Annotated in this window: 112 protein-coding genes, 4 tRNA genes and 1 pseudogene (2 of these 117 only partly in view); 55 read left to right on the top strand and 62 right to left on the bottom strand. The window is 60.4% G+C overall.

What is annotated here, in order from left to right; genetic code table 11:
- The 8 genes from trkA to dusB form a co-directional block, all read right to left on the bottom strand.
- Positions 1-29, bottom strand: partial view of a Trk system potassium transporter TrkA gene (trkA, locus tag MWU54_RS01095; protein WP_247080196.1) — the beginning only. It extends 1,348 nt beyond the left edge of the window; only the first 29 of its 1,377 coding nucleotides appear in the window; the start codon lies at positions 27-29; the stop codon falls past the left edge of the window.
- 69 nt (positions 30-98) lie between these two features.
- Entirely contained in the window at positions 99-287 is a 189-nt protein-coding gene (locus MWU54_RS01100) for a hypothetical protein (RefSeq protein WP_247080197.1), read from the bottom strand.
- 185 nt (positions 288-472) lie between these two features.
- A complete protein-coding gene (locus MWU54_RS01105; protein WP_247080198.1) occupies positions 473-1,126 on the bottom strand; it encodes a DUF1629 domain-containing protein in 654 nt (217 codons plus the stop codon).
- A 189-nt stretch (positions 1,127-1,315) separates the two neighbouring features.
- A complete protein-coding gene (locus MWU54_RS01110; RefSeq protein ID WP_247080199.1) occupies positions 1,316-2,731 on the bottom strand; it encodes a sigma-54 dependent transcriptional regulator in 1,416 nt (471 codons plus the stop codon).
- Positions 2,732-2,758: 27 nt separating this feature from the next.
- Positions 2,759-4,981 carry a PAS domain-containing sensor histidine kinase gene (locus MWU54_RS01115; RefSeq protein ID WP_247080200.1) on the bottom strand — a complete coding sequence of 741 codons (2,223 nt, stop codon included), beginning with the start codon at positions 4,979-4,981 and terminating at the stop codon, positions 2,759-2,761.
- Between the two features lie 174 nt (positions 4,982-5,155).
- Positions 5,156-6,526, bottom strand: a complete 1,371-nt coding sequence (locus MWU54_RS01120; RefSeq protein WP_247080201.1) for a response regulator — start codon at positions 6,524-6,526, stop codon at positions 5,156-5,158.
- Positions 6,526-7,605, bottom strand: coding sequence for an ATP-binding protein (locus MWU54_RS01125; RefSeq protein WP_247081016.1), 1,080 nt, complete (start codon positions 7,603-7,605; stop codon positions 6,526-6,528). The genes MWU54_RS01120 and MWU54_RS01125 overlap by 1 nt, the downstream gene beginning before the upstream one ends.
- A 23-nt stretch (positions 7,606-7,628) precedes the next feature.
- Complete coding sequence (gene dusB, locus MWU54_RS01130; RefSeq protein ID WP_348647587.1) at positions 7,629-8,570, bottom strand: tRNA dihydrouridine synthase DusB; 942 nt, start codon at positions 8,568-8,570, stop codon at positions 7,629-7,631.
- Positions 8,571-8,799: 229 nt separating this feature from the next.
- Between dusB and ispF the strand changes: the two are divergent.
- The 3 genes and pseudogenes from ispF to MWU54_RS01145 all read left to right on the top strand — a co-directional run.
- Positions 8,800-9,273, top strand: a pseudogene (gene ispF / locus MWU54_RS01135) (2-C-methyl-D-erythritol 2,4-cyclodiphosphate synthase); the annotation flags it as partial.
- Positions 9,273-9,758, top strand: coding sequence for a phosphatidylglycerophosphatase A (locus tag MWU54_RS01140; protein WP_247081018.1), 486 nt, complete (start codon positions 9,273-9,275; stop codon positions 9,756-9,758). The pseudogene ispF and the gene MWU54_RS01140, both read left to right, overlap by 1 nt.
- Entirely contained in the window at positions 9,755-10,228 is a 474-nt protein-coding gene (locus MWU54_RS01145) for a CinA family protein (RefSeq protein ID WP_247080203.1), read from the top strand. Before MWU54_RS01140 ends, MWU54_RS01145 begins: the two co-directional genes overlap by 4 nt.
- Positions 10,229-10,241: 13 nt before the next feature.
- On the opposite strand, the gene MWU54_RS01150 is transcribed toward MWU54_RS01145, so the two are convergent.
- Together MWU54_RS01150 and MWU54_RS01155 are read right to left on the bottom strand one after the other, a co-directional pair.
- A complete protein-coding gene (locus tag MWU54_RS01150) occupies positions 10,242-11,558 on the bottom strand; it encodes an MmgE/PrpD family protein (protein ID WP_247080204.1) in 1,317 nt (438 codons plus the stop codon).
- 39 nt (positions 11,559-11,597) lie between these two features.
- The gene (locus MWU54_RS01155) at positions 11,598-12,041 is read right to left on the bottom strand and encodes a type II toxin-antitoxin system RatA family toxin (protein ID WP_247080205.1); all 444 of its coding nucleotides are present in this window, start codon (positions 12,039-12,041) and stop codon (positions 11,598-11,600) included.
- An 84-nt stretch (positions 12,042-12,125) separates the two neighbouring features.
- Between MWU54_RS01155 and hpt the strand changes: the two genes are divergently transcribed.
- Positions 12,126-12,668 carry a hypoxanthine phosphoribosyltransferase gene (gene hpt, locus MWU54_RS01160; RefSeq protein WP_247080206.1) on the top strand — a complete coding sequence of 181 codons (543 nt, stop codon included), beginning with the start codon at positions 12,126-12,128 and terminating at the stop codon, positions 12,666-12,668.
- Positions 12,669-12,694: 26 nt separating this feature from the next.
- On the opposite strand, the gene MWU54_RS01165 is transcribed toward hpt, so the two are convergent.
- Positions 12,695-13,564 carry a LysR family transcriptional regulator gene (locus tag MWU54_RS01165; RefSeq protein ID WP_247080207.1) on the bottom strand — a complete coding sequence of 290 codons (870 nt, stop codon included), beginning with the start codon at positions 13,562-13,564 and terminating at the stop codon, positions 12,695-12,697.
- A gap of 98 nt (positions 13,565-13,662) precedes the next feature.
- On the opposite strand from MWU54_RS01165, the gene MWU54_RS01170 reads away from it, so the two are divergent.
- Together MWU54_RS01170 and MWU54_RS01175 are read left to right on the top strand one after the other, a co-directional pair.
- Complete coding sequence (locus MWU54_RS01170; protein ID WP_247080208.1) at positions 13,663-14,127, top strand: cytochrome c; 465 nt, start codon at positions 13,663-13,665, stop codon at positions 14,125-14,127.
- Positions 14,128-14,133: 6 nt separating this feature from the next.
- Entirely contained in the window at positions 14,134-15,015 is an 882-nt protein-coding gene (locus tag MWU54_RS01175; RefSeq protein ID WP_247080209.1) for a cytochrome c, read from the top strand.
- Between the two features lie 2 nt (positions 15,016-15,017).
- Here MWU54_RS01175 and lipA read toward each other — a convergent pair whose 3' ends face one another.
- Together lipA and MWU54_RS01185 are read right to left on the bottom strand one after the other, a co-directional pair.
- Entirely contained in the window at positions 15,018-15,974 is a 957-nt protein-coding gene (gene lipA / locus MWU54_RS01180; protein WP_247080210.1) for a lipoyl synthase, read from the bottom strand.
- 196 nt (positions 15,975-16,170) lie between these two features.
- Complete coding sequence (locus MWU54_RS01185; RefSeq protein WP_247080211.1) at positions 16,171-17,211, bottom strand: DUF6456 domain-containing protein; 1,041 nt, start codon at positions 17,209-17,211, stop codon at positions 16,171-16,173.
- A gap of 244 nt (positions 17,212-17,455) precedes the next feature.
- On the opposite strand from MWU54_RS01185, the gene MWU54_RS01190 reads away from it, so the two are divergent.
- Positions 17,456-17,767 (top strand): DUF6477 family protein, encoded by a 312-nt coding sequence (locus MWU54_RS01190; protein WP_247080212.1) that lies wholly within the window; start codon positions 17,456-17,458, stop codon positions 17,765-17,767.
- On the opposite strand, the gene MWU54_RS01195 is transcribed toward MWU54_RS01190, so the two are convergent.
- Positions 17,760-19,304, bottom strand: coding sequence for a trimethylamine methyltransferase family protein (locus MWU54_RS01195; RefSeq protein WP_247080213.1), 1,545 nt, complete (start codon positions 19,302-19,304; stop codon positions 17,760-17,762). The two genes, MWU54_RS01190 and MWU54_RS01195, sit on opposite strands and share 8 nt — an antisense overlap.
- A gap of 194 nt (positions 19,305-19,498) precedes the next feature.
- On the opposite strand from MWU54_RS01195, the gene MWU54_RS01200 reads away from it, so the two are divergent.
- The 14 genes from MWU54_RS01200 (at position 19,499) to gluQRS (ending at position 32,624) form a co-directional block, all read left to right on the top strand.
- Positions 19,499-19,675: a hypothetical protein gene (locus MWU54_RS01200; RefSeq protein ID WP_247080214.1), complete on the top strand. Its 177-nt coding sequence runs from the start codon at positions 19,499-19,501 to the stop codon at positions 19,673-19,675.
- A 75-nt stretch (positions 19,676-19,750) separates the two neighbouring features.
- The gene (gene guaA, locus MWU54_RS01205) at positions 19,751-21,322 is read left to right on the top strand and encodes a glutamine-hydrolyzing GMP synthase (RefSeq protein WP_247080215.1); all 1,572 of its coding nucleotides are present in this window, start codon (positions 19,751-19,753) and stop codon (positions 21,320-21,322) included.
- Positions 21,313-21,927 carry an SH3 domain-containing protein gene (locus MWU54_RS01210; protein WP_247080216.1) on the top strand — a complete coding sequence of 205 codons (615 nt, stop codon included), beginning with the start codon at positions 21,313-21,315 and terminating at the stop codon, positions 21,925-21,927. The genes guaA and MWU54_RS01210 overlap by 10 nt, the downstream gene beginning before the upstream one ends.
- A gap of 138 nt (positions 21,928-22,065) precedes the next feature.
- Complete coding sequence (locus MWU54_RS01215; RefSeq protein ID WP_247080217.1) at positions 22,066-22,923, top strand: DMT family transporter; 858 nt, start codon at positions 22,066-22,068, stop codon at positions 22,921-22,923.
- Positions 22,924-23,055: 132 nt separating this feature from the next.
- Positions 23,056-24,366, top strand: coding sequence for an outer membrane protein transport protein (locus MWU54_RS01220; RefSeq protein ID WP_247080218.1), 1,311 nt, complete (start codon positions 23,056-23,058; stop codon positions 24,364-24,366).
- Between the two features lie 115 nt (positions 24,367-24,481).
- On the top strand, positions 24,482-25,393 hold the full coding sequence (locus MWU54_RS01225; protein WP_247080219.1) for a DMT family transporter: 912 nt from the start codon (positions 24,482-24,484) through the stop codon (positions 25,391-25,393).
- 56 nt (positions 25,394-25,449) lie between these two features.
- Positions 25,450-26,316 (top strand): ATPase, encoded by an 867-nt coding sequence (locus tag MWU54_RS01230; protein WP_247080220.1) that lies wholly within the window; start codon positions 25,450-25,452, stop codon positions 26,314-26,316.
- Positions 26,316-27,260 (top strand): homoserine O-succinyltransferase, encoded by a 945-nt coding sequence (gene metA / locus MWU54_RS01235; protein WP_247080221.1) that lies wholly within the window; start codon positions 26,316-26,318, stop codon positions 27,258-27,260. Before MWU54_RS01230 ends, metA begins: the two co-directional genes overlap by 1 nt.
- Before the next feature lie 9 nt (positions 27,261-27,269).
- Complete coding sequence (locus tag MWU54_RS01240) at positions 27,270-28,223, top strand: alpha/beta hydrolase (RefSeq protein WP_247080222.1); 954 nt, start codon at positions 27,270-27,272, stop codon at positions 28,221-28,223.
- A gap of 53 nt (positions 28,224-28,276) precedes the next feature.
- Entirely contained in the window at positions 28,277-29,146 is an 870-nt protein-coding gene (gene ppk2 / locus MWU54_RS01245; protein ID WP_247080223.1) for a polyphosphate kinase 2, read from the top strand.
- A complete protein-coding gene (locus MWU54_RS01250) occupies positions 29,139-29,756 on the top strand; it encodes a TetR/AcrR family transcriptional regulator (protein WP_247080224.1) in 618 nt (205 codons plus the stop codon). The genes ppk2 and MWU54_RS01250 overlap by 8 nt, the downstream gene beginning before the upstream one ends.
- Before the next feature lie 36 nt (positions 29,757-29,792).
- Complete coding sequence (gene trmFO / locus MWU54_RS01255) at positions 29,793-31,157, top strand: methylenetetrahydrofolate--tRNA-(uracil(54)-C(5))-methyltransferase (FADH(2)-oxidizing) TrmFO (RefSeq protein ID WP_247080225.1); 1,365 nt, start codon at positions 29,793-29,795, stop codon at positions 31,155-31,157.
- A gap of 13 nt (positions 31,158-31,170) precedes the next feature.
- On the top strand, positions 31,171-31,782 hold the full coding sequence (locus tag MWU54_RS01260) for a methyltransferase domain-containing protein (RefSeq protein ID WP_247080226.1): 612 nt from the start codon (positions 31,171-31,173) through the stop codon (positions 31,780-31,782).
- Positions 31,779-32,624, top strand: a complete 846-nt coding sequence (gene gluQRS / locus MWU54_RS01265) for a tRNA glutamyl-Q(34) synthetase GluQRS (protein WP_247080227.1) — start codon at positions 31,779-31,781, stop codon at positions 32,622-32,624. The genes MWU54_RS01260 and gluQRS overlap by 4 nt, the downstream gene beginning before the upstream one ends.
- A 43-nt stretch (positions 32,625-32,667) precedes the next feature.
- Here gluQRS and hisI read toward each other — a convergent pair whose 3' ends face one another.
- Positions 32,668-33,030, bottom strand: a complete 363-nt coding sequence (gene hisI / locus MWU54_RS01270; RefSeq protein ID WP_247080228.1) for a phosphoribosyl-AMP cyclohydrolase — start codon at positions 33,028-33,030, stop codon at positions 32,668-32,670.
- 67 nt (positions 33,031-33,097) lie between these two features.
- On the opposite strand from hisI, the gene MWU54_RS01275 reads away from it, so the two are divergent.
- Complete coding sequence (locus tag MWU54_RS01275; RefSeq protein ID WP_247080229.1) at positions 33,098-33,550, top strand: iron-sulfur cluster assembly scaffold protein; 453 nt, start codon at positions 33,098-33,100, stop codon at positions 33,548-33,550.
- A gap of 199 nt (positions 33,551-33,749) precedes the next feature.
- Here MWU54_RS01275 and MWU54_RS18685 read toward each other — a convergent pair whose 3' ends face one another.
- The 5 genes from MWU54_RS18685 to MWU54_RS01295 form a co-directional block, all read right to left on the bottom strand.
- Complete coding sequence (locus MWU54_RS18685) at positions 33,750-33,884, bottom strand: hypothetical protein (protein WP_281495930.1); 135 nt, start codon at positions 33,882-33,884, stop codon at positions 33,750-33,752.
- 86 nt (positions 33,885-33,970) lie between these two features.
- The gene (gene recG, locus MWU54_RS01280) at positions 33,971-36,064 is read right to left on the bottom strand and encodes an ATP-dependent DNA helicase RecG (protein ID WP_247080230.1); all 2,094 of its coding nucleotides are present in this window, start codon (positions 36,062-36,064) and stop codon (positions 33,971-33,973) included.
- Complete coding sequence (gene ligA / locus MWU54_RS01285; RefSeq protein WP_247080231.1) at positions 36,061-38,307, bottom strand: NAD-dependent DNA ligase LigA; 2,247 nt, start codon at positions 38,305-38,307, stop codon at positions 36,061-36,063. Before ligA ends, recG begins: the two co-directional genes overlap by 4 nt.
- A 153-nt stretch (positions 38,308-38,460) precedes the next feature.
- Entirely contained in the window at positions 38,461-39,171 is a 711-nt protein-coding gene (locus MWU54_RS01290) for a response regulator transcription factor CtrA (RefSeq protein WP_247080232.1), read from the bottom strand.
- Positions 39,172-39,276: 105 nt separating this feature from the next.
- Positions 39,277-39,549 carry a DUF1153 domain-containing protein gene (locus tag MWU54_RS01295; RefSeq protein ID WP_247080233.1) on the bottom strand — a complete coding sequence of 91 codons (273 nt, stop codon included), beginning with the start codon at positions 39,547-39,549 and terminating at the stop codon, positions 39,277-39,279.
- A 139-nt stretch (positions 39,550-39,688) separates the two neighbouring features.
- On the opposite strand from MWU54_RS01295, the gene mnmA reads away from it, so the two are divergent.
- Both mnmA and MWU54_RS01305 read left to right on the top strand, forming a co-directional pair.
- Complete coding sequence (gene mnmA / locus MWU54_RS01300) at positions 39,689-40,840, top strand: tRNA 2-thiouridine(34) synthase MnmA (protein ID WP_247080234.1); 1,152 nt, start codon at positions 39,689-39,691, stop codon at positions 40,838-40,840.
- Positions 40,841-40,957: 117 nt separating this feature from the next.
- Complete coding sequence (locus MWU54_RS01305) at positions 40,958-42,751, top strand: glycosyltransferase (RefSeq protein ID WP_247080235.1); 1,794 nt, start codon at positions 40,958-40,960, stop codon at positions 42,749-42,751.
- A 15-nt stretch (positions 42,752-42,766) separates the two neighbouring features.
- Here MWU54_RS01305 and MWU54_RS01310 read toward each other — a convergent pair whose 3' ends face one another.
- Genes MWU54_RS01310 through MWU54_RS01320 form a run of 3 tightly spaced genes read right to left on the bottom strand, consistent with a single transcriptional unit; the run spans position 42,767 to position 44,759 of the window.
- Positions 42,767-43,432 carry an alpha/beta fold hydrolase gene (locus MWU54_RS01310; protein WP_247080236.1) on the bottom strand — a complete coding sequence of 222 codons (666 nt, stop codon included), beginning with the start codon at positions 43,430-43,432 and terminating at the stop codon, positions 42,767-42,769.
- Positions 43,429-44,058 carry a DNA-3-methyladenine glycosylase 2 family protein gene (locus MWU54_RS01315; RefSeq protein ID WP_247080238.1) on the bottom strand — a complete coding sequence of 210 codons (630 nt, stop codon included), beginning with the start codon at positions 44,056-44,058 and terminating at the stop codon, positions 43,429-43,431. The genes MWU54_RS01310 and MWU54_RS01315 overlap by 4 nt, the downstream gene beginning before the upstream one ends.
- Positions 44,043-44,759 carry a precorrin-6A/cobalt-precorrin-6A reductase gene (locus MWU54_RS01320; protein WP_247080240.1) on the bottom strand — a complete coding sequence of 239 codons (717 nt, stop codon included), beginning with the start codon at positions 44,757-44,759 and terminating at the stop codon, positions 44,043-44,045. Before MWU54_RS01320 ends, MWU54_RS01315 begins: the two co-directional genes overlap by 16 nt.
- A 113-nt stretch (positions 44,760-44,872) precedes the next feature.
- Here MWU54_RS01320 and MWU54_RS01325 point away from each other — a divergent pair, with 113 nt between their 5' ends.
- Together MWU54_RS01325 and MWU54_RS01330 are read left to right on the top strand one after the other, a co-directional pair.
- Positions 44,873-46,111 (top strand): MFS transporter, encoded by a 1,239-nt coding sequence (locus MWU54_RS01325; protein ID WP_247080242.1) that lies wholly within the window; start codon positions 44,873-44,875, stop codon positions 46,109-46,111.
- Positions 46,112-46,206: 95 nt separating this feature from the next.
- A complete protein-coding gene (locus MWU54_RS01330) occupies positions 46,207-46,458 on the top strand; it encodes a hypothetical protein (RefSeq protein WP_247080244.1) in 252 nt (83 codons plus the stop codon).
- A gap of 7 nt (positions 46,459-46,465) precedes the next feature.
- Here the strand turns inward: MWU54_RS01330 and MWU54_RS01335 are convergent, their stop codons facing one another.
- The 5 genes from MWU54_RS01335 to MWU54_RS01355 form a co-directional block, all read right to left on the bottom strand.
- Complete coding sequence (locus tag MWU54_RS01335) at positions 46,466-47,242, bottom strand: squalene/phytoene synthase family protein (protein WP_247080246.1); 777 nt, start codon at positions 47,240-47,242, stop codon at positions 46,466-46,468.
- Positions 47,239-47,958, bottom strand: coding sequence for a class I SAM-dependent methyltransferase (locus MWU54_RS01340; protein ID WP_247080248.1), 720 nt, complete (start codon positions 47,956-47,958; stop codon positions 47,239-47,241). The genes MWU54_RS01335 and MWU54_RS01340 overlap by 4 nt, the downstream gene beginning before the upstream one ends.
- On the bottom strand, positions 47,958-49,571 hold the full coding sequence (gene cimA, locus MWU54_RS01345; RefSeq protein WP_247080250.1) for a citramalate synthase: 1,614 nt from the start codon (positions 49,569-49,571) through the stop codon (positions 47,958-47,960). Before cimA ends, MWU54_RS01340 begins: the two co-directional genes overlap by 1 nt.
- Before the next feature lie 187 nt (positions 49,572-49,758).
- On the bottom strand, positions 49,759-51,114 hold the full coding sequence (gene cysS / locus MWU54_RS01350; protein WP_247080252.1) for a cysteine--tRNA ligase: 1,356 nt from the start codon (positions 51,112-51,114) through the stop codon (positions 49,759-49,761).
- 175 nt (positions 51,115-51,289) lie between these two features.
- Positions 51,290-51,673, bottom strand: a complete 384-nt coding sequence (locus tag MWU54_RS01355; RefSeq protein ID WP_247080254.1) for a VOC family protein — start codon at positions 51,671-51,673, stop codon at positions 51,290-51,292.
- A gap of 86 nt (positions 51,674-51,759) precedes the next feature.
- Here MWU54_RS01355 and soxR point away from each other — a divergent pair, with 86 nt between their 5' ends.
- The 4 genes from soxR to MWU54_RS01375 are packed head-to-tail and all read left to right on the top strand — an operon-like array spanning position 51,760 to position 54,176.
- Entirely contained in the window at positions 51,760-52,224 is a 465-nt protein-coding gene (soxR, locus tag MWU54_RS01360) for a redox-sensitive transcriptional activator SoxR (protein WP_247080256.1), read from the top strand.
- Positions 52,225-52,251: 27 nt separating this feature from the next.
- A complete protein-coding gene (locus MWU54_RS01365; protein WP_247080258.1) occupies positions 52,252-52,599 on the top strand; it encodes an MmcQ/YjbR family DNA-binding protein in 348 nt (115 codons plus the stop codon).
- A gap of 57 nt (positions 52,600-52,656) precedes the next feature.
- Positions 52,657-53,838: a pyridoxal phosphate-dependent aminotransferase gene (locus MWU54_RS01370; RefSeq protein WP_247080260.1), complete on the top strand. Its 1,182-nt coding sequence runs from the start codon at positions 52,657-52,659 to the stop codon at positions 53,836-53,838.
- A complete protein-coding gene (locus tag MWU54_RS01375; protein ID WP_247080262.1) occupies positions 53,838-54,176 on the top strand; it encodes a TfoX/Sxy family DNA transformation protein in 339 nt (112 codons plus the stop codon). Before MWU54_RS01370 ends, MWU54_RS01375 begins: the two co-directional genes overlap by 1 nt.
- A gap of 43 nt (positions 54,177-54,219) precedes the next feature.
- On the opposite strand, the gene ndk is transcribed toward MWU54_RS01375, so the two are convergent.
- Positions 54,220-54,642, bottom strand: coding sequence for a nucleoside-diphosphate kinase (gene ndk / locus MWU54_RS01380; protein WP_247080264.1), 423 nt, complete (start codon positions 54,640-54,642; stop codon positions 54,220-54,222).
- Between the two features lie 173 nt (positions 54,643-54,815).
- Here ndk and MWU54_RS01385 point away from each other — a divergent pair, with 173 nt between their 5' ends.
- From MWU54_RS01385 to MWU54_RS01410, 6 genes are all read left to right on the top strand, one after another.
- On the top strand, positions 54,816-56,669 hold the full coding sequence (locus MWU54_RS01385) for an ABC-F family ATP-binding cassette domain-containing protein (RefSeq protein WP_247080266.1): 1,854 nt from the start codon (positions 54,816-54,818) through the stop codon (positions 56,667-56,669).
- A 107-nt stretch (positions 56,670-56,776) separates the two neighbouring features.
- The gene (locus tag MWU54_RS01390; protein WP_247080268.1) at positions 56,777-57,307 is read left to right on the top strand and encodes a dihydrofolate reductase family protein; all 531 of its coding nucleotides are present in this window, start codon (positions 56,777-56,779) and stop codon (positions 57,305-57,307) included.
- A gap of 40 nt (positions 57,308-57,347) precedes the next feature.
- A complete protein-coding gene (locus tag MWU54_RS01395; protein ID WP_247080270.1) occupies positions 57,348-57,971 on the top strand; it encodes a MarC family protein in 624 nt (207 codons plus the stop codon).
- Positions 57,972-58,043: 72 nt separating this feature from the next.
- The gene (locus MWU54_RS01400; protein WP_247080272.1) at positions 58,044-58,625 is read left to right on the top strand and encodes a TIGR02281 family clan AA aspartic protease; all 582 of its coding nucleotides are present in this window, start codon (positions 58,044-58,046) and stop codon (positions 58,623-58,625) included.
- A gap of 73 nt (positions 58,626-58,698) precedes the next feature.
- Complete coding sequence (locus MWU54_RS01405) at positions 58,699-59,514, top strand: arginyltransferase (RefSeq protein ID WP_247080274.1); 816 nt, start codon at positions 58,699-58,701, stop codon at positions 59,512-59,514.
- Between the two features lie 97 nt (positions 59,515-59,611).
- Positions 59,612-59,986 (top strand): cupin domain-containing protein, encoded by a 375-nt coding sequence (locus MWU54_RS01410; protein WP_247080275.1) that lies wholly within the window; start codon positions 59,612-59,614, stop codon positions 59,984-59,986.
- Between the two features lie 68 nt (positions 59,987-60,054).
- Here the strand turns inward: MWU54_RS01410 and MWU54_RS01415 are convergent, their stop codons facing one another.
- From MWU54_RS01415 to MWU54_RS01425, 3 genes are all read right to left on the bottom strand, one after another.
- Complete coding sequence (locus tag MWU54_RS01415) at positions 60,055-62,406, bottom strand: TRAP transporter large permease subunit (protein WP_247080276.1); 2,352 nt, start codon at positions 62,404-62,406, stop codon at positions 60,055-60,057.
- A 14-nt stretch (positions 62,407-62,420) separates the two neighbouring features.
- Complete coding sequence (locus tag MWU54_RS01420; RefSeq protein ID WP_247080277.1) at positions 62,421-63,359, bottom strand: TRAP transporter small permease subunit; 939 nt, start codon at positions 63,357-63,359, stop codon at positions 62,421-62,423.
- A 123-nt stretch (positions 63,360-63,482) separates the two neighbouring features.
- Positions 63,483-64,568 (bottom strand): TRAP transporter substrate-binding protein, encoded by a 1,086-nt coding sequence (locus tag MWU54_RS01425; RefSeq protein WP_247080278.1) that lies wholly within the window; start codon positions 64,566-64,568, stop codon positions 63,483-63,485.
- Positions 64,569-64,792: 224 nt separating this feature from the next.
- Between MWU54_RS01425 and MWU54_RS01430 the strand changes: the two genes are divergently transcribed.
- Both MWU54_RS01430 and MWU54_RS01435 read left to right on the top strand, forming a co-directional pair.
- Positions 64,793-66,217, top strand: a complete 1,425-nt coding sequence (locus MWU54_RS01430) for a cache domain-containing protein (protein ID WP_247080279.1) — start codon at positions 64,793-64,795, stop codon at positions 66,215-66,217.
- Positions 66,214-66,858 (top strand): response regulator transcription factor, encoded by a 645-nt coding sequence (locus MWU54_RS01435; protein WP_247080280.1) that lies wholly within the window; start codon positions 66,214-66,216, stop codon positions 66,856-66,858. Before MWU54_RS01430 ends, MWU54_RS01435 begins: the two co-directional genes overlap by 4 nt.
- A gap of 7 nt (positions 66,859-66,865) precedes the next feature.
- Here the strand turns inward: MWU54_RS01435 and MWU54_RS01440 are convergent, their stop codons facing one another.
- Positions 66,866-67,096, bottom strand: a complete 231-nt coding sequence (locus MWU54_RS01440; protein WP_247080281.1) for a hypothetical protein — start codon at positions 67,094-67,096, stop codon at positions 66,866-66,868.
- Positions 67,097-67,533: 437 nt separating this feature from the next.
- On the opposite strand from MWU54_RS01440, the gene MWU54_RS01445 reads away from it, so the two are divergent.
- Together MWU54_RS01445 and ilvN are read left to right on the top strand one after the other, a co-directional pair.
- Positions 67,534-69,288 carry an acetolactate synthase 3 large subunit gene (locus MWU54_RS01445; protein WP_247080283.1) on the top strand — a complete coding sequence of 585 codons (1,755 nt, stop codon included), beginning with the start codon at positions 67,534-67,536 and terminating at the stop codon, positions 69,286-69,288.
- Between the two features lie 83 nt (positions 69,289-69,371).
- Positions 69,372-69,932, top strand: coding sequence for an acetolactate synthase small subunit (gene ilvN, locus MWU54_RS01450; protein ID WP_247080285.1), 561 nt, complete (start codon positions 69,372-69,374; stop codon positions 69,930-69,932).
- A gap of 44 nt (positions 69,933-69,976) precedes the next feature.
- Here the strand turns inward: ilvN and MWU54_RS01455 are convergent, their stop codons facing one another.
- Positions 69,977-70,339, bottom strand: a complete 363-nt coding sequence (locus tag MWU54_RS01455) for a hypothetical protein (protein ID WP_247080286.1) — start codon at positions 70,337-70,339, stop codon at positions 69,977-69,979.
- A 275-nt stretch (positions 70,340-70,614) separates the two neighbouring features.
- Here MWU54_RS01455 and MWU54_RS01460 point away from each other — a divergent pair, with 275 nt between their 5' ends.
- The 3 genes from MWU54_RS01460 (at position 70,615) to MWU54_RS01470 (ending at position 72,870) form a co-directional block, all read left to right on the top strand.
- On the top strand, positions 70,615-71,409 hold the full coding sequence (locus MWU54_RS01460) for a helix-turn-helix transcriptional regulator (protein ID WP_247080287.1): 795 nt from the start codon (positions 70,615-70,617) through the stop codon (positions 71,407-71,409).
- Between the two features lie 103 nt (positions 71,410-71,512).
- The gene (locus MWU54_RS01465) at positions 71,513-72,661 is read left to right on the top strand and encodes an aromatic ring-hydroxylating dioxygenase subunit alpha (protein WP_247080288.1); all 1,149 of its coding nucleotides are present in this window, start codon (positions 71,513-71,515) and stop codon (positions 72,659-72,661) included.
- Positions 72,661-72,870 (top strand): hypothetical protein, encoded by a 210-nt coding sequence (locus MWU54_RS01470; RefSeq protein ID WP_247080289.1) that lies wholly within the window; start codon positions 72,661-72,663, stop codon positions 72,868-72,870. Before MWU54_RS01465 ends, MWU54_RS01470 begins: the two co-directional genes overlap by 1 nt.
- A gap of 23 nt (positions 72,871-72,893) precedes the next feature.
- Here MWU54_RS01470 and MWU54_RS01475 read toward each other — a convergent pair whose 3' ends face one another.
- The 5 genes from MWU54_RS01475 to MWU54_RS01495 all read right to left on the bottom strand — a co-directional run bounded on the left by MWU54_RS01475 (position 72,894) and on the right by MWU54_RS01495 (position 80,148).
- Entirely contained in the window at positions 72,894-73,679 is a 786-nt protein-coding gene (locus MWU54_RS01475; RefSeq protein ID WP_247080290.1) for a DUF2189 domain-containing protein, read from the bottom strand.
- Positions 73,680-73,811: 132 nt separating this feature from the next.
- Entirely contained in the window at positions 73,812-74,936 is a 1,125-nt protein-coding gene (prfB, locus tag MWU54_RS01480; protein WP_247080291.1) for a peptide chain release factor 2, read from the bottom strand.
- Positions 74,937-75,034: 98 nt separating this feature from the next.
- A complete protein-coding gene (locus MWU54_RS01485) occupies positions 75,035-77,587 on the bottom strand; it encodes a PBP1A family penicillin-binding protein (RefSeq protein ID WP_247080292.1) in 2,553 nt (850 codons plus the stop codon).
- Positions 77,588-77,699: 112 nt separating this feature from the next.
- A complete protein-coding gene (locus MWU54_RS01490; RefSeq protein ID WP_247080294.1) occupies positions 77,700-78,917 on the bottom strand; it encodes an N-acetylmuramoyl-L-alanine amidase in 1,218 nt (405 codons plus the stop codon).
- A gap of 76 nt (positions 78,918-78,993) precedes the next feature.
- Entirely contained in the window at positions 78,994-80,148 is a 1,155-nt protein-coding gene (locus tag MWU54_RS01495; RefSeq protein ID WP_247080296.1) for an aminotransferase class I/II-fold pyridoxal phosphate-dependent enzyme, read from the bottom strand.
- A 57-nt stretch (positions 80,149-80,205) separates the two neighbouring features.
- Here MWU54_RS01495 and MWU54_RS01500 point away from each other — a divergent pair, with 57 nt between their 5' ends.
- Together MWU54_RS01500 and MWU54_RS01505 are read left to right on the top strand one after the other, a co-directional pair.
- Positions 80,206-81,543 (top strand): M48 family metalloprotease, encoded by a 1,338-nt coding sequence (locus tag MWU54_RS01500; protein ID WP_247080298.1) that lies wholly within the window; start codon positions 80,206-80,208, stop codon positions 81,541-81,543.
- Between the two features lie 20 nt (positions 81,544-81,563).
- Complete coding sequence (locus MWU54_RS01505) at positions 81,564-82,316, top strand: DsbA family protein (protein ID WP_247080300.1); 753 nt, start codon at positions 81,564-81,566, stop codon at positions 82,314-82,316.
- A 5-nt stretch (positions 82,317-82,321) separates the two neighbouring features.
- Here the strand turns inward: MWU54_RS01505 and MWU54_RS01510 are convergent, their stop codons facing one another.
- The 5 genes from MWU54_RS01510 to hemA all read right to left on the bottom strand — a co-directional run bounded on the left by MWU54_RS01510 (position 82,322) and on the right by hemA (position 88,274).
- Positions 82,322-82,861: a GIY-YIG nuclease family protein gene (locus MWU54_RS01510; RefSeq protein ID WP_247080302.1), complete on the bottom strand. Its 540-nt coding sequence runs from the start codon at positions 82,859-82,861 to the stop codon at positions 82,322-82,324.
- Positions 82,862-82,865: 4 nt separating this feature from the next.
- Positions 82,866-84,023: a DNA cytosine methyltransferase gene (locus MWU54_RS01515; RefSeq protein ID WP_247080304.1), complete on the bottom strand. Its 1,158-nt coding sequence runs from the start codon at positions 84,021-84,023 to the stop codon at positions 82,866-82,868.
- 63 nt (positions 84,024-84,086) lie between these two features.
- Positions 84,087-85,208: a flavodoxin-dependent (E)-4-hydroxy-3-methylbut-2-enyl-diphosphate synthase gene (gene ispG / locus MWU54_RS01520; RefSeq protein ID WP_247080306.1), complete on the bottom strand. Its 1,122-nt coding sequence runs from the start codon at positions 85,206-85,208 to the stop codon at positions 84,087-84,089.
- Positions 85,209-85,317: 109 nt separating this feature from the next.
- A complete protein-coding gene (locus MWU54_RS01525; protein ID WP_247080307.1) occupies positions 85,318-86,829 on the bottom strand; it encodes a helix-turn-helix domain-containing protein in 1,512 nt (503 codons plus the stop codon).
- Positions 86,830-87,050: 221 nt separating this feature from the next.
- The gene (hemA, locus tag MWU54_RS01530; protein WP_247080308.1) at positions 87,051-88,274 is read right to left on the bottom strand and encodes a 5-aminolevulinate synthase; all 1,224 of its coding nucleotides are present in this window, start codon (positions 88,272-88,274) and stop codon (positions 87,051-87,053) included.
- A 286-nt stretch (positions 88,275-88,560) separates the two neighbouring features.
- Here hemA and MWU54_RS01535 point away from each other — a divergent pair, with 286 nt between their 5' ends.
- The 3 genes from MWU54_RS01535 (at position 88,561) to MWU54_RS01545 (ending at position 91,481) form a co-directional block, all read left to right on the top strand.
- A complete protein-coding gene (locus tag MWU54_RS01535) occupies positions 88,561-89,937 on the top strand; it encodes a M20/M25/M40 family metallo-hydrolase (protein ID WP_247080309.1) in 1,377 nt (458 codons plus the stop codon).
- Positions 89,938-90,054: 117 nt separating this feature from the next.
- Positions 90,055-90,621: a hypothetical protein gene (locus MWU54_RS01540; RefSeq protein ID WP_247080310.1), complete on the top strand. Its 567-nt coding sequence runs from the start codon at positions 90,055-90,057 to the stop codon at positions 90,619-90,621.
- Positions 90,618-91,481 carry an alpha/beta hydrolase gene (locus MWU54_RS01545; RefSeq protein ID WP_247080311.1) on the top strand — a complete coding sequence of 288 codons (864 nt, stop codon included), beginning with the start codon at positions 90,618-90,620 and terminating at the stop codon, positions 91,479-91,481. Before MWU54_RS01540 ends, MWU54_RS01545 begins: the two co-directional genes overlap by 4 nt.
- A 10-nt stretch (positions 91,482-91,491) precedes the next feature.
- Here MWU54_RS01545 and MWU54_RS01550 read toward each other — a convergent pair.
- From MWU54_RS01550 to MWU54_RS01565, 4 genes are all read right to left on the bottom strand, one after another.
- A tRNA-Asp gene (locus MWU54_RS01550) sits at positions 91,492-91,568 on the bottom strand.
- Between the two features lie 29 nt (positions 91,569-91,597).
- Positions 91,598-91,674 (bottom strand) — tRNA-Asp (locus tag MWU54_RS01555).
- A gap of 165 nt (positions 91,675-91,839) precedes the next feature.
- Entirely contained in the window at positions 91,840-92,361 is a 522-nt protein-coding gene (locus tag MWU54_RS01560) for a hypothetical protein (RefSeq protein WP_247080312.1), read from the bottom strand.
- Positions 92,362-92,508: 147 nt separating this feature from the next.
- Positions 92,509-93,447 carry a pirin family protein gene (locus MWU54_RS01565; RefSeq protein WP_247080313.1) on the bottom strand — a complete coding sequence of 313 codons (939 nt, stop codon included), beginning with the start codon at positions 93,445-93,447 and terminating at the stop codon, positions 92,509-92,511.
- A gap of 249 nt (positions 93,448-93,696) precedes the next feature.
- Here MWU54_RS01565 and MWU54_RS01570 point away from each other — a divergent pair, with 249 nt between their 5' ends.
- Positions 93,697-94,548: a LytTR family DNA-binding domain-containing protein gene (locus MWU54_RS01570; RefSeq protein ID WP_247080315.1), complete on the top strand. Its 852-nt coding sequence runs from the start codon at positions 93,697-93,699 to the stop codon at positions 94,546-94,548.
- Between the two features lie 30 nt (positions 94,549-94,578).
- Here MWU54_RS01570 and MWU54_RS01575 read toward each other — a convergent pair.
- The 5 genes from MWU54_RS01575 to lon all read right to left on the bottom strand — a co-directional run bounded on the left by MWU54_RS01575 (position 94,579) and on the right by lon (position 98,458).
- A tRNA-Val gene (locus MWU54_RS01575) sits at positions 94,579-94,654 on the bottom strand.
- A 59-nt stretch (positions 94,655-94,713) separates the two neighbouring features.
- A complete protein-coding gene (locus MWU54_RS01580) occupies positions 94,714-95,289 on the bottom strand; it encodes a histidine phosphatase family protein (protein ID WP_247080317.1) in 576 nt (191 codons plus the stop codon).
- A 52-nt stretch (positions 95,290-95,341) separates the two neighbouring features.
- Positions 95,342-95,416, bottom strand: a tRNA-Val gene (locus tag MWU54_RS01585).
- A 19-nt stretch (positions 95,417-95,435) separates the two neighbouring features.
- Positions 95,436-95,822, bottom strand: a complete 387-nt coding sequence (locus MWU54_RS01590) for an HU family DNA-binding protein (RefSeq protein ID WP_247080318.1) — start codon at positions 95,820-95,822, stop codon at positions 95,436-95,438.
- Positions 95,823-96,046: 224 nt separating this feature from the next.
- The gene (gene lon / locus MWU54_RS01595) at positions 96,047-98,458 is read right to left on the bottom strand and encodes an endopeptidase La (RefSeq protein ID WP_247080319.1); all 2,412 of its coding nucleotides are present in this window, start codon (positions 98,456-98,458) and stop codon (positions 96,047-96,049) included.
- 336 nt (positions 98,459-98,794) lie between these two features.
- Between lon and MWU54_RS01600 the strand changes: the two genes are divergently transcribed.
- Complete coding sequence (locus MWU54_RS01600) at positions 98,795-99,973, top strand: crosslink repair DNA glycosylase YcaQ family protein (RefSeq protein ID WP_247080320.1); 1,179 nt, start codon at positions 98,795-98,797, stop codon at positions 99,971-99,973.
- Positions 99,974-99,991: 18 nt separating this feature from the next.
- On the opposite strand, the gene MWU54_RS01605 is transcribed toward MWU54_RS01600, so the two are convergent.
- Positions 99,992-100,555, bottom strand: coding sequence for a hypothetical protein (locus MWU54_RS01605; RefSeq protein WP_247080321.1), 564 nt, complete (start codon positions 100,553-100,555; stop codon positions 99,992-99,994).
- A gap of 76 nt (positions 100,556-100,631) precedes the next feature.
- Entirely contained in the window at positions 100,632-101,759 is a 1,128-nt protein-coding gene (gene tgt / locus MWU54_RS01610) for a tRNA guanosine(34) transglycosylase Tgt (protein WP_247080322.1), read from the bottom strand.
- A 98-nt stretch (positions 101,760-101,857) separates the two neighbouring features.
- On the opposite strand from tgt, the gene MWU54_RS01615 reads away from it, so the two are divergent.
- Genes MWU54_RS01615 through MWU54_RS01625 form a run of 3 tightly spaced genes read left to right on the top strand, consistent with a single transcriptional unit; the run spans position 101,858 to position 102,987 of the window.
- The gene (locus MWU54_RS01615; protein WP_247080323.1) at positions 101,858-102,220 is read left to right on the top strand and encodes an SUF system Fe-S cluster assembly protein; all 363 of its coding nucleotides are present in this window, start codon (positions 101,858-101,860) and stop codon (positions 102,218-102,220) included.
- A gap of 6 nt (positions 102,221-102,226) precedes the next feature.
- Positions 102,227-102,553: a TfoX/Sxy family protein gene (locus MWU54_RS01620; protein ID WP_247080324.1), complete on the top strand. Its 327-nt coding sequence runs from the start codon at positions 102,227-102,229 to the stop codon at positions 102,551-102,553.
- A gap of 41 nt (positions 102,554-102,594) precedes the next feature.
- On the top strand, positions 102,595-102,987 hold the full coding sequence (locus MWU54_RS01625; RefSeq protein WP_247080325.1) for an iron-sulfur cluster assembly accessory protein: 393 nt from the start codon (positions 102,595-102,597) through the stop codon (positions 102,985-102,987).
- Between the two features lie 15 nt (positions 102,988-103,002).
- On the opposite strand, the gene MWU54_RS01630 is transcribed toward MWU54_RS01625, so the two are convergent.
- Positions 103,003-103,911 (bottom strand): 2-oxoglutarate and iron-dependent oxygenase domain-containing protein, encoded by a 909-nt coding sequence (locus MWU54_RS01630; protein WP_247080327.1) that lies wholly within the window; start codon positions 103,909-103,911, stop codon positions 103,003-103,005.
- A gap of 125 nt (positions 103,912-104,036) precedes the next feature.
- On the opposite strand from MWU54_RS01630, the gene tpiA reads away from it, so the two are divergent.
- Positions 104,037-104,777 carry a triose-phosphate isomerase gene (tpiA, locus tag MWU54_RS01635; protein WP_247080329.1) on the top strand — a complete coding sequence of 247 codons (741 nt, stop codon included), beginning with the start codon at positions 104,037-104,039 and terminating at the stop codon, positions 104,775-104,777.
- A 160-nt stretch (positions 104,778-104,937) separates the two neighbouring features.
- Here tpiA and MWU54_RS01640 read toward each other — a convergent pair whose 3' ends face one another.
- The 5 genes from MWU54_RS01640 to MWU54_RS01660 form a co-directional block, all read right to left on the bottom strand.
- Positions 104,938-106,314 carry a TRAP transporter large permease gene (locus tag MWU54_RS01640; protein WP_247080330.1) on the bottom strand — a complete coding sequence of 459 codons (1,377 nt, stop codon included), beginning with the start codon at positions 106,312-106,314 and terminating at the stop codon, positions 104,938-104,940.
- Positions 106,315-106,319: 5 nt separating this feature from the next.
- Entirely contained in the window at positions 106,320-107,009 is a 690-nt protein-coding gene (locus MWU54_RS01645; RefSeq protein WP_247080331.1) for a TRAP transporter small permease, read from the bottom strand.
- A 77-nt stretch (positions 107,010-107,086) separates the two neighbouring features.
- Positions 107,087-108,076, bottom strand: a complete 990-nt coding sequence (locus MWU54_RS01650; RefSeq protein ID WP_281495960.1) for a DctP family TRAP transporter solute-binding subunit — start codon at positions 108,074-108,076, stop codon at positions 107,087-107,089.
- A 301-nt stretch (positions 108,077-108,377) separates the two neighbouring features.
- A complete protein-coding gene (locus MWU54_RS01655) occupies positions 108,378-109,601 on the bottom strand; it encodes a sigma-54 dependent transcriptional regulator (RefSeq protein ID WP_247080333.1) in 1,224 nt (407 codons plus the stop codon).
- The gene (locus MWU54_RS01660; protein WP_247080334.1) at positions 109,598-111,346 is read right to left on the bottom strand and encodes an ATP-binding protein; all 1,749 of its coding nucleotides are present in this window, start codon (positions 111,344-111,346) and stop codon (positions 109,598-109,600) included. The genes MWU54_RS01655 and MWU54_RS01660 overlap by 4 nt, the downstream gene beginning before the upstream one ends.
- A gap of 59 nt (positions 111,347-111,405) precedes the next feature.
- Between MWU54_RS01660 and MWU54_RS01665 the strand changes: the two genes are divergently transcribed.
- Positions 111,406-112,575: a cytochrome P450 gene (locus MWU54_RS01665; RefSeq protein WP_247080335.1), complete on the top strand. Its 1,170-nt coding sequence runs from the start codon at positions 111,406-111,408 to the stop codon at positions 112,573-112,575.
- A 48-nt stretch (positions 112,576-112,623) separates the two neighbouring features.
- Here MWU54_RS01665 and MWU54_RS01670 read toward each other — a convergent pair whose 3' ends face one another.
- On the bottom strand, positions 112,624-113,068 hold the 3' portion of the coding sequence (locus MWU54_RS01670) for an Lrp/AsnC family transcriptional regulator (protein ID WP_247080337.1). The gene runs 11 nt beyond the window's last position; only the last 445 of its 456 coding nucleotides appear in the window; its start codon lies beyond the right edge, outside the window; its stop codon occupies positions 112,624-112,626.

A 113,068-nucleotide genomic window follows, 5' to 3' on the forward strand; every position in this document is an offset into this window, starting at 1 on the left:
TGACCTGCTCCGCAGATGATGACTTTCATGCACTTCGCCCGATAAAGGGCCCCTTGCCATTGGCGCAGGCTCTTGTGTGGCAGAGGTGGGGGTTGGGGTCAATTGGAGAGGACACCACCGACGTTGCCAATCCCACCGCGCATCGACGACGCGCGCGGTGGCGATCCAACCGTTGTTCCAAGCACTTTTTCCCAGACAAGCCCGAGTATGTCCCATGCTGCGCGGAACCCCACCCAAATCGCCGCCGCGTCGGGGCGCGTCGTCGATGCGCGGTGGGCTGCGCCCACTGTTTCGCGCGGGGCAATCGACTCCAACCCTCAGCCCGTAATGGTGCGTGACATCACGCACCCTACATTTCCAAAGTCCAAACCATAACAGACCGTTAATAGACCACCACCGGACCCACCGGATCACAAGCCCTATCCCCCCCGCCCAGAGACGCCACACAGTCCGACCACATGCCGCGATCCCATCAAACAGAAAGGTCTTTCGTTTCGTCCGTATGCCGGAAAGGGGACAAGCCGGTCAGACCCTCGTCCTCAAGGATTTTGGCAAGCGTATCGGACACGAAGAACCCGTTTGTCCCGGTAGAGAGAAACATCTCGCTCCACGCGTGATGCTTCCCGATCTTTTCGCTGTTCAAAACAACCCGCCCGTTGGGGTCGGTCAACCCTTTGCACATGCCACGGGCGTTGAACGGGCCGCTCAGGTCCTTGTCCAATGTGTCCAGCCGGTTGCCCAGAAAAATCAGGTAGGTTCGCCCACCCGGCGCATCCGCCTTGCCCTGTGTCACCTCGACAGGCAGGAACTGATGCACTCCCGGTTCAAGGTCGTCGAACACGCGCCGCGCGCGCTCTGACACAAGGGCCAGAGCGGTCATTTGATCAAAGTCCAGTTGCGGATACAGCGAAAGGTTCGCGCCTTCGCGGCGGGCGCGGGTCGGCATGTTTTCGGTGCTGGCCCATACCCCGACATTGGACGACGCATTGCCGAAATGTAGCCACCCGGCATCCTGCGTCTGGTCCACAAGCTTGATCAACCGCGTGTCGCCGTCCAACGGACGAATGGTCGGTTTGGGCACATGGGTGTCCACGGCATGAACCCCGAACGAGACACGAAAGGCCATAAGCTGTTCCTTATCGACGCGACACACGGCCTGTGTGTTCCGCAAAGCCATGAAAGTTAACAGACCGTTATTAGGTCCGTATCAGTCCCAATGTTTCGCGCGCGAAACAATAAGGGGTGGTGTCAACAGAGTTGACCAAACCATCCGGGGGATGGTTTGAACCCCGAACGCCAGACCGGATCTCCCGGGTCAGGACGCCTGTTCCACGTCCTCTTCCAGATAGGCCACCCGGCTGCCCGCTTTGGAGCTTGTCACAACCCCCAGCGATTTCAGTTTCCGGTGCAGCGCGCTGCGTTCCATGCCGACAAAGCTGGCGGTGCGGCTGATATTGCCGCCAAACCGGTTGATCTGGGTCAGCAGGTATTCCCGCTCGAACGCCTCGCGCGCCTCGCGCAGCGGCATGGTGGCCAGCGTGCCCGACAGCACCACCCGGCCCTCTTCATCGTCGGCTTGCGGCGAGTCCTGTGGCAATTCGCGGGCCGCGATGTCGCCGGTGCCATCGCCCAGGATCAGCACCCGTTCGATCAGGTTCTTCAACTGGCGCACATTTCCCGGCCAGACCATCGTTTGCAGCAACGCCACCGCGTCACTGCTCAGGGCGCGTTTGGGCAGACCCTGCGTCTGGTTGAACAGGTCAACGAAATGTTCCGCCAGCATCGGGATGTCTTCGCGGCGGTCCTCAAGACTGGGCACTGTGATCGGCACCACGTTCAACCGGTGATACAATTCTTCGCGGAACGTGCCCTCGGCGATGGCGTCCTGCAGATCGCGGTTGGTCGAGGAAATCACCCGCAGATCCACGCGCACCTTGTCAGCCCCGCCCACCCGCTGGAACTGCTGATCCACCAGAACCCGCAGGATCTTGGACTGCGTGCCCAGCGGCATGTCCGCCACCTCGTCAAAATAGACCACACCGCCATGCGCCTGTTCCAGCAAACCGGGCTCCACACCGCGCTCGGGTGTTTCGCGGCCAAACAGCACCTCTTCCATCGTCTCGGGCGCGACACCGGCGCAATTGACCGTCACGAACGGCGCGCTGGCGCGATTGGAATTGGCGTGGATATACCGCGCCGCGACTTCCTTGCCGCTGCCTGCAGGCCCGGACAACAACACCCGCCCATTGGACTTGGTCACCTTGTCGAGGTTCGACACAAGCCCCCGGAACGACGCGCATTCGCCAACCATCTGCGCCACATCCGTTTCGCGCCGCTTGAGCTTCTGGTTCTCGCGCCGCAGACGGCTGGTTTCCATCGCCCGGCGTATGACCACCAGCAACTGATCGATATTAAAGGGCTTTTCGATAAAGTCATACGCCCCTTGCTTGATCGCCGCGACCGCGATCTCGATATTGCCATGGCCCGAGATGATCACGACGGGCACATCCGGATTGTCGCGTTTGACGGTCTTGAGAATATCAATCCCGTCCATCTTGCTGTCTTTCAGCCAGATATCGAGGATCAGCAAAGACGGCTCTTCCGCGTTGATCTCGTTCATCGCTTCCGATGAATTTCCTGCCAATCGCGTGGTATATCCCTCGTCTTGCAGGATATCGCCGATGAGTTCGCGGATGTCGCGCTCGTCGTCTACAATCAGAATATCGCTCATTGCCTCACCTTCATCTCTTGTTAATCGTCACAGTTCGGTTTCAGGGGACGCTGCGGGCTCGTCCGCAGCAGAGGGGGGTTGTGGGGGCGTGGCGGCCGGTCCGTCCAGAACCGGCAACCGGATGATCGCCATCGCGCCGCGCCGCCCGGTGTCGTCAAAGGCCGAGGCCGCATCCAGCACCAGCGTGCCGCCATGTTCCTCGATGATCTTCTTCACGATCGGCAGGCCCAGCCCGGTGCCTTTTTCGCGGGTGGTCACATAGGGTTCGAACAGCCGCGACGTGTCTTCCGGCAAACCAATGCCGTTGTCTTCAATCCGGATCTCGGCGATCCCGTCATCAAGCCAACAGGACACGCGGATTTCCGGCGAAACCTCAATCTCAGGCTCTTTTTCCTGCAGGCTCTCAATAGCTTCCCCGGCGTTCTTCACCAGATTTGTAAAGGCCTGCCCGATCATTGTTGCATCAATTTCAGCCGGAATCGCCTGCATCGGCAAATCGGTCGTGAACGTCACCCCCGGCTGCCCGGTTTCCTGCAGCAACACGGCCCCGCGCAGAATGTCCACGATGTCTTCGGGTTTGCGCTCCGGTTCCGGCATCCGGGCGAACTTGGAAAATTCATCAACAATGCGCCGCAAGTCATTGGTTTGGCGCACAATCACGTCTGTCATCTGCTCAAGATCGTTCGCATCCGCTTCGGGCAGTTGCTTGCGGAATTTCCGGCGAATGCGTTCCGCCGATAGCTGGATCGGCGTCAACGGGTTTTTGATCTCATGTGCAATCCGACGCGCCACGTCGCCCCAGGCCGCCATGCGCTGCGCGCTGACCAGATCGGTCACATCGTCAAAGGCCACCACGTAGCCTTCCAACCCGCCATCGGCCCTGCGCCGCGTGGACAGGCGAACCAACAGATTTTCCAACCGCCCTTCGCGGCTGACCTTGATCTCGTCCTGCGCGGTTTCGATCCCCTGATCCCGCAGGCGATCGAAAAGCGGACCAAATTCCGGCACCGCCACCGTGATCTCGACACTGCGCTGGTTTTCGTGCCAACCCAGAAGACGCTCCGCCGACCGGTTCACAAAGGTCACGCGCCCGTCCGCATCCAACCCGACAACCCCCGAGGTCACCGACGTCAAAACGGAGTCAAACAGTCGCTGCCGCCGTTCGATCTGGCGGGTGTTATCCAGCAGGGTTTCGCGCTGGCCCTTGAGCTGTCGCGTCATCTGGTTGAAATACCGGCCCAGCATGGCGATTTCGTCGTCGCCGTCCTCTTCCAGCACCTTCACATCCAGATCGCCAGACCCGACGCGCTGCGCGGCCCCGGTCAGACGGCCCACCGGACGGCTGAGCCGTTCGGCAAACCACAGGCCAAGCCAGACCGCCGCAAGGATCAGCAGAAACGCAAACCCCAGATAGAGCAGCGCAAAGTCAAACAGCACGCGGCCCCGGTCGTTTTCCTGCTGTTGGTAAAAGCGCGCGGTTTCCTGCGTGTCGTCAAGCAGGTTCAGGATCTGCCCATCCACTTCGCGCGTGATATACAAATACCGGTCGCCAAAGGCCTGCAGCGGCATCAGCGCGCGCAATTCATTGTTGTCCCAATCCTGGATCAGGGCCAGCCCGTTTTCGTCGGCTTCCAGAAACACGCCAACATCCGGCCGTTCGTAATCGAACAGGTAGGACCGCTCTCCACGCGCGCGGATTTCTCCTGAACTGTCAATGACATAGGCTTCGCGCAACCCGCGCTGGATCTGCGCCTGCCCTTGGCTTAGCGCCTGCCGCAATTCGCCGTCATCCATGATGAAGGTCGCCCGGCGGTTGGCGTCCAAAAACGACGCCAGCGCGCGCGCATCCTGGCTCAGACCCTCGCGGTGTTCCTCCTCATAGGCTTCTGCCGCCGACAGGGAGGCCCCCACCACGTTGCGCACACGGTCCGAAAACCATGTCTCCAATCCGATATTGATCGTCAGCACCGCGAATACCGCCACGGTGATCGTGGGCAACAACGCCATCAGCGCAAACGCCCCGGTCAGGCGCAAATGCAGCCGGGACCCCGCCGATTTCGCGCGCCGCGCGGCGATCAGGCTGACCACCCGGCTGAGCACAAGCGCGGCCAGCAGCAAGACGTAGATCAGGTCCGCCAACAGCACCAGACGCAGGTTCAACTGCGCGCCCGTTCCCGTATCGAGCGGCCCCAAAACAAGAATCGTCGCGATGGCCAAAACAGGGCCAAGAACCACCAGACCCAAGGTCATGGCGTTCTGATAGCGTCGTTGCCGACGCAACCGGCTCAACCGGGTCCAAGTCAATGAGCGTGCCCAGGTGGCCACAGCCAACCCCCGCCTTGATGTGCCGCGCAGCCCGGCTACCGCTATATTTTGTCGCCTCAACCCGCTGCGTGACAGCCGAAGCACTATTATGTGGCAGTTTTACATCAATTTGCGGCGGCGTGTCACCTGAATATCCAAGTCCGTGATCTTCTTTCTAAGCGTATTTCTGTTAATCCCAAGTAAATCCGCACATTTTGCCTGATTTCCGCCTGTCGCTTCGAGCGCGATTTCGATCAAAGGGGCCTCAATCTCGCGCAGGATTCGCGGATACAGCCCCGGTGGCGGCAACATCGCGCCGTGCAGATCGAAGTAGCGGCGCAGATGGCGCGCCACCGACGCGCTCAGTTTTTCGCTGTCGCCCCCGCGCAGGACCGGTCCGGTGTCCGGCTGGTTGCCCAGCACGTTTTCCACCTCGGCCCGGCTGATCTCGTCACCGCGCGACGTCAGGCTCAACCGGCGGACGACGTTCTCCAACTGCCGCACATTGCCGGGCCAGCTATAGGCGCGGAACAGGTCCGCGGCATCGTCCGACAACCACCGCTTGGCCCCGCCCTCGCGTTCAGAGCGGGTCAGAAAATGCTCGCTCAGCAGCGCAATATCATCCACCCGTTCGCGCAATGCCGGCACCGCAATCGTGGCCCCGCTGATGCGATAATACAGATCCTCGCGCACCCCCGAGGACGACATCCCCTGCCCCGGATCGGCCTGGCTGGTCGCAATGAACCGCGGCACATGCTCGCCGGTCCCATCCATCATCCGCACGATCCGCGCCTGCACCTCGTCGGGGATATCGGCCAGCTCGTCGATCAGCAACGTGCCGCCCCGCACCCGCGCCAGAACGCGCGCTGGACCTTCGATATCCGACAGATCGCTGGCCGTGACCGTAACGAATGGCAAGGATCGACGGTCTGAAAAATCGTGCAACGCCTTGGCGATCAGGGATTTCCCGGTCCCGGATTCACCACAGATCAGAACCGGCAGGTCGGTGTTCATCACCTTCGCCACCAACCGGTACAGCGCCTGCATCGCCGGGGTCTTGCCAATCAACGGCAGGTCTTCGGGCGCGTCATCCGCCGCCACGGTGGTGCTTGGCTGCGCACCGCGCATGCGCGAATCCAGCGCCTTGGCCGTCCGCTTCATCAGATCAGGCAGATCAAACGGTTTCGGCAGGTAATCATACGCTTCCGCCTCCGCCGCCTGAATGGCCGTCATAATGGTATTTTGCGCCGAAATCACGATCACCGGCAGATCCGGACGGTCCTGCGAAATCTTCGGCAACATCTCAAGCCCGTTGCCATCCGGCATGACCACATCGGAAATCACCACATCGCCCTTGCCCTCGGCCACCCAGCGCATCAGCGTCGTCAAAGACGACGTGGCGTGGACCTTGCACCCCGCACGGGTCAACGCCTGGGTCAGAACAGTTCGGATCGTGCGGTCGTCATCTGCAACAAGAACAGTGCCATCCATCAGTGTGTGTCCTTTCGAGTGCGTGGGGCCTGCGGCAGCGAGATACGGAACCGGGTGGTGCCGGGTTCGGAATCCACCGCCACCCATCCGTCGTGGTCGGAAATGATCTTACTCACCAGCGCAAGGCCCAGCCCGGTGCCGTTTTCGCGCCCCGACACAAACGGGTCAAAGACATCGCCCTTGATCTCGGGCGGCAGTCCCGGGCCATCGTCGATCACCTCGACCTGCAACGGCAAGGCGTGCCCGGACCCATCGGCCCGCCGCAGGCTGTAGCTGTGTTCGTAATAGGTGCGCAGGCGGATCGTGCCGCCGGTCTTGGGATCGGCCGCTTCCGAGGCGTTCTTGATCAGGTTCATGACCACCTGAAGCAATTGGTCCGCATCGCCCTGGGCCAGAGGCAGCGACGGGTCATAATCCTCGATGATCGTCATATGCGCCCCGAACCCCAGCAACGCAGACCGGCGCGCGCGGTCCAGCACGTCATGCAGGTTAACCGGCGCGCGTTCGGGTTCCGACAGGTTGCCAAACTGCTCCACCTGCCCGAGCAGCTTCACGATCCGCCGGGTTTCCTCGACGATGAGGTCTGTCAGTTCCAGATCCTCGGTCTTGAGGTTCATGCTCAGCAACTGCGCCGCCCCGGTGATCCCGGCCAATGGGTTCTTGATCTCATGTGCCAGCATTTCGGCCATGCCGATGGCGGATTTTGCCGCCGATTTCACCGTCTGGCTTTGGTTGACGCGTCCGGCCATTTCCCGCGGGCTGATCAGCAGGATCATGCAGCCGTCATGGCCCTGCAGCGGCGCGATTTGCAGGTTGCACACCAACGGGGCCCGGTTTGCCGTGCCAATATCCACATCGTTGACGAACAAGGGCGTGCCGTTTGCACGGGCGCGGGCAAGGCTTTTCTCCATCGGTGCATCGACGGTCAGACGGTCCCAGATCGACTGACCGCGCAACCACTTGGCCGAGTTGTTGATAAAGCCTTCCGCCGCCGGGTTCATGTCAAGAATACGCTCATCCGCGTCGATCACGATGGCCGGTGCCGGCAAAGACGACCAGATGGCCGCTTCGGTCACCATCGACGGACGATCCGCGTCTTCGGTCATGCAGCCTGCCTTCTGTCGCGCAGCAAGGCATCCGGCAGATGCGCCAGCACGGTTTTGGGGTCCTTGGAAGTCAGGATCGTCTTGCGCAACAGCGACGGCGTGCCCGCGTCGTCCATATACCAGCCCAGATGTTTGCGCGCGACGCGCCCACCCAGATCGGTCCCGTAAAAGCCCAGCATCGCGTCATAGTGCTCTGACACCATCTCGACCACACCGGCCCCGGTCGGGATGTCGGGGCGCGGCGTGCCGAACAGATCCGCCGCGATTTCCGCCAGTGTCCACGGCCGTCCCTGCGCACCACGCCCCACCATCACGCCATCCGCACCGCTTTGCGCCAGTGCCATCCGCGCCGACGCGGTGTCAACAATATCGCCGTTGGCAATCACCGGGATCGACACCGCGTCCTTGATCTCTCGGATCGCGCGCCAATTGGCCTGTCCCTTATAGAACTGGCAGCGGGTGCGTCCGTGAATCACAATTATCCGAATACCAAGCGCCTCGGCCCGCTGTGCAAGCTCTGCCGCATTGTGGCTGGCGTCATCCCACCCCAAGCGCGTCTTCAACGTGACCGGCACATCCACCGCCGACACCACCGCGTCGATCAGACGGCAGGCATGATCCAGATCGCGCAGCAGCGCCGATCCGGAATAGCCGCCCACGACCTTTTTGGCCGGGCAGCCCATGTTGATGTCAATCACCCGCGCACCCATCGCCGCGACCATCCGTGCCGCTTCGGCCATCGCGTCCGGTGTGCGTCCCGCAAGCTGAACCGACGTGTTCTCGATATCCGCCCCAAGTTCGGCTTTTTCGCGCGTGCCGGGGCGCGCGGTCAGGAATTCACCGCTGGCAATCATCTCGGACACAACACGACCGGCCCCGAACCGCGACACAAGGCTTCGGAACGGCAGGTCCGTGATGCCCGCCAAAGGTGCGAGCAAAACGGGTGGTGAGATCAAATTGTGAGATCCGGTCGATGTCACGCAAACATTCCTTGGTGCTGTGGGTCTGAGCTACGCTCTGGGCGCAGCCCATTCAATGAATTTAGCCTCGAAAACAGACCACCCAAGACCATCTGCCTAATTATTGTGCAAACAGCCCTGAGTGATTGCGCAGCAGACAGACAATTCGTAGAGACATCGCCATACGAAAAAGGGATGCACCATGAAGGTTCGACTGGGCAATGGCTATGATGTTCACAAATTCGGCCCGGGCGATCACGTCATCCTGTGCGGCGTAACCGTGCCGCATGATCAGGGCCTTGTCGGCCATTCGGACGCCGATGTGGGCATGCATGCCGTCACAGATGCACTCTACGGCGCGCTGGCCGCAGGCGATATCGGACGTCACTTTCCGCCCTCTGACCCACAGTGGAAAGGCGCCGCCAGCGACATCTTCCTGAAACACGCGGTTGCGCTGGCGCGCGATCAGGGGTTCGAGATTTGCAATGTCGATTGTACGCTGGTCTGCGAATTCCCCAAGATCAGCCCGCATGCCGATGCCATGCGCCACGCGCTGGCAGACATCATGGACCTGCCGGTGGCCGATATCTCGGTCAAAGCCACGACATCGGAAAAGCTGGGCTTCACGGGGCGCGGTGAAGGCATTGCCGCGCTTGCGACCGCCGCACTGGTGGCGTCATGATGCGCATGGTTGCGACCTTCTTCGGGGTGGGACTGCTGAAACCCGCGCCCGGCACTTGGGGATCACTGGCCGCCCTGCCCGTGGCTTACGCTCTCCTGCTGATCGGCGGCTTCTGGTTGCTTGCGATCAGCGCCTTTGCCGTCTTCTTTCTGGGCTGGATCGCCACCAAAGAAGTCACCAAGGGCAAAAAGGATCACGACCCGTCCTACGTGGTGATCGACGAAGTGGTCGGGCAATGGATTGCTCTCTTTCCAGTGGGTTACGGCGCATACATGATGCAAACCTCGGTCGAGGCGCTTTGGCCCGGCTGGATCACGGCCTTTGTGCTCTTCCGCCTGTTCGACATCACCAAGCCGTGGCTGGTCGGACGCGCCGACGCGCGCAATGACGCGCTTGGGGTGATGATGGATGACGTCTTTGCCGGGTTCTTTGCAGCACTTGGCGTGATCGCCCTGGCCGCCCTGGCGCATCTGGTGATCATGTGACCGATAACCTTGCCCAATCCGTATTGCGCCGCGCGTTAGAGCTTGGCGCAACGGTGACCACAGCGGAAAGCTGCACCGGCGGCATGGTGGCCGCCGCCATCACCGATATCGCGGGATCGTCGGACATCTTTGAACGGGGCTTTGTCACCTATTCCAACGCCGCCAAGACAGACATGCTGGGCGTCGCCGCCGCCACTTTGGACGCCTATGGCGCCGTGTCCGAGGAAGTGGCCTCGGAAATGGCCCTGGGCGCGTGGACAGCGGCGCAAGCCACCGTTGCGGTGTCCATCACCGGGATTGCAGGGCCCGGGGGATCGGAATTCAAACCCGAAGGCCGGGTCTGTTTCGGCATCGCCAGCAAGGACAGCGTACAGACCGAAACGGTGGAGTTCGGTGCGTTAGGCCGGGCCCATGTGCGCGCCGCAGCCCGCGATCATGCGCTGCGGCTTTTGCTGACCGCGCTGTCCTGATCTCAGGTCGCGCTTACCCCGGCAGGACCGTGTAAACGGTCAGATCGTCCGACCTGTCCAGACAGAGCCGCCAAAGCGCATCCGCGCGGTCTTGCCCCAGCAGCGCCGCCGCCTTGGCGCGCACCCTTGTTTCGCGGTCCCCAAGCGACATCGGCGCATTCAGATCAAAGCTGCGGTCATGCGTCCCCCCGGATCGCAGCGAGATCGTCACGCGGGCCTGCGTCTCCTCCAGCGCGGGATCGACCGCCACGGTCACCCGATCACGCAGCGCGACAAGCTCCGGCTGTGCGCACAGCGCGTCGTCATAGCTGTTCAATGCAGCAGTTGAATGGCCAAGCAGCGTCATGGCCGCGACGGTTGTATAGCTGAACTTCGCTCCAAGCCCGGTTGTCGGCGCGGGCTGGTTGCAGACGGTCATCCACCGGTCATGTGTGAGGATGTCGATCCGCTCCACTTCGCCGGCGTCGATCTCCGGCATCAGTGCAAGCGCTTCAAGCGTGGCGTGAAGACCGTGGCAGCAGGCGTGGAACTTGTGGCGGACATCGGTAAACATCCAGTCCTGCCCAAGCCCCGCCAAGGCAGCCCCACCATCCCCCTCACCCGCATGGATCGCGCCAAAGCCCAACGCGCCCTCCAGCGCCAGTGGATTTGGGACAAATCCACGCGCAACCAAGGTTGCGGCCTCCACCCCGTTGGCAGCGGCCAGCCCGGCATTGAACGGCTTGCCCATGGTGCCGAACTGCGCCTTGAGCCCCGACGCGCGCGTCGCGGTCAGGCCCAGCGTTGCCGCGGTCTGGTCCGCATCGAACCCCATCAGGCGCGCGCAGGCTGCAGCCGCCCCGAACGCCCCCGCCGTTGCGGTCTGGTGAAACCCGGTCTGGTAATGCGACCGGCCCAGCCAGACACCCACCCGGATCGACACCTCCATCCCGATCAGTGCCGCCTCCAAAAAGGCCATCGTGTTGGCATTTTCGCGTTCGGCCACGGCAAGGGCGGCGGAAAAGATCGCCACGCTGGGATGGCCGATATGGGCGAAATGGGTATCGTCGTAATCCAGCGCATGGCTTGTTGTGCCATTGCTCAATGCTGCTGCGCGCGCGGGCAGCTTGACGGTAGAGCCAAACACCGACGCCTGCGCCGCGCCGCCTTCGTCAAGCACCATGTCCCGGCAGATCCGCGACACCGGCTCATGGATCCCGGCCAGCCCGACGCTCAGCCAATCCAGCAGGGACAGGCGCAACACCTGCATCGCGTCGGCATCCATTGCGTCGGATGGGGTGTTGGCGGCGAACTCTGCCAGCCTTTGGGTAAATGGGGTCTCTGCGGTCATCATGCGCTCCTCTTGCGGCGCAGAATGACCTGCCCGAGGTCAGGCGTAAAGCTCTGACGCGCGTCGTTCAAAGGCGCGCACGATGCGTTGCATCGCTTCGTAAAAAAACATGCCCGCCGCCCCCTGCAGAATGCGGTTCTTGAATTCGAAATCGACAAAGAACGTCACCTCCACGCCGTCCTCGACATCACGAAATGCCCAGTTCGAATGCATATGCCGGAACGGTCCATCCAGATATTCGGTGTCGATCTTCTTTTGCTCGGGCCACAGCACAACCCGGCTGCCGAATCGTTCCCGGAACACTTTGAAGCTGATCACCAGATCGGCCAGCATTTCCTCGTGGTCACCGCGATCTTCGCGCGACCGGATGCGCGCCGCCGCCGTCCATGGCAAAAACTCTGGGTAATTGGCCACGTCCGCCACCAGCGCGTACATCTGATCTGCGGTGTACGGAAGGGTTCGGGTCTCGGAATGTGTCGGCATCTGCTCGTTTTTTTCGTATTGGGTTTTGATCGTGAAAGTGGCAAAGGATGTCGTATTGCGCGCGCAAAAAATCAAGGAAAACCTATGTCTGAGCGTCCTTATGTCATCGACGAGATGATTTCGGCCAAAGCGATTGCCGCGCGGATCGAAGAATTGTGCAACGCGATACACGAGGAATTCCGCGACACGGACAAGCTGATCGTGGTCGGGTTGCTGCGCGGAAGTTTCGTGTTCATCGCCGATCTGGTGCGCGAACTGGACCTGCCGGTCGAGGTCGATTTCCTTGAAGCCTCGTCCTACGGCGACAGCATGGAATCCAGCCGCGAGGTGCGCATCCTGAAAGACCTGCGCGGCCAGATCGAAGGCCGCGACGTGCTGGTGGTCGAGGATATCGTGGACACGGGCCATACGCTCAAACACGTCACGCGGCTTTTGAAATCGCGCAAACCGGGGCGCATGCGCACCATCGCCCTTCTCGACAAGCCGTCGCGGCGCGAAACCGATGTGGCGGCGGACTGGATCGGGTTCTCGATCCCGGACGAATTCGTGGTCGGCTACGGCATCGATTACGCGCAGCGCAATCGCAACCTGCCTTATATCGGCAAGGTGCGCTTCCCCGACGCCTGATCCCGCTACACACGCCCTGATCCGGACTATCCGCGCCCTTCCAGCGCCGCCGCTTGCGGCTTGACCAGCTTGGCAACCGCATCAATGCACCGCGTGATCCGGTGGCTAGAGGCCAGGTCCCGGTAGCACGCGACCCAGATCGGCACCGCGAAATCCACTTTCGGCGCAGATGGATCGCGTGCGAGGTCGGGATGGCCATCGCCCAGAATGCAGGGCAGGATCACACGATACGATCCCGCGCCGGCAATCTGCGCCAGCGCGCAAAAGCTGTCAGCCGCCGACGCGATATCGGCAGGATCCACCTTGTCATCCATCCACCGTGCGGGGCGCGATTTGGACAACATGCCGTCCAGCCCCAGCCACGCCGCTGGCCCGGTCGCACCCGCCTTGCGATACACCGCAAACCCCATCTGGCCGATCTTTTGCCCCTGCAGGTCCTCTGGCAACGTCAGTGCCGGGCGCACGCAGATATCGGCGTTCAGTTGCGCCATATCCAGATGGGCATTGGATTGCACATAGACCAGTTTGTCCGGCGCAATCCGCCGGGACAAAGACGGAAAGATGCGCGCCAGAATGGTCTGGCAGAGGGAATCGGTGCTGGTCAGCCGCAGCACGGATCCTGTGCCGGACGCGGTGCCGCGCATCAGGTCTTCGACCTTGCGGACATGTTGCGCAGCAGACCGGGCCGCTTCGACCACCTGCGCACGATCGGTGCGCAATTTGTAGCCGGTTGGGCTGCGGTCAAACAGCGGACCGCCGCTGGCCTCTTCAAACGCGGTGATGCGGCGCAGGACGGTGGCATGGTTCACGCCAAGCGCCTTGGCCGCAGCGTTCACGGACCCGGATTCCGCTACCGCGAGCACGTATCGCAAATCGTCCCAGTTCAGCTTGTGCATTAATGTGGACCCCTTTTGCAATTTTTAACAATTTTTTCGTCTTAGGGGCGAGTCATACTACCTTTTGAAGACAACATATTTTCGGGGAGACGAACGTGATGAAACGACATCTGACCTTTGCACTGGCATTCGCGGCTCTGGGCTGCGGCACCGCTGTTTACGCGCAGGAGGACTTTTCCGCGCAACTGAAAGCGCGGCAGGGGCAATTCCGCATCATGGCGATCAATCTTGGCATTCTTGGCGGCATGGCCAAGGGCGAGATCGAGTATAACGCAGAGGCGGCACAGGCTGCGGCGGACACGCTGGTCGCCGTGTCAATGATCCAGCAGGGGCCGATGTGGCCTGAAGGGTCGGACGACATGTCCATTGATGGCACCCGCGCACAGACCACGATCTGGGAAGAAAACGACGACTTCCTGTCCAAATGGATGGATTTCGGCACCGGTGCTGCCGCGATGCAGGCGGCCGCAGGTGGTGGGCAAGCCGCACTTGGCCCGGCGATGGGTCAGATCGGCGGGACGTGCAAAGCCTGCCACGACAAACACCGCGCTCCGGCGAACTAGGCTGTGATGCGGCGTCTTCTGGGGTTTGGTCTGATCGCTGCATCCGCCGTTGCGGCGGCGGGGCTGATCGTGACCCGCGCCGCGCCGGTGGATGCGGCGCGGTTCGATGGGTTGGACGCGGATGCCACACGCGGGGAACAGGTGTTCATCGCGTCCGGATGCGCGTCCTGTCATGCCGCCCCCGACGCCGAGGGAGACGCCAAGCTGATTCTGGCCGGGGGCGAACGGCTGGAGTCGGATTTCGGAACCTTCGTGGTGCCCAACATCTCGACCCATCCCGACGCCGGGATCGGCGACTGGACCCTGGATCATTTCGCGTCCGCCGTGCTGGCGGGCGTGTCCCCGGACGGCGCGCATTACTACCCATCATTTCCCTACGCGTCCTATGCCGCGATGACGGATCAGGACGTGGTGGACCTGTGGGGCTACATGCAAACCCTGCCGGCGGACGCCACACCCAGTGCGGAACACGAAATGGGCTTTCCGTTTAACATCCGGCGGTCAGTTGGCGTCTGGAAACAGCTTTATCTCGATGACAGTTGGGTGGTGACGGACGTGGCCACCCCCGAGATCGAGCGCGGACGCTATCTGGTCGAGGTGCTCGGCCATTGCGGCGAATGCCACACACCGCGCACCGCGCTGGGTGGGATGGATACGTCCCGCTGGCTGGCAGGCGCGCCAAACCCCTCGGGCAAAGGCCGCATCCCGTCGCTTGCGCCGGGCGACTTCGATTGGGCCGCCACGGACATCGCCTATTATCTGGAAACCGGATTTACCCCCGATTTCGACAGCGCCGGAGGCCATATGGCGGCTGTTGTGACAAACTTTGCCCAGCTGCCCGCAAGCGACCGGGCCGCTGTTGCCGCTTACATCATAGCGCTGCCCTAGGCTCAGGCGCCGGCCTTGGCCAGCTTGGCTTCGCGGTTGGCCCGCAGGCGCGCGAAATCGTCACCCGCGTGATAGGACGACCGGGTCAGCGGCGTTGCCGACACCATCAGGAACCCCTTGCCGAATGCGGCTTTCTCGTAACCTGCGAACTCTTCAGGCGTGACGAACCGATCCACCGCATGGTGCTTGGGCGTCGGCTGAAGGTATTGGCCAATGGTCAGGAAATCCACGTCTGCGGCGCGCATGTCATCCATGACCTGTCCGACAGATTGGCGATCTTCGCCCAATCCAACCATGATTCCGGATTTGGTAAAGATCGACGGGTCGATCTCTTTCACCCGCTGCAACAGCCGCAGCGAATGGAAATAGCGCGCGCCGGGGCGCACTTGCGGGTAGAGGCCCGGCACGGTTTCAAGGTTGTGGTTGAACACATCCGGACGCGCCGCCACGACCACTTCCAACGCTTCGGGACCGCATTTCAGGAAATCCGGTGTGAGAATCTCGATCGTCGTGTCCGGCGCACGATGCCGGATCGCGCGGATGGTCTGGGCAAAATGCTCGGCCCCGCCATCGGCCAGATCATCGCGGTCCACAGAGGTGATGACCACATGGTTCAGGCCCAGCTTTTGCACCGCATCGGCGACACGTCCCGGCTCAAACGCATCCAGCGTGTCGGGACGGCCCGTGGCGATGTTGCAGAAGGTGCAGCCCCGCGTGCAGATATCGCCCATAATCATCATGGTCGCGTGACCCTGTGACCAGCATTCGCCCGCGTTGGGACAGCCCGCTTCCTCGCAGACCGTGACCAGCTTGTTTTCGCGCATGATCTCGCGCGTTTTGTTATAGCCTTCGCCCGTGGGCGCTTTTACGCGGATCCAGCTTGGCTTTTTCGGCTGCGCATTGTCCGGGCGATGGGCTTTCTCCGGATGGCGCTGTTCGGGTATCTTGAGGTCACGCAACGGTTTTTCCCCGCAAAGTCCATTTTGGTATACAATAGCATAAGTCTTAGCAGGAGGTAGTACCAGTGTTGCATAGCTGCATTGCAGCTTTCAAATTCCCATCGGTAACGAGTACCTCCTGCACCCTCAAATCAAGACGTTAGCGGGTGTCGCGGCCCGGTTCTGTTGCGGCGATCTGTCCGGGCCCAGCCGCGCCCTACCCGATCAGCGCGGCCTTGGCGGCACGGTTTTTCGCATAAAACAGGCTCAGCCGTTGCAACGCGATGCGCAGCACCACCTTGCCGGACCGGGCCGACCATCCAAGGCGCTTTTCCGTCGCCTCAAGCCCTTCGCGCAGACAACAGCAGCGCAGCACAACATCGCTCAGACCCGGCCCAAGATCCTTGATCGCATCCAGCGTGCGCTCAATCGCTTCGCCACGGCGGATGTTGTGGTCCTGCCGGGCCTTGGCATAGTGCCGGTCCAGCGCCTCGGGGCTGTCCCACCCCAGCAAATCGGCCTGTTGAAACTCCGCCACCGCGTAATCCTCATGCAACCGGTCCCCGGCGGTCACAAAATCCTGCGGCAGAAATGGCTGGCCATCCGGCCCTTTGCGACGCGACAAGGCGACCATCGGGCTTTCGAAACCGGGGCCATTCGACAGGCTCCGGTTGCGCATCCGCCGATCCGGCAGCGCGGCGTCCAAACCATCGGCAGCGGCAGCCCCCTGCTGGGTGGCCCGGCATTCCCGCGCGGCCATCAAGGCGGGCAATTGCCGCCGCCCTTCCTTGGTCACCCGGTAGCGTTTGACCGTCGTGCCGCCCTCCTCGGCAACCCAGTCGCGCAGGATAAACGCCGCGGCCAGCCCGGTGTCCAGCGTGCTGACAACACGCGTGTCGCCTTCGCCCTGTATCCGGACAATCGCGGGCTGTGGCAGGTTTTGGTTGTAGAGCAGCAGCGATCCCGGCTGGCTCAGATGGCGCAACGCCTCGCAGGCCGCATCCAGCGCCGCAGGTGTGACATCCGGCGTGTCGGACACCGGCTCCATTTCGGAAAACGCCTGATCCAGCAACGGATCATCCCGCATCGCTTCTAGTTTGCGCACCTGGCGCATCACGGTCGAGGCATGGCACCCTTCCAGCCGGGCAATCTCGCGGATCGCTTTGCCTTCGGAAACATGCGCCAGATACCGGCGCGCGGCCTCTGGCAAAAGTGCATCAAACGCATCCCGCGTCTTTACGTGTCGCAGTTCAGTCATCGAAGTCCCCCATAGAACGTCTGTTAGAATTATCCCCAGGTTTATCCACAGACGATGCAACCTAAGAGTGTATTTGTTTCTGATTTGTTAACTTTCGGCAGTGGAATAGGTTTTGTTTCCAAACCGTAAACAATTGGAAACCCCACCGTTCGGTGCTCCCCGCCTCAGGCAACACATCTTTAGGTTGTGCAATGGTTCTGCCGACTCGCGGCGAAACACGCCGTCCACGGAAGGGGAATTCTCAATGCAAGATCTACTGACCCAGCTTTCACATCTGCGCCGGCCACGGCTGCTTATTCGGGCCGCGCGCATCGCTTCGCAAGACTACCGGCGCGCGACCCGTCTGCCGCGTTTGCTGGGCTATGGAACAAATCTCAAAACCGGGCCCGCGCTTATGAAGCTGATGTCTTTGGAAAGCGCGATGAACGACAAACGCGAAAGCGGCGACGCCTCTTACAGCATCGCCGCCCATGTCGATCTCCTGACCGCGATCATGGGCGAATCCCAACTGCTCAAAGCGCAGTCAGCGGATCGGCCCGCGCCGCGCCTTACATGAAAGCGTCCGGCATCGACGCTTTCTTCTGGGTGACATAATCGGTCAGCGCCTCGTCAATCGCCGGATCAAGCGGCGGCTGGCGGTAATTGTCGATCAGGTACTGCACCCGTTCGGTGGCCAATGCCATCGTGTCGCGCGCGCCCTCTTCCGACCATGTCTCGTAGGGTTTGAAATCCGACACTTCGGACCGCCAGAACGCCGACTTGAAATTGGCCTGCGTGTGCGCACAGCCTAGATAGTGACCGCCCGGCCCCACTTCGGCAATCGCATCCATCGCCAGCGTATCTTGATCCACCGTGACGCCCTGCGCCATCTTGTGCAGTGCCCCAAGCTGGTCGGCATCCATGACGAATTTCTCGAAGGACGACACCAAACCGCCCTCAAGCCATCCACAGGCATGCAGCATGAAGTTCACGCCGGACAACAGCCCCATGTTCAGGCTGTTGGCTGTCTCGTATGCCGCCTGCGCATCTGGCAGTTTGGACCCGGTAAAGCTGCCGGCTGACCGGAACGGCAGCCCCAGTCGCCGCGCCAACTGCCCGGCCCCGTAGGTCACCTGGCTGGCCTCGGGCGTGCCGAAGGTCGGCGCGCCAGAGTTCATGTCGATGGAGGTCACAAACGCCCCGAAGATCACCGGCGCGCCCGGACGGATCAACTGGCTATAGGCGATGCCCGCCATCACCTCGGCCAGCACCTGCACCAAAGTGCCTGCAACAGACACCGGGGCCATAGCCCCACCCACGATGAACGGGCTGATGATGCAGCCCTGATTGTTCTGCGCATAAACTTCCAACGCGCCCATCATCACGTCGTCGAATGTCATCGGCGAATTGATGTTGATGAGCGATGTCATCACCGTGTTGTCCTGCACGAACTCTTTGCCGAACAGGATCTCGCACATCTCGACGCTGTCCTGCGCGCGGCTCGGTTCCGTGACCGACCCCATGAACGGCTTGTCGCTTAGCGTCATATGCGCCTTAAGCATGTCCAGATGGCGCTTGTTGACGGGAATATCCGTGGGTTCACACACGGTGCCGCCGGAATGGTGCAACCATTTCGACATGTAGCCCAGCTTCACGAACTTCTCGAAATCCGCCATCGTCGCATAGCGACGACCCCCTGCTGCATCATGCACAAACGGCGGGCCGTAGACCGGTGCCAGCACAAGGTTCCGCCCGCCAATTTCGACGGTGCGGTCCGGGTTGCGCGCATGCTGGGTAAAGGACGACGGTGCCGTGCTGCACAGCTTGCGGGCCAATCCCTTGGGGATACGCACACGTTCGCCGTTGATGTCCGCACCCGCGTCGCGCCAGCGCTCCAGCGCTGCGGGGTTGTTCACGAAGGCAACGCCGATCTCTTCCAGAACGGTCTCCGCATGGGCTTCGATCGTTTCCAGCGCCTCTTCGTTCAGAATCTCGAAGTTCGGGATCTTGCGTTCGATGAACTTTGCCGTCTCAACCGAAACCGCCGAACGCTCTGCACGCCGGGCTGCGCCACCGCCACCACGGGCGCGTCTGCGGGTTGCTGCTTCTGCCATGAAGGACCTCCAAACACGTTGCATCGGTGCCGCCCCGGCCCCGCTTGGCCCCTGCTTAATATGAGATCGACATGCGTCAGGGACGAATTGCGTCCCATGCGTTGCGAAAGCGACATTCAGGCGGCCAAGGCCCCGTTCCGGAACCCTTTGCAGCCGGTCTGCGTTTCCCTTCATAGCAAGTGCAGGAGAACCCGATGCGATACGCCCCGAAAAAAACCTTTGCCATGATCACCGTCCTGCTGACCGGGCTGGCGGTTGCCCTGGCCGGATTTTCCGGGCTGGTGATCCCCTTCGGCATCTCGATTGTGCTGTGTTTCCTGGTCTGGATCGTCGGCGCATGGATCGTGCACGTGACCTTCGACACCGCATAACGACAGCGGCGGGTCCCCGGTCCAAGGCGCAAGAGGGAATATTGCCATTTACCATCGCTCTGCCTATCAGGAGCCATGAGCACCACAGAACATGACCGCCTTCTTATCATCGACTTTGGCAGCCAGGTCACGCAGCTGATTGCGCGCCGGTTGCGAGAGTTGAATGTCTACTGCGAAATCCATCCCTACCAGAACGTCACGGATGCGTTTCTGAGCGCCTTTACGCCCAAAGCCATCATCTTTTCCGGCGGGCCGGACAGCGTGATGCGTGACGGCTCTCCGCGTCCGCCCAAGTCGGCCTACACGCTGGGCGTGCCGATCCTCGGCATCTGCTACGGTCAGCAGGTCATGATGCATGATCTGGGCGGCACAGTGGAAGCGGGCGAACACGCCACGGCCGAATTTGGCCGCGCCTATGTCACCCCAACAGATGCCCGCGATGATCTGTTGTCCGGCTGGTTCATGGATGGCTCGGGCCGCGAACAGGTCTGGATGAGCCACGGCGACCATGTCTCTGAAATCGCACCGGGATTCGAAGTTCTGGGCACCTCCCCCGGCGCGCCCTTTGCGATCACCGCCGACCGGACCCGGCATTTCTACGCGGTGCAGTTCCACCCCGAGGTCCACCACACGCCGAACGGCAAGACATTGTATCAGAACTTCGTGCAGCTTGCCGGGTTCAAGGGCGACTGGACCATGGACGCCTACCGCGAACAGGCCATCGCAAAGATCAAGGATCAGGTGGGCGACAAAAAGGTCATCTGCGCCCTGTCCGGTGGTGTCGACAGTTCCGTTGCCGCCGCCCTGCTGCACGAGGCGATTGGCGACCAGCTCACCTGCGTCTTCGTCGACCACGGCTTGCTGCGTCTGAACGAGGCCGAGGAAGTCGTGGCCATGTTCCGCGACCACATGAACCTGCAGGTCATCCATGCGCAGGAACAGGAGTTGTTCCTTGGCGAACTGGAGGGCCAAAGCGACCCCGAAACCAAGCGCAAAATCATCGGGCGCCTCTTCATCGACGTTTTCCAGAAATACGCCAACGAAATCGAAGGCGCAGAGTTTCTGGCCCAAGGCACGCTCTACCCGGACGTGATCGAATCCGTCTCGTTCAGTGGCGGACCATCGGTCACCATCAAAAGCCACCACAATGTCGGCGGCTTGCCCGAAAAGATGGGCCTCAAACTGGTCGAACCGCTGCGCGAGCTTTTCAAGGACGAAGTCCGCGCGCTCGGGCACGAACTGGGCCTGCCTGCCAGCTTCATCGGACGCCATCCCTTCCCCGGCCCCGGTCTGGCCATCCGCTGCCCCGGTGAAATCACCCGCGAAAAGCTGGAGATCCTGCGCAAGGCCGATGCGGTCTATATCGACCAGATCCGCAAACACGGTCTCTATGACGACATCTGGCAGGCCTTCGTGGCCATCCTGCCGGTCCGCACCGTCGGCGTCATGGGCGACGGGCGCACCTACGATTACGCCTGCGCCCTGCGCGCGGTGACATCGGTGGACGGGATGACCGCCGATTACTATCCCTTCAGCCACGAATTCCTTGGCGAAACCGCAACGCGGATCATCAACGAGGTCAAGGGCATCAACCGCGTAACCTATGACATCACCAGCAAACCTCCGGGAACGATTGAATGGGAATAAGGGCGACGCTCATCGCAGCATGCTGTGCGACCCCGGTGTTGGCAGAACCCTCGTACCACCGCGTCGTTGGCGTGGCGGCGGGCGACACGCTCAACATTCGGACCGCGCCGTCCGCCAGCGGTGACGATATCGGCGATCTGGCCTTTGACGCCACCGCGATCGAGGTGACCGGGTTCAATGACGCCGGCACCTGGGCGCGGATCAGCACGGGTGAGCAGGATGGATGGGTGTCGACCCGGTTCCTGCAACCCGACACCGTCCCGACATTTCCACAAACATCGGTCCCGCACAGTCTGATCTGCAGCGGCACCGAACCGTTCTGGGCGTTGGGCCTCTATGGACGCGACGCGCGCTATTCGCATCCCACGGATGGCGACATTGATTTCACCTTCGACAGCGCCAACGTCGCCGAAGGCCGGCTGGGCAGTCCCGCCCTGATCACCGTTGCCAATGACCGCAACCAGGTGATCGAAGCCACCATCACCGGGGCCTCTTGCAGCGACGGGATGAGCGACCGCACCTATGGCTGGTCCGTCACCCTGCAGATGATCGGGCCGGGACAGCGCCGCTTTCTCGACGGGTGTTGCAGCCTGCCGCGCGACTGAGCGCTCAGCCTCAACTCATTTTTAACCAGTATTAACAACGCGTTACTTTGCACAATGAATAGGCAGCGTTACCCGTGGGTAACCGCCCGACCCGCAACGCCTCTTGCACCTCGCACTCGGTCATGACCTAACCCCCGTATGAGCGAAACCGTCAAAGCCTGTCTCTGGATGATCGGGGCCATCGTGTCCTTCACGTCAATGGCCATCGCCGGGCGCGCGGTGAGCCTTGATCTCGATACGTTCGAAATCATGATGTATCGCAGCTTCATCGGTGTGGTGATTGTCGTCAGCATCGCCGCGATGCTCGGCAAATTGTCCGAAGTCCGCACAGGCAAGCCGGGTCTGCATTTCATCCGCAACATCAGCCATTTTGCCGGTCAAAACCTGTGGTTCTATTCCATCACGGTGATCCCGCTGGCGCAGGTCTTCGCGCTGGAATTCACCTCGCCGCTCTGGGTGATGCTGCTGGCCCCGTTTATCCTCGGCGAACGCCTGACACGGTCGCAGGCGATTGCCGCCGTGATCGGGTTCTTCGGAATCCTCGTGGTCACCCGACCCAGCCCCGACACGTTTGAACTCGGCCTCCTCACCGCCGCACTGGCCGCGATCGGCTTTGCCGGATCAGCCGTGTTCACCCGCAAACTGACGCGCACCGACAGCATCACCTGCATCCTGTTTTACCTCACCGTGATGCAGGCCGGCCTTGGCCTCGCCTGTGCCGGGTTTGACGGCGACATCGCTCTGCCGACCAGTGCAAACCTTCCCTGGGTGGTGGTGATCGCCGTCGCCGGGCTGGTCGCGCATTTCTGCCTGACCACCGCCCTGTCGCTGGCCCCGGCCACCATTGTCATGCCGATTGACTTCACCCGCCTTCCGGTGATCGCCGTGGTGGGCATGCTGCTTTATGCAGAACCGCTGGACCCGTTTGTGTTCATGGGGGCCGTGCTGATTTTCGGAGCAAATTACTACAACATCTGGTCAAGCACCCGCTCGTAACAATTTTGTGACGCTGCGGCAGAACCCTCAGGGTGACGCTGGGTCAAAATTGACCAAATATTGAGCGGTTCGCTACCCATTCGGGCAAGGTTACATAAAACCCAAGGGATGAGGGTCCTCATGAGATATGCAATGACAAGCGCAATCGCGCTGACACTCGCGGCTGGTGCCGCGCAGGCGGGCGGAATCGAACGCTCGAACAACGATTACGGTTTTCTGTTCACACCAAACGACCGGGTCCAACTCAGCTTCTCGCACGTCTCGCCCGACGTGTCCGGCACCTACACGCCGGAACTGAGCGCGGCTGGTGGCGAAAGCAAGACCGGCAATATGGCGAACAGCTATACCAATTACGGCTTTGCCTACAAAAACGACTTCAATGAAAAACTGACCTTTGGTCTCTATATCAACAACCCCTACGGCGCGGCGTCTGAATACACGCAAGGCATCTATTCCGGGCTTGTCGCCGATTGGGACAGCGATCAGGTCGCGGTTGTCGGCAAGTACCGCGTGACAGACCGCGTGTCGGTCTTTGCCGGTGCGCGCTACGTCGAAAGCAACGCCGACATCACGATCCCGGATCTTCTGGTGCGCAGCCGCGTGGGCACGAACGCCCAGGGCTTGGGCGCACAGGCGCAATCGCTTGGCGCGCAGGCACAAGAGCTTGGCGCACAGGCCGCAGCCGCCGGCGCTGCCGGTGATCTCGCCCGCGCACAGGAACTGGGCGCACAGGCGCAGGCCCTTGGTGCCGAAGCGCAGGCGCTTGGCGCACGCGCCCAGTCGCTCGGTGCCGCCGCGCAGGATTTCGGCACGTCCATGGAATACAACGCCACCGGCAAACGGGTTGGCGACTGGGGTGCGATCCTTGGCGTCGCGTATGAGATCCCGGACATCGCGCTGCGCGTCGCCCTGTCCTGGCAGAGCGAGATTGAACACACGTTCTCAACCAGCGAATCCATTGCGGGCCTCGGCATCGACGCCGATGACGGCGACACCAAGGTGAAGATGCCGCAAAGCGTGGCCCTTGATTTCCAGACCGGCGTCGCGCCGGGCACTCTGGTCTTTGGTCAGGTCAAGTGGACCGAATGGTCGAAATGGGAAGTCCGCACACCGGAATACGAAAACGTCACCGGGGTTGAAGTCACCGGCTTCGAAGACGACCGCGTGACCTGGACATTGGGTGTCGGCCGCCAGTTCAGCGAAGAGCTGTCCGGTTTCGCACAGGTGAAATACGAGGCCCAGAACGGCAACACCGTGTCGCGCCTGTCGCCACGGGATGGCTTTGTCAGCCTTGGCGTTGGTGGTCAGTACAAGATGGACAACATGACCCTGCGCGGCGGGATCGAATACGCATGGGTCGGCGAAGCCGAAGACGCCTCTGGCGTGAAATTCGAAGACAACAGCGCCTTGGGTGTGGGTGTGTCTTTGACGGTCGACTTCTAAGCCACTTCCATCGACCAGACATTCCAATCCCGCCAGAGCGTTTCTGGCGGGATTTTTTGTGCCTTCCGCAGGAATCGGGTCGCATGTGACCGAACCACAGGGCTAGACCGCTGACATGACACAGCAAACGACCCTCACCACCCGCGCGTGGATCGAACTGACGCTGCTTGCCCTGATCTGGGGCGGATCGTTTCTGGCCATTCGCACGGCACTTGATGAAATCGGGCCATTGACCTCGGTGCTGCATCGCACCTTCTGGGCGATGCTGGTGCTTTGGGCCATCGTTCTTGCGACCCGCCTGCCCCTGCCCCGCAGCCCCCGCCTTTGGGGGGCGTTTCTGGTGATGGGCCTGCTCAACAATGTCATTCCCTTCAGCCTGATGGCCTGGGGGCAGTTGTACGTGCCCACTGGGCTCACCTCGATCTTCAACGCCGCCAGCGCGATCTTTGGCATTGTTGTTGCGGCGCTGGTGTTTGCAGATGAACGGATCACGCCGCGCAAGGCGTTCGGCGTTGGGCTGGGGTTTCTGGGCGTCTGCGTCGCCATCGGGCTGGACGCGCTCCGGCAGTTCGACACCACGTCGCTGGCGCAACTGGCCATCGTGGCGGGCACGGTGTCCTATGCCTTTGCAAGTGCCTGGGCGCGCAAAACGCTGAGCGGCGTGCCACCGCTGGTTGCCGCTGCGGGCATGCTGACCGGGTCTAGCCTGATCATGATCCCGTTTGCGGTTTCGGTCGAAGGCGTTCCGTCCTTCGATCTGGACGCGCGCACATGGACGGCGATTGCCTATTACGCGATTTTTGCCACGGCTTTGGCCTACCTGCTGTATTACCGCGTCCTTGCCATGGCGGGCAGCGGTAATCTGATGTTGGTCACACTGCTGATCCCCCCGGTGGCGATCACCCTTGGTGCACTGGTGCGGGACGAGGCGCTGCATCCCGGCGAATACCTTGGCTTTGTGCTGCTTGCGCTGGGACTGACCATCATTGATGGCCGTCTCTGGCGGCGCAGGGCGACAACCGTTTGACGCCCCAGCCCTGCGTCGCTAATCCCAGACGGCACGGGTATTCGGGATGCGGCGACATGATCTATTCCTCAGGAGATGACTGGCGATCGGCCAAGCACAAGCGCGTGGTGCTGTTTGCCATGTCCGGACTTGGCAAAACGCACCTGTCCAACATGCTGCGCGACACGGGTAACTGGTTTCACTATTCCATCGATTACCGCATCGGCACCCGCTACATGGGCGAATACATTGCCGATAATGCCAAGCGCGAGGCGATGAAGGTTCCATTCCTCCGTGATCTGTTGATGTCCGACTCGATCTATATCGGCTCGAACTTAACATTTGATAACCTCGCCCCGGTGGCCGCCTATCTGGGCAAACCCGGAGATCCGGCGCGGGGCGGTGTACTGATTGACGAATATCGCAAGCGGCAAGAGCAGTTCCGCCGCGCCGAAATGGCGGCACTGCTGGACACCGGCTATTTCATTGATCGCGCGATGGATCTGTATGGCTACCCGCATTTCGTTTGCGACACGGGCGGATCCATCTGCGAATGGGTGGATGCCGACAATCCCGATGATCCGATCCTCAAAGCCTTGTCGGACCAGGCGCTTATGGTCTGGATCAAGGGTGACGAAGCACACACCCAAGAACTGATCCGCCGGTTCGACAAAGCGCCGAAGCCGATGGCGTATCAGCCCGAATTCCTGACCCGGGTCTGGGACCAATATCTGAATGAAAACAACGCACAGCCTGAAGATGTTGATCCCGATACCTTCATCCGTTGGACCTATGCCCAAGCCTTGGCCCACCGCCAGCCGCGCTATGCCGCGATGGCGGACAGGTGGGGCATCACAATCGACGCCAACGCCCTTGCAGACGCCCGCGATGCACATACGTTCGACGCTCTGATCGCCGAAGCTTTAGACAAACGGACCACCTGATGCCCATCAAACTGCCTGACAACCTGCCCGCCTATAACGTGCTCAAGCGCGAAGGCGTGATGGTGATCCCGGATGAGCTGGCCAGCCAACAGGATATCCGCCCGCTGCGCATTGCGCTGCTGAACCTGATGCCGAAAAAGATCCAGACCGAGAACCAGTTCGCGCGTCTGATCGGGGCCACGCCGCTGCAGATCGAATTCAACCTGATCCGCATGACAGAGCACCAGACCAAGACCACAGCGGCCGACCATATGGAGAGCTTCTATCGCCCGTTCGCGGAAATCGCAGACAGCGGAGAGAAGTTTGACGGGCTGATCATCACCGGTGCGCCTATCGAACATTTGCCATTCGAAGAAGTGACTTACTGGGATGAGTTAAAGCAAGTGATGAACTGGACCCAGACCCATGTGCATTCCACATTCGGCGTGTGCTGGGGCGGTATGGCGATGATCAACCATTTCCACGGCGTGCCCAAGATTGACCTGCCGAAGAAAGCGTTTGGATGTATCCGGCACAAGAACCTTGCGCCCGCATCCCCGTACCTGCGCGGGTTTTCCGACGACATGGTCATGCCGGTCAGCCGCTGGACCGAACTGCGCCGCGAGGACATCCAGAACGCGGGCCTGCCGATCCTGATCGACAGCGCGGAAACCGGGCCATGCCTTGTGGAAGACCCCGATCACCGGTCGCTCTATGTGTTCAATCACTTCGAATATGACAGCGGCACGCTCAAGGATGAATATGACCGCGACGTGGCCAATGGCACGCCGATCAATGTGCCTGCAAATTACTATCCCGATGACGATCCCTCGCAGCCGCCGCAGAACCGCTGGCGCAGCCATGCGCATCTGCTCTATGGCAACTGGGTGTCCGAGATCTATCTAACGACTCCATTCGACATGGAACTGATCGGCGCAGCCAAAACGGACCTGCGCAATTCGTAGGAGGCCGGTTTGGCATTGAAAACAATTGGTTGGCTGCTGGGTTTGACGGCTGTGGTGACGCTCACCACGTCCTGCACCGCGACATACCGTGAAACCGAAGCGAAAAAGCAGTTTCCCCCTGTGGGCGATTTCGTGACCGTGAACGGCACGCGCGTGCATTACGTGACCGAAGGATCCGGCCCCGATGTGGTGCTGATCCACGGGGCGTCGGGCAACCTGCGTGACTTCACCTTCTCGCTGGTGGGAAAGCTGTCGGATCGCTACCGCGTCACTGCGTTCGACCGTCCGGGCCTGGGCTATACCGAGCGCGTGAACCCGAACGGGACGTCGATCACCGAGCAGGCCAACCTGCTGGCCGACGCCGCAGCACAGCTTGGGATCGAGTCTCCCATCGTCATGGGGCAATCCTATGGGGGCGCCGTGGCGCTGGCCTGGGCCGTGGAGCGACCTGACGCACTGTCGGCGCTCGTCCTGACCGCAGCAGCGTCAAACCCCTGGACCACGGGTCTGAGCACGTTTTATCAGGTCACATCGAGCCAGATCGGCAGCGCAACCGTGGTTCCGGCCATCACCGCCTTTACCCCCACAAGCGTGGTGGATCAGGCCATTGAGGGCGTGTTTGCACCGCAATCAGCCCCCGAAGGCTATGCGGAACACATCGGTGCGCCACTGACCCTGCGCCGCGTGTCGATGCGCGCCAATGCGATGCAGCGGGCCAACCTTCTGGACGAGATCGAAGCGCTGCACACCCGGTATGGTGAGATCAATGTGCCGACGGAAATCCTGCACGGTGATGCGGACACGACCGTTGGCCTGTCGATCCATTCTATCCCGCTGTCCAAGCAGATCGAAGGGGCGAACCTGACCGTGCTGGAGGGCATTGGCCACATGCCCCACCATTCCGCCGAACCCGACGTCATTGCCGCAATTGACCGGGCTGCAGCGCGCGCAGGTTTGCGTTAATCGGATTAACATCCCATATTCAAGTGTAAGAGCAGTTACCAAGAGGCCGGAATATGGACCTTCCCTTTGATGGTGCGATCAGCGCTTTCTTCAATAATGACGCGCCCGATGATGTGCGTAACGCGATCAAACGCGCCGAAAAGGGCGAGGTCATCAACCCGGCCTATCCCTATTCGGATCGCATGCCGCGCAAGGCGTATGAGAAGGATCTGCATGCGCTGCAGATCGAACTGGTCAAGATGAAAACCTGGGCACGCGAAAGCGGCGCCCGGATCGCCATTGTGTTCGAAGGCCGGGATGCGGCGGGAAAAGGCGGCACGATCAAACGCTTCCGCGAAAACCTTAACCCACGTGGGGCCAAGGTGGTGGCCCTCTCCAAACCAACGGAAACAGAAGCGTCGCAATGGTATTTTCAGCGCTATATTGACCATCTGCCCGCCGCCGGGGAAATCACGTTTTTTGACCGCAGTTGGTACAACCGGGGCGTGGTTGAACATGTCTTTGACTTCTGCACACCAGAGCAGCGCGCGCATTTCTTTCATCAGGTGCCGGATTTCGAAAAGATGCTGGTGGATGACGGCATTCACCTGTTCAAGATCTGGCTGAACGTTGGACGCGCCGAACAGCTGCGTCGTTTCCTATCACGTGAACGTGATCTGCTAAAGCAATGGAAACTCTCGTGGATTGACGTTGAAGGCCTTAAACGCTGGGACGCCTATTCCGAGGCGATTCAGGAAACCTTTGCCAAGTCGCACACCGATCACGCGCCCTGGACCATCGTGCGGTCGGACGACAAGCGCCGCGCCCGGATCAACGCCATACGCAGTGTTCTGACCGGGCTCGACTACAGCCGCAAAGACGCCAAGGCGCTTGGCCAGGTGGACCCGAACGTGTGCGGCGGGCCGGATATCTGGGATGCCTAAACGCGGGTACCATCACGGCAATCTGCGACAGGCGCTGATCGACGCGGCGCTTGAGCTGATCACCGAAAAAGGCCCGACGGGCTTTACCCTGTCGGAGGCCGCCAAGAAAGCGGGTGTTACCCCCGCTGCGGTCTACCGGCATTTCGAGGGCCGCGAAGACCTGATCGCCGAAGCCGCCCTTCAGGGGTACGAGATTTTTGCCGATGTCATGCAGTTTGCCTATGACAGCGGTCAACCCTCCGCCCTGGCTGCGTTCGAGGCCACGGGGCGCGCCTATCTGGCCTTTGCGCGCAAGTATCCCGGTCACTACATCGCGATGTTTGAAAGCGGGATTTCGGTCAACCGCACACCGGAACTGGCCGCCGTGTCCACCCGCGCGCGCGGGGTGCTGGAAAAAGCGGCGGTGGACCTGTCGCAGCATATCCCGCCCGACAAACGCCCTCCGGCGTCGATGTTTTCGGCCCATATCTGGGCAATGAGCCACGGCGTTGTCGAATTGTTTGCGCGCAATTCCCCCGGCACCACGTCTCCGTTTCCGCCGGAAGACCTGCTTGAGACCGGGATCGGCGTTTATCTGCGCGGTCTTGGGCTGGTTCCGCCGGATCAGTGACGTGACAAACCGATGGCGCGGCATTACATGCGCGGCATGACACATGAACTTCACATCATTGGCGGCGGCATGGCCGGGTCCGAAGCGGCCTGGCAGGCGGCCCATCGCGACATCAAGGTGGTCATCCACGAGATGCGCCCCAAGGTCGAAACCTTTGCCCACAAGACCGGCGATCTGGGAGAGATGGTCTGTTCCAATTCGTTCCGGTCGGACGATGACGAACAAAACGCCGTGGGCTTGCTGCACTGGGAAATGCGTCAGGCCGGAGGCGTGATCATCGACACCGCGCACCAACACCGCCTGCCCGCTGGCGGCGCGTTGGCCGTGGACCGCGATGCCTTCAGCGCCGAGATCACCCGGCGGCTGCACGCGCATCCGAACGTGTCGGTCAGCCATGAAGAGATCACCGATCTGCCCGATGAGGGCCATTGGATCATCGCCACCGGGCCACTGACCAGCGCTGCTTTGGGCGATGCGATCCAAAAGGAAACCGGCACTGACCGGCTGGCCTTTTTCGACGCGATTGCGCCTATCGTCTATGCGGACAGCATTGATATGTCGAAAGCCTGGCTGCAATCGCGCTATGACAAGGGCGACACCGAGGAAGAACAGCGCGCCTATATCAACTGCCCGATGGACAAGGCGCAGTACGAGGCGTTTATCGACGCGCTGCTGGCCGCCGACAAAACCGAATTCCACGAAGGCGAAACCGCAGGCTATTTCGACGGCTGCCTGCCGATCGAGGTGATGTCAGAGCGCGGGCGCGAGACATTGCGGCACGGTCCGATGAAGCCCGTGGGCCTGACCAATCCGCACCAGCCGGATGTCAAACCCTGGGCCGTGGTGCAGCTGCGCCGCGACAATGCTTTGGGCACGCTTTATAATATTGTCGGGTTCCAGACAAAGATGAAGTACGGCGCGCAAGCCACTGTTTTCAAGATGATCCCGGGTTTGGAAAACGCAAGTTTTGCGCGTCTTGGCGGCATCCACCGCAACACGTTTCTGAACAGTCCAACGCTTCTGGATCACCAGATGCGGCTTAAATCGCGGCCGAATATCCGCTTTGCCGGTCAGGTGACGGGTGTGGAAGGTTACGTCGAATCCGCCGCGATGGGATTGTTGGCCGGGCGCATGGCGGCGGCTGAAATCAGCGGGGTCACTTTGCCGACCGTGCCGCAAGACAGCGCCCATGGCGCGTTGATCCACCACATCACGGGCGGGGCCGAGGCCAAGACCTTTCAGCCGATGAACGTCAATTTCGGCCTCTTCCGACCGGTCGAGGGCCTGAAAGGTGGACGGCGCGGCCGCAAGGATCGGTACAAAGCCTATACCGACCGCGCCAAGGCCGCGTGGTCGGCCTGGCTGGACGCACAATCGCTGGACGCCCCTGCCGCAGAATGACTATGATTTGCCTATGAGCGGATCATTTCTCGACAAGGTGTATGACGTCAAAGGCGCAGAGGCGACGCGCGCGCTGTATGACGATTGGTCGGACAGCTATGAGGCCGAGGTGGCCGAAAGCGGCTATGCCACACCGGGCCGCGCGGCGCAGGCGCTGGCGGCGGTGATGCCGGACAAATCCGCACCGGTGCTGGATTTCGGATGTGGCACCGGATTGTTTGGTCAGGCGCTGCGGCGGGCCGGGTTCACGCAGATCGACGGGGTCGATTTGTCAGCCGAGATGCTTGAACACGCCCGGGCCAAGGACGTCTACACAACGCTTGCACAGATCGCGGCCGACGCTCCGGTTCATAACGGCGGGGACTATGCCGCGATTGCCGCCGTGGGTGTGATCGGTGCCGGGGCTGCGCCGCTCTCCGTTTTGGACACGCTGTTCGACGCGCTGGCCCCGAACGCGTTGATCTGTTTTTCGTTCAACGACCACACGTTGGAAGACCCCGCCTTCGAGGCGCGGGTGCAGGCGCTTGTGTCCGACGGCCGGGCGCTGCAGATCCGTCGCGACTACGGCGATCACTTCCCAAAGCTTAAATTGAACTCTGTCATCTATATCCTTCAGAAAACGTGACTTTTACCACGCGCTTTGCACCAAGCCCAACCGGGCCGCTGCATCTTGGCCACGCGTATTCGGCGCTTCTGGCCTTTGATCTGGCACAGAAGGCTGGTGGGCGGTTCCTGTTGCGCATAGAAGACACCGACACGGCGCGCAGCACTCCTGCGTTCGAGCAGCAGATCTATGACGATTTGCAATGGCTGGGCCTGTCCTGGGAAGAGCCGGTGCTGCGCCAGTCGCAGAATGCCAATGCCTATGACGCCGCGTTGGCCCGGCTGGCGCAGATGGGGCTGGTGTTCCCCTGCGCCTGCACGCGCGGGGATATCCGGCGCGCGGCCTCGGCGCCGCAGGAAGGCGCGCCGCTTCATGGGCCCGATGGGGTGATTTATCCCGGCACGTGCCGCCACCGGCGTTGGCAGGACCGGACCGAAACGGATGCGCTGCGGCTGGACATGGCGGCGGCGGTGACGCGGCTTGACCGGATGCCGGACTATGTTGAAACGGGCGTTGTGCCAACCCAACCGATCACAGAGCACCACCTGCGCACCGAGATTGGCGACGTGGTGCTCGCGCGGCGGGACACCGGTATGGCGGCCTATCACCTGAGCGTTGTCGTGGATGACGCGGCCCAGGGCATCACGGATGTGGTTCGCGGCGCGGACCTTGCCCCGGCAACGCCCATCCACGTGGTTTTACAGGTTTTGCTGGGTTTGCCGACGCCGATCTACCACCACCATCGCCTGATCCGCGACGACACTGGCAAACGCCTTGCCAAACGCGACGACGCACGGGCCATCGCCACCTACCGCGCCGAAGGGGCATCGCCAGACGACATCCGCAGGCTTGTGGGGCTTTAGATTTTCTTGTTGCAAGAGGTATCCCGGAACAGTGCGCCAGACATCACGCCTCCATCGGCGCCATGATCTCGACTTCGGCCCCATCCTGCACTTCGGTGTAAAAACACGACCGCCGGTTTGTATGGCAGGCCGGACCGGTTTGCCGCACGGTGACCAGAAGGCAATCCCGGTCGCAATCCACGCGGAATGCAACCAGGTCCTGCGTGTGGCCTGACGTTTCGCCCTTGATCCAGAACGCCTGCCGCGACCGCGACCAGTAGGTCACACGCCCGGTCTCTAACGTGCGGGCCACGGCTTCGGCATTCATCCATGCCATCATCAGCACGTCCCCGGTCGCGGCGTCTTGTGCAATTGCCGGGATCAGACCCGCTTCGTTATAGACCAAAGTTGCAGGATCAAACGTCATTGGAAAAACCTTTTTGCATCCGCCGTTTGGTCCCCTATCTATGAGGGACGCAGCGAAAGGGAAAGCCATGTCCGGCGACACCGATCTGATCAAACTCTACTCGGCCCGCATTCTTGAACTGGCCGCAGACATTCCGCACCACGCACGGCTGGATGCGCCTGCGATGACGGTCAAGAAACGCTCGCCGCTGTGCGGGTCAACGGTGACGGTGGACCTGTCGCTGGACGACGGCGTGGTGAGCGGGTTTGGACAGGACGTCAAAGCCTGTGCCTTGGGTCAGGCGGCCGCGTCTGTTGTCGGTAGGGCCATTCTGGGATGCACACCCGACCAGATCACGCAGGCGCGCGACGAATTGCGCGCGATGCTGAAAGAAGACGGCCCTGCCCCGCAGGCCCCGTTTGACGGGCTTGAGGTGCTGCGCCCGGCGGTGTCGTACAAGAACCGCCACGCATCAATCCTGTTGACGCTGGATGCGGCGTCCGAAGCGGTTGCCCAATTGGCCGAAACGCAAAGCGCGTAACGGCACCCCCACATTTTTTATCAAACGATAAAAAAACCGCCGCACTTTGAAAAATCAAAGGCGGCGGGAAAGTCGCGTGTTCGTTGGGGCCGTCAAAGCGTGTGAAGGCAAGCAACCTTCATTGGGACAGGTGCATCAGAGTTGGGACAGAGATGCGATCGCTTTTGGGCAGGAACCACGCAGGCAGAAAAATAACAGATCAGACCAGAACAGGCAGATGCAGCGCTGCGAACAGCATGACGATCAGTGACATCGCGCCAAGCGCATCCGAAACAAGCGCAGTGTTGGTCTGGGCTTTGGCTGCGTGAAACGATGTTTTGATCCGCTGCATCATTGTGATGTCCTCCTTGTTGCTTCTTTGTTCTCATATTGAGCGGATCAAGTAAAGAACTTTTTGAGAACATTTGAGAACAAAAGCGGTTAACCCACCGAAATCAGCTGAATCGCCTGATCCTGTTTCATCAGGTACAGCAACACGCGCGCGGCCTGTCCGCGGTCGGATTTCAACGTTGGATCGTCCTGCAAGAGCTTGCGCGCATCATCCTGCGCAATCGCCATCAGGCTGGCTTGACGTTCCAGATCGGCAATGCGGAACCGAGGCAGGCCGGATTGCGCCGTGCCCAGAACATCGCCCGCGCCGCGCATTTCCAGATCCACTTCGGAAATGCGGAACCCGTCTTCGGTTTCGCGCAAAGTGGTCAGCCGTTTCAGGCCGGTTTCGTTCAAGGGCGGCTGGTAGAGCAACAAACAGGTCGAGGCGGCAGAACCGCGCCCGACCCGCCCCCGCAACTGGTGCAGTTGCGCAAGACCAAAGGTTTCCGCCCGTTCGATCACCATGATCGACGCGTTGGGCACATTGACGCCCACTTCGATCACCGTGGTGGACACCAGAACGCCAGTCTTGCCAGCCACGAACCGCGCCATTGCGGCGTCTTTTTCGGCATGGGGCATCTGACCATGCACCAGCCCGACCACGTCGTCCCCCAGTGCCGCCCGCAAGCGCTTGAACCGGTCTTCGGCTGCGGTCAGGTCGAGCACCTCGCTTTCCTCGACCAGCGGACAGACCCAGTAGGCCTGCCGCCCTTCGGCCACCGCCTGCCGCAACCGGTCGACCACGACATCCATGTTCTCATTGGACAGAAGCGCGGTTTTGACCGGGGTCCGTCCGGGCGGTTTTTCATCGAGCACCGACACGTCCATGTCGCCATACTGCGCCAAGGCCAAGGAGCGCGGGATCGGGGTGGCGGTCATCACCAGCACATCCACGGCCAATCCCTTGCGCCCCAGTTCCAGACGTTGGCGCACACCGAACCGGTGCTGTTCGTCGATGATGGCCAGACGAAGATCGCTGAATTCAACGTCTTTCTGGAACACCGCATGGGTGCCGACGAGGATCTGGATATCGCCCCGGGCCAAGGCCGCCAGCTTGGCCTTGCGTTCAGAGCCCTTGTCGCGCCCGGTCAACAGTTCGAGCACGACGCCCGCGTCTTCGGCCAGCGGTTGCAGTCCTTCGAGATGCTGACGGGCGAGGATTTCCGTGGGGGCCATCATCACCCCCTGCCCACCGGCTTCCACCGCCGTGAGCAGCGCCATGAAAGCCACGAGCGTTTTGCCCGAGCCCACATCGCCCTGCAGCAGCCGGTTCATGCGCCGCGCATCGGCCATGTCATCGGTGATTTCGTCGATGGAGCGCATCTGCGCCTGTGTCGGTTTGTACGACAGGGCCGCAAGCACCTTGCGTCTGAGCCGCCCGTTGCCGGGGCTTGCGATCCCCGGTTTGGCGCGTTTTTGCGCACGGGCCAGGGCCAATGTCAGCTGATGCGCCAGCAATTCGTCGTAAGCCAGCCTGCGCTTGGCCGGACTGTCGAGAGACAACGCCCTCAGGCCCTGCGGTGCGTGGGCTTCGGACAAGGCGGCGCGCCAGCTTGGCCAGCCTTCGCGTTTGACCAGCTCCAGATCTGCCCATTCCGCCAGATCCGGCGCGCGGGACAGCGCATCCGTGGCGGCCTTGACCATTGTTTTTTGCGTCACACCGGCGGTCAGCGGGTACACCGGTTCGAATTCCGGCAGGGTCTCGGCTTCGTCGGGCAGCAAGACGTGATCGGGATGCACCATCTGGGCCATGCCGTCGAAGAACTCGACCTTGCCCGAGACAATCCGGCGCGCGCCGAACGGCAACAGTTTTGACACGTAGTCGCCGCGCGCGTGGAAAAACACGATCTGGAACGCGGTCTGCGCATCTTCGACCATCACGCGGTAGGCTCCGCCCTTGGTGCGGGCAGGCCGATGCTGTCCGATCTCGACCTCGACCGTGAGGATGCCGGGAAGTTCGGCCCCCTGCACCGTGTCGCGCAGGCGACGGTCCACCACCGAATGCGGCAGGGTGTACAACACGTCGCGCGGCGCTTCGATGCCGATCTGGGCCAGTGTCACGGCGGTTTTCGGGCCGATCCCTTTCAGCCCGCTCAACGCGCCGAAGAGCGGGAACAGGATTTCGGGTCGGCCCGTGCTCATGCGCCCTCGATCAGATCGAACCAGCCATCTTCGTCGATGATGTCGACCCCGAGATCACGCGCCTTGGTTTCTTTGGATCCGGCCCCCGGCCCGGCCACCAGCAAATCGGTTTTCGACGACACCGATCCGGACACCTTGGCCCCCAACGCCTCGGCCCGCGCCTTGGCTTCGGCGCGGGTCATGCGTTCCAGCGCGCCGGTAAAGACCACCGTTTTGCCGGCCACCGGGTTGCCATCGGTTTGCGGGCGCTCTGCGTCCTCAACGGTCAGCTGAGTGATCAGCCGGTCGATCGACGCGCGCTCTGCCTCTTGGGCAAAGCTGGTCAGAAGCGACACGGCGACAGTGGCCCCGATGCCGTCAATGCCCGTCAGATCGTCCCACGCCGCACGGACCGGTGTGGGCACGTCCTGCCAATGCGCCTTGCGGGTTGCGGTCAGGTTGGCGCGACGCCCGTCCTGATCTGCGGCGCGGCGTTCGTCCTCAACCGCGCGTTCGGCGGCCAAATAGGCTTCGGCAGCGGGCTTGGCGATGTCCACCGCGTCTGCCAGCGCGGCCCAGCTTCCGTAATGGCGGGCCAGATCGTTTGCAGCCACTTCGCCGACATGGCGCAGGCCCAGGGCAAACAGCAAGCGCCCTAGCGGGATGATGCGTTTTTCGTCGATGGCGTCGAACAGGTTCTGCGCGGATTTTTCACCCCAGCCTTCGCGGTTTTTCAGTTGTTGCAGACCGGTGCCGAACCGGTCTTTCAGGGTGAAGATATCGGCGGGTTCCCTGATCCAGCCGTCGCTGTAGAATTGTTCGACCTGCTTGGCCCCCAGACCTTCGATATCGAACGCCCCGCGTGAGACGAAATGTTTCAGCTTTTCAACCGCTTGCGCGGGACAGATCAACCCACCACTGCACCGGCGGACGGCGTCGCCTTCCTCTCGGATGGCCTCTGATCCGCATTCGGGACAGGTGTGGGGGAACCGGTAGGGTGTGGCGTCGCCCGGGCGTTTTGCCAGGTCGACATCGGCCACCTTGGGGATCACGTCCCCGGCGCGGTAGACCTGCACCCAATCGCCTTCGCGGATGTCCTTGCCATCGCGGATCGGTGCGCCATTGGCGTCGCGCCCGGCGATGTAGTCTTCGTTGTGCAGCGTCGCGTTGGACACGACAACGCCGCCCACCGTGACCGGTGTCAGGCGCGCCACAGGGCTGAGCGCGCCGGTGCGCCCGACCTGGATGTCGATGGCTTCCAACCGCGTCCACGCCAATTCCGCAGGGAATTTATGCGCGATGGCCCAACGCGGCGTGGTGGAGCGGAACCCCAGCCGGTCCTGATAGCCCAGATCATCCACCTTGTAGACCACGCCATCAATGTCATAGCCCAGCGTCGCGCGCTGTGCCTCGATCCTGCGGTAATGGGCCAGCATATCGGCCGGGCCACCGCAGGTCTGTGTCAGGGGATTGGTTTGAAACCCAAGCTGCGCCATGCGGGCGATGGCGTCGGTTTGCGTGTCGGCCAGCGAGTCGCTGAGCGCGCCCCAGGAATAGGCGAAAAAGCGCAGGGGCCGGGATTTGGTGATTTCCGGATCAAGCTGCCTGAGCGACCCGGCGGCGGCATTGCGCGGGTTGGCAAAGGCTTTGCCACCAGTGGCGGCCTGCCGGGCGTTGAGATCGGCGAAATCCGCGTGGCTCATATACACTTCGCCGCGAATTTCGAGCACGTCCGGCACGCCGGTCAGAGTTGTGGGGATATCGGCGATGGTGCGCGCATTGGCGGTGACGTTTTCCCCCACCTGACCGTCCCCCCGCGTGGCCGCTTGCACAAGCGTGCCGTTTTCATAGCGCAAGGACAGGGACAGACCGTCGATCTTGGGCTCGGCGGTGTAGGTCAAAGGGTCGGTGGCGCTAAGGCCCAGATAGCGGCGGATGCTTTGGTCAAAGCTGGTGATGTCATCGTCGTCAAACGCGTTTGACAGCGACATCATCCGGACCTCGTGGCGCACCTTGGTGAAGCCTTCAGCCGGGGCCGCGCCCACCTGGTCACTGGGGCTGTCGGCGCGCTTGAGATCAGGAAAGCGGGCTTCGATGGCGGCGTTGCGGCGCTTGAGCGCATCGTACTCGGCATCCGACAGATCGGGCGCATCGTCGGTGTGGTACGCGGTGTTGGCCTGCACCAGAATCGTGGCCAGCCGTTCAAGTTCGGCGGCGGCCTCGGCCTTGGTCAATGCATCGACCGACGTGTCTTGGTTCGCCATGTGCCCCCCTGGTCCGTGCTCTGGAACAGAGTGATAGGGCCGGTGTTCGCCAGCGTCCAGATTTGAAACCGGCAACCGGGCCGAAATCAGCGATTGCGCCGATGCGACGGGTCTGTGCCGCATCTGTGTCTGACGCTGAGCTGACCTTGCCGATCACGCACTGATGGCGATTTTCGCCGGATCGACCGTTTCGGGATCGCGCAGCACGTATCCCCGCCCCCAGACGGTTTCGATATTGCTGCCGTTGCCAGTGGCTTCGGCCAGTTTCTTGCGCAATTTGCAGATGAACACGTCAATGATCTTGAGTTCCGGTTCATCCATCCCGCCATAAAGATGGTTGAGGAACATTTCCTTGGTCAGGGTTGTGCCCTTGCGCAGGCTGAGCAGTTCCAGCATCTGGTATTCCTTACCGGTCAGGTGCACGGGATTGCCGTCAACCTGCACCGTCTTGGCATCCAGATTCACCTCGACCTTGCCGGTGCGGATGATGGATTGCGAATGCCCCTTGGACCGCCGGATAATCGCGTGGATGCGGGCGACCAGTTCTTCGCGGTGGAACGGTTTGGTCAGGTAATCATCGGCGCCAAAGCCGAACCCCTTGATCTTGTCTTCGCTGGCATCATTGCCCGAAAGGATGAGGATCGGCGTTTCGATCCGCGCGAGGCGCAATTGGCGCAGGACGTCAAATCCGTTCATATCCGGCAGGTTGAGATCCAGAAGGATCAAATCGTAATCATAAAGCTTGGCCAAATCGATGCCTTCTTCCCCGAGATCGGTGGAATAGACGTTCAGATTGGCGTTGCCCAACATCAGTTCGATGCTTTTTGAAGTTGTCGGGTCGTCTTCGACCAAGAGCACGCGCATCAGGTTTCTCCGCTATGTCAGCGTCCGGCAAATGGGACACTGATCAGAAAAGGTTAACCTGACGTTAGCGCCACAAAACCAAAATTACAACCTTAGATTGTTTTTCTATCGGAAGCGCTGTACTGCGGTTGCTTTCAGGGCATCTTTGCCGTGCCGTTCGGAGGCCGAAATCCATCCCTCCAGCTCCTCCTCGCTCAGTTCATAGCGCGCCAGGGCTTCTTTTTTCGAAATCAGGTTATGAACAACCGCGTCCACGACAATCGCCTTGCGGGACGCCACCCAGCGATAAGTGTTGGGGGGTGGCAAATCCGCATGCGTCAGGATGGACCCATCCGCCAATGTGACCGTGCGCGGCCCGTTTGACCGTTTGAGATACATAAATCGACCTTTCCCTAGCCCCTTTCCTCATTGATCGGCAGATTTGCCCCATCAGCCTTAATGCCACGTGAAGCCAAGGGTTGAGAGTATGTCGGATTTACCTATATTTTGCGCAAACACCCTTCCCGCGGAGATTGTCATGGCCCTTGATGCGCCAAAGCTAAACTCGCTTGGCTTTGCCAAGCCCCCGTCCGAGACCCGTGTCGTGGTCGCGATGTCCGGTGGCGTGGACAGTTCGGTTGTGGCCGCGCAACTGGCCGAAGAAGGCTATGACGTGGTTGGCGTCACGCTCCAGCTTTATGATCATGGTGCGGCGCTGGCCAAGAAAGGCGCGTGTTGTGCCGGGATCGACATCCATGATGCGCGGCGTGTGGCCGAGGATATGGGGTTTCCGCATTACGTGCTGGATTACGAGAACATCTTCAAGGATGCGGTGATCGACGAATTTGCCGACAGCTATCTGGCGGGGGCAACCCCTGTGCCTTGTATCCGCTGCAATGAGCGGGTGAAGTTCAAGGACCTGCTGGAGACAGCGAAAGACCTTGAGGCCGACTGCATGGCCACGGGCCACTATATCCAGCGCAAGATGGGTCCGGCCGGTCCCGAATTGCACAGCGCCGAAGATGCGAACCGCGATCAAAGCTATTTCCTGTTTTCGACAACCCCGGAACAGCTTGACTATCTGCGGTTTCCCTTGGGCCACCTGCCGTCCAAGGACGCGACCCGGGAACTGGCGGCGCGGTATAACCTGCAGGTTGCCGACAAACCGGACAGCCAGGACATCTGTTTTGTGCCGAACGGCAATTACGCAAGCGTCATCGAAAAGCTGCGCCCCGGTGCGGCGGAACCGGGTGAGATCGTTCACGCGGACGGTCGGGTGCTGGGCACACATGACGGTGTTATCCACTACACGATTGGTCAGCGGCGCGGTTTGGGAATCGGTGGACTGAGCGAGCCGCTTTATGTTGTGAAGCTGGATGTGGACGCCAAACAGGTCATCGTCGGCCCTAAAGAGATGCTGTCGACCCGCATCATTCCGGTGCGCGAGATCAACTGGCTGGGTGATGATCCGTTCACAAGCCGGGACGAATGGCATGTCGCGGTGAAGGTGCGGTCCACCCGTCCCCCGCGCGAGGCGATCATCCGCCCGATTTCGGACACCGAAGCGCATGTCGAATTGCTGACACCCGAAGAAGGCGTGAGCCCGGGACAGGCCTGCGTGTTCTATGACACCGACAGCACCCGCATTCTGGGCGGTGGCTGGATCTGGCGAGGACATGCCTCGGGCTGACTCGGTTTGCACCGTCACATCCGCGCGCCGTATTATACGGGCACATCTTTCGGTTGTTCTTGATCTGTGGCCGGTTCAGACTGGTCTTGCGATGCTTGAAAAGGATCTGCGCGGGTTATGACGGCTTCGTCTCCAGCGACCATCGTTTGCATGCTGCCCCGGCTTGGAACCAGCGTCGGGGGTGGCAAGATCAACGCCATTTTCCGTCGCATGAACCTGTTTGCCACCCGCGACGCGACCCGGGTTGTCCTGCTCACGCTGGAGCATAGCGTGGCCTGCAAGATTGCCTTTGCGCAATTGCAGGCTGACGGGGTGCTGGATCAGCGCATCACGCATCACTCGCTGTTCGAATTTTGCCTGCCTGCGGGGGGTGATGTGGCGGATGGCGCAGAGGCGTCGGTTCCAGAGTGGGATCAGCAAATGGCGAAAGGGGGCAAGAAACAGCGGATTTCCTACTATCGTGGCGACGACATGGTGATGCGCGACACGCTGGAAGACACGGCTGCCGGTGTGCTGACGATCCGGCAGATATTTTCCGACGCGGACCGGGATGTGCGTCTGAAATACCTGAACGATGACCTGATCGAAGGGGTCGCGCGGTTTGGCGACGGGATGGTGCACAAGTCATTTTACGTGGAGGGGGCCGCCGTCTGCGAGATGCGGATGGAACACCGGGCGTTCCGCTTTGCCGACAGCGCCGTTACCGGGCAGCGCTACTTTAACGAACATACGCTGCAAAAGAATCTGGTGGCTCAGGCTTTTCCAGAGGAGTGTCTGGTGTTTGTGGACGGGATCACCTCGGTCTATCTGGCGCAGCACATCACCGCCCGGAAAGTGCTGTTTCTGCATGCCAATCATCGTGCGCCCGACGGGCGCGTGCTGCGGCGGTCCCGCTACATGATCGAGCATTTTCAGGGTGATCGAATCGTGACGGCCACGCAGGCCCACAAGGCGCGGCTGGAAATGGACATGGCCCCGGCCTGCCGCGTGGATGTCATTCCGCATTACGCCGACATGCCACCGCCGAACGTACAACCGAGGCGCCACATCTGTACGGTGTCGCGACTGAGACTGGCGGATAAACCGATCCATCAGTGCATCGAGGCGTTCACGCGCATCATGCATCTGATCCCGGAGTGCAATTACCTGATCTATGGCACCGGACCGGATCAGGCCCGTTTGGAACAGTTGATCCATCACCATGACTGCGCGGACAGGGTGTTTCTGATGGGCCATACGCCAGAACCGGGCGACGTGTTCGCGGCCTCTTGCCTGTCGCTGGCCCCGACCCTGTCGGAAGGGTTTGGGTTGTCGTTGCTGGAATCGATGACCCATGCCTGCCCCGTTGTGAGTTTTGACGTCGATTACGGCCCGCGTGAACTGATCGACCCGGGCAAGACAGGGGAACTGGTCACACCCGGAGATATCGACGGGATCGCGCAGGCCATTCTCAGAGTGTACCGCAATCAGCCGGCCTACAGCGCGGCCAGCGCCCAGCGGGCTGCGCGGTATTCGTTTGACGCCTATCGGACCGCCTATTTCAAGCTGGTGGACGATGTGATGCAACGGCAGACTTTTTTCGACATCTCGGCGCGGGATTTGCGGTCCGAGGTGACAGCCGCGTTGGACACGGCCCCCAAGTCGCACAAAGCGCGGCTGCTTGATCTTTATATCAAGCTGAGCACGGACAAGCGCGATTTGGAGGCGACCTATTGGGGCTTTCAGATGAAACGCCGTCTGCTGCCAGAGGAACCCCGCCCGCTGATGCGCTGTATCTGGTTAAGCCGACGGCTGGGCCGCACAGCGCAATGCCATCAGCATCTGGCCGAGTTCGAACAGGCGTTTCCGCAACATTACCGGTCCTTTATCGACCAGCATCCCGAGTTTCTGGCGCTGGTCGATATGGGATGATCCGCAGGGAGCAGTTTACAGGCTGCACTTGTCCCGCATGAACGCCAGCGCGACGGACAATCCATCCGGCGCGATGCCATGCGCGGTGCCCTTCATGATATGGGCAAACACATCTTCCCATCCGGCCTCTTGCAGCGCTTCGGCGGCGGCGGGCAAGGATTGGACCGGGACCACATCGTCCTGATCACCATGCACCAGCAGGATCGGAAAGCGGCTGACAACTTCGTCGGCCAGCAATTCGGGCGCAAGCAACCGACCGGAAAACCCGACCAGACCCGCAATCGGGTCTTCGCGGCGCGGAGCCACGTGCAGCGCCATCATGGTGCCCTGACTGAACCCGAACAGGACCACCTGCTCCGGCAACAGGTCTTCATCGACCATCAGCGCGTCCAGAAAGGCGTTCAGGTCTTCAACCGCGCGGCCCATACCGGCCATGGATTCCTCTTCCGACGACCCATCAATCCACGGGATCGGGAACCACTGAAAACCCATGGGCGCACCGGCGCAGGCTTCCGGCGCATCGGGGGCCACGAACAGCGTGTCCGGCAGGTGTTCGCCCAGCGGATCAGCCAGACCCAGCAAATCGGCACCGTTTGCCCCGTAGCCATGCAGGAACACCACGGCAGAGCGTGTTTCCCCGGAAACGGGCTCTTTGCGGCCTGCGGTCAATACACGTGTCATGCGATCCCCTCTCGGTCTTTTGCCACGTGGTAGTAGGCCCAGAGCGCGCGCGCCGCAACCGATCTCCACGGGCTCCAGGCTTCGGCCATCTGTCGCAGCGCCTTGTCCTTGGGGCGGTCGGGCAGATCGAACAGCATTCGCGCGCTTTCCTGCAGGGCCAGATCGCCCGGCGCAAAGACATCGGCGCGCCCGAGTGAGAACATCGCGTAGATCTCGGCGGTCCAGACGCCGATGCCCGTGACCGCCGTCAGGGTTTTGACCACGTCGTCGGTCGGGGTTGTGCGCAGCGCGTCGAAATCAATGCCAGCCTCGGCCAGCGCCACCGCATAGCGGGCTTTCTGACGGCTGAGCCCAAGTGCCCGCAGGGCCTCTTGATCCAGTGCCAGAACGCGCTCTGGCGTGACCGCGTCTGCCGCCTCCAGCTTGGCCCAGATGGCCCGTGCGGACGCCACGCTAACCTGTTGGCTGACAATGGCGCTGAGCAATTGGGCAAAGCCGTCCGGACGCAGGCGCAGCGGCAACGGCCCGGTTTGGTCGAGCGCATAGGCAAAGCGCGGCTCTTGCGCCACAAGCCATGCCGCGCCCTCGGCGACGCAGGCGTCCGTCGTGATCAGACGTCCGACCATACGCGCCTTTCCAGCCAATACAGTGCGTCTTCAACGCTGTGCACGATCGCGCCTCCAAGCGGTTTGGGGCGTGCCACCATGTAGACAGGGATCCCCAGCGTTCGCGCGGCGGCAATCTTTGGCCATCCGCCAGAGCCTCCTGCATTGCGGGTCAGCACCGCGTCAATCCGGTTCCTGCGCATCAGCGCAACTTCGGACGTCACGGTGAACGGCGGAGTACCGTGAAGGAAGCGTCCGTGACGCAGCGGGAAAGTGGAGCGGTGCCGGGTCAATTGCCGGACCAGCGCATGGGCATGGCGCAATGCCGCCAATTCGGACAACGCGGGACGCCCCAGCGTGACCAGCACCCGCGCACCGGGCGGGATTTGGGCGGCGGCGTCCCGAACGTCGCGCACCGCGATCCAGCGGTCGCGCCGCCCTGCCCGCCATGCCGGACGGATCAGGTTGAGATGCGGGACGTCCATCGACCGGGACAGGTGCGCCGCGAGAGACAGCGTTGCCACATCGCAAGGATGCGGCGCGGCGATCAACGCGCCCGCCCCTTCGAGCGGGTCGGCAAAATCGGCAAGCCCGGACGCTGACGCACCGGTCACCCGATCCCGCGCGGGCAACCACAGATGCGCGCGTGCGCCCAGCGATGCCGCCAGCGCGCGGGCCTCTGCCGAACCGCCCAGGATCACAATCGGTGCATTTGCTTGCACGTGAGAATCCCTAAATCCCTTCATTCCCGTCGGCTTACACAACCACGAGGCAAAGCGCCACGGGCGCGCCGCCCCACTTGCGGTACCGGCGATTTGGTCCTACGGCTGAGCGCATGAGCACTCTGGACCACGCCCCGCAAGACGACCCTCGCGATCACAGCCGCGCCAAGCGCAACGTGATGGTGCTTGTCTGCGCGCAGGCCATTCTGGGGGCGCAGATGCCGATGCTGTTCACCGTCGGTGGGCTGGCGGGCCAGTCGCTGGCGTCCAACATCTGTTTTGCGACTTTGCCGATTTCGCTGATCGTTCTGGGATCCATGGTCACCGCGACGCCGATTTCCGCGTTCATGCAAAAATTCGGACGGCGCGCCGGTTTCGTGGTTGGCGCTATCGGCGGCGCGCTGGGCGGGGCGATCGGGGCCTACGGGCTTTACATCGCGTCCTTCCCGGTGTTCCTGCTGGGCAGTTTCCTGACCGGCATCTACATGTCGGCGCAAGGGTTTTACCGCTTTGCAGCGGCGGACACGGCGTCTGACACGTTTCGACCCAAGGCGATCTCTTATGTGATGGCGGGAGGACTGGCTGCGGCCATCATCGGTCCGCAGTTGGTGAAGGCCACGGCAGATGCCTATGTGGTACCGTTCCTTGGCACGTATCTCGCGGTGATCGTGTTGAATATCATCGGGTCCCTTTTGTTCTGGTTCCTTGATATTCCGACGCCCGACGCGCCGACCGAAGACACCCCGAAAGGCCGCACGCGGTGGGAGCTGTTGACCACGCCCCGGATCGCCGTCGCGATTATTTGCGGGATGGTGACCTACGCCTTGATGAACCTTGTCATGACCTCGACTCCGCTGGCGGTTGTGGGATGTGGCTTTACCGCCGGGAATGCCGCCGACATCGTTTCAGCGCACGTACTGGCGATGTTTGCGCCGTCCTTCTTTACCGGTCACCTGATCGTGCGCTTCGGCGTGGAAAAGATCGTCGCGACCGGTCTGGTCATTCTGGCCGCCGCCGGTGCTGTCGCGCTGCAAGGGGTTACGCTAGGCAACTTTTACATCGCGCTGATCCTGCTTGGATTTGGCTGGAATTTCGGCTTCATCGGCGCAACCGCGATGCTGACCGCGGCACATGAACCACATGAGCGCGGCCGCGTTCAGGGGATGAATGACGTGCTGGTCTTTGGTGGTGTGACCATCGCGTCGCTGGCCTCTGGCGGTTTGCTCAACTGCTCCGGCGGGTCCCCCGTGGAAGGCTGGAGCGCGGTGAACATGGCGATGGCGCCGTTCCTGATGTTGGCCGGCGGTGCCCTGATCTGGCTGATGTTGCGCCCCCGCGACGACCGGATCTAAAGCTAAAATTTGATCTGCTTTTCCGGGCATCGGTAAGATCGTTTTCAGATTTTCCGCAGATCAAGTGGGCATCTTTCACCAGAACGGTGCCTTTTATGATCGCCCTCCGCCTTGCTGTTTTGTCCTGTGTCCTTGGTTTGGCTGGCTGCCAGCATTACGACAAAGCCGCGCATTTTGCTGTCGGTGCCGCAGTGTCACATGTTGTTGCCACCCAGACGGACAACAAAGCGGCGGGATGTGCCGCCGCCATCGGGATCGGTGTCTTGAAAGAGGTGATCGACGATCACGCAGACCCGCTGGACATCCTCGCCACCGGACTTGGATGCTCGGTCGGCTATGCGTTCTGACGCGTTTTCACCACCGGCCCGTTGCGGCCTGCCACATCAGGCGTGCTTTCTTGGCGGCGTCAGACGTGCCCAGCGTGCCGTCTGCGACCCGACGTGGATCGGCGCGCACCTGTCGCAGGATCGGCGCGGCCTGCCACGCCGCCAGACATACCGGGCGGGCCGACGCAAGGATGCGCCCTCGCGATGCCCGCGCCTTGGCCAGCCGTGCAAGGCCGGTTTCAGCCAGATCACGCAGCGCATCTGTGCGCCCATCGACCAGCGGGATCCGGCCCTGTCGTTCAAGGTCCGGCACTGCGCGCAGAAACTGCGCAAGCCCGCTCGCATATCCAAGATCCACCAACGGGTCCGGCGATTGACCGCTCAGCGCTTGCGCCCCGGCCAGCAACAGCGACGCGGCGGTGTTTTCAAGATAGGCTGTGAACGCGTCCTGATCTTCGAACGGATCGCGGGTTGTGTCCCAAAGCCGGGCCGTGACAGCCTTTTGCAAATGCCGGGCCGCATCGGCATCCAGCGCATGCGCCAGCGATGTCACAACTTCGTGCCGCCGCACCAGACCACCTGCCGCGATTTCTTCCAACGCATCGGTCCACCATTGCAGGCGCATTTCCGCAATCAACGGCTCCTGCGTCACCCAAGGCGCGCGGGACACTTCGACATTGAAAGCATAGATCGGAAACAGGGTTTTTCGCGCCTCAACCGGGGCAGCCATGGTGGCCGCGAACCGGTCCGGATCGCCCCGTTCGACCAGTTGCGCGCAGGCGGTCAGATCCGCGTCAAAGCTCATGCCGGTCTCACCACCAGAAGCGCGTAAGCGATATGGTCGCGCGCAGCGCGCCACTGGGCTGCCTCCTTGGCGCATAGGTCCAAGGCTGCCATTAGCGCTGCAGATGGGTTTTGCGCCCGCAATTCCTCAATGCGCGCTGTCATGGGATCGTAATAGGCCTGCCACGGTGATCCGATGATCAGCCGTTCGCCTTCAATGACATAGCCCGCGTCTTGGACGCGTTTTTCGATCCCTTCGATGGCCGTGATCTGGGGATACTCGTCCCAGAAGGCGCGCACGGATTCGGGGCGTGGCCCGTCAAGCAGCACCGGTTCGGAAAACGCGACCGCTCCGGTGTCGGACAAAGCCTTCTTCCACAGGGTCAGCCCTTCGGTAACCCCCAGAAAATAGAGCGCGCCTGCGCACCAGATGACATCATATGGCCCACCCGGGGTGGACATATCCCCTTTGGTGATGGTCACCCGCGTGCCGAATTCGGCGACACGCCTTCGGGCCTCGTCAACGAAACCGCCGTGTTTTTCGATCCCGGTGATCTGCGCGTCCGGCAAGGCCTGCGCCAGCGTCACGGTGTCCGCGCCCGGCCCGCACCCCGCGTCCAGCACAGACACCGCCCCGGACAGACCAGCGACCTCCAGCGCCCAGTGCACATCCGCCGGTTCGCCCGGCCCTTCGCGCGGCAGGTCGCTATGGACGGTAAAGAACGCGTCCCAATCCATCAGGCGCTGTCCCGGATCAGTTTCCAGCGCACAGCGTCAAGCAGGGCTTCGAACGACGCGTCGATGATGTTGGCGCTGACCCCCACGGTGGCCCATCTGCGCCCCGACCCGTCTTCGCTGTCGATGATCACGCGCGTCACGGCTTCGGTGCCGCCTTGGGTGATGCGCACCTTGAAATCGACCAGACGCATATCGTCGATCATGTCCTGATACCGGCCAAGGTCTTTGGCCAGCGCCTTGGAGAGCGCGTTGACCGGGCCCCGGTCATTGCCAAGCTCATCCATGGATTCGCTGACCGACAGCTTCTTGTCGCCATCCACCTTGACGACGACCACCGCCTCGGACAGCGACACCATCTTGTTGTACTTGTTTTTGCGCCGTTCAACCGTCACCCGGTAGCGCTTGACCTCGAAGAAATCCGGCAACTGGCCCAGTTCTTCGCGCGCCAGCAGTTCAAAGCTGGCTTGCGCGGTGTCGTAGGAATAGCCTTCGGCCTCGCGCGCCTTGATCCGGTCCAGAATACGCGCCAGCGCCGGGTCCTTGTCGGCCACGTCGATCCCGGCCTCGGCCAGACGGCGGCGCAGATTGGACTGGCCTGCCTGATTGGACATCGGGATGATGCGGCGGTTGCCAACGCTTTTGGGGTCAATATGTTCGTAGGTCGTCGGGTCTTTCAGAATGGCACTGGCGTGCAGCCCTGCTTTATGGGCAAAGGCCGATGAGCCGACATAGGCGGATTGTTTGAAGGGCACGCGGTTCAGCACCTCGTCCAGCATCCGGCTGGTGCGGGTCATGCCTTCGAGCGCGTCCTGCATCACACCGGTTTCATAGGTGCTGGCGTAGGGTTCCTTGAGCAGCAACGTCGGGATAAGTGCCGTCAGGTTGGCATTGCCACAGCGTTCCCCCAACCCGTTCAGCGTACCTTGTACCTGGCGCGCGCCCGCATCCACCGCGGCCAGCGTTCCGGCCACGGCCATTTCGGTGTCATTGTGGGTGTGAATGCCCAGATGATCGCCCGGGATGCCCGCGTCGATGACGGCGGAGGTGATCGCGCCGATTTCAGTGGGCAAGGCACCACCATTGGTGTCGCACAGCACCACCCAGCGCGCGCCTGCGTCATAAGCGGCTTTGACACAGGTGAGCGTGTAGGCCGGATTGGCCTTGTAGCCGTCAAAGAAGTGTTCGGCGTCAAAAAGCGCCTCGCGGCCCTGCGCCACGATATGGGCGACAGAGGCGCGGATATTTTCGACGTTTTCGTCCAGCGTGATGCCAAGCGCGGCTGTCACGTGGAAATCATGGGTCTTGCCGACAAGGCACACCGCAGGGGTGTTGGCGTTCATCACCGCGGCCAGCACATCGTCGTTTTCGGCCGAGCGCCCCGCCCGCTTGGTCATGCCAAAGGCGGTCACGGTGGCGCGGGTCTGGCCCACCTCTTCGAAAAAAGCGCTGTCCGTGGGGTTCGCACCGGGCCAGCCGCCTTCGATATAATCAATGCCTAGCGCGTCGAGCGCCTCGACAATGCGGTGCTTTTCGGGGGTCGAGAATTGGACGCCCTGGGTTTGTTGCCCGTCGCGCAGGGTGGTGTCGTAGAGGTAGAGGCGGGTTTTTGTCATCGGTCGACCTTCGTGCAAAGGGCCGCGCCCGAGCCTGGGTGGGCGCATCTGTCGGTCGAACGGAACGAGACAGCGTCACGCTCATAATATTCGTTCGGAGCGCGCTGATAGCCAATGCGCCCTCCCGGGGGGAGGGTCGGGCGCGGCCCGGCGTGCCGCCGGGCCAGATGGTTCGTCGGTCGCGCCATCACACGCCCTCCAGTTTGCTTGGGTCAAAGCCCGAGGCAGGAACAAGCTCGACACCTGCCTTGGACATGCGCACTTCAACACCTGCTTTTGTCAGCGCGGTCTTCATCGCGTCCACGGAACTGAAGTCCTTGGTTTCCATCGCTTTGGCGCGCAAGCCCGCAAGTTTCGCGGCCAGTCCGGACAGATCGACGGTCAAAGCGTCCCAGCCCCCCAGATCGTCGGTCAAGAGACCCAACAGGCCAGCACCGGCCTTCAAAGACCGCAGGTCGCCGTCTGCCGCCAGACGATGAAGTTCCGTAATCGCACCTGCCGTGTTCAGATCATCCGACACCGCATCAACGATCGTCACCGGCACGTCACCCGGTTCAGTTTCAGCGGTCAGCGCGCGCCACTTGCGCAGTGTCGCTTCGGCCTCTTCCCGCTTCTTCTCGGTCCAATCCATCGGCTTGCGATAATGCGTCGACAGGAACACGAACCGGATCACCTCGCCCGGAACGCCCTGATCCAGCAGATCGCGAATGGTGAAGAAATTGCCGAGGCTTTTGGACATCTTCTTGCCTTCGACCTGCAACATCTCGTTGTGCAACCAATAGCGCGCAAAGCCGTGGCCTGCGCATTTGCTTTGCGCGATCTCGTTTTCATGGTGCGGGAACAATAGGTCGTTGCCGCCGCCGTGGATGTCAAACGCCTCGCCCAGCAATTCATGCGCCATGGCAGAGCATTCGATATGCCAGCCCGGACGCCCGCGGCCCCATGGGCTGGCCCATCCGGGCAAGTCGTCTGTTGAGGGTTTCCACAGAACAAAATCCATCGGGTTGCGTTTGTACGGGGCCACTTCGACCCGTGCGCCAGCGATCATGTCATCCACCGACCGGCCCGACAGCTTGCCATAGCCTTCCTTCCACGAGTCCACGGCAAAGAGCACATGGCCCTCGGCCTCATAAGCGTGGCCCTTGGCGATCAGGTCTTCGATAAACGCGACCATCTGGTCGATATACTGCGTCGCGCGGGGCATGTCGGTGGGGTCAAGCGCGCCGATGTCGCGCATGTCCTCAAGATACCAGGCGATGGTTTCGTCGGTGATGTCGCCAATCGAGCGCCCGCTGTCCGCCGCCCGTGCGTTGATCTTGTCATCGACATCGGTGAAATTGCGCACGTACCGCACGCGATCCGCACCGTAGACATGGCGCAGCAGGCGGAAGAGCACGTCGAACACGATCACAGGCCGCGCATTGCCGATATGGGCGCGGTCATAGACGGTCGGCCCGCAGACATACATCCGCACATTTTCCGGATCGAGAGGTTCAAACACCTCTTTGCTGCGGGTCGCCGTGTTGGTCAGGCGGATGGTCATAGGATCGTCCTCGCGGGCCAGTGTCGCGGCGGACGTATCAACTTCAGTTCGGTATGAAAATAGAAGACCGGTCCGCCAGTGGAATTAGCGGATAATGCAGCAAATGAGTGTTGCGATCTTGGTCATGGCGTTTGCATAGCCTGCGACGGGGCCTCCGGTCAAGACGGATGCGGATCTAACTGTCGTAGCTGACAAGTTCGTATTCCATCCCGTCCGGACCGTCGAAGTAAAACCGCCGACCGGGTTCGTAATCGGCGTGCAGATGCGGAAGGTAGCCCGCCGCGCGCACCGTGGCTTCTGCGGCGTCAAGATCATCCACCACCAAACCGATATGGTTCAGGCCCCGGTAATGCTTGTATTTCTGTACTCCGGCCAACATGTCATGCCCCGGTGAATACAGCGCGATGTAGCTGTCGCCGGACCCGACATGTACCGAATATCCCTTGTTTGGCGTTTCGCCTTCCCACCGGATCTCCCAGTCGAACAACCCCGTCAGCACTGCCGCCGTGGCCCGCGCATCCGGGACCGAGATGTTGATGTGTTCAAGCCGTGCCGTCATGGAGTGTTCCTTTTTTCATTGCGTTTCAATGGCATCACCTTACGATGTGAAGTGGGCTTTAGATCAAACGGAAAGAATGGCGCGTTATGAAAGCGTTGCGCACACGGGGGCTTGGCATCGGGCAGATTGCGGCGCGGACGGGCCTCGCCGTGTCGGCGATCCGGTACTACGAATCCGAAGGGCTGGTGACACCGGATCGGTCCCCCGGCGGTACCCGGCAGTTTGCGCGCTCTGACATCCGGCGATTGTCGTTTGTGATGATTGCACAGGGGCTGGGGTTTTCGATTGCCGAGATCCGCACCGCACTGGCCAGCCTGCCGGACAAGCGCACACCAACCAAATCGGACTGGGCGCGGCTCTCCGAAGACTTCCGCCAAGTGCTGGACGCGCGCATCGCACAGATGCAGGCGCTGCGCAGCCGGCTGGACGGCTGTATCGGCTGCGGGTGCCTGTCGCTCGACACCTGTGCGCTGTACAATTCCGAAGACCGGGCCGCGCAGCGCGGGGCCGGACCGCGTTACCTGATGGGCGAGTCGCCCGGTGTAGACTGAACCCGCACGGCGTGGCACTCTGCAACCATGACCCGCGCCATCGTCAATGCCATCTGCGCCACCTTCCCGGGTGCCGACCTGTCCGACCCGTGGGGCGGCGGGCATGACGCGTGGAAAGTGGGCGGCAAGATGTTTGCCTGTATCGGGATGGCCGATGATGGCGTGTCCGTCAAAACGCCCAGTATCGAGGACGCCGCGCTGCTGATCGACCTTGGTGTCGGCGAAAAGGCCCCGTATTTTCACCGCTCCTGGGTGCGATTGCCCTGGGGCACAGACGAAAACGAACTGCGCCACCGGTTGCGGGAAAGCTACCGGATCGTGCGCAGCGGCCTGACCAAGAAAGCACAGGCCGCCCTGCCCCCGTTGAACGACTGATCTGGACTTTGGTCCCGTGTCTCTGGCAGGACTGCGCCAAGCGGTTCGGAGAAGCACATGCCTGAATTATCACAGCGGATCACCGGCCTGAACGGCGGCGGATCAGACGGATGGGACGTGTTTTACCGCGCCCGCGCGATGGTTGATGCGGGTGAAGATGTCATTGAACTGACCATCGGCGAACATGACATCCGGACCGATCCGTCGATCCTCAACGCGATGTATGACAGCGCGCTGGGCGGGCATACGGGCTATGCAAGTGTTCCGGGTGTCAAAGCGTTGCGAGATGAAGTGGCCGCACGCGTGACCGCCCAAAGCGGCGTTGCAACAGGCCGCGACAACCTATTGATCACAACCGGCGGACAGGCCGCGCTTTTTGCGGCACATATGGCGGTGTGCGAACCGGGCGATGTGGCGGCGTTTATTGACCCCTATTACGCCACCTACCCCGGCGTGGTGCGGTCGGCTGGCGCGGTGCCGCGTCCGGTGCCCACGCGCGCCGACGTGGGCTTCCTGCCGGAACACGATGCGCTGGAGACCGCGTGTTCTGGTGCGAGGTCTTTGCTGATCAACACGCCCAACAATCCGACCGGGGCGGTTTACCCCCGCACCACGCTTGAGACGATTGCAGAGGTGATGCGCGCGCGCGACATGTGGCTGATCTCGGACGAGGTCTATGACACGCAGGTGTGGGACGGCGCGCACCTGTCGCCAAGGGCGTTGCCCGACATGCAGGACCGCACATTGGTGATCGGGTCAATGTCCAAAAGCCACGCGATGACCGGCAGTCGGATTGGCTGGGTCATTGGTCCGGAAGACGCCATCGCCGCGATGATCGACCTGGCCACCAACACCAATTACGGCGTGCCCGGCTACATCCAGGACGCAGCCCTGTTTGCATTGCAGTCAGGCACGGGTCTTGAGGTTCAGGTCGCCGCACCGTTCCTGCGCAGACGGGCGATTGCCGAACGTGTTCTTGGCGGACAAAACGTGGTGCGCGCCATTCCGGCGCAGGGCGCGATGTATGTCATGCTGGACATTCGTCAGACCGGCCTGTCCGGTGAGGCGTTCGCCAATGCGCTACTGGACGCACATCGCATTGCGGTCATGCCGGGCGAGAGTTTTGGCGCATCGGCGGCGGGACATTTGCGGGTTGCGATGACTGTGTCGGATGACCGTTTTGAAGCGGCGTTGCACAGCTTGTGCCGCTTTGCTGCGGGGCTGGCCAAGGCGGCCTGATGTCCGACCCTGTCTCCTCTATCCGCAACCTGGGACCGACGATGGATGAAGCCTGCGCCAGGGCCGGGATCCATTCAGCCGAAGAGGTGCGGAGCTTGGGGGCCGACGAGACCTACCGGCGGTTGCTGATGACCGGTGTCCGGCCGCATTTCATCGGGTACTACGTGCTGCATATGGGATTGCAGGGACGTCCTTGGAACGATTGCAAGGGTGACGAGAAAAAAGCACTGCGCACGTCGTTCGACGCGTTGAAAGCCGAGGTTGCGCGCCGGTCGGATGCGGCACCAGCCGGGATCGAACGGATGCTGGATAAAATCGGCGTCGGGACAAAAAGATAGGCCGGGCTGAAGCCCGGCCTACATGTTTGGATCGTGTTGCGGCTTAGCCGACCAGTTCGAGACCCGAAAAGAAAAACGCGATTTCTTCTGCGGCTGTTTCCGGCGCGTCAGAGCCGTGAACCGAGTTTTCGCCAACGGATTCGGCAAATTCGGCGCGGATCGTGCCGGGGGCTGCGTCTGCCGGGTTTGTGGCGCCCATGACTTCGCGGTTCTTGGCAATCGCGCCTTCCCCTTCGAGCACCTGAACGACAACCGGCTCGGACGCCATGAATTCGCACAGCTCGTCGTAGAACGGGCGTTCCGCGTGCACGGCGTAGAACTGGCCTGCCTGCGCTTTGGTCAGGTGAATGCGCTTTTGCGCGACAATGCGCAGACCGGCCTCTTCGAACTTGGCATTGATCTTGCCAGTCAGGTTGCGGCGGGTTGCGTCGGGTTTGATGATCGAGAATGTGCGTTCGAGGGCCATGGGTCGCTCCATTAGGTTGATGTGATTGCGCGCCCGTTAGCATGGGTGTTTTCCAATGAAAAGGTTGGACTTGGGGCTTTGCCCCCGGCGCTTTGCGCCTCCCCCAAGGTATTTTTGAAACAGAGAAGATATGGACGCTGGTTTGTTGAGAGTTGCATTGCTATGGGCGTGTCATGTTGAAAATTGAAGATATCACCTATGCCGTTGATGGACGGCCTTTGTTCGAAGGCGCGTCAGCGGTTATTCCGGATGGCCACAAGGTTGGTCTGGTCGGGCCGAACGGGGCTGGCAAGACGACGCTCTTTCGATTGATCCGGGGCGAGCTGTCGCTGGAGGGCGGCGCGATTTCCGTGCCGCGCGGGGCGCGGGTTGGCGGTGTCAGCCAGGAGGTGCCGGGATCCGAGGTCACGTTGCTGGATACGGTGCTTGCGGCGGATACCGAACGCGCGGCGTTGATGGCCGAAGCCGAAACCGCGACGGATGCGGGCCGGATTGCCGAAGTGCAGACGCGGCTGGCCGATATTGACGCGTGGTCCGCCGAAGCGCGCGCCGCGTCGATCCTCAAGGGTCTGGGGTTTGACGATGCGGAACAGCAGATGCCCTGCTCGGCCTTTTCCGGCGGCTGGCGGATGCGCGTGGCACTTGCGGGCATTCTGTTTGCGCAGCCGGACTTGCTGCTGCTGGACGAGCCGACCAACTATCTTGATCTCGAGGGCGCGCTTTGGCTGGAAAGCTATCTGGCGAAATACCCCTACACCGTGATCGTCATCAGCCACGACCGGGGTCTGTTGAACCGGGCGGTGGGGGCGATTCTGCATCTCGAAGATCGCAAACTCACGTTCTACCAAGGCCCCTACGATCAGTTTGCCCGCCAACGCGCGGAGCGGCGCGCGCAGGCCGCAGCGGTGGCCAAGAAGCAGGCGGCGCGGGTGGCGCATTTACAGTCTTTCGTGGACCGGTTCCGCGCCAAGGCCAGCAAGGCCAAGCAGGCGCAATCGCGGCTCAAGATGATCGAACGCATGGACATGGTCGCCGCCCCCGAAGAGATCGCCAAGCGGGTGTTCAGCTTTCCGCAACCGGACGAGCTGTCCCCGCCGATCATTCGCGTCGAAAACGGCGTGACCGGGTATGGCGATACCGAGGTGCTGCGCAAGCTGGACCTGCGGATTGATCAGGACGACCGCATCGCGCTTTTGGGCAAGAACGGTCAGGGCAAATCCACGCTGGCCAAATTGCTGTCCGACAGGTTGCCGTTGATGGCGGGGCGGATCACCCGGTCTTCCAAGCTGCGCATCGGGTTCTTTGCGCAGCATCAGGTCGACGAATTGCACGTGGATGAAACGCCGCTGGACCATTTGCGGCGGGTGCGCCCTGCCGAAATGCCACCGCGGCACCGGGCGCGGCTGGCCGGGTTCGGACTGATGGCGGATCAGGCGGACACGTTGGTGGGACGATTGTCGGGTGGACAAAAAGCGCGGTTGTCGCTGCTCTTGGCGACCATCGATGCGCCGCATCTGTTGATCCTTGATGAGCCGACCAACCACCTTGATATCGAAAGCCGGGAAGCGTTGGTCGAGGCACTGACGGCCTATTCGGGTGCGGTGATCCTTGTCAGCCATGACATGCATTTGCTGTCGATGGTGGCCGACCGTTTGTGGTTGGTCAAAGACGGCAACGTCACGCCCTACGAGGATGATCTTGACGCGTACCGCACGATGCTTCTGACCTCGGACAAGCCTGTCAAATCGCAAAAAGCCAAGCCCGCGCGCCCTGCCCGCCCCAGCCGCGATGCGATACAGGCGTTGCGATCCGAAGTGCGCAAATGCGAGGCGCGGGTCGAAAAGATCGAAGGCATGCGTGCGCAACTGGCCAAAAAACTGGCCGACCCGGCGCTTTATGAAAAAGCGCGCAAGGGGGAGCTGGAAACCTGGAACAAGAAATATGCCGAGGTGATGGAAGGGCTACACCGGGCGGAAGCGCTTTGGGAAGCGGCGGCTGAAAAACTGGACGCGGCTGAGGCGCGCTGATATCCTGCCTGCACCTTCGGAGGACCCTGCCAGTGATCAAGTGAGCGACCGATCCGCTTGAAAATCCGCGTGTTCGCGGCTGACTTTCCTTGATCAAAGGGTATCTTATGCAACCCCTCTATTATGATGTCGCGGTTTCGGCCGACGGCTATATCTGTGGTGTCAACGAAGACATTTCCAGATTTCCACAGTCCGGTCCCATCGTGGACGCCTATCTTGCGCGGCTGACGTCCTACGCCGTTGCGGTGATGGGTGCCGCAACTTACCAGTTTGGGCTGAACGTCGGCCTGCCGGCCGGTGCCAATCCCTATCCGATGATGCGCTCGGTCGTCTGTTCCAAGCACATGCAATTTCCGCAAAGCGCCGAAATCTCTGTGATCCGTGACAGGTCGGTTGAGGCTGTCGCAAAGCTGAGACGCGACTGTGACGGTCCGATCTACCTGTGCGGGGGCGGGCAACTGGCGGGATCGCTTTTGTCGGCCGGTCTGATCACGGCGCTGCGCTTGAAGCGGGCTCCGATCCTGTTGGGGGGCGGTGTCAGGCTGTTTGAAAACACCACATCAATGCCAGAGCTGCGCCTTGTCGATCAGACCGCCTATGAGGATGGGACACTTTATCAGGAGCTCTTGATACTCTGAGGGCTTGCTCTTGGCGTGCGGCGGTCCTAACGCTGGGCATATGGACGCCGCATTTCTCATCTCCGCTTTCGTGACCATGTTTGTCGTGATCGACCCGATTGGTCTGACGCCGATCTTCATCGCGCTGACACCCGGCATGACACCGGCACAGCGTCGCGCGATTGCGATCCGGACCACGGTGATCGCTGCAGCATTGCTGTTCCTTTTTGCCTTTCTGGGCGAACAGGTGCTGGGCTTTATCGGCATCTCGATGCCTGCGTTCCGCATTGCCGGGGGCATTTTGCTGTTTATCACCGCGCTCGACATGTTGTTCGAGCGGCGCACCAAGCGGCGCGAAGATCAGGCCGAGGCAGACGATGTGCCTGACCCGTCCGTGTTTCCCATGGCGATCCCGCTGATCGCCGGGCCGGGCGCGATTGCCTCTATCATTCTTTTGGCCGGTGAAGCCGAAGGCACGATCGGGATGGTGTCTGTTCTGGGCATGATGGTTGCGGTGCTTGTCCTGGTCTTCCTGTTTTTCCTGAGCGCGAGTGTGATCGAACGCGCTTTGGGCAAGACGGGAATCGTCGTGGTGACGCGGCTTTTGGGCATGTTGCTGGCGGCCTTGTCGGTTCAGTTTGTGCTGGATGGCATCCGCGGATTCGAGCTGGGTTTGGGCGGGTAATCATCCACGCCGCCTACACATGCGGCCTGCCTGACCCTACATATCACCTGAACGGGTGTTGAGGAGATCGCGATGACCAGCATGGATTACGGCAACCTTGCCTACCTGGTGTTGCTGGGCGCTGTTCTGGTGTTCTGGTTCTTTGTGCAGAACCGGCAAAGCCTGAACAAGACGTTGCAGCAAGGCGCGATTTGGGGGCTGATCTTCTTTGGTGTGATCGCGGTGGCGGGCCTGTGGGGCGACATCCGGCAAACCGTTGCGCCGCAACAGATGGTGATTGCGGAAAGTGGTCAGATCGAAGTGCCCCGTGGCCCGGATGGGCATTATTACCTGACCCTTGACATCAACGCTGAACCGGTCCGGTTCGTGGTGGATACCGGTGCCACCAGCATGGTTCTGACCAAGGAAGACGCCGCGCGGATCGGGCTGCGGGATGATGACATGATTTTCTATTCCGAAGCGATGACCGCTAACGGACCGGTCCGAACCGCCCCCGTGCGATTGGAGGATGTGGCGCTTGGGCCGTTCCATGACCGGGATGTCAGGGCCTTTGTGAACGAGGGCGAGATGTCGAAATCCCTGCTGGGGATGGACTATCTGAGCCGTTTCAACCGTCTGGAAATCGCCGATGGACGGCTGATTCTGGAACGATAAACTCACCTATTCTGGGGGGTTGGCGGCATCGGGAGCATCGTCTAACGTGCCATAAACCTTTGACAGGAGGCTTATGCGCCATTCGCTGCCCATCGCGCCGCAGTTTTATGTGACGGCTCCGCAACCCTGCCCGTACTTGCCCGGACGCATGGAGCGGAAACTGTTTACCGCATTGCAAGGCGAACATGCGGACAAGCTGAACAACAGCCTGTCCAAGCAGGGATTCCGCCGGTCGCAAAACGTGCTGTACCGTCCGTCCTGTTCCGATTGCGCGGCCTGCATGTCGGCGCGGATTGACGTGAATGCGTTCCGGATGTCGAAAAGCCAAAAACGCACCGCCAAGCGGAACCTGCACCTGCGGCGCCGCGCGTCGAGCGCGTGGGCGTCCGAAGAACAGTACGAGCTGTTTCGCACCTATCTTGATGCGCGCCATGCGGATGGCGGGATGGCGGATATGGATGTGTTCGATTTTGCCGCCATGGTCGAAGAGACGCCGATCCGGTCGCGGGTGATCGAATACACCGTGAAAGAAACGCGCGCCCTAGAGGCCGTGTGCCTGACCGATGTGCTCGAAGACGGGTTGAGCATGGTGTATTCGTTTTACACACCCGATGCCCCTGCCCGCAGCCTTGGCACCTACATGATCCTCGATCACATCAAGATCGCGCAGGAAGCGGGCCTTCCTTACGTCTACCTAGGCTACTGGGTGCCGGGCAGCGCGAAGATGGGGTACAAGGCGTCGTTTTCCGGGCTTGAGATTTACCGTCAGGGCAGATGGGAAACGTTCAAGGCCCCGGACGCTTATTCGGCCGACACGCATCCTTTGTCCACCGATCCAATTGCGGAACAGGTGGCCAATATCTCGCTGCCTGATTTGCGCTGTCCCTGACATCATCGCGTCTACGGTCGTCGTGTGTCTTTCCGACGGCGCGGAACGATCTGCGCTTCATTGCGTTCAACTGGAGAACCAGATGAAGGAGATCGACATGGCTGAGAGAGACAAACTTGTTCTACCGATTGCAAAGCTCGCACGCGACAACGACCAGTTCCGCGAGGTGATCTGGACCGGTGACGAAACCCAACTGGTGCTGATGGCCATCCCGGAAGGCGGTGAAATCGGTGGCGAAACCCATGAGGGCCACGATCAGCTGCTGTATTTCGTTGACGGCATGGGCAAAGCCAAGATCGGCGATGACGAGATGGACGTGTCCGCCGGGGATGTCGCGATTGTGCCATCTGGCAAATACCACAATTTCAAGAATGTCGGCACCGGCATGCTGCGCCTTTACACGACCTATTCCCCACCCGAACACGAGGCGGGCACCGAACACGACACCAAAGAAGAAGCGGACGCATCTTAAGCGTCGGCACCTTCCAATAAAAAAGGCCGCTTGGAGCAAGCGGCCTTTTATCGTTTGAGTGCTTGAGATTACGGGATCAGATCCGGAATGAACGTGACGATCCCCGGGAAGGTCCATAGCAATGCAAGTCCAACCACCTGAATGCCCACGAACGGGATGATGCCGCGATAGATGTGGCCGGTGGTGACCTCTTTTGGGGCGACCCCGCGCAAGTAGAACAGCGCAAAGCCAAAGGGCGGTGTCAGGAACGAGGTCTGCAGGTTCACCGCGATCATGATGGTGACCCATTTCGGGTCAAACGACCCGCCATAGATCACCGGCCCGACAATGGGCACCACGATGTAGATGATCTCAAGGAAATCGAGCACGAAGCCCAGAACGAACAGCACCAGCATCACGATCAGGAAGACCTTGAACTCGTTGTCAAAGCTCTTGAGGAACTGCTGGATGTAATGTTCGCCCCCAAACGAGATCACCACAAGGTTCAGAAGCTGCGACGCGATCAGGATGGTAAAGACCATGCTGGTCACTTTTGCCGTCTCTCGCACAGCCGGGCTGAGCACGCCTGACTTGAACAGAACCCAGCAGCTGTAAAGCAGGCCGAAGAACGCGTACAAATAGGCCGCGTAGGCCGCGAGGAAGCCGATCCAGCTTTCCGTGCTGACCTCATCAAGGTTGATGCGCAGGTCAAAGTTCACGCCAATCAGGATCATGATCGCAACCGCAAAGGTGGAGTTGATGATGATCTTGCCGGATTTGTCCTGCTCTTTCAGCTTACGGTAGGCCGCGAGCATGATTGCGCCCGCTGCACCCAGGGCTGCGGCCGGTGTCGGGTTGGTGATCCCGCCAAGGATTGACCCAAGCACCGCCACGATCAGGATCAGCGGTGGGAAGACAACGCGGATCAGTTCGTTCTTGGACAGAAGCTTGACCGCATAGGTCGCCCCCCATAGCGCGATGGCCGATGGGATCGCCATCAGGGCAACGGTGGCCAGCGCGGATGTCGTTGGCGTGATGGCGATGATGTCGACAAGCAACAACAGCACCAAACCACCTGCGCCAATGATCATTGGACGCGGATCGGAACTGGGGGAAACACCCCGAGCGAAGGTCAAGACCAGCCCAACCAGCACCGCGAGGATCGCCATGCCGGTCCCGATTGGGGCGGCGTTTCCGATCTTGGCCGCGATGGCGGCGGTCAGTTCGTCTTCGGTCAGGCGTTCGCTTTGCGCCTGCCCACCGGCATCATCAATCGCCTGCTGTTCCGCGACGGCGGTGTCCCACGCCTCTTGACCGTGCAGTTCGATCATCGAGGCCTGACACTGTTCGCCCACATTGGTGCGCAGGCTGGCCGCGTCGCCGATATCGGAGAAGCTGTCCACCTGCGTGGATTGCGATCCGACCACGTTGACCTGCCCCAGCAGGATCGTGCCCGCGATCAACGCAATCGGCACGAACATGAACCAAGTCAGCGCTTCGCCGCGGGTGACCGGTTCGGCATTTGTCGATCCCAGCTCCACGGGAGGCGCCTTGGACGGGTTGAGCATCGCAAAGCCAAAGGCGTAGGCCGCGTAGAGCCCCGCCAGCATGATGCCCGGCAACAAAGCCGCTTGAAACAGCGTGCCGACCGACACAACCGCCGGTTCCCCAAGGAAGGTCAAGGCGTCGGTACAGCCCGCAAGCTGGGCGCGGTTTTCCTGCGCGGCGGAATACAGATCACCTGCCAGTGTGCCCAGAAGAACGATCACGATGGACGGTGGAATGATCTGCCCCAACGTCCCCGACGCGGCGATCACACCTGTCGCCAGTTCCGGCGAATAGTTGTTGCGCAGCATCGTCGGAAGGGCCAGCAGGCCCATCGTCACAACTGTCGCGCCGACAATCCCGGTCGAGGCCGCAAGAAACGCGCCCACCACCACGATGGATACGGCCAGACCGCCCGGCAGCGGGCCAAAGACCCGCGCCATGGTTGTCAGAAGATCGTTCGCGATCTTGGAGCGTTCCAGCACAATGCCCATCAGAACGAACATCAGAACCGCCAGCAGCGTCTCGATCGACTGGCCCGCAAGCACACGTTCGTTGATGCGGTTCACAATGAACGACACGTTCCGGTCAAGCGCCACTTCCCAGCCCTGCGGGAACACCGGTTCTTCGATGCGCGGCAAGTCCGGATTTCGAAAAATGGAAATCGCGTTGGGGTTCATTCCATCTGACACAAGCTGCGCATAGGCGGCCGAACCGGTGTCGATGGCCTGGTGGATCAGCAAACCCGCACTGTCGAGCGCGGCGATGATCCCGAAGGAAATGGCCCCTGCCCCGGCGATGGCAAACGCCACCGGGAACCCGGACAGGATTGCCGAAAAGAGCGTGAGAAAGACGATGATCAGTCCGACCTCGACGCCATCAAGTCCAAAAAGCATGACTGTCTCCGCCCTTAAAATTCTGCGTGATCGTAGGGTTCTTCACCCTGTTCGAGCACATCTTTGTCATGGTATTTGCCAACGCTCTCTTCGCCCTCTTTCCATTCAAGGAAGGACCGGTAGAAGAACGCCACGGCTTGCAGGAAGATCAGGCCACACATGATGACCAGCAGAACCTTGAACAGGAAATACCCGTTAAAGCCCGAGGGGCTGAAACCGATGGTTTCCACGTTCCAGCGCAGAGCACGGGCTTTGTTGATCAGCCTGTCCAGATCTTCCGAGGCAGAGGGTTTCGGCACGATCAGGTGCCGCCACATGAAGAACCACGCGTAGAGCCAGATCAGCACCGCCATGGGCATCATGAAGATGATGCTGCCCACCATGTCGATCACCCGCTTGGTGCGGTGCGACACGGCGGAATAGATCAGGTCAACGCGCACATGTCCGCCCTGCACAAAGGTATATGTCAGGCAAAGTGTAACCACCAAGGCGTTGTAAAGCTTGAGCTCTTCCGCCCACCACGAAATATCGAACGCGACGGGGATGCCGAACCCCATCGAAATGTCGGGACGGGTAAAAATCCGTTGCATGAAGACGATGACCACCTGTTGGATCACCATCAGCAGACCGGCCCAGGCGAAGAAGCGGCCAATCGTGTTGGCCATACCTTCCAGCCCGCGGACACAGGCCCACATGAATTCGTTTCGCCATAAACCGATGGCCGTGACGATCAGGAATGTCGTGAAGACGACGAAGAAAAATTCGACTGATCCGCCGTAATAGACGAACCGCATGATGGATTGTTTGTCGCTCCAATCAAGCCAGAGCTGCGGATGCGTGATCGCGTAGCCGAAATTGTAAAATGACGCCGCGATGTTCTGCAGCACCCAGACAATCCCGCTCCCCAGTGCCGCTAAGGCTGAGCCAAAGCTGACCGCGTGGACCTCTTCCATGGTGTTCCCCCGTTCTTCACGTGACGCGCCGTCGCAAGGCGGCATCCGTAATTGGGCGTTATACGCCAATGAGGGTCCCTGCCGTGCAGGAACCCCCGATCTTTATTGTCGCACGGGACCGTTTTACTGGCCCAGAACGCGAACGCGCTGCGCGACGTAGTAGCCATCGGACTTGTTGATCCAGGACGCGGAGGTTGCGAGGCTTTCCTCGAACGAGCCACGGATCTTGGCGAAGAGGTCATCGCCCATGTTTTCATCCATGACTTCCTTGGACGCCGCGCCGAACGCATCCCAGACATCGTCAGAGAACTGAAGCGTCTTGACGCCCTGCGACTGCAGGCGCGCCAGCGCCGCACCGTTGTTTGCAAGGGTCTCGGACAGCTGGATCTGCGTGGTCGCCATGGAGGCGTAGCGCAGGATCGCCTTGTGCTGGTCGCTGAGTTCGTTCCAGACATCCAGGTTGACCGAAGATGCCAGCGCCGATCCCGGCTCATGGAAGCCAGCAGTGTAGTAGACTTTCGCCACTTCCTGGAACCCGGCGCGTTCGTCAGCCATCGGGCCAACCCATTCCAGACCGTCCAGAGCACCGGACGACAGCGCCTGATAGAGTTCACCACCCGGGATGTTCTGAACCGATGCACCCATGCGTGTCAGAACCTGACCGCCAAGGCCCGGCATCCGGAACTTCAGACCGTTGAAGTCGTCAGCGGAAGTGATTTCGTTGCGGAACCAGCCACCTGACTGCGACCCGGAGTTCCCGGCCAGCAAGCCCTTGAGGTTGAAGATCGAGCCCAGTTCATCATGCAGTTCTTCACCACCGCCATGGTAGTACCAGTTGCTGACTTCCTGCGCGGTGCCACCAAACGGCACGGCGGTGAAATAGGCATAACCCGGGTGCTGACCGATGAAGTAGTAATCCGCCGAGTGATAGAGGTCGGCCTGACCGGAGGACACAGCGTCGAAGACTTCGAACGCGCCCACCAATTCGCCCGGTGCTTTCTTGTCGATGACGAGGCTGCCACCGGACATTTCGCGCACCATGGTTTCAAAATATGTGGCGGCGTCATCAAGAACCGCGAAACCGCGCGGCCAGGATGTGACCATTGTCAGTGTCCGTGTGGACTGAGCGACCAGTGGTGTGGCCAGAGTGGTTGCCGCGGCAGCACCTGCCCCAACTGTAGACGCCCGTAGGAATGAACGACGATCCATGTATTTCCTCCCCTTGAATTGGATGCGCAAAAGCAGCCAGCCCGCTATTTGCGCGGATCGTTAAGTAGGTCGGAAATTACAGAGACGCGGACAGGAGGAGAATACCCAGTCCTACGGAGGTTTGTCGAAAAATGGCCGCAAATCGCGGGAAAAGTGAACGGGATATGGCGGCTGACCGCACATCGCGGCTTTGATTCGGAGTGCCCGTGGGGTAGCGGTCTGTCATGGCATGGAGTGTACACCGCCTTCGGATCACCAACGGGCAGAAGCTGTTTCTTCTGGCGTCGGTGCCGCTGATCCTGTCCGCCGCCGCGATTGCGTGGCTGGTGGCAAGTCAGGCGCGTGCGATGGCTGACCGCGAAATTGCGGTGCTTGAGGATCAGCTTATCGAAGCCAAGAAACGCGAGCTGCGGAACTATGTCACGCAGGCGCGCAACGGGTTCTATTTCATCTACGGCTCTGCAGAACCGGATGATCAGGACGCCCGCAACCAGGTGGCCCAAATCCTGAGCGCGATGATCTACGGCGATGAAGGGTTCTTTTTCGTCTACGACTATGATGGCACAAATCTTGTTAGTCCGCGCCAGACCGATCTGATCAACAAGAACTGGATTCATCTTGAAGATGGCGACGGAACCAAGGTTGTTCAGGAATTCATTGCCACCGCCCGGTCCGGTGCCGGGTATGTCGAGCATCTGTGGCCCAAGCCATCCACCGGGCAAGAGGCGCGGATGATCACCTATGTCACGTCCTTTCCCAGTTGGCGTTGGGCCGTTGGCACGGGCGTGTTCATTGATGACGTCGTCGCCTCGGTTGCCGCCGCGCGGGCCGAAGTCGAGGCGCGCGTGCAGCAGACCTTTGTCTATATCTCGGCCATCACACTGGCGGCCCTGCTTATGGTGTTCCTGACCGGGGTGTTTTTGAACGTACGTGAACGTAAACTGGCGGATGCCAAACTTCGCGAACTGGCCCAGCGGGTTCTGGACACGCAGGAAGAAGAGCGCGGGCGCGTAGCGCGGGAACTGCATGACGGGATCAGCCAGATCCTTGTGGGTGTGAAATACGCGCTGGACGTTGCTTTGCGCCGGGCGCGCAAGGGCGATCCAACGGCAACCGAGCCGTTGGAGAAAGGCATCGACAACCTGAACACCGCCATCACCGAGGTGCGCCGCATCAGCCGCGATCTGCGGCCGGGCGTTCTGGACGATCTGGGGCTTGGGCCCGCGATCAAATCCCTGAGCGAGGATTTCCGCGCCCGCACCGGCATTGAAACAGTGTTTGACACCGTCGTGTTCCGCAACCGGCTTGACCAGAACGCCAAGATCGCGCTCTACCGCATCGCGCAGGAAGCGCTGACCAATGTTGAACGTCACGCCAAGGCGACCCGTGTGATGATTGATCTGCGCGGACATCGCGATGGTGCAACCCTGCGCATTCAGGATGACGGGCGCGGGATCGAAAGCAAGGATGCCCGCATCCGCGACGGGATTGGCCTGCGCAACATGCAGGAACGGATCGACCAACTGGGTGGAACGCTGCGAATCTTGTCTTCGCCAGAGGGCACCAGTATCGAAGCGGATGTGCCTTTAACCCACATGCTGCCGCCCGAAGACCGGAAGCAGTCCAAACTGACCGAGGCCCCGGTATGAGCGCCCGTATTCGCGTCGTTGTTGTTGATGATCACCCCATGGTCGCCGAAGGGATCGAAGCGATCCTCGACGGGTATGACGATATTGATGTGCTGGCCACGCTGGGCGACGGTCAGGCCCTGATTGACCAGCTTGAAACACTGGCCCCGGACGTGGTGCTGATGGATCTGAACATGCCGGGACTGAACGGCTTGTCAACAACCGAGATCGTGCTGGAACGTCGACCGGAAACCCGTGTTCTGGTCCTGTCGATGCATGACACACCGGAATATATCTCAACCGCTTTGGGCCACGGGGCCAAGGGGTATGTGCTGAAAGATGTTCCGACGGAAGAAATCAAGAACGCCATCGACGCGGTGATGCGCGGCGAACAATACTTGTGCACCGGCGCCGAAGGGGCGCTGACACCTGCCGATGGCGTCGGGCGCGAGCAACTGACGAACCGGGAGCAGACGATCCTGTTGGAGCTTGCTCAGGGTAAATCAAATAAAGAGGTCGCCCTGACGCTGGATATCTCGGTGCGTACCGTGGAAACACATCGCAAGAACATCAAACGCAAGCTAGGGATCAGTTCCACCGCTGGCCTGACGCGTTACGCGCTGGAACATGGCGTGTTGCAAGGGACCGGCGTGAACAGCTAGGCGCAGCCTAAACGTCCAAACCCGTTTTCGCGGAGTCACAGTCGAACACTTTATAGACTGTAGCTTTAAAGATCATCACCGGGCCGTCATGGGCCTTCTGCCCCAATGCTGCACTGGTGATCTGGGTTGAATATGTGCTCGTGGGATTGATCACCGCGGCAAGACCCAAAGCCAACATCAGCACTGTGGCATGCAACATGGAAAAAGATCCGGTGCGTATCCGCTGTTTGCCAATCATGAGACCCTCCAGAGGCGCTGCAATCTGAACTGCTTGGTTTAGTTTATCGGCGCGATCCGCTCACATGCAATTCACAACTCCGCGCGCAGATGCACAGCAGATGTTTGTCGCACCCAAATTTGGCGCGCTTTACGCGTTTTTCCCTGTCGATTTACCGATAGTTTCAATCGCAAACCCGTGATGCGCAACAAATGGCAATTTTTTCTGCTTTCAAAGTTCTTTTTTCGCGCGTTTGCATGTTGACGCCCGTTCCGGCTCACCATAGTGTCCCCGCACGCGAAAAGGAGCTTTCCAAGATGTGCGACCTAGTCGTCATTGTAGATCAAAGGTGCATGGGCCGGTAACGGAACCTGAACAGGACCCCATGCGCCCCCGCTTTATCACCGGGGGCTTTTTTATGCGTAACGAACAGAAGTGTCTGTAAACGGAGCAAAGCGATGACACGTCAGATGACCGGAGCGAAAATGGTAGTCCAGGCCCTGAAGGATCAGGGTGTCGACACAGTATTCGGATACCCCGGTGGCGCTGTGCTACCGATTTACGACGAGATTTTTCAGCAGAACGGCATTCGCCACTTTCTGGTGCGCCACGAACAAGGTGCTGTGCATGCCGCCGAAGGCTACGCGCGCGCGACGGGCAAGCCCGGTGTTGTTCTGGTGACATCCGGTCCCGGTGCGACCAACGCCGTAACCGGCCTGACCGACGCGCTGATGGACAGCATCCCGATTGTTGTGCTGACCGGACAGGTGCCGACCTTCATGATCGGCTCGGATGCGTTTCAGGAAGCCGACACCGTGGGCATCACCCGCCCCTGCACCAAACATAACTGGCTGGTGAAAGACACCGACAAGCTGTCGGGTGTGATCCACGAGGCCTTCCATGTTGCCACGTCGGGTCGCCCCGGACCGGTGCTTGTGGATATTCCCAAGGATGTGCAGTTCGCCAGCGGCAGCTATACCGAGAAGGCAAAAGCCAAGGTCAGCCATTATCAGCCGCAGGTCAAAGGCGACATGGAAACGATCACGCAACTGGTCGAAGCCATCGAAAACGCGGAACGCCCGATTTTCTATACCGGCGGCGGCGTGATCAATTCCGGCCCGGGAGCCAGCCAATTGCTGCGCGAACTTGTTGAGGCGACAGGGTTCCCGATCACATCCACCCTTATGGGGCTCGGGTGCTATCCCGCGTCGGGCAAGAATTGGCTGGGCATGCTGGGGATGCATGGCCTTTACGAGGCCAATCTGGCGATGCACGACTGCGATCTGATGATCAACATCGGCGCGCGGTTTGACGACCGGATCACCGGGCGGCTCGATGCGTTCAGCCCGAAGTCGAAAAAAGCGCATATCGACATTGATCCTTCGTCGATCAACAAGGTGATCAAGACCGACATGCCGATCATCGGCGATGTGGGTCATGTGCTGGAAGACGTTCTGAAGGTCTGGAAAGCGCGGGGCCGCAAGGTGAACCGCGAAGGTCTGTCGAAATGGTGGGCCCGGATTGACGAGTGGCGCAAGGTGGATTGCCTGAAATACAAGCCATCCGAGAAAACGATCAAACCGCAACATGCGCTGGACCGTCTGGAAGCGCTGACCAAGGGCCGCGATCGCTATATCTGTACCGAGGTGGGCCAGCACCAGATGTGGGCGGCGCAATACCTTGGTTTTGAAGACCCGAACCGGTGGATGACATCGGGCGGACTGGGCACGATGGGGTATGGCACACCTGCGTCTATCGGCGTTCAGGTGGCGCACCCGGACGCGTTGGTGATCAACGTGGCGGGGGAAGCGTCCTGGTTGATGAACATGCAAGAGATGGGCACAGCGGTGCAGTATCGCCTGCCCGTCAAGCAGTTCATCCTGAACAATGAACGTCTGGGCATGGTGCGCCAGTGGCAGGAATTGCTGCATGGCGAACGCTATTCCCACAGCTGGTCCGAAGCCCTGCCCGACTTTGTAAAGCTGGCCGAGGCGTTTGGGGCCAAAGGCATCCTGTGCAAGGACCCGGCGGATCTGGATGACGCGATCATGGAGATGCTGGACTATGACGGTCCGGTGATCTTTGACTGCCTGGTCGAGAAGCACGAAAACTGCTTCCCGATGATCCCGTCGGGTGAGCCGCACAACAAGATGCTGCTTGGCGAGGCCAGCACCAAGGACGCGATTGGATCGAAAGGTGCCGTGATGGTCTGACGGATCGAACCGGCTTGCGCCGGTCCGACCGCGCGGGGCGCTGCCCCGGACCCCGGCATATTTATCAAAAGAAGAAGAACGCCATGTCACCGCTAAAGATCAAAAAAGGGTCGACCAAACATTCGGCTTACAATCTCCGCCCAACCTTTTCGGACGTGCAGGAAACCCACACCCTGGCCGTTCTGGTTGACAACGAAGCCGGCGTGCTGGCGCGGGTGATTGGCCTGTTTTCCGGACGGGGCTATAACATCGACAGCCTGACCGTGGCCGAGGTGGATCACGAAGGTGGCCTGTCCCGGATCACGGTTGTCACCACGGGGACCCCGCAGGTGATTGAACAGATCAAGGCCCAGCTGGGGCGGATCGTGCCTGTGCACGACGTGCATGACCTGACCGTCGAAGGCGGATCGGTTGAGCGCGAACTGGCGTTGATCAAGGTTGAGGGCGCGGGCGACAAGCGCGTCGAAGCGTTGCGGCTTGCCGATATCTTCCGCGCGCAAGTGGTCGACAGCACGCTGGAAAGCTTCGTGTTTCAGATCACCGGGACGCCGGAAAAGGTTGATGCCTTTGCGGATTTGATGCGTCCGCTGGGGCTTGCCGAGATCGCCCGGACCGGAGTTGCTGCGCTGTCCCGCGGCATCTGACCGATCCATCAGGACCGGGCCCTCCGTTGGCCCGGCCATTCGCATTAGACCGGCAGCGCGATCTTTCCCTGCACGCCGATTGCGGCATCAAGATACTTCGTCAAGTCAATGATATTGCGCGCGGGTTTCGGCTCGGCCTTGGCCGGTTCAGGCGCGGCTTCCGGACGGCTTGCCTTCAATTTGTTCGGCAAATCCGGTGAATGCGATTGCATCAGAAGCTGCGGATTGCTGGCTTTGCGCACGTTTTGCGTCACCGTGACGTCGAACTGAACCAGATCCCCGGCATCAAGGGGCGGTGCCTCGTGAATGCACTCCTCGGGTGTGTAGAACGCCAAATCCCCTTGATCTTCGCACCAGATTACAGCTTTTTGCGCGGTTGTGTCCGACCACAGTACGACGCCAAACATATTCTGCATTGTCATAATTTCAGATCCCCATCTTATGCCTCCACTGTGTTAAGTTTTGCCGCGTCAGAACACGGTGAAGTCTGCGTCGTTTCTGCAAAGTTTGTGTCAAAAGCGATTGACCCTGACGCGATTTCGCATCACCCTTGCCTCGAATTAGCGTCACGAGTTCTGAGACCTGACCGGGAACGCGACTTGGATCAGGAAATTTAATGGAAAGATGCAGTGTATTTATGCACTTGCACGCACCTTCCGGTAGCAGACAAAGGACGACGACAATGACACGGCCCAGCCCTTCTCAGCTTCGGGACACATTGGGGGCCAATTTACGCCAGTTGGCAAGCGGGACAGTGTCGATTTCGGCCCTGTGCCGAGATCTCGGGATCAATCGCACACAATTCAACCGCTACCTTACAGGTGAGAGTTTTCCACGCCCGGACGTTTTGTTTCGCATCTGCCAGTATTTCAATGTTGATGCCCGGATCATTCTGGAACCGCTGTCGGAGATTGGCACCGGGACACGGTCGCTGCTGTCACATCCCGAGGTCGAGGAATTCCTGTCTGCCGGGGTGTCGCAGCTTCCGGAACAGATCTTTCCAAGCGGGTTTTATCAATTCGCACGGCGCAGCTTTCTGGATGAAACACAGTTCATTCAGGGCCTGGTCTATGTCTACCGCGTCGACGGGGCCGCGTTTCTGCGCGGGTTCGAGGCGAGGGAAGCCATGGCGCAGCAGGGATTGCCCGCCGACGCGAAGACGCGCGAATTCAGGGGTTTGCTCTTGGCACAGGAGGGCGGCATTGCCGGGTTGGTCAGCCGTCGCAATTCGCTGACGACCTCATTCAACTTTCTGGCGCAGATCCCGTCGTTCCAGAACAATTACTGGGTGGGCTATACCGTGCGTACGGTCCGTGAAAGCCTGACCGGGTCACGTATGGCGCGGCTTGTCTATGAGTACCTGGGGCGGGACGGAACAAAGGTGCGCGCTGCCGCCCGCAAGGCGGGCTTTTGTTCGGCCGACGATCTTGTGCCCTACCAGCGAACGCAATTGCGGATTGACGAACCGTTCAACTAGGCGGGTCGGCTGGTCGGTTGACGGCACGGGATGTCGTGAATTGACGCGACCCGGTGCCGGTTGACGCGGAACGCTGCGGGCAGTTCCACAGACGAGGTGCGCCATGACCGCGATTGATCCCCTTCTTGCCGATGTGCAAAAACCCACGGCGCGGGCGCGCGGTTTGCCCAACGCGCATTATACCGATCCGTCGAAATTTGACGAAGAACGGGATGCCTTGTTCGGGGCAGGATGGGCCGGATTGGCGGTGGCGTCGGACGTGCCGGACAAGGGCGATGCGGTTCCGATCACGTTTCTGGGTATTCCGCTTCTCTTGATCCGGGGACGCGACGGGGACGTGCAGGTGTTTCAGAACATTTGCCGCCATCGCGGCATGATCCTTGTCGCAGAGCCGCGAAAGATCGAGGGGGCGATCCGTTGCCCCTATCATTCGTGGTGCTACAGCACGCAAGGCAAACTGGTGGCCACGCCGCATATCGGCGGCCCCGGTCACAACACGCACAAGGATGTGGATCACGACACGCTGGGGCTGATCGAGGTGCGCAGCCATATTTGGCGGGATGTCGTGTGGATCAACATGTCCGGCAAGGCCCCTGCGTTTGAAGACGCGATGGCCGATGTGATTGCCCGCTGGTCGGATTTCGAACAGCCGCTGTATCACGGCGGAGAGGACAGTCGCTTTACGCTGACCGTCAATGGCAACTGGAAACTTGCCGTCGAAAATTACTGCGAAAGCTATCACCTTCCGTGGATTCATCCGGGATTGAACAGCTATTCGCGGCTGGAGGATCACTACAATATCGAACTGGACGGCGTCACATCCGGACAGGGCACGCTGGTCTACCGGCAATTGAAAGGCGACACCGGGCAAAGTTTCGCGGATTTCGAAGCGCTGGATGCGAAATGGGACGCCGGGGCCGAGTATCTGTCGATCTACCCCAACGTGCTGCTTGGCGTTCACCGTGATCATGCGTTTGCCATCATCCTGTTGCCGGACGGGCCGGGCGTGACCAAGGAAGCTGTGCATCTGTATTATGCGACCCCCGCAACCGACGGCACGCTGCGCACGCGCAATGCGGAGATGTGGAAAGAGGTGTTCGAGGAAGATATCTTTGTGGTCGAGGGCATGCAGAAAGGCCGGCGCGCGCCGGGGTTTGACGGCGGGCGGTTCTCTCCGGCGATGGATGGGCCGACGCATTGCTTTCACAGATGGGCCGCGTCGCGGCTTGCGGATCATCGTGCGACCGCCTGATGGCAGATCTTCATGCAGATTTGCTGGCCGCCCATGCGACCGGGGATCCTGACGCATTGGTCGCCAGCTACGTCGCGGCCGCTGACCAGCAAGACGAGATTGAGGCGGTGTGTTTTTTCCTGACCAACGCATACGTCTTTGCGTTGGAGGCCGGTCACCCAAGAACAGGCGAATTGCGCGAAAGGCTGGCCGCCCATGGCCGCGTCTGACGCGGGGCGGACCGCGCCGAGGGTTACACCTTGGCGGCGTCGCCTTGTTTCAGGATGTCGTAAAGATGCCAGGTTGCGTGGCCCAGCAGCGGCAACGCGATAAACAGCCCCAGGAACCCGGGCAACAGCGCCAGAAACGTCACCAGAGCAATAAACAGCCCCCATCCCAACATCACGACGGGATGGCGCATCACGTATTGGAACGATGTGATCATGGCGGTCACGAAATCCACCTCGCGATCCAGAAGCAACGGCAATGCGATGACCGTGATGTTGAACAGCAAAATCGCGAACAATGCTCCGACGATGGATCCAACAGTGAGCATGATCAGCCCGTTTGAGGTCAGGTAAACCTCGATGGAACTGGACACATTGGTCATTGTGCTGAGCCCGAGGAACAGCGCAAAAATCATGTGTCCGATAAAGAACCAGAACAAGAAGACAATCACGATGATGGCACAGATCGACGGCAATTGACGGCGCGACTGGGACAGGATCACGCCGAACACTTCGGACGCGCGCAGCGGCGTGCCATATTCAAGCCGACGGCTGACCTCGTAAAACCCGACAGCGGCAAAGGGGCCGATCAGCGGAAATCCGATGGCCGCAAGGACAAGCCAGAAGGTTGTGCCGGTGCTGAGCGTGATCCAGGTGATCAGCCATCCGGAGAGCACATAGAACCCGGCAAAGACGAAGGCATAAAACGGCGCGCGGGTGACGTCGGCCCATCCACGCGCAAGGGCGGTTTTGATCGTGTCCGTGGTGACTGTGTCAAAATCCGGCACGCCTGGTTGCGGTGTGGTGGTCATGCTGCCTCCCGAAGTCCCATGAACAGGGGCATGAAACCGCCTTCCCGGCGGTTTGGCAACAGTTCGCGGCGCAGATGCGACGACGCATCTGCTGTTTTCCGTTACCGGAAAACATGCCCTAAAAATATGACTTTACGACCCCTGAGCCTCGGCGCGGGACTTGCCGGACACGTTTTGCGCAAGCGTTGCCGCCATGAAGGGATCCAGATCGCCGTCCAGAACGCCCTTGGTGTCGGACGTTTCGTGATTGGTCCGCAGATCCTTGACCATCTGATAGGGCTGCAGCACGTAAGACCGGATCTGGTTGCCCCACCCGGCATCGCCCTTGGCCTCATGTGCGGCGTTGATGTCCGCGTTGCGGCGATCCAGTTCCAGCTGGTACAGCCGCGATTTCAGCGCCTTCATCGCGATATCGCGGTTCTGGTGCTGGGACTTTTCCGAACTTGTCACCACGATCCCAGTTGGGTGGTGCGTGATGCGCACGGCAGAGTCGGTGGTGTTCACGTGCTGCCCGCCAGCACCGGATGACCGGTAGGTGTCGATCCGGATATCGGATGGGTTGATCTCGATATCGATGTCGTCATCGACCACCGGGTACACCCAGACCGAACAGAAGGATGTGTGACGCTTTGCAGCGCTGTCAAAGGGCGAGATGCGGACCAGACGGTGCACGCCGCTTTCGGATTTCAGCCAGCCATAGGCGTTTGGACCGGAAATCTTGTAGGCCGCCGATTTGATCCCGGCCTCTTCACCCGATTGTTCCGATTGCAGTTCAACTTCGTAGCCATGCGACTCGGCCCAGCGGACATACATCCGCGCCAACATTGATGCCCAGTCGCAGGATTCCGTGCCCCCCGCGCCCGAATTGATTTCGAGGAACGTGTCATTGCCATCGGCCTCCCCGTCAAGCAGGGCTTCAAGCTCTTTCTTGGCGGCCTTGTCGGCCAACGCCTTGAGCGCGTCTTCGGCGTCGGTGACGACCTCCTGATCGTCCTCCATCTCGCCCAGCTCGATCATCTCGATATTGTCGGATAGGTCTTGCTTGATCGAGGTGTAGGTTTCGATTGCGTCCACCAGCATCTGGCGATCCCGCATGAGTTTTTGCGCCGCGGTTGGATCGTCCCACAGGTTCGGGTCTTCCACACGCGCGTTGAACTCTTCCAGACGGTGCTGGGCCGTCTCCCAATCCAGACGCTGCTCAAGCAGGTTTACGGATTTTTCAATCTGTTCAACGATATTCTGGATTTCTGCGCGCATTGGCGATCCTGTTTGCTCGGGCCTTGGTGAGGGCAAGTGATAGACCAGCCCCGCCGCCCCTTCAAGGCGGCGGACGCGACTGGCTGTCTGCGATGGGGTTAGTAAAGCCCGCCGGAACTCAGCGTTCCGAAACTTGCCTTTGGTCCCACAATCGCGGTGCCCCCGCTGGAGGTGGTGACCTGTTTTGCCACCTGCCCCGCGCCTTCGAACAGTTCGAAATTGGAGCCCATGGCAAATCCGCCGTCGAACTGGATCCCGAAGATCGGCTCTTCGCCTTCACGGAAGCATTCGGCAACAACGCTGTCGCCGCTGGCGCTGTCCGAAAGGCGTGCGCCGGTGGTCCGGTCGATCTTGATGAACTGGCAGCTCTCGGGCGGGCGAAAATCGCTGCCGCCGTATTTGGCAACGGCCTTTTGCATAAACGAATTGAAGACCGGTCCGCACATGCCGCCACCCGACGCACCGCGCCCCAGGCTGCGGGGCTGGTCAAACCCGATGTAGCAGCCCGCCACGATGTTGGACGTGAAGCCAACGAACCAGACGTCTTTGGCGTCGTTGGTTGTGCCGGTCTTACCCGCCGTTGGCACCGGCAGGTTCACGGATTTCCGCGCGGTGCCGCGTTCGACCACACCCGTCATCATGGAGGTGAGCTGATAGGCGGTGACCGGATCCATCACGCGTTCGCGGTTGCTGCGCACGGTTGGTCCCTGCCCCGCTTGCAGACTGGCCAGGGTACAATCTTCGCAGACGCGCTGATCGTGCTTGTAGACGGTATTGCCAAAGCGGTCCTGCACCCGGTCCACCAGTGTCGGTTCCACCCGTTCGCCGCCATTGGCGAACATCGCGTAGGACGCGACCATTTTGTACAGCGTGGTTTCGTCTGCCCCCAGGGCGTTGGCCAAAACGCGGCCCATATTGTCATAGACGCCGAACTTTTCGGCATAGCTGGCGACGACATCCATCCCGACCTCTTGCGCCAGTCGGATGGTCATCAGGTTGCGCGACTGTTCAATGCCGGTGCGCAGTGGCGTTGGTCCGTAAAACCGGTTGGACGCGTTTTTGGGCCGCCACACACCTTGCGGTGTGTTGATCTCGATCGGGGCGTCGACAACGATTGTTGCCGGGGAATACCCGCTGTCCAAAGCCGCTGCATAGACGAACGGTTTAAAGCTGGATCCCGGCTGACGTTGCGCCTGTGTCGCGCGGTTAAACACCGAATGCTGGTACGAAAACCCGCCCTGCATCGCAATGACGCGCCCGGTGTTGACGTCCATTGCCATGAACGCGCCCTGCACCTGTGGCACCTGCCGCAAGGTCCAGCGAATAAAGCTACCATCATCGTCGGCTGTCATGCGGCGCACATGCACCACGTCCCCCACCGACACCAGATCACCGGCAACCTGCCCCTTGCGCCCCAGCGATCCGTCCTCATTGCGCTTGCGGGCCCATTGCACGTCGCGCGCCGGAATCCAGTGCCCGTCTTCATCATCGGGCACGCCTTCGATGCCGATCCGCGCATCATTGGTGCCGATCTCAAGCACCACCGCCGGATACCACGGGTTTTCCAGCCGGACATCGCGTGCAATGGCAACGTTGCTCAACGCCTCGCGCCAGGTGGCTTCGTCGGTCAACTGATCTGCCGGAAGGGTCTTGCCCGTGCCGCGCCAAACCCCTTGGGATCGGTCGTAGCGTTCCAGTGCGCGCTGCAGCGCGTCTTCCGCTTCGACCTGCAATTCCCGGTCCAGAGTCGCCCGGACACTGAAGCCGCCCGAGAAGAACTCGGCCTCACCGAAATCAACGCTCAACTGGCGGCGGATTTCGTCGGTGAAGTAGTTGCGTGGCGGCAATGCCGCGCGGAAGGGTTCGTAATCGCCGTTCTGTACCGATTTCAGCGGCATCGCGACCTCGGTCTCGTAGGTCGATTGGTCGATAAAGCCGTTCTCGAACATCTCTTTCAGAACGAAGTTCCGCCGCGCCAGCAACCGATCCTTGCGGCGCACCGGGTGAAATTCGGATGGTGCTTTCGGCATCGACGCCAGTGTCGCCGCTTCGTGCGGGGCGAGTTCCGTCAGGGCTTTGTTGAAATAGGTCTGCGCCGCGGCCGTCACGCCATAGGAGTTCTGACCCAGAAAGATCTCGTTCATATAGAGTTCGAGGATCTTTTCCTTGCTCAGCGTATCCTCAATCCGGGAGGCCAGAATAATTTCCTTGATCTTGCGTTCGACCCTGCGGTCGCCCGACAACAGGAAGTTCTTCATCACCTGCTGGGTGATCGTTGACGCCCCGCGCACATCCTGCCCGCGCGAGATCACCGCATCCACGGCCGCCGCCGCGATGCCGCGCAGATCGTATCCCTGATGGGTGTAGAAATTCTTGTCTTCGGCAGAAATGAACGCTTGTTTGACCAGATCAGGCACTTCGTTGGCCGGCGTGAACAACCGGCGTTCCTCTGCGAATTCGTCGATGATCTTGCCTTCAACCGAGTAAATCCGGCTGATCGTGGGCGGGGTATATTGCGCAAGGCTTTCGTGGCTTGGCAGATCGCGACCGTACATCCAGAAGATCGCACCAATGGCCAGCGCGACCATCATGGTGCCCATAGTCACGAGCGTAAAAATCGCTCCAAAGAAAGACAGGATGAATCTGGTCACTCTGTACCCCTGTTCCGGTTCACTACCCCTACAAAAATGGGGGAAGATGGTCAAAACACAATGCGGTGGTCTCCGGCATTGCGCCGCCTATGACGCAAGGTCATGGCGGGATTTATTTCTGCCTTAGCGGTGCTAGGGCCGCGTCCTCGTCGCGCCACGCGATCAATCCGTCACGCACCCCTGCGGCCATGCCCTGCCGCCAGATCGGATCGCTGAGGTTTTTCAGATCGGCATCGGTGGACAGGAACCCCACCTCAAGCAGAACCGACGGAATATCCGCCGCCTTCAACACCGAAAATCCAGCGCTGCGCAGCGGGCGTTTGTGCACGCGTCCGACAGCATTTTCGATGCCAGACAGCAGATGCCGGGCCAAGGCCTCGCTGCGCGGGGCGTTCTGCAAGCGCGCAAGGCTCATCAACACATTGGCAACCCGGTCATCCGAGTTGGTCAGGTCAACACCCGCCAGCAGATCATCCCGGTCGTGACGTTCGGCCAATGCGGCTGATGCGGCGTCCGACGCCTCGTCCGACAGGGTATAGACCGCCGCGCCCCGGGCCTCGCCTTCGGCCAACGCATCGGCATGCAAGGAGATAAAGATATCCGCCCCGGCGTCCCGCGCCGCCGCCACACGGGCCTCAAGCGACACGAAATAGTCGCCATCCCGGGTGAGAGACACGTCAAAGCCCCCTGCCCGGCGCAGTACCTCCTGCACCTCGCGCGCGAAGGTCAGCATCAGGTCCGCTTCGCGCACGTCGCCCCGTTCGGCCCCAGGGTCGATACCGCCATGGCCCGGATCAAGGACGACCCTCACCCGTTCCGGATCGCGTGGTTGCAATTGGGTGACCTCCGCAGGCACCGGCAAATCCCAGCGCGCGTCGCGTGGCGCGCCAGAGGCCGCATCGAACGCCGCCTGATCCGCGGCATCCAGCACAACGCGGATCGTGGCGCGCCCCGAGGTTACGTCTGTCGCCAGCTCTGCGGTATTGACCAGCATGGGGTCCGACAGTTCCGCAACAAGCCGCGACCAGCCCGGACGATACCCGCCCATGCGAAGCTTTCTGACACTGTCCCCGGCAATGAGGGTCTGAGGATCGACATCGCCCCATTGCACTTCCCGAAAATCCATGACCAGCCGGTTGGGCTGACCCAGCGTGAACACGCGCCACGGGACACCCTGACTGATCGTCAGGGTCAGTTCCGCCCCACCCCAGCGGTCCTCGAACGATCCGCTTTCAAAACGTGCCAATGCGCCAAGATCCTGCGCAAGCGCAGACCCCGTCAGACAGGCTGACAGCACAACAGCCAAAAACCGTTTCAAGACACCGCTCATTGTACACCACAGGCCTCTGATCGGGCCGTTGGCGAAACTATACCGGATTCGCAGGACCGAGGACAGGCTTGAAGCGCTATCCCAAATGCCCGTGCTGCGTCATGAACGTCTTCAGTCTGGCAAGGCCTTCGACGATATCCTCGGTCGAGCGCGCATAGGAAAAGCGCAACGTCCCGCCCCCGCGCACCGGATCGAAATCCAGCCCCGGCGTCACCGCGACCCCGGCTTCATCAAGGATCGCGCGCGCAAAGGCCCGGCTGTCCTCGGTCAGGTGCGAGATATCGGCATAGACATAAAACGCGCCGTCGGGCGGTGCGATGCGGTCAAACCCGGCGCCGGGCAATCCTTCGATCATCAGACGGCGGTTTTCCCGATAGACCGCCATGTTTGTCTCAAGCTCATCGCCTGCATCCATCGCCGCCAGGGCGGCAACCTGCGCGGCATGCGGCGCACAGATGAACATGTTCTGCGCAAGGCGTTCGACCTGACGCACCGATCCTTCCGGCACCACCAGCCACCCGACCCGCCAGCCTGTCATGCTGAAGTACTTGGAAAACGAATTGATGACGCAGACATCATCACTGATCTGCAGCGCAGTCACCGCCTTCTGATCATACTCGATCCCGTGGTAAATCTCGTCCGACAGGAACGTCGCGCCGCGCGCGTGTGCCGCGTCGATCAGCTTGGACAAGGCGGGCTTGCCCAGCATGGTGCCGGTGGGGTTTGCAGGCGACGCCACCATCATGCCCTCGTAGTCGACACCGGTAAGGTCAGACGGCTCCATTTGGAACCGTGCCTCGGCCCGGGTCTGGATTTCGACCGGAACAAGGTCGAGCGACTTCATGATCTGGCGGTAGGACGGATAGCCCGGTGCACCAAGGGCGATCCGGTCACCGGCATCAAAAAGCGCTGTGAAGGCCAAGATAAATCCGCCGGACGATCCCGGCGTGACAACCACACGCGCCGGATCCAGATCGACATCGTACCATTCCCCATACAGCTGCGCGATCCGCGCGCGCAGCGCCGGAAGCCCCAGCGCAACCGTATAGCCCAGCGGATTGTCGCGCATCGCCTCGGTCAGCGCGTCCCGTGCCCGCATCGGCGCGGGCGTGCCTGGTTGGCCTACTTCCATGTGGATAATGTGACGCCCGGCCTCTTCCGCCTGCCGCGCCGCTTCCATGACATCCATCACGATGAAGGGATCAACCGCCCCACGGCTTGAGTTCCGCATCAATCTCTCCGTAAACTGCTTGGTGGCAGACCTAGGGGCGAATACAGGGCAAGGTCAATGTATAGAGCGACACTGCATCTTTTGCGGATGACCGGGTTGGTCCTCTGCCTGACGGCTCTGGTCGGGGCTGCTCCGGTGCGCGCGGCTCAGTTGCTGCGCGATGCCGATATCGAATACGCGCTCAAGCAGCTTGGTGCGCCGGTTCTGCGCGCCGCAGGTCTGAGCCCCAATCAGGTGCGCATCCTTTTGGTCAACGACAACAAGCTCAACGCGTTTATCGTCGACACGCAGCACATCTTTATCCATTCCGGATTGCTGGCCAAACTCGACACGGCAGCACAGTTGCAGGCGGTTATCGCGCATGAAGCAGCGCATATTTCCAACGGTCATATCTCGCGCCGCATGGGCAATATCCGCACCGCCCGCACAGCCGCCGGTCTGGGCTTGGTGCTTGCCGCGGCCGCAGCAGCCGCAGGGGGAGGCAAAGCCGCGGCGGGCGTTGCCATAGGATCCCAAACCTCGGCCTTGCGCAGCTTTCTGGCCCATACCCGCGCCGAAGAATCCTCGGCGGATATCAGTTCGATCCGGTATCTTGTGCGCGCGGGCATCGACCCTCAGGGCGCGATCGAGGTGCAGGACATCTTTCGCGGGCAGGAAGCGCTGGCGGTGTCCCGCCAGGACCCCTACATGCGATCTCACCCTCTGACCCGCGACCGATTGCGGGCACTTCGGGGGCTGGTGGCCAGCGCGTCCGCCGCAACTCCCCCGGATCCGGCAGCGAATTACTGGTTTGCCAGGGCCAAGGGAAAACTGACGGCCTTCACACGTGCGCCGAACTGGACCTTGCGGCGCGCCGACACCAGCGGGTCTGCCGACATTGCCAGCATGCGCAAAGCGGTGGCCTATCACCGGCAGAGCAATCTGGGCAAAGCGCTGTCCAATATTGATGCCGCCATTGGCATGCGCCCCAACGATCCGTTCCTGCGTGACCTCAAGGGGCAAATTCTGCTCGAATCACGCCGCGCGTTCGACGCCGTGGCCGTCTACTCAGCCGCCGCGCGACTGGCCCCGCGGGAACCTTTGATCCTGGGCGGATTGGGCCGGGCGCATCTTGCAGCGGGAAACGCCTCTGAGGCGCTGCGCGTGCTGGAAGCCGCCCGAGGCCGCGATTTCGGCGATGCGCGCATTCTGCGCGACCTGTCCGTGGCATACGCAAAAACCGGCAATCCCGGCATGGCGTCGCTGGTCACCGCCGAACGCTACGCGCTGCAAGGCCGCCTGAAAGACGCCGAGATCCACGCAAAACGTGCCGAAGGCGTGTTGGCCCGGGGATCCGGCCCATGGAAACGCGCGCAGGATGTGTTAAATGCTGCGCAACGCGCCGGTCGGCGCTAGACCGGTTAATGGAGACACCGATGTTCAAATCCCGCCTTGCCTGCTCTCTTGCGGCGCTCATGATCGCCACCAGCCTTCCCGCTGCGGATCTTGATTTGTCCGATATGACCGACGCCCAGCGGGACGCATTCGGCGCGCAGGTCCGGGAATATCTGCTGGCCAATCCCGAAGTGATCATGGAAGCCGTACAGGTTCTTGAAAACCGGCAGGCCGAGGAACAGGCGCAAGGGGATCTGGCCTTGGTGGCAGATCACGCAGATGCCCTATTCAATGACGGGTATTCCTGGGTCGGGGGCAACCCGGATGGCGATGTCACGATTGTCGAGTTCTTCGACTATCGCTGCGGCTTCTGCCGCCGGGCACATCCCGAAGTTCAGGAATTGCTCGAAACCGATGGCAACATTCGCTACATCGCCAAGGAATTCCCGATCCTCGGCGAAAACTCCGTCATCTCGGCCCGGTTTGCACTGGCCGTGCGCGAAGTGGCCGGGGATGACGCCTACAAGGCCGCGAACGAAGCGCTGATCGCGCTGAATGCGGACATGCAGGAACCGGTGTTGCGGCGCCTTGCCGAAACACTTGGCCTTGATGCTGACGCAGTGATCGCCGCGATGGACGGTGACGCGATCACCGAACAGCTTGCCCAGACACGCGCGCTTGCACAGCAACTGCAGATCAGCGGCACCCCCAGCTTTGTCATGGGCGGCCAAATGATCCGGGGCTACCTACCGCTCGACGCGATGCGCGGCGTGATCGAAGAAGAGCGGAGTTAGACCTTTTACAGAAAGCTACGGTGATATTTTATCAACCGCTCAAAATGCGCGTCGAGCGATCGTTTGAGATGCGGCGCGTCTTTGACTGTCTGAATATAGTCCACCAGCCTCAAATACTGTGCAATCTGACGCGGCAAACGATTCGCTGGGTCGCGTCGTATTTGTAACTCTGCATCGTCCACAATCTGTACGCTTTGATGGACTGGTTCAGCAAACGGTAGCTCTTTTTTTACTGGCAAGGTCTTACCATTCATCAGACGGCTCTGTGCATCATATCTTGTGAAAAGAAACGCTTCCAAATCAGGAATTTGCGTCACTTCTTCCACAGGCCATGCGAGAACAAATCCGATCTCCCACACATCAATCTGACGGTTCGCAATAATGTCAGATCGTGCGCTGGTCAGATGGCGTCGTACCCGCGCACGAATACCATCTACTGATTGCCCGACGTAGATCGGTACACAATCCAGATCGCACAAAGCATACACACCTACATCATTCGTGAGTTGTTGCAGGGCGGCACTGCGAAAAGCTTTGGCGTCCATGCGCCTAAGCCGCAACCGCAGCAAAGTGGGGCACAACAAGCGGACGAAAGAGATGGCGGTCAAGATGTTCTACTACCGGCACAACAACGCCATCTCCGGCGACTTTATAAGCGTCATTATAACGTTGGGGCGCAATATAATCCCTTGGCAATCCCATCAGCGAGAGCGCTTCACGTGCGTCCAGCAGCCTCATACGCACCTTCTGTCCGTCCACAAATACTAGCGTCTGGCGAGACGATCCGCCTGCCGGGGTTCGCAAACAACCTGCAATCCCATCAAAACGAACTTCTGCGCGCTGACGTGTGGTCCCATCTATTCCTGGACGTCCACGTTTATACAATGTTCCGACCATCACTTTACCGGCTTTATTTGCCGCGTGGACTTTTTCCAGATTTTTGTCGTCCATCATTTGCAAAATCGCCCGGGTTTGCGATTGCGAAAACCATGCAGACGTTGGCGCGGCTTCGATGAAACCTGACAACTCGGGTACTGATTTCGTAGGCAAAGGCAAGTTCCACCATAACCAATTTTGCCGCAATCGAGCACTTCCGCGTTCTACAAAGCGCATGATCGGTTTATCGTGCCATGGTAGAACCGGGCTACCGCTCAGCATATCAGGCGAAACTTCAATATCATTCCGCACCGCAATGACAAAAATCCGAGGGCGCGATTGTGGGACAAACAATTGCGCATTGATATTGAGAGCACCGACCCGATACCCACACCGAATGATCCGTCGCAAAACCTCCCAAAGCGCCGTGCCTTTGTCGCGGGACAACATGCCAACTACGTTTTCGAAGGCGATAATTTTCGGAGAAAAGCCTGTATGTACTGCGCTCTCAACGAGATCGAGCCAAGGTGTAACAACGCTGGATCTCTTGCCCTGCAAACCGGCCCCTGCCCCCGCTAGGGAAAAGTCCTGGCACGGACTGGAAGCCCAATAAAGATCGATCGGTTGATACAACGCGGATATAGGCAGGTCGCGGATATCTCCTTCAATCAAATTGCCATCGGGCCAATTGGCGCGAAAAGTCGCGCATTTCATCGGGTCAACGTCATTGGCCAAAGCACACGACCAGTTGTCCCTCAAAGCAGCAGAGACCATGCCGCCGCCGGCAAAAAACTCCGCATATCTAGGATTGGTATCGAATTGATGCGCCATAACTAAACCTAGCTCAATATTTTCTGCCAAGTCGATACTAAATCATCAAGAACAAAGAGTGAACTATTCCGCGGCTTCGGCCGCCGCATCGAGCTCTGCTGCCTTGGTTTCGACCTGTTCAACGATGTGGTCAATCATCTGATCGTTGGACAGTTTGTGACTTTGCTTGCCCGCCAGATACACCATGCCGGACCCGTTGCCACCGCCAGTGAAGCCAACATCGGTCATCAAGGCTTCGCCCGGGCCGTTCACAACGCAACCGATAATCGACAGGCTCATCGGGGTCTTGATGTGCTCAAGCCGCTTTTCCAAAGCCTCAACTGTCTTAATGACATCAAAGCCTTGGCGCGCGCAGCTCGGGCAAGAGATGATGTTGACGCCCCGGTGGCGCAGGCCAAGAGACTTAAGGATCTCGTATCCAACCTTCACTTCTTCGACAGGGTCCGCCGACAGCGATACGCGGATGGTGTCGCCGATGCCCATCCAAAGAAGATTGCCCAGACCAATCGCCGATTTGATCGTGCCCGACATCAATCCACCGGCTTCGGTGATCCCAAGGTGAATCGGCGCATCGGTGGCGTCCGCCAGTTGTTGATAGGCGGCTGCGGCCATGAACACGTCGGACGCTTTGCAGCTGATCTTGAATTCGTGAAAATCGTTGTCCTGCAGGATCTTGATATGGTCGAGCCCAGACTCCACCATCGCGTCCGGGCAGGGTTCCCCGTACTTGTCGAGCAGGTGCTTTTCCAAAGACCCCGCGTTCACGCCAATACGGATCGAACAATTGTGGTCGCGGGCCGCCTTGATCACCTCTTTCACACGCTCAGATGATCCGATGTTGCCCGGATTGATCCGCAGGCAGGCCGCGCCCGCCTCGGCCGCTTCGATCCCGCGTTTGTAGTGAAAGTGGATATCAGCGACGATGGGAACCGGGCTTTCCTTCACGATCTCTTTCAACGCGCGGGAGCTGTCTTCATCGGGAACCGAAATCCGGACGATGTCCGCACCGGCATCCGCTGCGGCCTGAACCTGTGCGATGGTCGCTTTGACGTCCGGCGTCAGCGTATTGGTCATGGTTTGCACAGTGATCGGCGCATCGCCTCCAACCGGCACGTTACCAACCATGATCTGGCGCGATTTTCTGCGGTAGATGTTGCGCCACGGGCGGACGTGATTGAGGCTCATGCAGCTCTCCTCCGGCGGGAAGTGTCAACCAAACTGTACAGTTTTTCCAACCATATAGCTAGGCCCGCAGGCGGGGCGCTTCAAGCGTCAAGTGACCCGTTGGACGGGGTTATTCAGAGATTTGCGGCACAGCCAGTTCCGCCACAACCCGCGCCAGATCGCTATCTGCTTCGATCGAGGCAACCGAATACTGTTGCGACAGGGCGTCCACCGACAGCGCCAGATCAGATGTCACCGATCCGCGCGGGCCTGCCGGCCCATAGGTTTGGCCATTCATGGCGAAATAGATCGCCCCGGATTCGCCAACCCGCAATGTTGGAGGCTGTTCTGTTGCGGGCACCTGATAGGTGTCACCGGCATTCATGATGGTTTCATAAATCACGCTGCCATCTGCAGCGCGGACCCGGATCCAGGCAGGGCGAACCGCGACAAGCATCACGCCGGGTGCGGTGTCTTCCAGGATCTTTGGCTGACCAATGCTGGGTTGCGTAACCTGCGTGCCCATATCAGCCAGAACACGGTTCAGATCCCCGTCATTCTGCAAAACAGCCGGTTCAAGTGCGGCAACCAGTGTCGGCCCGTCCAGCGGCAGATCGGATGTCACCGTTCCTGCCGGGCCCACAGGACCAACGGTCCGACCGTTTACGGCAACATAAAGCGCGCCGCTTTCGCCGACATTCAGCAATGCATCGGCCTCGGACGCGGGAACGGTCCAGGTGTCCCCAGCTGCCATGACCCGTTCGAACAGGATTGACCGATCGTTGCCCCGGACGCGCACCCAAGCGGGGCGCGCCGCGATCAATGTGATGCCGTCTTCCGGCAACGCGCCGCTGGAGGCCAGTTGTGTGCCTGCAAAACTTTCCGCCGGTTCCAGATCAACCGATGGCAAGGACTGACCGGCAATCTGTGCAAATGCGCCGACACTGTTTGGATCCAGCGTTGAGATTGGCGCATCCCGCGCCACCAATACCGGCACATCAAGGGCTTGCGGGCGATAGAGCCGATCGAACGCTTCGGTGGTTGCAGGAGGCGTGAACACCCCTGCCCCGGTCGCGTCGGCCAATGTGTCTTCTGTCGCGTCACCCTCTTGCGTCGGCTGAAGGGTGGTTTGCAGCGGATCGAGATCAGACAGGACAACCGGTGTCTGATCAACCGGCGCAAGCTGCACGCGCTGGACTTCTTTCAGAACGGAAAACCCGCCATACCCAAGCCCGCCCAGAAGCAGCACAAGCACAAGCGTTGATCCAATCGCGCCGGGCTCTACGCGTGACAGGATGGAATCGCTGCTGGGGGCGAAGGGTAAAGCGGGCTGTGAAAACGGATCGCGGTTCGCCACCGGGCCCTTGGACGCCTTCACATCAATCTGTTTGCGCGACGATGCCGCGTCGGACATGCCATGCGCGGTTTCAAATCCACTTTCTGCACAAAACACCGCATAGGTGTCATCCGGGTCCATACCCAGATACCGTGCATAGGAGCGCACATACCCGGCGATAAAGCCGGGCGTGTCAAACGCGGTGGGATCACAGTTTTCGATGGCGGCGATGTAGCTGGCTTTGATGCGCAGTTCGCGCTGAACGTCCAACAGGGATTTGCCGAGGGTCGCACGTTCCCCACGCATGACGTCCCCCAATCGGAGTTCGAAATCATCGAATCCCCGAGGAGTTTCCAGAGTCGTCTCTTGCGATGGTTTTGGGGATTTACGCCCAATCATACCCGCTGCCCCTTGCCGTTCTTACCGTTTACACGTTGCCTGCGTTACACGTACCCGGTGAGTCGAGTCGCGCTTTTTATTACGCCTACGCTAACATACGACAAGGATTATTGCACGGTTTCCGAACGTTAAGCACTCAGTTCGGCACGATTCAGCGCACAATGCGCCCAGAGTTCATCCATGGCGTGTACCAATGTGTCGATCTCTTTCGGACCGTGCACCGGCGATGGCGTGAACCGAAGCCGTTCCGTGCCGCGTGGAACCGTTGGGAAATTGATCGGTTGCACGTAAATCCCGAACTTTTCCAACATCATGTCCGACATCTTCTTGGTGTGCACCGGATCGCCGACCATCACGGGAATGATGTGGCTGCCATGATCCACGATGGGCAGGCCCAGCCCCTTGAGACGCATTTTCAGGATTCGCGCCTGTAACTGGTGCTGGTCGCGCAGCGTCTGATCGGTTTTGAGATGCGCCACCGACGCCGCCGCACCTGCCGCAACCGCTGGCGGCAAGGACGTGGTGAAAATGAAACCGGGGGCATAGGACCGGATTGCGTCGCACATCTTGGCAGAAGCGGCGATATAGCCCCCCATCACGCCATAGGCTTTGGCCAAGGTGCCATTGATGATGTCGATGCGGTCCATCAGACCATCCCGTTCCGCCACACCGGCGCCGCGCGGGCCGTACATGCCAACCGCGTGCACCTCGTCGATATAGGTCAACGCGCCAAATTCATCCGCCAGATCACAGATCGCTTCGATCGGGCCAAAATCGCCATCCATCGAATAGATCGATTCGAAAGCGATGACCTTCGGGACGTCCGGATCGTCCGCGGCGAGCAATTCGCGCAGATGGTCGACATCGTTGTGACGGAAGATACGCTTGGCCCCGCCGTTGCGTCGCACACCTTCGATCATCGACGCGTGGTTCAACGCATCCGAATAGATGATCATGCCCGGGAACAATTTGGGCAAAGTCGACAGCGTTGCATCGTTTGCGATGTAGGCCGAGGTGAACAGCAGCGCCGCTTCTTTCTGGTGCAGATCGGCAATCTCTGCCTCAAGACGCTTGTGATAAACCGTGGTGCCGGAAATATTGCGCGTCCCGCCGGACCCTGCGCCGGTGGCATCCAGCGCTTCATGCATTGCGGCCAGAACCTTGGGATGCTGGCCCATGCCAAGATAGTCATTGCCACACCAGACGGTGATGTTCTGCTCTGACCCATCAGGCTTGCGCCAGACCGCATGCGGGAACTGTCCCTTCGTGCGCTCAATATCGATAAATGTCCGATACCGGCCTTCTTCATGCAGGCGGTTCAGCGCGTCGTCCAGTTTATCGGTATAGTTCACCGGCGTCTCCTTTTTGCCTGCGTTCTGAGTCGCTTAGACCTCAACGTCGGCATCTTAAGAACTTGGGATTGGATATAGATCGCATCCCTTCGTGGCAATCTTTCTAGGGAATGACTTACCGTCGCAGCCTTGATCTGAGTCAAGCCTGCCCGCCCGAACTGCGCGAGGCATGAAAAATTGTGTATTTTCGACATGACTTTGCCGTTGAACCGCTGCCCCGACAGCTCTGGACAGTGCGCGGCGCGGTGGTAGGGTCCGAAAAAATCACCAGACAAGGAGCTTTGACATGTCTGTAGACCCCGTACTTGCGCGCATCGATTCTGATCTGACAAACAGTCTGGACCGTTTGATGGACCTGCTGCGTATACCGTCGATTTCTACAGACCCGGCGTTCAAGACGCAGTGCGACCAGGCGGCCGACTGGCTGGTGGCCGATCTGCAGTCTATCGGCATCGAGGCCTCCAAACGGCCAACACCGGGACACCCGATGGTGGTGGGTCATGTCGATGGCCCCGGTCCGCACCTGCTGTTCTATGGGCATTACGACGTGCAGCCCGTCGATCCGCTCAATCTGTGGGACCGCGATCCGTTTGATCCGCAGGTCGAAGACACGCCTAACGGCAAGGTCATTCGCGGACGCGGCACGGCAGATGATAAGGGGCAATTGATGACCTTTGTTGAAGCCTGCCGCGCGTGGAAAGCCGAACACGGCACCCTGCCCTGCAAGATCACCTTCTTTTTCGAAGGCGAGGAAGAATCCGGATCGCCATCGCTTGTGCCGTTCCTGAAAGAAAACGCAGACGAGCTCAAAAGCGACATCGCGCTGATCTGCGACACCGGGCTGTTCGACAGCCGCGTTCCGGCGATCACAACCATGCTGCGCGGGTTGTTGGGCGAAGAGATCACCATCACCGGTCCCAACAAAGACCTGCATTCCGGCATGTTCGGCGGTGCGGCGATGAACCCGATCCGGGTGCTGGCAAAGATCATTGCCGCCCTGCACGACGAGGCCGGCCGCATCACCGTGCCCGGGTTCTATGATGGTGTTCCCGACCTGCCTGATGAGTTGATGGCGCAATGGGAAGGGCTTGGGTTTGACCATAAGGCGTTCCTTGGCAGCGTCGGTCTGAGCGATCTTGCCGGAGAGGCCGGGCGCAGCGCGCTGGAAATGCTGTGGTCCCGCCCGACCTGCGAAGTCAACGGCATCGGTGGCGGCTATCAGGGCGAAGGGTTCAAAACCGTTCTGCCCTCCAAGGCCAGTGCCAAGATCAGCTTCCGTCTTGTCGGCACGCAGGATCCGCACGAGATCCGCAAGAACTTCCGTGAAATGGTCCGCGCAATGGTGCCCGCCGATTGCAACGTCAATTTTAAGGAACATGGCGCAAGTGCGGCATCGGTCATGTCGACCGACAACCCCGCCTTTGAAAAAGCCCGCGACGCGTTAAGCCAGGAATGGCCCCAAGAGGCCGCCTTTATTGGCAGTGGCGGATCAATTCCTGTCGCCGGGCATTTCCAATCCTTGCTGGGAACAGAGTCGATGCTGATCGGCTTTGGCAAGGACGACGACCAGATTCACAGCCCAAACGAGAAATATGACGTGGAGAGCTTTCACAAAGGCACACGCAGTTGGGCGCGCATTCTGGATGCGCTCAGCCAAGGATAATGCCCCAGACTGAATTAAGGCGAAGCTTTGACTTCGCCGAGATTCACCACATCAATACCCCGGGCCAGTCGCAGACCGTCCAAACTCTGGTCACAATTCCTAGCGAAATCTTAACGCATGAAAAGAACGCTCAGGAAACAGGACCGCAATGACTTTCTGAGCCGCATTGAGCGGCTCGACCCGAAGTTTGCCGCTCTGCCGCAGGAAGCCCGCGTCGAGCGCAAGCCGTGGGAAGTTGAAAAATCCGGCCTCTCTAAGGCGGAAAAGCCCGTGCTTATGACCCTGCTTGGCTTTGGTCTGGCGATTGGCGCTTTGATGGCCGTCAACGATCCCGCGCGGGTTCAGACGCTTTTGCTGACCTCGGGCTGGCCCTCCCAGTTCCTGACCTACGCCATGAACGGCGTGTCGATCCTGGTGATCGGCCTTGCGATCTTCTTCCTTGGAAACCTGTTCCGGATCGTGAACCCGCGCGCCAGCGGCCGCTGGAACGCAGGTGGGCTGGTGATCGGCGCCATCGCGGCTGTCGGTATGTTCAGCCTTCCGGACAGCTATGTGCAGGCCGGGTATGAATATGCCGGGTTCAACAACGCCACCGAAATTCTGGACTACGCCCAGGAACGCACATTACAGTTGGCAAGTATTGACTGGGCAAGCGTCGTGATGGTTTCCTCAAGCGCGAAATGAGCGCGCCCCGGACCTTTCGGACAAACGGACAAACACTTGCATTCGACGTGACCGGGACCGGTCCGCCGGTTCTTTTGCTGCACGGGTTTCCACAAACCCGCGCGATGTGGCGTCCCTATTTGCCACGCCTCGGGCAGTCTTTTACCGTCGTCACAGCCGATCTCAGAGGCTACGGCGACAGCAGCAAACCACGTCATGTCGAAGACATGAGCTTTCGGCTGATGGCATCTGACATGGCCGCGCTGATGGCATCGCTGGGTCATTCGGCGTTCCACGTCGTTGGACATGACCGGGGCGGACGGGCAGCGCACCGGATGGCCCTTGACCACCCCGATGCGATCAAAAGCCTGACCGTCATGGATATCGTGCCAACCGAGCACCTGTTGACGCATATGACGACCGACATCGCCCGTGCCTATTATCACTGGCTGTTTCTGGCACAGCCTGCGCCGTTTCCGGAAACGCTGATCGGGCATGATCCGGACGCGTATTTCGAACGGTGCTTGCTGGGCTTTGGCAAGGCCGCGCTGGATGACTTCGATGCGGAACTGCTCCTCGCGTACCGGACCGCCTGGCGCGATCCGGACTGCATTCGCGCCATGTGCCACGATTATCGCGCGGCCATCGAAATTGACTGGCGCGACGACCAGAAAGACCTGCAGCGCCGCGTCCATTGCCCGGCGCTTGTTCTGTATGGACAGGACGGGGCGATGGCGCAGCTATTGGATGTGCGCGCAACCTGGGATGACCGACTGTCGGACATGCGCGCGCAGGCCCTTCCGGGCGGCCACTTTTTCCCAGACCAATCGCCGGGCGACACACAGGATGCGCTTTTGGCGTTCCTGAACAAGATCATCTAAGAGGGGAAAATGGCGCGGTTGACGGGGCTCGAACCCGCGACCCCCGGCGTGACAGGCCGGTACTCTAACCAACTGAGCTACAACCGCGCATTTCACGCTGATCCGTTTGGCAGTGGTGGCGCGGTTGACGGGGCTCGAACCCGCGACCCCCGGCGTGACAGGCCGGTACTCTAACCAACTGAGCTACAACCGCTCACTGCCGCCCGCATCTGGGCGTGACGCGGGTTCTATGGTCAGTGCTCTGCCCCGTCAAGCACGATTTCGCATGCTATTCAGTTTTCTCGCTATCTACGGAAAAGCTTGCCCATAGAAGGTTCGGCTTTGGTCGAAAAATTCGCTCAAAGCCGGGCCGTAGCGCCTATGCATCCGCAGATTCAAGCCGCGCGCGGTTCAGGTTCGTGTACCGGAAACGGATACGCGGCGCGTACACTTTGAAACCAGGCATATCATCCCAATAGTCTTTGGCCTGAACAACGCGGTCGCCCCAAGAGTCTGCGATCCAACAGTCCTTTCCCCATGTCAACGGTGCCCCGCCGTCCGTCGTCTCGGCCCGATTAAGAACCACAAACGCGTGATCACCATCTTTGTATTGAGCCCACTCGATGGACCCAAGATAACCGGCATTCACCAGATACATAAACGTCGAAGCCGAAAACTCCCGGCAATTGCCGCAATCTTTTTTTTCTGCAAGTGCCGCTGTGGCTTTCAAAAACTTAAGCCCTTCGCCTTCGTATTCGGACGGGCTTCCAAGCGTTTTTCGATTGGCATCAACGCATTTGTAGAGATCCCACGGAGCTTTCCACCATTTGTTAGCCGGTACGTTTGCAATCTCTCGACGTGTATGGCTGACGGCGTCCATCGCCCAATCTTTCGTATTCAATATCTCAACCTTTCAATAACTGAAAACCTCGTTATCTGCCGACAAAAACCGGCCGTAGTATTTTGTAAATTAGTTGGTGGGCACAATATTAACGGCCCACCAAATTAATACATCTCTCATTGATTTTGGTCTACCACTTTGGCGGCTTTACCGGTTTGGCGCTGGAATGAACTCCTGATCATCGCCCGGCGGCAAATGGAACCGCCCATTTGCCCAGTCTTCGCGCCGCCACGCTTCTTTGGCCTCTTCAATCCGTTCTTTCGAAGACGCCACGAAATTCCACCAGATGTAACGCGGACCTTCCAATGTCTCACCGCCCAGCATCATCAACCGCGCGCCTTGTGGTCCAGCATGCAGCGATACGCTGTCACCGGGACGGAACACCATCATCTGTCCGGCCTCATAGCTCTGCCCCGCGACGGTCACGGATCCTTCGACAACGTACACACCCCGGTCTTCGTGATTGTCAGGCAACGGAATCCCCGCCCCGGCTTGCAAAACCACATCGGCATAGAACATCTCGGACGCTGTTTGGACCGGAGCCGTTTCGCCATACGCGGATCCAAGGATCAGACGCACCTCCTTGCCCTCGCTTTCCAGAAACGGAAGCTCTGACGGGGCAGCATGGACAAATTCCGGTGCGCGGTCTTCGTGGTCTTTTGGCAAGGCCACCCAGGTCTGGATACCGAAAAACGGCATCGGATCCTTTTGCGTGACATCATCGGTGCGTTCGGAATGGGTAATCCCGTGCCCGGCCACCATCCAGTTCACCGCACCGGGTTCGATCCACTGATCTGTTCCAAGGCTGTCGCGGTGATGCATGCGCCCACGATACAGATAGCTGATTGTCGCCAAGCCGATATGGGGGTGCGGGCGCACATCCAAACCGCGCGACGGCAGGAACTCCGCCGGTCCCATCTGGTCGAAAAAGATAAACGGACCAACCATCTGGCGACGCGGCGCAGGCAACGCGCGGCGCACCTCGAAGCCACCAAGATCGCGGGCTCTGGGCACGATGAGAGTGTCGATGGCATCGACCTCGTCTCCGGTTGGACAATGTGGGTCAAGTGCGGGATTCCAGCTCATAGTCGCCTCCTATTCAGTTCACGACATAGTTAACCCGCGATCAACGCACGTAAACCGGCAAATACCGCTATCATTTGTGCAAAATTGCACAGATAAACATGTGTCATACTGCACGCATGTTAACCTATTGACGCTAATTAACGCCAAGTGCTCTTGATTTAATAGTCTTTTGCATAGAACACGTTAGACGAAACTGACCAGGATTTTGACTCGCCCTATATGATGCACGCAAGATCATTTCGGGAATTGTTGACGCGTGATCTGCACGTCTGGGATCCACTCGGCGGGCGACACAGCTTTTCGTTCATCACCTATATCAAAGTGGTCAATGATCCCAGGTTCCTGCTGTTTTGCGGGCTCGCCCTCGTCTTGTTCTTTGCGACTGACCCGTCTGGAAATCGTGAATTTGTTCCGCTTTGGGTCAGCGCCGCGATCTGGCCTGTGTCCTACGCGATATATATGAGCGGCTACAGCCTGCTGATGCTATTGCAATCCTTTGCGACGGCCCACAAGGAAACGCTGCGTGTCCCGACATCGCTGATCGGGTTTTTTGCCCTGTTGCCTGCGGTTTACCTCGCCGAGAACGTGATCCTCTACCACTTGAGCAACGGAACCTACCCGGCCAGCATGAAGGGAAATGTACTTTTCTACTTCCTGTCGGTGCAGGTCTTGGAAGCGGTGTTCTTCCGCTTCGTGTTCCCGATCGTGCTCGCCGCACATACACCGCAGACGGAAGAAGCCGATCAAAAACCAGACCCCGTTCCGGAATCGCGCCAGATCATCGTGGGGGGCGAACGGTTCCCGCTTCAGTCGATCAAGGTGATTGAAGCCCGCGAACACCATGTCGAAATCACAACGTCCGACGGACAAACCCGGCTTCGCGCGCGGTTGGGCGATATCGTGGCGCAAACCACCCCGACGGACGGCATCCAGACACACCGAAGCTGGTGGGTCGCGCGGCACGCCGCCAAAGCGTTGGGGCAAGAAGCAGGCAAACCGGTGCTGCATTTGCAATCGGATCGGCCCGTACCCGTCGCGCGCACCCGGATGAATCAGGTGCAGGCCTGGGCCACGGAACACCTGCATCGCGATGCCGAATAAGGCTTGAATTACAGGAACATCGGGAAAGGATGGTGGGTGATGAGAGACTCGAACTCCCGACATCTTCGGTGTAAACGAAGCGCTCTACCAACTGAGCTAATCACCCGCTGGCGTGGGGTTTAGCCAAGCTGCGCGCCCCGCGCAAGGGGGGCATGTGACAATTTTTTACGCCGCGCGCAGAACCGTTTCCTGCCCATCTTCGAGGACGTAAACACAGGCCTGGTCATTGGACAAAGACAGCATGTCGTCCCAGCCAAGGCCGAGCACGTGGGCCCGCATCGCCTGCCCCCACAGCCCATGCGCAACGATCACGCTGGGGGCGGACAGTTCGGACAGGAACGCCGTGATGCGTCCGCGAAACGCATCCAGTCGTTCCCCGCCGGGGGCGGACAGAAACAACTCCAACGCAGACATGTCGGGACGGGTTCTTTCGGGCCATTGACGAAGAACATCGTCCCGCAACAGCCCTTGCCAGTCACCGGCATGGGCTTCCGCCAGTCGCGGATCGACGGTGTAGGGCAAATCCCCAAGCGCAATCCGCGCGGTCTGTTGGGCGCGTCGTAAGGGGGAGACGTGGAACGCCTCTGCCACCGGCAGGATTGGCTGCAACAACCGCGCCTGCGTCCTGGCATGACCTATTCCGGTGTCGGTCAGGTCGGATTCGAACTGCCCCTGAATGCGCCGCTCTGCATTCCAGACGGTTTGCCCATGACGCAGGAACCAAATCTTGGGATATGTCACGACCGGTCCGTCCCTTTCGGGGCACTCACCCGCGCAGACACCAGAAGAAAAATGGTGGGTGATAAGAGATTTGAACTCCTGACATCTTCGATGTGAACGAAGCGCTCTACCACTGAGCTAATCACCCAACGCCGGTTGTCTTAGCCCTACTCTGCAGCCTGTGCAAGTGGGTCAACCGGATCAATTTTGCTTGGTTCATTGCGCCGCAAACGGGTCGTGATGACATGCGCTTTCGTTGTCTTTTTCATGCGCGTGATCTTGAGCTTGCCCATCGGCGCCAGGTTCAGTTCCCGCCCATCGGCAATGGTTTCGCCCAGAACGGCCAGCATCGCTTCGATCACGGGTTTCGCATCCCGCTTCTTGATGCCGCTGCGCGCCACCACCATCTCGATCAGTTCTTTTTTCTTCAGCTCAGGCTCTGTGATCTGTGGCGTTTCATTCACCACGACTTCCGGATCGGCCGCCTTAGGTGCCTGTGGCGCGGTGCGCGTTGTGGTCGTTTTGCGGGTCGTTGTTTTCTTGCCTGTGACCATTCTACTCTTCCCTCTGATACCAGATTTTTCATTATTATTTGGCGATCATAGCAAAAATGTACACATTATCCAGTCAGCATCTGCCCACTTGGGACAACATCTTGGCACGCCTCCAGAATTTGGGGGGATACCACCTGCCAGGACACAGAATTTCCCAACCCGGACCGCAAGAAACGAAAAAGGCGCCGAACCCGGCGCCTTTTGTTGGTTTCGTGTCAACGGCATCAGTGCGCGATGGGCGACGCCCCTTGCGCGGCAGCCTCTGCCGCGCGTGCGGCGGCTGCGGCTTCTTCAGCAGCTTCGTCCCATTCAATCGGGTCCGGTGTGTCCACCAGCGCCATTTTCAGAACATCCGACACGTGTTCAACGGCGACGATCTTCAGACCGTTTTTCACATTGTCCGGCAATTCCGCGAGATCCTTCTCGTTCTCTTTCGGAATGAGAACGGTCTTGATCCCACCGCGCAACGCGGCAAGCAGTTTCTCCTTCAAGCCACCGATAGGCATCGCATTACCGCGCAGGGACACTTCGCCCGTCATGGCAATATCGCGCTTCACCGGGATGCCCGTCAGCACCGACACAATCGACGTGACCATCGCCAGACCGGCAGACGGACCGTCCTTGGGCGTTGCGCCATCGGGCACGTGCACGTGGATGTCCATCTTGTCGAACTGCGGTGGCTTCACCCCAATCTGAGGCGAGATGGACCGCACATAGCTGGCTGCGGCGTCGATGGATTCCTTCATCACGTCGCCCAGCTTACCGGTGGTCTTCATCCGGCCTTTGCCCGGCAGTTTCAACGCTTCGATATGCAGCAGATCACCCCCTACGGAGGTATACGCCAACCCGGTCACAACGCCGACCTGGTTCTCGTCTTCGGCCAACCCATAGCGGTGTTTACGCACGCCAAGGAAATCGTCGAGGTTGTCGGGCGTGACTTTGACGGTCTCGTCCTCTTTCTTGACGATCTTGGTCACGGCTTTGCGCGCCAGTTTGGAGATCTCCCGCTCAAGGTTCCGCACACCGGCTTCCCGCGTGTAATAGCGGATCACGTCCGTGAGCGCCTTGTCCGTCAGCTCGAACTCACCCTTCTTGAGGCCGTGGTTCTTGACCTGTTTTTCGATCAGGTGACGCTTGGCAATCTCCGCCTTCTCGTCCTCGGTGTAGCCCGCCAGCGGAATGATCTCCATCCGGTCCAGAAGCGGCCCCGGCATGTTGTAGGAGTTCGCCGTGGTCAGGAACATCACGTTCGACAGGTCGTATTCCACCTCCAAGTAGTGGTCGACGAAGGTCGAGTTCTGTTCCGGATCGAGCACTTCCAGCATCGCCGACGCGGGATCACCCCGGAAATCCTGACCCATCTTGTCGATCTCGTCGAGCAGGATGAGCGGGTTCGTCGTCTTGGCTTTTTTCAGCGCCTGAATGATCTTACCCGGCATGGACCCGATATAGGTCCGACGGTGACCGCGAATTTCGCTTTCGTCGCGCACACCGCCCAACGAAATACGAATAAATTCGCGCCCCGTGGCTTTCGCCACGGATTTGCCCAAGGACGTCTTACCGACACCCGGAGGGCCGACAAGGCACATAATCGGGCCTTTCAGCTTTTTCGAGCGCTGCTGCACCGCAAGGTATTCGACGATGCGTTCCTTGACCTTCTCAAGCCCGTAGTGATCCGCATCGAGGATCTTTTCGGCATTGCCCAGATCCTTCTTCACGCGGGACTTGGTGCCCCACGGGATCGACAGCATCCAATCCAGATAGTTGCGCACGACGGTCGCTTCGGCGCTCATCGGACTCATGTTCTTGAGCTTCTTGATCTCGGCATCGGCCTTTTCGCGCGCTTCCTTGGACAGCTTGGTCTCGTTGACCTTCGCTTCCAGTTCCGCCACTTCGTTCTGGCCGTCTTCGCCGTCGCCCAGTTCCTTCTGAATGGCTTTCATCTGCTCATTCAGATAGTACTCGCGCTGCGTGCGCTCCATCTGGGATTTGACGCGAGTTTTGATCTTTTTCTCGACCTGCAGCACGGACATTTCGCCCTGCATCAGGCCATAAACCTTCTCCAAACGCTCGCTCACCGCCAGCGTTTCAAGCAGTTCCTGCTTCTGGTCGACTTCAATCCCCAGATGCCCGGCGACAAGATCCGCCAGTTTTGCGGGTTCATCCGCTTCTGACACAGCGCCCAGCGCTTCTTCGGGGATGTTTTTCTTGACCTTCGAATAGCGCTCGAACTCTTCGCCTACCGTGCGCACAAGCGCCTCGATCGCGGCCGGGTCGCCCGGCATTTCGGTCAGGTATTCGGCGTTCGCTTCGAAGAAATTATCGTTTTCGATGTAATCCGTGATGCGCACACGACGTTGCCCTTCGACCAGCACTTTCACCGTGCCGTCGGGCAGTTTGAGAAGTTGCAGCACGTTCGCCAGCACGCCGGCTTTGAAAATGCCATCGGTTTGCGGATCATCCTCCGCCGGGTCCATCTGGCTGGCAAGCAGGATCTGCTTGTCATCCGACATCACCTCTTCCAATGCGCGCACGGATTTTTCGCGGCCCACGAAAAGCGGGACGATCATGTGCGGGAACACGACAATGTCGCGCAGCGGCAGCACTGGATAAGATGCGTTCAGGGGCTCTTGCATGCTCGTTTCCTTGTTTTGGCAAGAAGACACTGGCCCCGCTTGGCGGCAGCCCCGGTCTTCTCCGGTCATGGGTAGTTAAGGTGGGTCTCTGCCACTGCAAAATCAAGCCGCCTCAACAACGCGCTTAAATTGCGCCGTCACCGCCCAAGGTGCAAGTCACCAATTGGACGCTTCGGTGCGTAAACGGGCAAAGAATAGACAAACCTTTAGACGGATTGGCAAAAAACACGTCACAAATCGTGGTTTGGCGCGATGACGCTTGGGCATGGTCCGGATTGATCCGGACCGGTGCGATCCCCATTGACGAATGCACACACATGTAGACTGTGACGCCTTGTGACTGCTTTGAAGATACCAAACCGCGACGCCCGGCGTCTCTGGCTCTCAACGCATGGATTGGGGGATGCTCCGACCGGGCCGCTGGACACGCTGGGCCTGATCAACAGGCTTGGGTTTGTGCAACTTGACAGCATCCAGATCGTGTCGCGCGCACATCATCACATTCTCTGGAGCCGTAACCAGCATTACCGCGAACCCAAGCTGGACGCGCTGTTGGCCAAGGATCGTGCGGTGTTTGAACATTTTACACATGACGCGTCGGTTCTGCCGATGGCGGTGTTGCCGATGTGGCAGCGGCAGTTCCAAAGGATGAAGGAAAAGGTCGCCCGATCCTCGTGGTATGGTGGCGCGTTGAAATCTCTGGACCTTGACGCGATCAAAGCCCGCATCGCGGATGAAGGCCCGCTGTCGACACATGCCTTTGACACGAGGGTCGAGGGCAAGAAAGAGATGTGGAAACGCCCGCCCCATAAGGTGGGGTTGGATTACCTGTGGTTTTCTGGAGAGCTTGCCACCTGTCACCGCGATGGGTTCACCAAGGTCTATGATCTGGCCGAACGGGTTTTTCCCGAAGACCTGCGCACGCAGGACGTTGCCGATCACGATCAGGTTACGTGGCTGTGCCGCGCCGCGCTGGAGCGCCTTGGCTTTGGCACCCAGGGCGAAATTCGCAAGTTCTGGGACGCCACGGATGTGCGTGAAGTGGCAGATTGGGCAGCGCGCGACAGCGCCCAATACGTCCCGGTAGACATCGAATCCGCGGATGGAACATGGACCAAGGCGCTGGCCAGCCCGGATATTGAACACCGGCTGGCCGTGACACCCAATCCCACATCACGACTGCGGATCCTCAACCCGTTTGATCCCGCCATACGAGACCGGGTGCGGCTGAAACGGTTGTTCGGGTTTGACTACACGGTCGAAATGTTCGTGCCCAAGGACAAACGGCAGTGGGGATACTACGTGTTTCCGCTGCTCGAAGGCGCACGGTTTGTCGGACGGATCGAGGCCAAGGCGGACCGGGCAACCGGAACCCTGTCCGTCAGCAATCTCTGGTTCGAACCCGGCGTCGCGCGGACAGCGCAACGTGTGGCCAAGCTTGATGCCGAACTGACGCGCCTGTGCCGCCTTGCCGGCGTCGACAGCATATCGTGGGACTGTGAACGGACCGCGTGACCCTGGCCATCAAGGCGGTTAATTCCCTGCCCTCTGCATCATCATCTGATGCACTGCATGCATGCCGCGTTCGACCATCGCGGACACTTCATCGGCGTGAACATACAGCGCTTCCACCAGCTCCGGATCATCGGATGTCTGTGTGACCACGATCCCGTCATCCGTCATGTCGACCTGGGACAGAATGCGATCCCCGCGCGCAAAGAAGATATCAAGCGTCGGGCTTTGGATCATGATCTGCGGATCATCCTGCTGGCCAACCCGGTCGATCATGCCAACCGTGTGGCTAACCAAAGCGTCCATCACAACCGGATCGCTGGACCGTGTGACCGTGCGGATGCCATTGGGCAGTCGCTCGACCTCGCGGCTCAGGGTCTGAAACCCCATAAACAACGTGGCCAGTTCCGCGCTTTCCTCAGGCGTGGCGTTCTGTCCGCGCAGGCCCGGCATCCGCGTCATATCGTGGCCCTGACCATACATCCCGTGACGATGGCCCTGCCCGTCCCCGTGCATCATCTGGGCGGCCAGTGGACCCGCAAGCAGTCCAAGACCAATGGCAAACCCAATCAACGGCAGTCGCATAACATACTCCAAAGGCTATTCGCGCATTCACATTCCAACTTTTAGATGAATACACCAGACGCCGCAGAAGTCCATCTCAAAGCCGGTCGATGTCGCCCTCGGCGCGTTTGGCATGAAACGCGGTTTCGAACGCGGCGAACTCTCCGGCTGCAATCGCATCCCGCAGGCCCTGCATCAATTCCTGATAGTAATGCAGGTTGTGCCAGGTCAGCAGCATGCCCGAAATCATCTCCTGCGCGCGGAAGACGTGATGCAGATAGGCGCGGGAATAGTTGCGGCACGCGGGACAGGTGCAATCTTCGTCCAATGGGCGCGGGTCATCCTGATGCCGCGCGTTCTTGATGTTCACCTGCCCACGCCGCGTCCACGCCTGCCCTGTCCGGCCCGACCGCGATGGCAGCACGCAATCCATCATGTCGATCCCGCGCCTCACCGCGCCGACGATGTCATCCGGTTTGCCGACCCCCATCAGGTAGCGCGGCTTGTCTTCGGGCAGTTGACCGGGCGCAAAATCCAGACAGCCGAACATCGCCTCCTGCCCTTCGCCCACGGCCAGACCACCCACCGCGTAGCCATCAAAGCCAATCGCTTTCAATGCCTCGGCCGATTCTTCGCGAAAATCCTGTTCCAGCCCACCTTGCTGGATGCCAAATAGCATGTGTCCCGGCCGGTCGCCAAACGCATCCTTTGACCGTTCCGCCCACCGCATCGACAGGCGCATCGACTGCGCGATCCGGTCCCGGTCGGCGGGCAAGGCGGGGCATTCATCGAAACACATCACGATGTCCGACCCCAACAGCTTCTGGATCTCCATCGACCGTTCCGGTGTCAATTCATGTTTCGACCCGTCGATATGCGATTTGAACGTCACCCCTTTTTCGGTGAGCTTGCGCAAATCGGCAAGACTCATCACCTGAAACCCGCCTGAATCCGTGAGGATCGGCTTGTCCCAGTTCATGAACTTGTGCAGCCCGCCAAGCCGGTCAATCCGTTCGGCGGTCGGGCGCAGCATCAGGTGATAGGTGTTGCCCAGTAGAATATCCGCACCGGTCGCCGCCACGGACTCGGGCATCATCGCCTTGACCGTGGCCGCCGTGCCCACAGGCATAAAGGCCGGCGTGCGGATCACACCGCGCGGGGTTTCGATCTGACCGGTCCGGGCGGCGCCGTCGGTCGCGTGCAGGGAAAATGACGTCAAACTCATGGGGAAACCCCATGCCTCAGCATTCCGCGAATGCCAACCCTTTACCCTGCCCACCCCTTTCCCTATATCTTTAGTCAGGAACTCACGGGAAGACTGACATGAACGACGCCAGCCCTCAGATCGAAGGCACACCGCTGATTGCCCCATCAAGCACCGATCATCCCCTGTATGATCAGGTGGTCGAGGCCTGCCGGTCTGTCTATGACCCTGAAATCCCGGTCAATATCTATGATCTGGGACTTGTCTACACGCTTGACATCAATGATCAGAACGAGGTCCGGGTGATCATGACACTCACCGCACCGGGCTGTCCTGTCGCCGGTGAAATGCCCGGATGGCTGGCCGAAGCCATCGAACCGCTGCCCGGCGTCAAACAGGTCGACGTGGAACTTGTGTGGGAACCGCCCTGGGGCATGGACATGATGTCCGACGAAGCCCGGCTCGAGCTTGGCTTCATGTGATCCGGCATGGCGGTCAGTGACGAACAGATTGCATTCGTCCGTGATCTCTTCCGAGAGCTGCCCGGCCTGACCACCCGCAAGATGTTCGGCGGTTTGGGCATCTACTCGGATGGCACCATCTTCGCCGTGATCGGACCCGAAGACGCCCTGCTGCTCAAGGCGCGCGGCAGGCTTGCGCAAGACCTTGAAGACGAAGGCTGCACACAATGGACCTACGACGGCAAAACCGGCAAACCCTCGGTCATGCCCTACTGGACCCTCCCCGACGCAGCCCTTGACGATCCGGAAGAGGCCTGCCGCTGGGCGCGGCGGTCCTTGGCAGAGGCGGACTGAGCCCCTAGATTGAACGTAACGCAACGAAACGGACCCGCACCATGTTTGGCATCCCCGGAAAACAAGCCGTCACCCTGACCCCAAAAGCGGCGGCACAGGTGCGCAAGCTGATGGACGCCAAGGGCCATGCCGGCCTGCGCATCGGCGTCAAGAAAGGCGGCTGCGCGGGCATGGAATACACCATGGATTACGTCGACGAGGCCGACCCGCATGATGAGGTGGTGGAACAGGATGGGGCCACGGTGATGATCGCGCCGATGGCGCAGATGTTCCTGTTTGGCACCGAGATCGACTACCAGACCTCCCTGCTTGAATCCGGCTTCCAGTTCAACAACCCGAACGTGGAAGACGCCTGCGGTTGCGGGGAATCGATCAAGTTCAAAGATGTCGAGGACCTCAGCACAGAGCACGCCAACGGCGCGCCCAAGCTCTGACAGCGGGCGCTCTGCCTAGCCGTTTTGCAAATGCACGTAAGTTTCTGCAAAGCGTTTGGACAAATGATCCCCCGCCCGGATCAGCTTGCCTGATCCCACCGGCGCGACATTGGTTTCGACATTCGGGTTAAAGAACAGCGGCACCGAAATCCGTTCGTCAGGTCCACCCTTCACCCGGTGCAACGTCGCCACAACCTGACCTTCCGTCCACATTTCCAGCATTTCGCCAAAATTGATGATGAACTCACCGGGCGGTGCCTGCACCGGCACCCATGTGTCCATCCCGCGTGGCTGCACTTCCAGCCCCGGTTGGCCATCAGTCGCCAACAGCGTCAGGCAGCCGTAATCGGTATGCGCGGCAATCCCGAAATCCTTGTCCCCGGCCCAGTCCGGCCGCGGCGGATAGTAATTCCCCCGCAACAGCGCCATGGGACAGTCGAACTTGTCTTCAAAAAAATCCGCATCCGCGCCAATCGACGTCGCAATTCCTCGCAGAATGCCACGCGCCACATCCAGCGCGTCCCGGTAATACCCCCGGATCACCGCATCAAAGCCCGCCGGACGATCCGGCCAGTGATTGGGCGCATAGACCGGCAAAGCAACCCGCATGTCCCCATCCGGCAAGGTATAGCCGCAGTCGAACACTTCCTTGTAATCCGGGTTCGCCTCCGGATCGACCTGTTCCGATTGCGGCGCGCCCCACCCCCGGTTCGACCCGGTGCGCGCCATGTTGACCTGGTTCTTGACCTCAAACGGCAGATCGAAAAATGCCCGGTACGCCGCCAGAACAAACCGCATCCGCGCCGACGTGAACGCGGTGTTGGTCACCGTTGCAAACCCCACCTCTTCGGCGGCGATCTTCATCTGGGCCAATGCATCTGCATCACCGGCCGCCAATGCGGCTGCGTCCAATCTCGGGATCATGTCCGGCGCTCCTTTGCGGTTGCGCGCCCTTTTGGCACCCGGCCCATATCTGTGCAACCGCTCTTGACGTCCCTTCCCGGCCCGCGATGATGCGCGCAACACGTCATCACAACAGGACCTTTGCCATGCGCCGCAAACTTGCCGCCGGAAACTGGAAAATGAACGGGCTGTCAGACGCGCTCGGCGAACTGGCAGACCTTCAGGACGCCGCATCCGGCACGGCCGATGTCCTGATCTGCCCACCCGCCACCTTGATCACAGCCGCCAAGGCGCAATCCGGCCGCGTCGCCATCGGCGCGCAGGATTGCCACAGCGCCGCGTCCGGTGCCCATACCGGCGACCTTTCCGCAGAAATGCTCAAGGACGCAGGGGCCAGCCACGTGATCCTTGGCCATTCCGAACGCCGCGCGGATCATGGCGAAAGCAACGCCTTGGTGGCCTACAAAACCATCGCCGCCTGGAACGCCGGCCTGACCGCCATCGTTTGTGTCGGCGAAACCCTCGACGACCGCGACGCCGACAAAACGCTGGACGTGATCGGCACACAACTTGCAGGTTCCCTGCCCGACGATTGTACCGCCACAAACACGGTTGTCGCCTACGAACCGGTCTGGGCCATCGGCACCGGCAAAGTGCCCACCACCGACCAGATCGCAGAGGTCCACGGTTTTCTTCGCAGCGCCCTGACCGACCGGTTCGGTCAGGAGATCGGCAACGCCATTCCCCTGCTCTACGGCGGCAGCGTCAAAGCCTCCAACGCCGCAGAGATCTTTGCCGTCCCCGATGTCGACGGTGCCTTGGTCGGGGGCGCTAGCCTGAAGGCCCGTGACTTTGCCCCAATCGTCGACGCGTTAAACGCCGCCTGACTTTGCATATTTGGAAAAAGAAGAAATGACCTGAGCACCCGCTGTCATTTCTTCTTTTGAAAAATATGCCAAATCGAACCGCAAAAGAAAAAGCGACGCCCGGAACAGAGCGTCGCTTTTCCACATGTCGGATTAGAGCGCGCGGACGCGCTCCTTTTTGTTACCGCGTTATGATCTCGGGCCCCATGAAGGTTGTCGGCAGGAAGGTCGACAGCCATGGGATATAGGTGACCATGATCAGGAAGATGAACATCACACCCAGGAACGGCAGTGCCGCGCGGACAACCCGCATCATCGGCATACCGGCCACCCCGGAGGTCACAAAGAGGTTCAGACCCACCGGCGGTGTGATCATCCCGATCTCCATGTTCACCACCATGATGATCCCAAGGTGGATCGGATCAATCCCGAGCTCGATTGCAATCGGAAACACCAGTGGGGCCACGATCACGATCAGACCCGACGGTTCCATGAACTGACCGCCGATCAACAGGATGACGTTCACGATCACAAGAAAAATGATCGGCCCGAACCCGGCGTCCAACATCGCGGCTGCAATGGTCTGCGGGATCTGTTCATCCGTCAGCACGTGTTTCAGGATCAGCGCGTTGGCGATGATGAACATCAGCGTGATGGTCAGCTTGCCCGCTTCGAACAACGTGTCCTTGGTATCCCGGTGGAAAAACGCGGTGATCAGGGCGATGGGCTTCTGGAACAGCGTCAGGTTCGCCGCACCGTCCTTGCCCGACAAAGGCCCCATGTCTCGATAGACGAAACTGGCGATAAAGAAGGCGTAAACCGCCGCGACCGCCGCCGCCTCCGTGGGCGTGAAGATGCCGCCATAGATACCGCCCAGGATGATGACGATCAGAAACAGACCCCAGCCCGCTTCACGGCCCGATTCCCAGACCTCGCCCCAGCCTTTCCATTCGCCTTTCGGCAGGTTCTTGACCCGCGCGATGATGTAGATGGTGATCATCAGCATCGACCCGGCCAAAAGCCCAGGAATGACGCCCGCAAGGAACATGCGGCCCACCGACACGTCGGTGGCAGATGCGTAAACCACCATGACGATAGAGGGCGGAATAAGGATCCCCAGGGTGCCCGCGTTGGCAATCACGCCCGCCGCGAAATCCTTGGTATAGCCCACCTGCCGCATGCCTGCGATCACGATGGAACCGATGGCCACAACCGTGGCCGGGGACGACCCAGACAGCGCGGCAAACAGCATACAGGCAAACACACCGGCAATCGCCAGACCGCCGGGAAAATGCCCCACGATGGCAATCGAGAACCGGATGATCCGCCGCGCCACCCCGCCGGTCGACATGAACGACGACGCAAGAATGAAGAACGGGATCGCCAGAAGCGTGTAGTGGCCGGCCATCGCCTGAAACAGCGTCTGCGCGATAGACGCCAGCGACGTGTCGCTCAGCACAAGCAGGAACAGGATCGAGGAAAAGCCAAGGCTCACGGCGATCGGCACACCGATCAGCATCAGGCCAATGACCATTCCGAAAAGAATTGCGACTTCCATGGTCTTCAGTCCCCGCGGTTCATGGCTGCGACGTCTTCAACGGCGTCTTCGGCTTCATGGCTGACAATCAGGTTCTGCGCTTCGCCGGTCCAGATCCGCCACGTGGCCTGACAAAAGCGAAACAGCAACAAGGCAACCCCAAACGGCAGCATCGCATAGGGGATGAACCGCGGCAGTTTTTCGTAATCTTCGCCTTCGTTCATGATCGGCTGAATCCAGCGCAGCCATTCCGGAAACGGAATATCGACGGTCTCGTACCATCCGCGATAGGACGTGCGCCCCATCTCTTCGATGCCGGTCGGAAACCAGCGCCCGGTGGTCTGAGGCAGGTTGGCAAAATTCGCCCAGTAGTCCCATGCGCCCTTCATCAGCAGGGCTGCATAGATCACACAGATCGCCGCCGCGATCAGCGACAAGGCCCGCCGGGCCGTGGGCGACACGATATTCAGGATCGCATCCACCCCCAGATGGGCGGTGACCTTGACGGCATAGCTCACGCCGAACAGGACAAGCCACGCAAACAGGAAAGACGTCATCTCAAGCCCCCAGATCAGGCCTGTATTGAACCCGTAGCGCAGCACAACGTTGATAAAGGTGATGGTCACCATGAGCCCCAGAATGATCGCGATCGCGGTCTCTTCCAGCTCATGCACCACACGCCCTGCAAAGGTGCGTGGTTCGTATTGCGCAGACATGTCTGCCCCTCCCAGTTTGACGAAAGTCAAAGAAAACCCGGCCCGCAATCGGGGCCGGGTTTGTCGTCACATGATCTTTAGAAGTTCATGTTAATGGCTTGCGCCGCGTCGATGTTTTCCTGACCCACATCGTCCCGGAACTGTTCCCAGACGGGCTTCATCACGTCGACCCAGGCCTGACGCTGTTCAGCGGTCAGCTCGCGCACAACACCACCGGCGTCCAGAACCGCCTGCTTGGCCTCGGCATTCACCTTGGTGGATTCAGAGTTCCGCGTCGCGGTCACTTCATCAATGATCGTGCCAAGCTGCGTGCGCACATCATCCGGCAGGCTGTCCCACCAGTCGGTGCCGGTCACAACAAGGTAGTCAATGATACCGTGGTTGGTTTCGGTGATGCCGTCCTGCACCTCAAAGAACTTCTGGCCGTAGATATTGGACCAGGTGTTTTCCTGCCCGTCCACAACGCCGGTCTGCAGCGCGCCGTACACTTCCGAGAACGCCATCGGCTGCGGAGAGCCACCCAGAGCCGCCATCTGCGCCTTGAGCACGTCCGAGTTCTGCACCCGGAATTTCAGGCCTTCCGCGTCGGTGGGGGAAACCAGCGGTTTGTTGGCAGACATCTGCTTCATGCCATTGTGCCAGAACGCGAGGCCCAGAAGACCGCGGCGGGTCATGCTTTCCTTCATCGCCTGCCCGGTTTCCGAACTTTGGAACGCGTCCACCGCGTCAATGTTCTTGAACATGAACGGCAGGTCAAAAATGCGGAACTGCTTGGTGAACTGCTCGAACTTCGACAGCGACGGCGCGGCCAGCTGAACGTCGCCCTGCAGCATGGCTTCCAGCACCTGGTCATCGTTGTAAAGCGACGACTGCGGGAACACCTCCATGCAGGCCTTGCCGTTCATCTCGTCATTGACGCGCTGCTGCAGAAGGGATGCCGCGATGCCTTTGGGGTGACGGTCTGTGTTGGTCACGTGGCTGAACTTGATGACGATCTCGCCATCGTCACACGCGGCCTGCGCTGCAGTGGCACCTGTCATCACTGTTGCGACCGCTGCTGCGGACATCAGAAACTTTTTCATAACTTCCTCCCAGGGAGATTGGTCAAAAAGACAATCCAAGCGCCCCTCCCAGATGGCGCTGTACCCCTTCACAAAAGCGTTAACGGCTTTTTCGGGCAAGAATCACGTATGCGACATCTGCGCGATTCTGAATTTCATAGCAATTTCAGAGAGCAGTCAGCTGTTTTGAATGTGGCCAAGGCATCCCGCCCCAACATCCTGTGCGGATTTCCGCACATCTGTTGGCGCCGCTTGTGCGGAATTTCGCACAAATCCATCCCATGTGAGACAGGCGATTCTTGCGCCGTCAGCGAAAGCTCTCCGGACGCAGGCCATATTTGGCCAGCTTGTCGTAAAAGGTCTTGCGCGGCAGGTGCAACGCTTCGGCGGCCACGCTCGCCTGCCCCTTGGCGTGTTGCAACGCGTCGGTCAGGATGGATTTTTCGACCTGCGCCAGACGCTCGACCAACCCCCCCTGATCCTGCGTGCGATCCGTGTTTTCGACCCCCAGCACAAACCGCATTGCTTCGCTCATCAACGCCCGCGCATTGCCCGGCCAGGGGCGCGCCATAAGCCCGTCCACGACTTCCGACGTCACCACAGGCGCGTCCAGCCCGGCCTGTTCGGCAGATTGCGCCACGTAGTGCCGAAAGAGCACCGGGATATCGCCGGGCCGTTCGGCAATCGACGGAATGCGCACCTGCATCACGCTCAACCTGTAAAACAGGTCCGTGTTGAACGACCCCTGCTCCGCCACGTCCTGCAGCGCGGTGGTCGACCCTGCAATCAACCGCGTGTGATCCTGATCAACCAGATCCAGCAGCGCCATCTGGCTGTCCGTGGGCAATTGCCCGATATCATCCAGAAACAGCGTGCCATCCCGGCAAGAGGCCCAAAGCTCGGCCAACACGTCCCGCGACATCTGTGCAGAGGCGCGTTTCACAAACGGGCCATTCGTCCGCGACGAGCTGAGATGAATAACCTCGGCCACCTTTGAAATCCCTGTGCCCGGCTCACCGGTGACAAGCACATCGGTGCCTGATTTGGCCGCAACCCGCACCTTTGCGCGCAGGTCTTCGGCCTGGGGCGACGTTCCAAACAGCATACGCGCCGCCGGATCACCAGTCTCTAACTGCGCCTTCAAACGGCGGTTCTCAAGCACAAGGCTGCGTGTTTTCAACGCTTTGGCGATCACATCGGTCAAATCGCCCGGCGCGCAGGGCTTTTCCAGAAACGCAAACGCGCCGCGCCCCATCGCATCGACCGCCATCGGAATGTCGCCTTCACCGGTCAACAGGATCACCGGCAAGTCTTCATCCTGCGCCCGCGTGTAGTCCAGCAAATGAAACCCGTCACGCCCCGGCATACGCATGTCCGACACGATCACCCCGTCAAAGCGCGCCGTGATGTGGTCTTTCGCCTCGACAAACGATCCGGCAGTGATTGCGTCATAGTCGGCCAGTTCCAGCGTTTGCCCCAACGCTTCGCGCACAGCCGGATCATCATCGACCAACAGCACACGTCCTATCATGCCGCGTCCTTCTCCATCCACCGCTCCAGAACAACCGTGAACACAGCGCCGCCATCGGGCGCATTCGATCCATTGATCGTTCCGCCAAAGCTTTGCACCAATCCGTAACTGATCGAAAGCCCAAGCCCCATGCCATCAGCGGACCCAACCGTTTTCGTGCTGTAAAACGGATCAAAGATCTTTTCGGGCTCTGTAATGCCAGGCCCGGTATCTTTCACGATAACAGACAATTGCATATCATTCTTCAACGCGAGTCTCAGCTCTCGCACCGGGCTGTCCTGCATCGCGTCCGCCGCATTCGAAATCAGGTTGACGAAAACCTGCGTCAACCGCACCTCGCCACCGCGCACCCAGACCGGCGCATCCGGCGGCTCCCAGTAGAGCGTCACATCCATCGCCTGCACGCGCGTCTCGGTCAGTTCCACGGCGCTTTGGATCACGGCAACCAGATCAACACGCGTGACCGGTTCACTTTCCTGACGCGCAAAGGCCCGCAAGTTCTTGATGATCCGCCCCATCCGCCGCGCCATATCCGAAATCCGCGACAGGTTCTGGCTCACGCGGTCAGTCTCTCCGCGCGCCATGAAGGCTGTGGCGTTGTCGGCAAATGACCGGATCGCCATCAAGGGTTGGTTCAACTCGTGGCTGATCCCCGCAGACATCTGCCCCAACGCTGACAGCTTGCCCGCCTGCACCAGTTCCGCCTGCGCCCGCTTCAAGGCCGCCTCTGCATCCTGACGTTCCTGCACCTCGCGCCGCAGATCGGCGTTCACCGCTTCAAGATCCTGCGTCCGTTCGGCTACCCGGTCTTCCAACGCAAGATTAGCCACGGTCAAGGCACGCCGCCGTTCCGTCGCCAGAAACAAAAGCGCGCCGAAAAACAGGCACACCGCCGCCACCGCCGCCGCCTGCAACTGCGCCAGACGCAACGCCGGGGACACGTTGATCATCGTATAGCCGGTCATATTGATCACCGGCAGGTCCGCACTCAGCAACATCGCGCGCTGCGGAATGTATGGCGACCAGGATTGGTCCAGTATGTCGTACCCCGCAAAACTCCGCACAACCGTGGACCGGCGCGTTCCATCCGGGAACGCCAATTCCGGTCCGTCCTGCAACTGTGCCGACAACAGTTCCGACCGGTTCGTCACAAACACCCGTTCGTCGCGATCGGTGAAAAACACCGTCGGCTGCGTGCCGCGCCAGTCTTCCTCCAGATCGTCAATATCGGCGACCGCCACCAGAACCCCGCGCACGCGCCCGTCCGGGCCAAACGCCGGTGCCGCAAAACTGTAGGTGCGCTGCGCAAACCCGGCGGTTGATCCCTGCTCTGCGCCCAAGGCCCCGTTCACGGCCCGCTGAAAATACCGCCCTGTCGCAAGCGCTTCCGGCACCACACCGTTCGAGGTCGCCAGTACCGTCCCATCGGTATCGGCATAAAATACGGTCAGCGTGCTGGTTTTGTCTGCCGCTTCCAGCAACACCGCAGATGCGTCTTCGGGCGATCCGCCCTCGTGCAGGCTGGCCAGAACCGGATGATCTGCCGTCAGAACCGCAAATTCCCGGTAGCGCTGCAACTGCGCCATGAGCCGGTCAGACGCAAGCGCCAGATCGGCCTGCCCGCGCGCCTCCAAAGGCTCTAACGCCTGAACAAACCCCTGCCGCCACACACCGGCCGCCAACGCCCCGACCAGCGCCAGAAACGCGATCACAAAGGCAAAGCGGGTCCAGGGGTTCGACGTCATAGCGTGATTAAAGCCGTGATCTCTTGTCATTGCCAGCGCTGCGCGTCAGTTTGCGCAGGATGCGACACTTCAGCCAATCTCCCACGGATCCTGCCTTTGTGCAAAACCCCTACCCGTTCTACGATCGGATGCGCGCGGACGGCGATCTGGCATGGTGGGACGACTACAAGATGCCCTGCGCCGTATCTCATGCCGCCGTACACGGCATTCTGCGCGACCGCCGGTTTGGCCGCGAAGTCCCGCCGGAACTGGCGCCGGATATCCCCGACCATCTTGCACCGTTTTATGCGGTCGAAGCGCATTCCATGCTCGAACTGGAACCGCCCCGGCACACGCGCCTGCGCGGGCTTGTCCTGCGCGCCTTTACCTCGCGCCGGATCAAGGCGCTCTCCCCCGAAATCACGCGCCTTGTGCACGACACCATCGACACGTTTCCGCAAGACAAGCCCTTCGACCTGCTGACGACCTTCTGCCAGCCGATCCCGGTGATCGTGATTGCCCGGCTGCTGGGTGTGCCCGACGATATGGCCCCGCAGCTGCTCAAATGGTCCAACGCCATGGTCGCCATGTACCAGGCCAGCCGCACCCGCGACACTGAACTTCAGGCCGCGCAAGCCGCCCAGGATTTCACCGCGTTTCTGACCTCCTACATCGACAACCGCCGCGCCGACCCGCGCGACGATCTGATCACGCACCTGATTGCCGCCGAAGAAGACGGCGAAAAGCTGTCCACCGATGAACTGATCACCACCTGCATCCTGCTGCTGAACGCCGGTCACGAAGCCACGGTGCACACGCTGGGCAATGGCGTCAAAACCCTGATCGAAACGCAGACCCGCCAGATCGACGACAAAACGGTCGAGGAAATCCTGCGCTTCGACCCACCTCTGCACATGTTCACGCGCTATGCGTATGAAACGGTCACCCTGTTCGGCCACACCTTCACGCGCGGAGACCAGGTCGCGCTTCTGCTGGCCGCCGCCAACCGCGACCCGGCCAAATGGGACGACCCCAACAGCTTTGTCCCAACCCGCGCCATCACCCAGAACACCAGCTTCGGGGGCGGCATGCATTTCTGCGTCGGCGCGCCGCTGGCCCGGCTTGAGCTTCAGATCGCCCTGCCCATCCTGTTCGACCGCTGCCCGACCCTGCGGCTCGCGCACGCGCCAAGCTACGCGAACACCTACCATTTTCATGGCCTGACGTCTCTGATGGTGTCGACGGGCTAGGCGCGTCGCCCCTGCATCTTCTTTTCAGAAATATGCACAGGCCCACCGCTACAATGGCAGGGCTGTGGTCGATTTGATCTCTTCCATCGACAACAGCGCCGTCACGTTATGCACCCGCACCTCAGCGATCAGCGCCTGGTAAAACGCATCATAGGCCCGCGCGTTTTTCACGCGGACCTTCAGGATATAGTCAATATCCCCCGCCAGCCGGTGCGCCTCTTGGACCTCGGGCCGATCCTGCAACGCCTTGAGAAACGCGCGCTGCCACTCTGCCTCATGCTCACTGGTGCGGATCAGCACAAAGAAACACGCCTCAAACCCAAGCGCATCCGCGTCCAGCCGCACCGTCTGCGCGCCGACAATCCCGGCCTCGCGCATTTTGCGGATGCGATTCCAAACCGGCGTCTTCGACGACCCCACTTTGCGGGCAATATCGTCCAGCGACTGCGCGGCATCGGTCTGCAGCTCAACAAGAATTTTCCGGTCTGTTTCG

The sequence above is a fragment of the Marivita sp. S6314 genome, assembly GCF_023015985.1.
Classification (GTDB): domain Bacteria; phylum Pseudomonadota; class Alphaproteobacteria; order Rhodobacterales; family Rhodobacteraceae; genus Marivita.

Excerpts from the sequence above, each read along its gene's own strand:
- MWU54_RS01105 (WP_247080198.1), bottom strand. The coding sequence starts at position 1,126 with ATGGCCTTTCGTGTCTCGTTCGGGGTTCATGCCGTGGACACCCATGTG.
- MWU54_RS01110 (WP_247080199.1), bottom strand. The coding sequence starts at position 2,731 with ATGAGCGATATTCTGATTGTAGACGACGAGCGCGACATCCGCGAACTC.
- MWU54_RS01115 (WP_247080200.1), bottom strand. The coding sequence starts at position 4,981 with ATGACCTTGGGTCTGGTGGTTCTTGGCCCTGTTTTGGCCATCGCGACG.
- MWU54_RS01120 (WP_247080201.1), bottom strand. The coding sequence starts at position 6,526 with ATGGATGGCACTGTTCTTGTTGCAGATGACGACCGCACGATCCGAACT.
- MWU54_RS01125 (WP_247081016.1), bottom strand. The coding sequence starts at position 7,605 with ATGGTGACCGAAGCGGCCATCTGGTCGTCTTTGCCGGCACCGGCCATC.
- MWU54_RS01140 (WP_247081018.1), top strand. The coding sequence starts at position 9,273 with ATGCGCATGGTTGCGACCTTCTTCGGGGTGGGACTGCTGAAACCCGCG.
- MWU54_RS01150 (WP_247080204.1), bottom strand. The coding sequence starts at position 11,558 with ATGACCGCAGAGACCCCATTTACCCAAAGGCTGGCAGAGTTCGCCGCC.
- MWU54_RS01155 (WP_247080205.1), bottom strand. The coding sequence starts at position 12,041 with ATGCCGACACATTCCGAGACCCGAACCCTTCCGTACACCGCAGATCAG.
- hpt (WP_247080206.1), top strand. The coding sequence starts at position 12,126 with ATGTCTGAGCGTCCTTATGTCATCGACGAGATGATTTCGGCCAAAGCG.
- MWU54_RS01165 (WP_247080207.1), bottom strand. The coding sequence starts at position 13,564 with ATGCACAAGCTGAACTGGGACGATTTGCGATACGTGCTCGCGGTAGCG.
- MWU54_RS01170 (WP_247080208.1), top strand. The coding sequence starts at position 13,663 with ATGAAACGACATCTGACCTTTGCACTGGCATTCGCGGCTCTGGGCTGC.
- MWU54_RS01175 (WP_247080209.1), top strand. The coding sequence starts at position 14,134 with ATGCGGCGTCTTCTGGGGTTTGGTCTGATCGCTGCATCCGCCGTTGCG.
- MWU54_RS01185 (WP_247080211.1), bottom strand. The coding sequence starts at position 17,211 with ATGACTGAACTGCGACACGTAAAGACGCGGGATGCGTTTGATGCACTT.
- MWU54_RS01190 (WP_247080212.1), top strand. The coding sequence starts at position 17,456 with ATGCAAGATCTACTGACCCAGCTTTCACATCTGCGCCGGCCACGGCTG.
- MWU54_RS01195 (WP_247080213.1), bottom strand. The coding sequence starts at position 19,304 with ATGGCAGAAGCAGCAACCCGCAGACGCGCCCGTGGTGGCGGTGGCGCA.
- MWU54_RS01200 (WP_247080214.1), top strand. The coding sequence starts at position 19,499 with ATGCGATACGCCCCGAAAAAAACCTTTGCCATGATCACCGTCCTGCTG.
- guaA (WP_247080215.1), top strand. The coding sequence starts at position 19,751 with ATGAGCACCACAGAACATGACCGCCTTCTTATCATCGACTTTGGCAGC.
- MWU54_RS01210 (WP_247080216.1), top strand. The coding sequence starts at position 21,313 with ATGGGAATAAGGGCGACGCTCATCGCAGCATGCTGTGCGACCCCGGTG.
- MWU54_RS01215 (WP_247080217.1), top strand. The coding sequence starts at position 22,066 with ATGAGCGAAACCGTCAAAGCCTGTCTCTGGATGATCGGGGCCATCGTG.
- MWU54_RS01220 (WP_247080218.1), top strand. The coding sequence starts at position 23,056 with ATGACAAGCGCAATCGCGCTGACACTCGCGGCTGGTGCCGCGCAGGCG.
- MWU54_RS01225 (WP_247080219.1), top strand. The coding sequence starts at position 24,482 with ATGACACAGCAAACGACCCTCACCACCCGCGCGTGGATCGAACTGACG.
- MWU54_RS01230 (WP_247080220.1), top strand. The coding sequence starts at position 25,450 with ATGATCTATTCCTCAGGAGATGACTGGCGATCGGCCAAGCACAAGCGC.
- metA (WP_247080221.1), top strand. The coding sequence starts at position 26,316 with ATGCCCATCAAACTGCCTGACAACCTGCCCGCCTATAACGTGCTCAAG.
- ppk2 (WP_247080223.1), top strand. The coding sequence starts at position 28,277 with ATGGACCTTCCCTTTGATGGTGCGATCAGCGCTTTCTTCAATAATGAC.
- MWU54_RS01250 (WP_247080224.1), top strand. The coding sequence starts at position 29,139 with ATGCCTAAACGCGGGTACCATCACGGCAATCTGCGACAGGCGCTGATC.
- trmFO (WP_247080225.1), top strand. The coding sequence starts at position 29,793 with ATGACACATGAACTTCACATCATTGGCGGCGGCATGGCCGGGTCCGAA.
- MWU54_RS01260 (WP_247080226.1), top strand. The coding sequence starts at position 31,171 with ATGAGCGGATCATTTCTCGACAAGGTGTATGACGTCAAAGGCGCAGAG.
- hisI (WP_247080228.1), bottom strand. The coding sequence starts at position 33,030 with ATGACGTTTGATCCTGCAACTTTGGTCTATAACGAAGCGGGTCTGATC.
- MWU54_RS01275 (WP_247080229.1), top strand. The coding sequence starts at position 33,098 with ATGTCCGGCGACACCGATCTGATCAAACTCTACTCGGCCCGCATTCTT.
- MWU54_RS18685 (WP_281495930.1), bottom strand. The coding sequence starts at position 33,884 with ATGATGCAGCGGATCAAAACATCGTTTCACGCAGCCAAAGCCCAGACC.
- recG (WP_247080230.1), bottom strand. The coding sequence starts at position 36,064 with ATGAGCACGGGCCGACCCGAAATCCTGTTCCCGCTCTTCGGCGCGTTG.
- ligA (WP_247080231.1), bottom strand. The coding sequence starts at position 38,307 with ATGGCGAACCAAGACACGTCGGTCGATGCATTGACCAAGGCCGAGGCC.
- MWU54_RS01290 (WP_247080232.1), bottom strand. The coding sequence starts at position 39,171 with ATGCGCGTGCTCTTGGTCGAAGACGACCCGACAACTTCAAAAAGCATC.
- MWU54_RS01295 (WP_247080233.1), bottom strand. The coding sequence starts at position 39,549 with ATGTATCTCAAACGGTCAAACGGGCCGCGCACGGTCACATTGGCGGAT.
- mnmA (WP_247080234.1), top strand. The coding sequence starts at position 39,689 with ATGGCCCTTGATGCGCCAAAGCTAAACTCGCTTGGCTTTGCCAAGCCC.
- MWU54_RS01305 (WP_247080235.1), top strand. The coding sequence starts at position 40,958 with ATGACGGCTTCGTCTCCAGCGACCATCGTTTGCATGCTGCCCCGGCTT.
- MWU54_RS01310 (WP_247080236.1), bottom strand. The coding sequence starts at position 43,432 with ATGACACGTGTATTGACCGCAGGCCGCAAAGAGCCCGTTTCCGGGGAA.
- MWU54_RS01315 (WP_247080238.1), bottom strand. The coding sequence starts at position 44,058 with ATGGTCGGACGTCTGATCACGACGGACGCCTGCGTCGCCGAGGGCGCG.
- MWU54_RS01325 (WP_247080242.1), top strand. The coding sequence starts at position 44,873 with ATGAGCACTCTGGACCACGCCCCGCAAGACGACCCTCGCGATCACAGC.
- MWU54_RS01330 (WP_247080244.1), top strand. The coding sequence starts at position 46,207 with ATGATCGCCCTCCGCCTTGCTGTTTTGTCCTGTGTCCTTGGTTTGGCT.
- MWU54_RS01335 (WP_247080246.1), bottom strand. The coding sequence starts at position 47,242 with ATGAGCTTTGACGCGGATCTGACCGCCTGCGCGCAACTGGTCGAACGG.
- MWU54_RS01340 (WP_247080248.1), bottom strand. The coding sequence starts at position 47,958 with ATGGATTGGGACGCGTTCTTTACCGTCCATAGCGACCTGCCGCGCGAA.
- cimA (WP_247080250.1), bottom strand. The coding sequence starts at position 49,571 with ATGACAAAAACCCGCCTCTACCTCTACGACACCACCCTGCGCGACGGG.
- cysS (WP_247080252.1), bottom strand. The coding sequence starts at position 51,114 with ATGACCATCCGCCTGACCAACACGGCGACCCGCAGCAAAGAGGTGTTT.
- MWU54_RS01355 (WP_247080254.1), bottom strand. The coding sequence starts at position 51,673 with ATGACGGCACGGCTTGAACACATCAACATCTCGGTCCCGGATGCGCGG.
- soxR (WP_247080256.1), top strand. The coding sequence starts at position 51,760 with ATGAAAGCGTTGCGCACACGGGGGCTTGGCATCGGGCAGATTGCGGCG.
- MWU54_RS01365 (WP_247080258.1), top strand. The coding sequence starts at position 52,252 with ATGACCCGCGCCATCGTCAATGCCATCTGCGCCACCTTCCCGGGTGCC.
- MWU54_RS01370 (WP_247080260.1), top strand. The coding sequence starts at position 52,657 with ATGCCTGAATTATCACAGCGGATCACCGGCCTGAACGGCGGCGGATCA.
- MWU54_RS01375 (WP_247080262.1), top strand. The coding sequence starts at position 53,838 with ATGTCCGACCCTGTCTCCTCTATCCGCAACCTGGGACCGACGATGGAT.
- ndk (WP_247080264.1), bottom strand. The coding sequence starts at position 54,642 with ATGGCCCTCGAACGCACATTCTCGATCATCAAACCCGACGCAACCCGC.
- MWU54_RS01385 (WP_247080266.1), top strand. The coding sequence starts at position 54,816 with ATGTTGAAAATTGAAGATATCACCTATGCCGTTGATGGACGGCCTTTG.
- MWU54_RS01390 (WP_247080268.1), top strand. The coding sequence starts at position 56,777 with ATGCAACCCCTCTATTATGATGTCGCGGTTTCGGCCGACGGCTATATC.
- MWU54_RS01395 (WP_247080270.1), top strand. The coding sequence starts at position 57,348 with ATGGACGCCGCATTTCTCATCTCCGCTTTCGTGACCATGTTTGTCGTG.
- MWU54_RS01400 (WP_247080272.1), top strand. The coding sequence starts at position 58,044 with ATGACCAGCATGGATTACGGCAACCTTGCCTACCTGGTGTTGCTGGGC.
- MWU54_RS01405 (WP_247080274.1), top strand. The coding sequence starts at position 58,699 with ATGCGCCATTCGCTGCCCATCGCGCCGCAGTTTTATGTGACGGCTCCG.
- MWU54_RS01410 (WP_247080275.1), top strand. The coding sequence starts at position 59,612 with ATGGCTGAGAGAGACAAACTTGTTCTACCGATTGCAAAGCTCGCACGC.
- MWU54_RS01415 (WP_247080276.1), bottom strand. The coding sequence starts at position 62,406 with ATGCTTTTTGGACTTGATGGCGTCGAGGTCGGACTGATCATCGTCTTT.
- MWU54_RS01420 (WP_247080277.1), bottom strand. The coding sequence starts at position 63,359 with ATGGAAGAGGTCCACGCGGTCAGCTTTGGCTCAGCCTTAGCGGCACTG.
- MWU54_RS01425 (WP_247080278.1), bottom strand. The coding sequence starts at position 64,568 with ATGGATCGTCGTTCATTCCTACGGGCGTCTACAGTTGGGGCAGGTGCT.
- MWU54_RS01430 (WP_247080279.1), top strand. The coding sequence starts at position 64,793 with ATGGCATGGAGTGTACACCGCCTTCGGATCACCAACGGGCAGAAGCTG.
- MWU54_RS01435 (WP_247080280.1), top strand. The coding sequence starts at position 66,214 with ATGAGCGCCCGTATTCGCGTCGTTGTTGTTGATGATCACCCCATGGTC.
- MWU54_RS01440 (WP_247080281.1), bottom strand. The coding sequence starts at position 67,096 with ATGATTGGCAAACAGCGGATACGCACCGGATCTTTTTCCATGTTGCAT.
- MWU54_RS01445 (WP_247080283.1), top strand. The coding sequence starts at position 67,534 with ATGACACGTCAGATGACCGGAGCGAAAATGGTAGTCCAGGCCCTGAAG.
- ilvN (WP_247080285.1), top strand. The coding sequence starts at position 69,372 with ATGTCACCGCTAAAGATCAAAAAAGGGTCGACCAAACATTCGGCTTAC.
- MWU54_RS01455 (WP_247080286.1), bottom strand. The coding sequence starts at position 70,339 with ATGTTTGGCGTCGTACTGTGGTCGGACACAACCGCGCAAAAAGCTGTA.
- MWU54_RS01460 (WP_247080287.1), top strand. The coding sequence starts at position 70,615 with ATGACACGGCCCAGCCCTTCTCAGCTTCGGGACACATTGGGGGCCAAT.
- MWU54_RS01465 (WP_247080288.1), top strand. The coding sequence starts at position 71,513 with ATGACCGCGATTGATCCCCTTCTTGCCGATGTGCAAAAACCCACGGCG.
- MWU54_RS01470 (WP_247080289.1), top strand. The coding sequence starts at position 72,661 with ATGGCAGATCTTCATGCAGATTTGCTGGCCGCCCATGCGACCGGGGAT.
- MWU54_RS01475 (WP_247080290.1), bottom strand. The coding sequence starts at position 73,679 with ATGACCACCACACCGCAACCAGGCGTGCCGGATTTTGACACAGTCACC.
- prfB (WP_247080291.1), bottom strand. The coding sequence starts at position 74,936 with ATGCGCGCAGAAATCCAGAATATCGTTGAACAGATTGAAAAATCCGTA.
- MWU54_RS01490 (WP_247080294.1), bottom strand. The coding sequence starts at position 78,917 with ATGAGCGGTGTCTTGAAACGGTTTTTGGCTGTTGTGCTGTCAGCCTGT.
- MWU54_RS01495 (WP_247080296.1), bottom strand. The coding sequence starts at position 80,148 with ATGCGGAACTCAAGCCGTGGGGCGGTTGATCCCTTCATCGTGATGGAT.
- MWU54_RS01500 (WP_247080298.1), top strand. The coding sequence starts at position 80,206 with ATGTATAGAGCGACACTGCATCTTTTGCGGATGACCGGGTTGGTCCTC.
- MWU54_RS01505 (WP_247080300.1), top strand. The coding sequence starts at position 81,564 with ATGTTCAAATCCCGCCTTGCCTGCTCTCTTGCGGCGCTCATGATCGCC.
- MWU54_RS01510 (WP_247080302.1), bottom strand. The coding sequence starts at position 82,861 with ATGGACGCCAAAGCTTTTCGCAGTGCCGCCCTGCAACAACTCACGAAT.
- MWU54_RS01515 (WP_247080304.1), bottom strand. The coding sequence starts at position 84,023 with ATGGCGCATCAATTCGATACCAATCCTAGATATGCGGAGTTTTTTGCC.
- ispG (WP_247080306.1), bottom strand. The coding sequence starts at position 85,208 with ATGAGCCTCAATCACGTCCGCCCGTGGCGCAACATCTACCGCAGAAAA.
- MWU54_RS01525 (WP_247080307.1), bottom strand. The coding sequence starts at position 86,829 with ATGCGTGGGGAACGTGCGACCCTCGGCAAATCCCTGTTGGACGTTCAG.
- MWU54_RS01535 (WP_247080309.1), top strand. The coding sequence starts at position 88,561 with ATGTCTGTAGACCCCGTACTTGCGCGCATCGATTCTGATCTGACAAAC.
- MWU54_RS01540 (WP_247080310.1), top strand. The coding sequence starts at position 90,055 with ATGAAAAGAACGCTCAGGAAACAGGACCGCAATGACTTTCTGAGCCGC.
- MWU54_RS01545 (WP_247080311.1), top strand. The coding sequence starts at position 90,618 with ATGAGCGCGCCCCGGACCTTTCGGACAAACGGACAAACACTTGCATTC.
- MWU54_RS01565 (WP_247080313.1), bottom strand. The coding sequence starts at position 93,447 with ATGAGCTGGAATCCCGCACTTGACCCACATTGTCCAACCGGAGACGAG.
- MWU54_RS01590 (WP_247080318.1), bottom strand. The coding sequence starts at position 95,822 with ATGGTCACAGGCAAGAAAACAACGACCCGCAAAACGACCACAACGCGC.
- lon (WP_247080319.1), bottom strand. The coding sequence starts at position 98,458 with ATGCAAGAGCCCCTGAACGCATCTTATCCAGTGCTGCCGCTGCGCGAC.
- MWU54_RS01605 (WP_247080321.1), bottom strand. The coding sequence starts at position 100,555 with ATGCGACTGCCGTTGATTGGGTTTGCCATTGGTCTTGGACTGCTTGCG.
- tgt (WP_247080322.1), bottom strand. The coding sequence starts at position 101,759 with ATGAGTTTGACGTCATTTTCCCTGCACGCGACCGACGGCGCCGCCCGG.
- MWU54_RS01615 (WP_247080323.1), top strand. The coding sequence starts at position 101,858 with ATGAACGACGCCAGCCCTCAGATCGAAGGCACACCGCTGATTGCCCCA.
- MWU54_RS01620 (WP_247080324.1), top strand. The coding sequence starts at position 102,227 with ATGGCGGTCAGTGACGAACAGATTGCATTCGTCCGTGATCTCTTCCGA.
- MWU54_RS01625 (WP_247080325.1), top strand. The coding sequence starts at position 102,595 with ATGTTTGGCATCCCCGGAAAACAAGCCGTCACCCTGACCCCAAAAGCG.
- MWU54_RS01630 (WP_247080327.1), bottom strand. The coding sequence starts at position 103,911 with ATGATCCCGAGATTGGACGCAGCCGCATTGGCGGCCGGTGATGCAGAT.
- tpiA (WP_247080329.1), top strand. The coding sequence starts at position 104,037 with ATGCGCCGCAAACTTGCCGCCGGAAACTGGAAAATGAACGGGCTGTCA.
- MWU54_RS01640 (WP_247080330.1), bottom strand. The coding sequence starts at position 106,314 with ATGGAAGTCGCAATTCTTTTCGGAATGGTCATTGGCCTGATGCTGATC.
- MWU54_RS01645 (WP_247080331.1), bottom strand. The coding sequence starts at position 107,009 with ATGTCTGCGCAATACGAACCACGCACCTTTGCAGGGCGTGTGGTGCAT.
- MWU54_RS01650 (WP_281495960.1), bottom strand. The coding sequence starts at position 108,076 with ATGTCCGCAGCAGCGGTCGCAACAGTGATGACAGGTGCCACTGCAGCG.
- MWU54_RS01655 (WP_247080333.1), bottom strand. The coding sequence starts at position 109,601 with ATGATAGGACGTGTGCTGTTGGTCGATGATGATCCGGCTGTGCGCGAA.
- MWU54_RS01660 (WP_247080334.1), bottom strand. The coding sequence starts at position 111,346 with ATGACGTCGAACCCCTGGACCCGCTTTGCCTTTGTGATCGCGTTTCTG.
- MWU54_RS01665 (WP_247080335.1), top strand. The coding sequence starts at position 111,406 with ATGCGACACTTCAGCCAATCTCCCACGGATCCTGCCTTTGTGCAAAAC.